This is a genomic window from Cupriavidus pampae (assembly GCF_914271485.1).
GTDB classification, from domain to species: domain Bacteria; phylum Pseudomonadota; class Gammaproteobacteria; order Burkholderiales; family Burkholderiaceae; genus Cupriavidus; species Cupriavidus pampae.
Genome location: NZ_CAJZAG010000012.1, coordinates 52767 through 162094 on the forward strand (window position 1 = coordinate 52767; position 109328 = coordinate 162094).

General features: G+C 63.4%; 133 protein-coding genes (2 of these 133 cut by a window edge). 39 read left to right on the forward strand and 94 right to left on the reverse strand.

Annotated elements, in window-relative coordinates:
- The 12 genes from LDO41_RS27345 to LDO41_RS27400 all read right to left on the reverse strand — a co-directional run.
- A protein-coding gene (locus LDO41_RS27345) for a hypothetical protein (RefSeq protein ID WP_223994057.1) crosses the window boundary here: on the reverse strand, positions 1–174 show its beginning. Its footprint begins 402 nt before the window's first position; 174 of the gene's 576 nt are visible here — the first part of the coding sequence; its start codon is at positions 172–174; its stop codon lies beyond the left edge, outside the window.
- 174 nt (positions 175–348) lie between these two features.
- Positions 349–639, reverse strand: a complete 291-nt coding sequence (locus LDO41_RS27350; RefSeq protein ID WP_223994058.1) for a hypothetical protein — start codon at positions 637–639, stop codon at positions 349–351.
- Between the two features lies 1 nt (position 640).
- Positions 641–1105, reverse strand: a complete 465-nt coding sequence (locus LDO41_RS27355; protein ID WP_223994059.1) for a hypothetical protein — start codon at positions 1103–1105, stop codon at positions 641–643.
- 136 nt (positions 1106–1241) lie between these two features.
- A complete protein-coding gene (locus tag LDO41_RS27360) occupies positions 1242–1733 on the reverse strand; it encodes a hypothetical protein (RefSeq protein ID WP_223994060.1) in 492 nt (163 codons plus the stop codon).
- Between the two features lie 58 nt (positions 1734–1791).
- A complete protein-coding gene (locus LDO41_RS27365) occupies positions 1792–2055 on the reverse strand; it encodes a helix-turn-helix domain-containing protein (protein WP_223994061.1) in 264 nt (87 codons plus the stop codon).
- A 27-nt stretch (positions 2056–2082) separates the two neighbouring features.
- The gene (locus LDO41_RS27370; protein WP_223994062.1) at positions 2083–2382 is read right to left on the reverse strand and encodes a hypothetical protein; all 300 of its coding nucleotides are present in this window, start codon (positions 2380–2382) and stop codon (positions 2083–2085) included.
- A gap of 151 nt (positions 2383–2533) precedes the next feature.
- Positions 2534–3187, reverse strand: coding sequence for a hypothetical protein (locus LDO41_RS27375; protein ID WP_223994063.1), 654 nt, complete (start codon positions 3185–3187; stop codon positions 2534–2536).
- Between the two features lie 68 nt (positions 3188–3255).
- Complete coding sequence (locus LDO41_RS27380; RefSeq protein ID WP_223994065.1) at positions 3256–3447, reverse strand: hypothetical protein; 192 nt, start codon at positions 3445–3447, stop codon at positions 3256–3258.
- Positions 3444–3842 carry a hypothetical protein gene (locus tag LDO41_RS27385; RefSeq protein ID WP_223994067.1) on the reverse strand — a complete coding sequence of 133 codons (399 nt, stop codon included), beginning with the start codon at positions 3840–3842 and terminating at the stop codon, positions 3444–3446. Before LDO41_RS27385 ends, LDO41_RS27380 begins: the two co-directional genes overlap by 4 nt.
- Before the next feature lie 27 nt (positions 3843–3869).
- The gene (locus LDO41_RS27390) at positions 3870–4367 is read right to left on the reverse strand and encodes a hypothetical protein (RefSeq protein WP_223994069.1); all 498 of its coding nucleotides are present in this window, start codon (positions 4365–4367) and stop codon (positions 3870–3872) included.
- A 2-nt stretch (positions 4368–4369) separates the two neighbouring features.
- Positions 4370–4699 (reverse strand): hypothetical protein, encoded by a 330-nt coding sequence (locus LDO41_RS27395; protein ID WP_223994071.1) that lies wholly within the window; start codon positions 4697–4699, stop codon positions 4370–4372.
- Positions 4700–4807: 108 nt separating this feature from the next.
- Complete coding sequence (locus LDO41_RS27400) at positions 4808–6367, reverse strand: hypothetical protein (RefSeq protein ID WP_223994073.1); 1560 nt, start codon at positions 6365–6367, stop codon at positions 4808–4810.
- 212 nt (positions 6368–6579) lie between these two features.
- On the opposite strand from LDO41_RS27400, the gene LDO41_RS27405 reads away from it, so the two are divergent.
- Positions 6580–6870 (forward strand): hypothetical protein, encoded by a 291-nt coding sequence (locus LDO41_RS27405; RefSeq protein ID WP_223994075.1) that lies wholly within the window; start codon positions 6580–6582, stop codon positions 6868–6870.
- 16 nt (positions 6871–6886) lie between these two features.
- Positions 6887–7504, forward strand: coding sequence for a DUF6036 family nucleotidyltransferase (locus tag LDO41_RS27410; RefSeq protein ID WP_223994077.1), 618 nt, complete (start codon positions 6887–6889; stop codon positions 7502–7504).
- Here the strand turns inward: LDO41_RS27410 and LDO41_RS27415 are convergent.
- From LDO41_RS27415 to LDO41_RS34390, 27 genes are all read right to left on the reverse strand, one after another.
- A complete protein-coding gene (locus LDO41_RS27415) occupies positions 7501–8427 on the reverse strand; it encodes an HNH endonuclease signature motif containing protein (RefSeq protein WP_223994079.1) in 927 nt (308 codons plus the stop codon). The genes LDO41_RS27410 and LDO41_RS27415 overlap by 4 nt on opposite strands.
- A gap of 18 nt (positions 8428–8445) precedes the next feature.
- On the reverse strand, positions 8446–9132 hold the full coding sequence (locus tag LDO41_RS27420; protein ID WP_223994081.1) for an ankyrin repeat domain-containing protein: 687 nt from the start codon (positions 9130–9132) through the stop codon (positions 8446–8448).
- 70 nt (positions 9133–9202) lie between these two features.
- Entirely contained in the window at positions 9203–9538 is a 336-nt protein-coding gene (locus LDO41_RS27425; protein ID WP_223994083.1) for a hypothetical protein, read from the reverse strand.
- Between the two features lie 132 nt (positions 9539–9670).
- Positions 9671–10051 (reverse strand): hypothetical protein, encoded by a 381-nt coding sequence (locus tag LDO41_RS27430; RefSeq protein WP_223994085.1) that lies wholly within the window; start codon positions 10049–10051, stop codon positions 9671–9673.
- 94 nt (positions 10052–10145) lie between these two features.
- Positions 10146–10754, reverse strand: a complete 609-nt coding sequence (locus LDO41_RS27435) for a hypothetical protein (RefSeq protein WP_223994087.1) — start codon at positions 10752–10754, stop codon at positions 10146–10148.
- Between the two features lie 133 nt (positions 10755–10887).
- On the reverse strand, positions 10888–11199 hold the full coding sequence (locus LDO41_RS27440) for a hypothetical protein (protein ID WP_223994089.1): 312 nt from the start codon (positions 11197–11199) through the stop codon (positions 10888–10890).
- 86 nt (positions 11200–11285) lie between these two features.
- Positions 11286–11570, reverse strand: a complete 285-nt coding sequence (locus LDO41_RS27445; protein ID WP_223994091.1) for a hypothetical protein — start codon at positions 11568–11570, stop codon at positions 11286–11288.
- Positions 11571–11580: 10 nt separating this feature from the next.
- Complete coding sequence (locus LDO41_RS27450) at positions 11581–11796, reverse strand: hypothetical protein (protein ID WP_223994093.1); 216 nt, start codon at positions 11794–11796, stop codon at positions 11581–11583.
- Between the two features lie 223 nt (positions 11797–12019).
- A complete protein-coding gene (locus LDO41_RS27455; RefSeq protein WP_223994095.1) occupies positions 12020–12637 on the reverse strand; it encodes a hypothetical protein in 618 nt (205 codons plus the stop codon).
- Between the two features lie 125 nt (positions 12638–12762).
- Positions 12763–13665 carry a hypothetical protein gene (locus LDO41_RS27460; protein WP_223994097.1) on the reverse strand — a complete coding sequence of 301 codons (903 nt, stop codon included), beginning with the start codon at positions 13663–13665 and terminating at the stop codon, positions 12763–12765.
- Between the two features lie 135 nt (positions 13666–13800).
- A complete protein-coding gene (locus tag LDO41_RS27465; RefSeq protein ID WP_223994098.1) occupies positions 13801–13968 on the reverse strand; it encodes a hypothetical protein in 168 nt (55 codons plus the stop codon).
- A gap of 80 nt (positions 13969–14048) precedes the next feature.
- A complete protein-coding gene (locus tag LDO41_RS27470; RefSeq protein WP_223994099.1) occupies positions 14049–14867 on the reverse strand; it encodes a hypothetical protein in 819 nt (272 codons plus the stop codon).
- Positions 14868–15122: 255 nt separating this feature from the next.
- Positions 15123–15362: a hypothetical protein gene (locus LDO41_RS27475; RefSeq protein WP_223994100.1), complete on the reverse strand. Its 240-nt coding sequence runs from the start codon at positions 15360–15362 to the stop codon at positions 15123–15125.
- A 94-nt stretch (positions 15363–15456) separates the two neighbouring features.
- Positions 15457–15972 carry a hypothetical protein gene (locus LDO41_RS27480; protein ID WP_223994101.1) on the reverse strand — a complete coding sequence of 172 codons (516 nt, stop codon included), beginning with the start codon at positions 15970–15972 and terminating at the stop codon, positions 15457–15459.
- Positions 15973–16077: 105 nt separating this feature from the next.
- A complete protein-coding gene (locus LDO41_RS27485; protein ID WP_223994102.1) occupies positions 16078–17094 on the reverse strand; it encodes a GNAT family N-acetyltransferase in 1017 nt (338 codons plus the stop codon).
- Positions 17095–17237: 143 nt separating this feature from the next.
- The gene (locus tag LDO41_RS27490) at positions 17238–17837 is read right to left on the reverse strand and encodes a hypothetical protein (protein WP_223994103.1); all 600 of its coding nucleotides are present in this window, start codon (positions 17835–17837) and stop codon (positions 17238–17240) included.
- A gap of 71 nt (positions 17838–17908) precedes the next feature.
- Positions 17909–18190: a hypothetical protein gene (locus tag LDO41_RS27495; RefSeq protein WP_223994104.1), complete on the reverse strand. Its 282-nt coding sequence runs from the start codon at positions 18188–18190 to the stop codon at positions 17909–17911.
- Positions 18191–18233: 43 nt separating this feature from the next.
- Entirely contained in the window at positions 18234–18710 is a 477-nt protein-coding gene (locus LDO41_RS27500) for a hypothetical protein (RefSeq protein WP_223994105.1), read from the reverse strand.
- Between the two features lie 68 nt (positions 18711–18778).
- Positions 18779–19192: a hypothetical protein gene (locus LDO41_RS27505; protein ID WP_223994107.1), complete on the reverse strand. Its 414-nt coding sequence runs from the start codon at positions 19190–19192 to the stop codon at positions 18779–18781.
- A gap of 239 nt (positions 19193–19431) precedes the next feature.
- Complete coding sequence (locus tag LDO41_RS27510) at positions 19432–19614, reverse strand: DUF7673 family protein (protein ID WP_223994109.1); 183 nt, start codon at positions 19612–19614, stop codon at positions 19432–19434.
- 98 nt (positions 19615–19712) lie between these two features.
- Positions 19713–20102: a hypothetical protein gene (locus tag LDO41_RS27515; RefSeq protein WP_223994111.1), complete on the reverse strand. Its 390-nt coding sequence runs from the start codon at positions 20100–20102 to the stop codon at positions 19713–19715.
- Positions 20099–20395 (reverse strand): hypothetical protein, encoded by a 297-nt coding sequence (locus tag LDO41_RS27520; RefSeq protein ID WP_223994113.1) that lies wholly within the window; start codon positions 20393–20395, stop codon positions 20099–20101. The genes LDO41_RS27515 and LDO41_RS27520 overlap by 4 nt, the downstream gene beginning before the upstream one ends.
- A gap of 175 nt (positions 20396–20570) precedes the next feature.
- Positions 20571–21041, reverse strand: coding sequence for a hypothetical protein (locus LDO41_RS27525; protein ID WP_223994115.1), 471 nt, complete (start codon positions 21039–21041; stop codon positions 20571–20573).
- A gap of 723 nt (positions 21042–21764) precedes the next feature.
- On the reverse strand, positions 21765–22160 hold the full coding sequence (locus LDO41_RS27530; protein ID WP_223994117.1) for a hypothetical protein: 396 nt from the start codon (positions 22158–22160) through the stop codon (positions 21765–21767).
- 216 nt (positions 22161–22376) lie between these two features.
- Positions 22377–22862 carry a hypothetical protein gene (locus tag LDO41_RS27535; RefSeq protein ID WP_223994119.1) on the reverse strand — a complete coding sequence of 162 codons (486 nt, stop codon included), beginning with the start codon at positions 22860–22862 and terminating at the stop codon, positions 22377–22379.
- 205 nt (positions 22863–23067) lie between these two features.
- Positions 23068–23541, reverse strand: coding sequence for a hypothetical protein (locus tag LDO41_RS27540; protein WP_223994121.1), 474 nt, complete (start codon positions 23539–23541; stop codon positions 23068–23070).
- Positions 23542–23720: 179 nt separating this feature from the next.
- Entirely contained in the window at positions 23721–24398 is a 678-nt protein-coding gene (locus tag LDO41_RS34390) for a tyrosine-type recombinase/integrase (protein ID WP_223994334.1), read from the reverse strand.
- 56 nt (positions 24399–24454) lie between these two features.
- On the opposite strand from LDO41_RS34390, the gene LDO41_RS27550 reads away from it, so the two are divergent.
- Positions 24455–25165, forward strand: coding sequence for a hypothetical protein (locus tag LDO41_RS27550; protein ID WP_223994123.1), 711 nt, complete (start codon positions 24455–24457; stop codon positions 25163–25165).
- Between the two features lie 101 nt (positions 25166–25266).
- Here LDO41_RS27550 and LDO41_RS27555 read toward each other — a convergent pair whose 3' ends face one another.
- Entirely contained in the window at positions 25267–25998 is a 732-nt protein-coding gene (locus LDO41_RS27555) for a DUF5677 domain-containing protein (protein ID WP_223994125.1), read from the reverse strand.
- A gap of 166 nt (positions 25999–26164) precedes the next feature.
- Positions 26165–26839, reverse strand: a complete 675-nt coding sequence (locus LDO41_RS27560; protein ID WP_223994126.1) for a DUF6904 family protein — start codon at positions 26837–26839, stop codon at positions 26165–26167.
- A 335-nt stretch (positions 26840–27174) separates the two neighbouring features.
- On the opposite strand from LDO41_RS27560, the gene LDO41_RS27565 reads away from it, so the two are divergent.
- From LDO41_RS27565 to LDO41_RS27585, 5 genes are all read left to right on the forward strand, one after another.
- Positions 27175–28596 carry a hypothetical protein gene (locus LDO41_RS27565; protein WP_223994127.1) on the forward strand — a complete coding sequence of 474 codons (1422 nt, stop codon included), beginning with the start codon at positions 27175–27177 and terminating at the stop codon, positions 28594–28596.
- Positions 28597–28892: 296 nt separating this feature from the next.
- Entirely contained in the window at positions 28893–29162 is a 270-nt protein-coding gene (locus LDO41_RS27570) for a BrnT family toxin (protein WP_223994128.1), read from the forward strand.
- On the forward strand, positions 29146–29493 hold the full coding sequence (locus LDO41_RS27575) for a BrnA antitoxin family protein (protein WP_223994129.1): 348 nt from the start codon (positions 29146–29148) through the stop codon (positions 29491–29493). Before LDO41_RS27570 ends, LDO41_RS27575 begins: the two co-directional genes overlap by 17 nt.
- Positions 29494–29504: 11 nt before the next feature.
- On the forward strand, positions 29505–29702 hold the full coding sequence (locus LDO41_RS27580) for a hypothetical protein (protein WP_223994130.1): 198 nt from the start codon (positions 29505–29507) through the stop codon (positions 29700–29702).
- Between the two features lie 213 nt (positions 29703–29915).
- Positions 29916–30065: a hypothetical protein gene (locus tag LDO41_RS27585; protein ID WP_223994131.1), complete on the forward strand. Its 150-nt coding sequence runs from the start codon at positions 29916–29918 to the stop codon at positions 30063–30065.
- Between the two features lie 109 nt (positions 30066–30174).
- On the opposite strand, the gene LDO41_RS27590 is transcribed toward LDO41_RS27585, so the two are convergent.
- From LDO41_RS27590 to LDO41_RS27605, 4 genes are all read right to left on the reverse strand, one after another.
- Positions 30175–30594 (reverse strand): hypothetical protein, encoded by a 420-nt coding sequence (locus LDO41_RS27590; protein ID WP_223994132.1) that lies wholly within the window; start codon positions 30592–30594, stop codon positions 30175–30177.
- 62 nt (positions 30595–30656) lie between these two features.
- Positions 30657–31970, reverse strand: coding sequence for a type II toxin-antitoxin system HipA family toxin (locus LDO41_RS27595; RefSeq protein WP_223994133.1), 1314 nt, complete (start codon positions 31968–31970; stop codon positions 30657–30659).
- Between the two features lie 2 nt (positions 31971–31972).
- Positions 31973–32251 (reverse strand): helix-turn-helix transcriptional regulator, encoded by a 279-nt coding sequence (locus LDO41_RS27600; RefSeq protein ID WP_223994134.1) that lies wholly within the window; start codon positions 32249–32251, stop codon positions 31973–31975.
- Positions 32252–32421: 170 nt separating this feature from the next.
- Complete coding sequence (locus LDO41_RS27605) at positions 32422–33108, reverse strand: SOS response-associated peptidase (RefSeq protein ID WP_223994135.1); 687 nt, start codon at positions 33106–33108, stop codon at positions 32422–32424.
- Positions 33109–33362: 254 nt separating this feature from the next.
- On the opposite strand from LDO41_RS27605, the gene LDO41_RS27610 reads away from it, so the two are divergent.
- The 13 genes from LDO41_RS27610 to LDO41_RS27670 all read left to right on the forward strand — a co-directional run bounded on the left by LDO41_RS27610 (position 33363) and on the right by LDO41_RS27670 (position 41696).
- Positions 33363–33803, forward strand: a complete 441-nt coding sequence (locus LDO41_RS27610; RefSeq protein WP_223994136.1) for a hypothetical protein — start codon at positions 33363–33365, stop codon at positions 33801–33803.
- A gap of 66 nt (positions 33804–33869) precedes the next feature.
- Positions 33870–34406, forward strand: coding sequence for a hypothetical protein (locus LDO41_RS27615; RefSeq protein ID WP_223994137.1), 537 nt, complete (start codon positions 33870–33872; stop codon positions 34404–34406).
- 5 nt (positions 34407–34411) lie between these two features.
- A complete protein-coding gene (locus tag LDO41_RS27620; RefSeq protein ID WP_223994139.1) occupies positions 34412–34678 on the forward strand; it encodes a hypothetical protein in 267 nt (88 codons plus the stop codon).
- Between the two features lie 98 nt (positions 34679–34776).
- On the forward strand, positions 34777–35058 hold the full coding sequence (locus LDO41_RS27625) for a hypothetical protein (RefSeq protein WP_223994141.1): 282 nt from the start codon (positions 34777–34779) through the stop codon (positions 35056–35058).
- 144 nt (positions 35059–35202) lie between these two features.
- On the forward strand, positions 35203–35427 hold the full coding sequence (locus LDO41_RS27630; protein WP_223994142.1) for a hypothetical protein: 225 nt from the start codon (positions 35203–35205) through the stop codon (positions 35425–35427).
- Between the two features lie 117 nt (positions 35428–35544).
- A complete protein-coding gene (locus tag LDO41_RS27635; RefSeq protein WP_223994144.1) occupies positions 35545–36111 on the forward strand; it encodes a hypothetical protein in 567 nt (188 codons plus the stop codon).
- A 4-nt stretch (positions 36112–36115) separates the two neighbouring features.
- Positions 36116–36619 carry a M48 family metalloprotease gene (locus LDO41_RS27640; protein ID WP_223994147.1) on the forward strand — a complete coding sequence of 168 codons (504 nt, stop codon included), beginning with the start codon at positions 36116–36118 and terminating at the stop codon, positions 36617–36619.
- Positions 36620–36691: 72 nt separating this feature from the next.
- Positions 36692–37111: a hypothetical protein gene (locus LDO41_RS27645; protein WP_223994149.1), complete on the forward strand. Its 420-nt coding sequence runs from the start codon at positions 36692–36694 to the stop codon at positions 37109–37111.
- The gene (locus LDO41_RS27650; protein ID WP_223994150.1) at positions 37108–38892 is read left to right on the forward strand and encodes a hypothetical protein; all 1785 of its coding nucleotides are present in this window, start codon (positions 37108–37110) and stop codon (positions 38890–38892) included. The genes LDO41_RS27645 and LDO41_RS27650 overlap by 4 nt, the downstream gene beginning before the upstream one ends.
- A 318-nt stretch (positions 38893–39210) precedes the next feature.
- The gene (locus tag LDO41_RS27655; RefSeq protein WP_223994151.1) at positions 39211–39432 is read left to right on the forward strand and encodes a hypothetical protein; all 222 of its coding nucleotides are present in this window, start codon (positions 39211–39213) and stop codon (positions 39430–39432) included.
- Positions 39433–39453: 21 nt separating this feature from the next.
- Complete coding sequence (locus tag LDO41_RS27660) at positions 39454–41088, forward strand: DNA sulfur modification protein DndB (RefSeq protein ID WP_223994152.1); 1635 nt, start codon at positions 39454–39456, stop codon at positions 41086–41088.
- 95 nt (positions 41089–41183) lie between these two features.
- Positions 41184–41390, forward strand: coding sequence for a hypothetical protein (locus LDO41_RS27665; RefSeq protein WP_223994153.1), 207 nt, complete (start codon positions 41184–41186; stop codon positions 41388–41390).
- 15 nt (positions 41391–41405) lie between these two features.
- Positions 41406–41696: a hypothetical protein gene (locus LDO41_RS27670; protein ID WP_223994154.1), complete on the forward strand. Its 291-nt coding sequence runs from the start codon at positions 41406–41408 to the stop codon at positions 41694–41696.
- Between the two features lie 417 nt (positions 41697–42113).
- On the opposite strand, the gene LDO41_RS27675 is transcribed toward LDO41_RS27670, so the two are convergent.
- The 11 genes from LDO41_RS27675 to LDO41_RS27725 form a co-directional block, all read right to left on the reverse strand.
- A complete protein-coding gene (locus tag LDO41_RS27675) occupies positions 42114–42410 on the reverse strand; it encodes a hypothetical protein (RefSeq protein ID WP_223994155.1) in 297 nt (98 codons plus the stop codon).
- Positions 42411–42630: 220 nt separating this feature from the next.
- Positions 42631–44127: a hypothetical protein gene (locus LDO41_RS27680; RefSeq protein WP_223994156.1), complete on the reverse strand. Its 1497-nt coding sequence runs from the start codon at positions 44125–44127 to the stop codon at positions 42631–42633.
- A gap of 48 nt (positions 44128–44175) precedes the next feature.
- Complete coding sequence (locus LDO41_RS27685) at positions 44176–44325, reverse strand: hypothetical protein (protein WP_223994158.1); 150 nt, start codon at positions 44323–44325, stop codon at positions 44176–44178.
- An 84-nt stretch (positions 44326–44409) separates the two neighbouring features.
- Positions 44410–44580 carry a hypothetical protein gene (locus LDO41_RS27690; RefSeq protein ID WP_223994160.1) on the reverse strand — a complete coding sequence of 57 codons (171 nt, stop codon included), beginning with the start codon at positions 44578–44580 and terminating at the stop codon, positions 44410–44412.
- Positions 44581–44588: 8 nt separating this feature from the next.
- Positions 44589–45278 (reverse strand): hypothetical protein, encoded by a 690-nt coding sequence (locus tag LDO41_RS27695; RefSeq protein ID WP_223994162.1) that lies wholly within the window; start codon positions 45276–45278, stop codon positions 44589–44591.
- Positions 45275–45844: a hypothetical protein gene (locus tag LDO41_RS27700; protein ID WP_223994163.1), complete on the reverse strand. Its 570-nt coding sequence runs from the start codon at positions 45842–45844 to the stop codon at positions 45275–45277. Before LDO41_RS27700 ends, LDO41_RS27695 begins: the two co-directional genes overlap by 4 nt.
- The gene (locus LDO41_RS27705; RefSeq protein ID WP_223994164.1) at positions 45828–46157 is read right to left on the reverse strand and encodes a hypothetical protein; all 330 of its coding nucleotides are present in this window, start codon (positions 46155–46157) and stop codon (positions 45828–45830) included. Before LDO41_RS27705 ends, LDO41_RS27700 begins: the two co-directional genes overlap by 17 nt.
- Positions 46158–46217: 60 nt before the next feature.
- Positions 46218–46499, reverse strand: coding sequence for a hypothetical protein (locus tag LDO41_RS27710; protein WP_223994165.1), 282 nt, complete (start codon positions 46497–46499; stop codon positions 46218–46220).
- Between the two features lie 41 nt (positions 46500–46540).
- Positions 46541–46870 (reverse strand): hypothetical protein, encoded by a 330-nt coding sequence (locus LDO41_RS27715; RefSeq protein WP_223994166.1) that lies wholly within the window; start codon positions 46868–46870, stop codon positions 46541–46543.
- An 82-nt stretch (positions 46871–46952) separates the two neighbouring features.
- Entirely contained in the window at positions 46953–47318 is a 366-nt protein-coding gene (locus tag LDO41_RS27720) for a hypothetical protein (protein ID WP_223994167.1), read from the reverse strand.
- Positions 47315–48832, reverse strand: a complete 1518-nt coding sequence (locus tag LDO41_RS27725) for a PIN domain-containing protein (RefSeq protein WP_223994168.1) — start codon at positions 48830–48832, stop codon at positions 47315–47317. The genes LDO41_RS27720 and LDO41_RS27725 overlap by 4 nt, the downstream gene beginning before the upstream one ends.
- Positions 48833–49106: 274 nt before the next feature.
- Here LDO41_RS27725 and LDO41_RS27730 point away from each other — a divergent pair, with 274 nt between their 5' ends.
- A complete protein-coding gene (locus LDO41_RS27730) occupies positions 49107–49802 on the forward strand; it encodes an ATP-dependent DNA ligase (RefSeq protein WP_223994169.1) in 696 nt (231 codons plus the stop codon).
- A 209-nt stretch (positions 49803–50011) separates the two neighbouring features.
- On the opposite strand, the gene LDO41_RS27735 is transcribed toward LDO41_RS27730, so the two are convergent.
- From LDO41_RS27735 to trfA, 35 genes are all read right to left on the reverse strand, one after another.
- Positions 50012–51232: a hypothetical protein gene (locus LDO41_RS27735; protein ID WP_223994170.1), complete on the reverse strand. Its 1221-nt coding sequence runs from the start codon at positions 51230–51232 to the stop codon at positions 50012–50014.
- Between the two features lie 15 nt (positions 51233–51247).
- Positions 51248–51664, reverse strand: coding sequence for a hypothetical protein (locus LDO41_RS27740; RefSeq protein ID WP_223994171.1), 417 nt, complete (start codon positions 51662–51664; stop codon positions 51248–51250).
- A 38-nt stretch (positions 51665–51702) separates the two neighbouring features.
- Entirely contained in the window at positions 51703–60120 is an 8418-nt protein-coding gene (locus tag LDO41_RS27745; RefSeq protein WP_223994172.1) for a strawberry notch-like NTP hydrolase domain-containing protein, read from the reverse strand.
- A 189-nt stretch (positions 60121–60309) separates the two neighbouring features.
- Complete coding sequence (locus LDO41_RS27750; protein WP_223994174.1) at positions 60310–61017, reverse strand: hypothetical protein; 708 nt, start codon at positions 61015–61017, stop codon at positions 60310–60312.
- Between the two features lie 201 nt (positions 61018–61218).
- Positions 61219–62616, reverse strand: a complete 1398-nt coding sequence (locus LDO41_RS27755; protein WP_223994176.1) for a hypothetical protein — start codon at positions 62614–62616, stop codon at positions 61219–61221.
- Between the two features lie 192 nt (positions 62617–62808).
- A complete protein-coding gene (locus tag LDO41_RS27760; RefSeq protein WP_223994177.1) occupies positions 62809–63114 on the reverse strand; it encodes a hypothetical protein in 306 nt (101 codons plus the stop codon).
- 17 nt (positions 63115–63131) lie between these two features.
- Complete coding sequence (locus LDO41_RS27765; protein WP_223994179.1) at positions 63132–63581, reverse strand: hypothetical protein; 450 nt, start codon at positions 63579–63581, stop codon at positions 63132–63134.
- A 209-nt stretch (positions 63582–63790) separates the two neighbouring features.
- Complete coding sequence (locus tag LDO41_RS27770) at positions 63791–64198, reverse strand: hypothetical protein (RefSeq protein ID WP_223994181.1); 408 nt, start codon at positions 64196–64198, stop codon at positions 63791–63793.
- Positions 64199–64236: 38 nt separating this feature from the next.
- Entirely contained in the window at positions 64237–65784 is a 1548-nt protein-coding gene (locus LDO41_RS27775) for a toprim domain-containing protein (RefSeq protein WP_223994183.1), read from the reverse strand.
- Positions 65785–65828: 44 nt separating this feature from the next.
- Positions 65829–66692 carry a hypothetical protein gene (locus LDO41_RS27780; RefSeq protein ID WP_223994185.1) on the reverse strand — a complete coding sequence of 288 codons (864 nt, stop codon included), beginning with the start codon at positions 66690–66692 and terminating at the stop codon, positions 65829–65831.
- A 94-nt stretch (positions 66693–66786) separates the two neighbouring features.
- Positions 66787–67074, reverse strand: coding sequence for a hypothetical protein (locus LDO41_RS27785; protein ID WP_223994187.1), 288 nt, complete (start codon positions 67072–67074; stop codon positions 66787–66789).
- Positions 67071–67343: an HU family DNA-binding protein gene (locus LDO41_RS27790; RefSeq protein ID WP_223994189.1), complete on the reverse strand. Its 273-nt coding sequence runs from the start codon at positions 67341–67343 to the stop codon at positions 67071–67073. The genes LDO41_RS27785 and LDO41_RS27790 overlap by 4 nt, the downstream gene beginning before the upstream one ends.
- A gap of 21 nt (positions 67344–67364) precedes the next feature.
- The gene (locus tag LDO41_RS27795; RefSeq protein WP_223994191.1) at positions 67365–67589 is read right to left on the reverse strand and encodes a hypothetical protein; all 225 of its coding nucleotides are present in this window, start codon (positions 67587–67589) and stop codon (positions 67365–67367) included.
- 55 nt (positions 67590–67644) lie between these two features.
- The gene (locus tag LDO41_RS27800) at positions 67645–67893 is read right to left on the reverse strand and encodes a hypothetical protein (protein WP_223994194.1); all 249 of its coding nucleotides are present in this window, start codon (positions 67891–67893) and stop codon (positions 67645–67647) included.
- Positions 67894–67934: 41 nt separating this feature from the next.
- Positions 67935–68660, reverse strand: coding sequence for a hypothetical protein (locus LDO41_RS27805; protein ID WP_223994196.1), 726 nt, complete (start codon positions 68658–68660; stop codon positions 67935–67937).
- A complete protein-coding gene (locus LDO41_RS27810) occupies positions 68657–69556 on the reverse strand; it encodes a DsbC family protein (protein WP_223994198.1) in 900 nt (299 codons plus the stop codon). The genes LDO41_RS27805 and LDO41_RS27810 overlap by 4 nt, the downstream gene beginning before the upstream one ends.
- Entirely contained in the window at positions 69549–70043 is a 495-nt protein-coding gene (locus LDO41_RS27815; protein WP_223994199.1) for a lysozyme family protein, read from the reverse strand. The genes LDO41_RS27810 and LDO41_RS27815 overlap by 8 nt, the downstream gene beginning before the upstream one ends.
- Positions 70031–70234, reverse strand: a complete 204-nt coding sequence (locus tag LDO41_RS27820; protein ID WP_223994200.1) for a DUF3717 domain-containing protein — start codon at positions 70232–70234, stop codon at positions 70031–70033. The genes LDO41_RS27815 and LDO41_RS27820 overlap by 13 nt, the downstream gene beginning before the upstream one ends.
- Positions 70231–70599, reverse strand: coding sequence for a helix-turn-helix domain-containing protein (locus LDO41_RS27825; RefSeq protein WP_223994201.1), 369 nt, complete (start codon positions 70597–70599; stop codon positions 70231–70233). Before LDO41_RS27825 ends, LDO41_RS27820 begins: the two co-directional genes overlap by 4 nt.
- On the reverse strand, positions 70587–70991 hold the full coding sequence (locus LDO41_RS27830; protein WP_223994202.1) for a hypothetical protein: 405 nt from the start codon (positions 70989–70991) through the stop codon (positions 70587–70589). Before LDO41_RS27830 ends, LDO41_RS27825 begins: the two co-directional genes overlap by 13 nt.
- A gap of 164 nt (positions 70992–71155) precedes the next feature.
- The gene (locus tag LDO41_RS27835) at positions 71156–71506 is read right to left on the reverse strand and encodes a hypothetical protein (RefSeq protein WP_223994203.1); all 351 of its coding nucleotides are present in this window, start codon (positions 71504–71506) and stop codon (positions 71156–71158) included.
- A gap of 150 nt (positions 71507–71656) precedes the next feature.
- On the reverse strand, positions 71657–75187 hold the full coding sequence (locus tag LDO41_RS27840; RefSeq protein WP_223994204.1) for a type IV secretory system conjugative DNA transfer family protein: 3531 nt from the start codon (positions 75185–75187) through the stop codon (positions 71657–71659).
- A 3-nt stretch (positions 75188–75190) separates the two neighbouring features.
- The gene (locus LDO41_RS27845) at positions 75191–78298 is read right to left on the reverse strand and encodes an IcmB protein (protein ID WP_223994205.1); all 3108 of its coding nucleotides are present in this window, start codon (positions 78296–78298) and stop codon (positions 75191–75193) included.
- A gap of 9 nt (positions 78299–78307) precedes the next feature.
- Positions 78308–78505 (reverse strand): hypothetical protein, encoded by a 198-nt coding sequence (locus LDO41_RS27850; protein WP_223994206.1) that lies wholly within the window; start codon positions 78503–78505, stop codon positions 78308–78310.
- The gene (locus LDO41_RS27855) at positions 78489–79724 is read right to left on the reverse strand and encodes a hypothetical protein (RefSeq protein ID WP_223994208.1); all 1236 of its coding nucleotides are present in this window, start codon (positions 79722–79724) and stop codon (positions 78489–78491) included. Before LDO41_RS27855 ends, LDO41_RS27850 begins: the two co-directional genes overlap by 17 nt.
- Positions 79721–80530: an HNH endonuclease gene (locus LDO41_RS27860; RefSeq protein WP_223994209.1), complete on the reverse strand. Its 810-nt coding sequence runs from the start codon at positions 80528–80530 to the stop codon at positions 79721–79723. Before LDO41_RS27860 ends, LDO41_RS27855 begins: the two co-directional genes overlap by 4 nt.
- A 4-nt stretch (positions 80531–80534) precedes the next feature.
- On the reverse strand, positions 80535–80894 hold the full coding sequence (locus LDO41_RS27865) for a hypothetical protein (RefSeq protein WP_223994210.1): 360 nt from the start codon (positions 80892–80894) through the stop codon (positions 80535–80537).
- A 27-nt stretch (positions 80895–80921) separates the two neighbouring features.
- The gene (locus tag LDO41_RS27870) at positions 80922–81485 is read right to left on the reverse strand and encodes a hypothetical protein (RefSeq protein WP_223994211.1); all 564 of its coding nucleotides are present in this window, start codon (positions 81483–81485) and stop codon (positions 80922–80924) included.
- Between the two features lie 15 nt (positions 81486–81500).
- Positions 81501–82622 (reverse strand): hypothetical protein, encoded by a 1122-nt coding sequence (locus LDO41_RS27875; RefSeq protein ID WP_223994212.1) that lies wholly within the window; start codon positions 82620–82622, stop codon positions 81501–81503.
- Positions 82623–82666: 44 nt separating this feature from the next.
- Positions 82667–84064 carry a TrbI/VirB10 family protein gene (locus tag LDO41_RS27880; RefSeq protein ID WP_223994213.1) on the reverse strand — a complete coding sequence of 466 codons (1398 nt, stop codon included), beginning with the start codon at positions 84062–84064 and terminating at the stop codon, positions 82667–82669.
- A gap of 4 nt (positions 84065–84068) precedes the next feature.
- A complete protein-coding gene (locus LDO41_RS27885; RefSeq protein WP_223994214.1) occupies positions 84069–84992 on the reverse strand; it encodes a DotH/IcmK family type IV secretion protein in 924 nt (307 codons plus the stop codon).
- Positions 84989–85660, reverse strand: a complete 672-nt coding sequence (locus LDO41_RS27890) for a DotI/IcmL family type IV secretion protein (RefSeq protein WP_223994215.1) — start codon at positions 85658–85660, stop codon at positions 84989–84991. The genes LDO41_RS27885 and LDO41_RS27890 overlap by 4 nt, the downstream gene beginning before the upstream one ends.
- Before the next feature lie 252 nt (positions 85661–85912).
- Entirely contained in the window at positions 85913–86479 is a 567-nt protein-coding gene (locus LDO41_RS27895) for a hypothetical protein (protein WP_223994216.1), read from the reverse strand.
- A gap of 887 nt (positions 86480–87366) precedes the next feature.
- Positions 87367–87918: a YcbK family protein gene (locus tag LDO41_RS27900; protein ID WP_223994218.1), complete on the reverse strand. Its 552-nt coding sequence runs from the start codon at positions 87916–87918 to the stop codon at positions 87367–87369.
- Positions 87919–88018: 100 nt separating this feature from the next.
- Complete coding sequence (gene trfA / locus LDO41_RS27905) at positions 88019–89287, reverse strand: plasmid replication initiator TrfA (protein WP_223994220.1); 1269 nt, start codon at positions 89285–89287, stop codon at positions 88019–88021.
- A 123-nt stretch (positions 89288–89410) separates the two neighbouring features.
- Here trfA and LDO41_RS27910 point away from each other — a divergent pair, with 123 nt between their 5' ends.
- From LDO41_RS27910 to LDO41_RS27930, 5 genes are all read left to right on the forward strand, one after another.
- Complete coding sequence (locus LDO41_RS27910) at positions 89411–90292, forward strand: hypothetical protein (RefSeq protein WP_223994222.1); 882 nt, start codon at positions 89411–89413, stop codon at positions 90290–90292.
- 236 nt (positions 90293–90528) lie between these two features.
- A complete protein-coding gene (locus LDO41_RS27915; RefSeq protein WP_290370921.1) occupies positions 90529–91860 on the forward strand; it encodes a ParA family protein in 1332 nt (443 codons plus the stop codon).
- A gap of 10 nt (positions 91861–91870) precedes the next feature.
- On the forward strand, positions 91871–92881 hold the full coding sequence (locus LDO41_RS27920; protein ID WP_223994223.1) for a ParB/RepB/Spo0J family partition protein: 1011 nt from the start codon (positions 91871–91873) through the stop codon (positions 92879–92881).
- 244 nt (positions 92882–93125) lie between these two features.
- Complete coding sequence (locus LDO41_RS27925; protein ID WP_223994224.1) at positions 93126–94544, forward strand: hypothetical protein; 1419 nt, start codon at positions 93126–93128, stop codon at positions 94542–94544.
- Positions 94545–94859: 315 nt separating this feature from the next.
- Positions 94860–95549 (forward strand): maleylpyruvate isomerase N-terminal domain-containing protein, encoded by a 690-nt coding sequence (locus LDO41_RS27930; RefSeq protein ID WP_223994225.1) that lies wholly within the window; start codon positions 94860–94862, stop codon positions 95547–95549.
- A gap of 105 nt (positions 95550–95654) precedes the next feature.
- On the opposite strand, the gene LDO41_RS27935 is transcribed toward LDO41_RS27930, so the two are convergent.
- Together LDO41_RS27935 and LDO41_RS27940 are read right to left on the reverse strand one after the other, a co-directional pair.
- Entirely contained in the window at positions 95655–96005 is a 351-nt protein-coding gene (locus tag LDO41_RS27935; RefSeq protein ID WP_223994226.1) for a hypothetical protein, read from the reverse strand.
- Between the two features lie 909 nt (positions 96006–96914).
- Entirely contained in the window at positions 96915–97910 is a 996-nt protein-coding gene (locus LDO41_RS27940; protein ID WP_223994227.1) for a hypothetical protein, read from the reverse strand.
- Positions 97911–98746: 836 nt separating this feature from the next.
- On the opposite strand from LDO41_RS27940, the gene LDO41_RS27945 reads away from it, so the two are divergent.
- The 5 genes from LDO41_RS27945 to parM are packed head-to-tail and all read left to right on the forward strand — an operon-like array spanning position 98747 to position 102538.
- Positions 98747–99208, forward strand: a complete 462-nt coding sequence (locus LDO41_RS27945) for a DotD/TraH family lipoprotein (protein WP_223994228.1) — start codon at positions 98747–98749, stop codon at positions 99206–99208.
- A 7-nt stretch (positions 99209–99215) separates the two neighbouring features.
- On the forward strand, positions 99216–100025 hold the full coding sequence (locus LDO41_RS27950) for a type IV secretory system conjugative DNA transfer family protein (RefSeq protein ID WP_223994230.1): 810 nt from the start codon (positions 99216–99218) through the stop codon (positions 100023–100025).
- Positions 100025–101206: a type IV pilus twitching motility protein PilT gene (locus LDO41_RS27955; RefSeq protein ID WP_223994231.1), complete on the forward strand. Its 1182-nt coding sequence runs from the start codon at positions 100025–100027 to the stop codon at positions 101204–101206. The genes LDO41_RS27950 and LDO41_RS27955 overlap by 1 nt, the downstream gene beginning before the upstream one ends.
- Positions 101196–101444, forward strand: coding sequence for an IcmT/TraK family protein (icmT, locus tag LDO41_RS34395; RefSeq protein WP_223994233.1), 249 nt, complete (start codon positions 101196–101198; stop codon positions 101442–101444). The genes LDO41_RS27955 and icmT overlap by 11 nt, the downstream gene beginning before the upstream one ends.
- Positions 101445–101482: 38 nt before the next feature.
- Entirely contained in the window at positions 101483–102538 is a 1056-nt protein-coding gene (gene parM / locus LDO41_RS27965; RefSeq protein ID WP_223994235.1) for a ParM/StbA family protein, read from the forward strand.
- On the opposite strand, the gene LDO41_RS34270 is transcribed toward parM, so the two are convergent.
- A complete protein-coding gene (locus LDO41_RS34270; protein WP_290370922.1) occupies positions 102529–102657 on the reverse strand; it encodes a hypothetical protein in 129 nt (42 codons plus the stop codon). The genes parM and LDO41_RS34270 overlap by 10 nt on opposite strands.
- A 135-nt stretch (positions 102658–102792) precedes the next feature.
- Between LDO41_RS34270 and LDO41_RS27970 the strand changes: the two genes are divergently transcribed.
- The 7 genes in view from LDO41_RS27970 to LDO41_RS28000 are tightly spaced (at most 32 nt apart) and all read left to right on the forward strand, a layout consistent with a single transcriptional unit that may run on beyond the window.
- Entirely contained in the window at positions 102793–103092 is a 300-nt protein-coding gene (locus LDO41_RS27970) for a hypothetical protein (protein WP_223994237.1), read from the forward strand.
- A 32-nt stretch (positions 103093–103124) separates the two neighbouring features.
- On the forward strand, positions 103125–103721 hold the full coding sequence (locus LDO41_RS27975) for a toxin co-regulated pilus biosynthesis Q family protein (RefSeq protein ID WP_223994238.1): 597 nt from the start codon (positions 103125–103127) through the stop codon (positions 103719–103721).
- Positions 103718–105469, forward strand: a complete 1752-nt coding sequence (locus tag LDO41_RS27980) for a hypothetical protein (RefSeq protein WP_223994239.1) — start codon at positions 103718–103720, stop codon at positions 105467–105469. Before LDO41_RS27975 ends, LDO41_RS27980 begins: the two co-directional genes overlap by 4 nt.
- A gap of 11 nt (positions 105470–105480) precedes the next feature.
- Positions 105481–106824 carry a type 4b pilus protein PilO2 gene (locus LDO41_RS27985; RefSeq protein WP_223994240.1) on the forward strand — a complete coding sequence of 448 codons (1344 nt, stop codon included), beginning with the start codon at positions 105481–105483 and terminating at the stop codon, positions 106822–106824.
- Positions 106814–107392, forward strand: coding sequence for a hypothetical protein (locus LDO41_RS27990; protein WP_223994241.1), 579 nt, complete (start codon positions 106814–106816; stop codon positions 107390–107392). Before LDO41_RS27985 ends, LDO41_RS27990 begins: the two co-directional genes overlap by 11 nt.
- Positions 107393–107410: 18 nt before the next feature.
- Positions 107411–109279 carry an ATPase, T2SS/T4P/T4SS family gene (locus LDO41_RS27995; RefSeq protein ID WP_223994242.1) on the forward strand — a complete coding sequence of 623 codons (1869 nt, stop codon included), beginning with the start codon at positions 107411–107413 and terminating at the stop codon, positions 109277–109279.
- Positions 109280–109328, forward strand: the start of a protein-coding gene (locus tag LDO41_RS28000) for a vWA domain-containing protein (protein ID WP_223994243.1). 1055 nt of this gene lie beyond the right edge of the window; 49 of the gene's 1104 nt are visible here — the first part of the coding sequence; its start codon is at positions 109280–109282; its stop codon lies beyond the right edge, outside the window.

The following is a 109328-nucleotide window of genomic DNA, read 5'->3' on the forward strand; positions in this document are numbered from 1 at the left end:
CTGCATCCACGAAGCGTCGCCACGCAGCAGCTCCACCTTCACTTCGGCAGTCTGGGCTAGCGACATTGCGACCGGCGTAGCCGTCTCACCGGCGGGCGGCGTCACTGCCACGACAGTGGTGGAGAGGCCTGCGACGGTGAGGGCCAGCGCGGCAAGGTAAGGGGGCTTGAGCATGAACATCCTCGTGTGCATGGCGCGCCAACAGCACGCCGGGTTGAAATCCGTAACCGGGCAACAATTGCCGGGTCGTCGATTTGGTAACGTCACAAACCGGGCATTTCTTAAGCAAATTAATATTTTTTTTCTATCCACAGCGAGCGATAGCACTCCGGCGCATGATAAGAGCGCTTAGCGCGCCTCGCCCCCGATCTGCACGGATGCGGGGCGCCCGGTCTCGTCCCGGTGCCACAGGTGACCGCGCTGATCCACCAGCATCCCGGCGGCCGCCCGACGGGCAAGCTGGCCGTGCCACGCGCCGTATCCCGTGGCTTGCCCGTCGGCACGCGTGGCGGGGGCACAGGCCGAGCAAAGCACCCTGCCCCGAACGTTTTCCGGCCAGTAGTCGGCGTCGCGATCGTGGAACAGGCCCATGGCCGTGTTCTCAACACAGCCGCACGTGTCGCAACGAAAGAGCGGCATGTCAGGCCTCCTGCACGGTGTAGCGGGCATCCTCGATCTCCAGCGGCGTGGGCGCCATGGACAGCATCTGCCGGCGCAGAACGGCGATATCGGCCTCCACGCGTGCGATCACTGCGGCGATCGCCGCCGGTGCGTTCGGCCGCGTCTCCGAGACCAGTAATTGGGTATCGGTCCCAAAGCTGAAACGCAGGTCGGCGCGGTACTCGCCATCCTCCTCATACACAGCGCCGTTGCTCTTCTTCACTTCGTAGTGCCACCCGCCGTTTTCCCAAACGTGCGGCTGCCAGCCCGGCCCGAGCTCGCGGGCCAACGCGCCCGCGCGGGCGCGAGCATTATCGAAGTCCGCTTTCTTGCAGCGGGCCCCGCATGCGGGCGAGCAGTACTCCTTGCCCCGGAGCACCGGGGTCCATCTCCCCGCCTCGGTGGCCAGTGGATACGCGTTGCCGTTCTCGATGACGTCGTTCATGGGCATTCGAAAGTGTTACGGATGGGTGGATGACAGCCTGCGCGGTACGCCGTGACACCGCGCCATGCCTCCCAGTTTAACTACTCTGGGAGTATATCGCAACACCCCTTTCGGTTGCCTGCGCTTACCCGCGTGCTCAGTCGTCGGCAGCCGTGGAAAGGCGGCCCGCTGTACCGGGCAGCGAGGCGCCGAACCGGGCCGCGCGCGCGGCCTGCGCCGCCTGCACACCGCTGGTCTGCGCCATCAGCAACTTCATGGTCTCGGGCATGGTGGGCAGGGCCTGTGCGGCGAACTTCAACAACCCCGGATCGACCAGCGTGGCCAAGAGCGCCTCGCGCTTGGCGAACGTCTCGCGGGCCCGGGCGCCGGCCAAGTACTGCAGGGAGGAGAACCACGAGGAGCCATTGCCGAGGCGCGCCGCGAGGACTGCATTGAGTTGCGCCACATCGGGCACGTGGCCGGCCCCCATCTGCATCACCACCGACACCCCGGCTATCAGCCGCAGCATGTCGTGCCGCTCTTGGCGCAGGGCGAACGGCATCGCCTGCGCGAGGCGCGCATCGAATCCCGCCAGCGTCTCATTGAGCTCACGGTAGAACGGATCGGTGATATGGGGTCGTGGTGCCATAGAGAAGCGTGGTTGTCTGCGTGAGCACACGCGCCCGAGCGCGGCGGCGCCGGGCCGCTCAGGATGGCCGTGCCGGCGCAGGCGACAGCGGAATTTCCGCCCTGCCCCGTGGTGTCAGCGCCCAGAGCTTGACCGCCCATTGTGAGTTGTCGCTCGGGAAGCTGTGGGCCAAGCCGCGCCGCTCCAGACTGCGCATGGCGCTGGCCACCGCGATCCGCGCGACGCGCGCCCGGTGGCCGATGGCCGTGCTCGACGCAATGGCATTAGGCTCCCGGCGCAGCGCCATCACGCAGCGCAGCTGAAATGCGGTGAGTGTCGTCATGACGCGGCTCCGTAGCATGCTGGGGAGTTAGACATCGCCCTCGTAGTTGTGCTCCGCCCAGACCGCCATGCGGTGTAGCACGTGCTGGGCAAACTGCGGGGCGTAGGCCTTGGCGGCGCCAAGCGACACGAAGCCACTGGCCTCAAAGCACAGATAGGCAAGGCGGAATGTTTCCCCGGCCGGGGTCTGCTCCGCACGCAGGAACATTTCCTCGCCGGCGAAGCGCGCGCTTTCGAAACCCGCCCCGGCGTCTTGCCAGATCGCCTGCGGCATCGCCAGTTTGGTCTTGCCCGCTGGGCTGACTGTAATCACCGGGTCCGTGGTCATGCTCCTCCTTGTCTTCCATGGCGCCACCCAAAGCGCGATGGGGTCGGTTATATCATATACTCTGTGAGTATGCAACCCGACACCGGCGCGCCGATGCTATCGAACGACGCGTCTCGGAACGGGGATCTTTTCCGGGGGGCCCGCAGCAAGGCTAGCCCCAGACTCCGCCCGGCCCCTCGGGCGGCAACCCGAAGCGCGCGATTGCCGCCTCTTCCGCCTCGTGCTCGCGCCGATACACGAGATGCTGGTCGACGTCCCCGGCATCCATCAACCAGACATCGCGCTCGGCGTGCTTCCACGCGTCGAACGTCTGCGCCTGCAGGCGCGCCAGCACCTCGGCGAGCGGCAACGCCGGGTCCGACACCTCATCCACGGCGCCCTCAAACCAGTCACTGTCGCTCGTACCATCCGGCAGGTTGTCTAGCACCCACCAGCCCCGGTACGTCTCGGGCGTGCGTCCTTGCAGCTCATCGGGGGGCAACTCTCGAAAAAACGATGCATGATCGTTCGGCTCGTCGCTTGCCCAGTCGTACCACCGGCAGACGATCCCGACCTGATCCCAGCGTGTGACGGTGCGCACCAGCGTCGCCTTGGTGGGGGCGAAGACCCATTCGTCCTCGCGCAGATAGACCTGATAGGGACCGTAGGCGACGCCGCGCGCTGCATAGGGCAAGGTGGCGCGGTGCGCCGCCCAGAAGGACTCCAGCGCCTCGCGCGTGGGCAGGCGCACGAAGCGGGCGCCGCCTTCCAGCGGTGTGTTCTCGGGCAGCAAGATGTCGACGGGGAGGAGGGAGGGAGTTTTCATGGTGCGGATCTGGGTAAGAACTCGCAGACCATAGCAGCGTGCCCGCAGCCATCGCAAGCGTTTTGCATTCACGAATGGATTGGCTTGGCATCGTTGTGCACAACGATGCCAAGCATTTGCAGCGGCGCAACAGGCAGCCCGGCCGCCTTCGTCTGCACGTTGCTGTCGGCCTCGTGCCGGCGATCAGATTCGCTGGCGCAGACCCCCGCTACGTGCGCGCGCAGTTCGTCCTCCAAGCGCTTCCGGGTGTATTCGTTCATGCAACTGCCTGTGTGGCAGTTGCCGCCGTTGCACCGCTAACGGTGTCGGCTTGCATGGGTAGGGAATCCGCCGCGATGTTGACAACCGCTGCGAGCGCTGCGGCGCTGGCGACGCCGGCGGGCTTCAGATAGTAGCCGCCATGGCGACGCTCATCGACGTACCAGCCGATCAGGTCGTCGTCCTCCATCTCGCGCACGAGTTTGGCCACGGCGAAGGCCGCGCCCTGCGGCCGGGCGAAGTCGTAATCGGGGTACGCGGCAAAGCCGAGCTCCGCCTTGCGCAGTCCCCGGCGCCAGTCGAACACCCCGTACCGGTGCAGATGCAGCAGGATGTTGGTCTTCGCGTCGGCCGCCGACGTATGCAGGCCTTCGTTGCGTTTGTAGCGCGCCACCATGGGCTCCGTTCGGAATGTCGTGCCCGGCTACAGGCCGAACAGGTCGTTGATCTCGCTGTGCGCCTCGACGGCACGCACCAGCCAGCGCTCGTGCCCGGGCAGCCCATCGAGCAGGCTGTCGAAGTACTGCTTGTTGCCACGCTGAGGCAAGGTCAGGAAGACTTCCTTGATCGCCTTGATGCCAGCGGTGCGATTGCCCTGCCAGTGGAACCAGCAGCCCATCGCGATCAGGTCGGCGTGCATCTGCGCCTGCTTGCCGTGCTGCGTCTGCAGCAGCTTCAGGAGCCGCGCGCCATCAGCCGGCGGCTCGGTGGCGTCGGGCTGCTCGGTCAGCGTCACGCTGCGTACCGTCGCGCCGTCGTGCCATTGCGCCAGTGCCCCACACAGAAAGGCATCGAAGGCGTCCGCCGTGCTGCGACGCACCCCACCCGTGAGTGTCACCGCAACATGGTCCTTGTAAGGGGCCACACCGGCCGCGTTGTCACGCGGCATCTCGATCTCGTAGTGAAAAATTTCGTCTCGCATGGTCATTCCTTGGCCATCAGGCCATACTGCAGAAAAAGCGCCTGATCCTCCGGGTCGGCATGGGCCGCGTCACCGCCCGCCGCGAAGAGGCTGCGCACGGCCGTGGTGACCGCCTCCTCTTCGCGCAGCAGCGCGGCCACGGCGCAGAAGTAGCCCCGCGCCCAGTGGTGCGAGGCCTTGCCACCGGTCTCTACCGTCATGCGCTTGCCCTTGCCGCCCATGGTGATCCGGAACGGCTGGTTCAGTTCCCCGCCGGCGACCACCTGCCCCACATTGCCTATTACGCTCACGCCCATGGCGTGCCCCGCTTGCGCGCCTTTGCCTGCCTTCATCGGATCTCTCCCCAACGCTTCGTGGGTGCATCGTAGCACATACTCGCTGAGTATGTTCGCGGTTTGGCCATCACGGGCCTATATCGGCTGCCACGTTATTCTCGTCGGCTACTCGCCGAGGTCATCCAGCAGCGCGTCGAAGAGGCGGACGAACTGCAGCAGGATGGCATTGAACGCTTCTGCATAGTCATTGGCGTCAATCCCATATCGCGCCACCGCCTTTTCATAGTCGGTACCCTTCCGATGTGCCACACCGGTCGATCGGACGGTCTGCACCCCATGCAGCAATGTCACATAGGCTTCGGCATCAGGGACGTTGAGCCGGGCAAGCAGTTGCCCGAGCAACGCGATGGATTTATCGGTTTCGCCGCCCTCCACAGACTTTCTTATGCCCTTCACGTTGAGCGAGTCAATCGTCGTCTTGGCGAGGCAAAGGATCAGCGCATCGAACTCGGCCTGCTCGTTCGTCAGCAAGGAACGGATGTCGTCAAAGAAATGCCGGTCCTTGTCCGCGAGCGGCAGAAAGAGCTCCCAACCAGCGCGCTCCGCCCACCGTTTGTTCAGTCGGGTAAATTTTTGCTTGAACAGGTGCGCAGGATTCTCCGACTCATGGAACTGCCCAAGGAAGCTGCGCGCGAAGTTCGCGTGGCTCATCGTGCGGCCGTCCGGAACAATGTTGAAGCTCTTCCAGTAGAGCTGTTCCTTGCTGGGGAGCTCCCGGCCCAAGTCGCCGAGGAACACCGACACATGCCCCGGTGCATTGTTATCGAGGCGCAGGCTCCACGCGCCTTTGCGTGACAGGCGCCCGTCTTCGATCTCGTAGTCCGACGATCCGTAGTACTTCTTCATGACCTCCATGCGGAAAAACACAGGCGTGAGGTAATGCGGGGCATCCGGATTGCCGCCGAAGTAGTCCCTCAGCGTCGCCGGGTCGGACGTGTGGAGGATGGGGGCGTCATCGTCGCCCCCGATCAAGAACGCCTCGAAGCGCTTCGCTTTTTCGAACGGCGCGATGCCACATTCGTGCAGCGGGGCCGCCAACAGGCGTTTCTTGCCAACGATGCGCACAAAGTATTTGTAGCCGGCGACGTACGCGCCCCCCGAATAAACCTCCGCCCGGAGCGTGTCGGACGCCACGCTCTCGATGGGATCGACCGGATCGTTGAAATGGTGCGTGAACTCGAAGTACAGGAGCAGGTCGCGCTGGGTCGCGGCCATGAAGCTGCGCAGATAGCTTCGGCGCACCTCGACCCTGTCAGCACTGAGCTTGACGACAACCACCTCGTCGCCAGCCTCGTCAAAGGTGATGTACTGGTTGGCCTTGGCATCGAAGTAGAGATTGTGCAGCAGGCGGAATTCCTCACACAGTTCGATGTAGCCGTCCTTGCGGCCGTGGAAGGTCCGCTGGTAGACCAAGCGCTGGAATGGATCGGCTGAGCGCGGGTAGTAAGTGCTGGTCTCCTCGCCACCGCTGTAGCTGGTGACGAATCCCGGGGCATCGGTGCCGATCTGGACATCCCAGCCGTAATCCGCCATCGCGCGGGCGCTTACGTCTTTGTCGGCCAGCGCGCAATAGAGCGCGCCCTGCCGGCCGCTTCTGAGGTCGCCGATGTGCTCGAACACCGTCACCCATGTGCCCTCCCCGTGCTCGGCCATCAGGAACTCCATGTCTGTATGGTGCGGACCGGCTGCCATTGTTTCGTTCTCCCCTGCCTTATCGGCGTTGCCCCTGACAATCGCGCCATCGTGGCGCGCGGTCAGGTATTTTCAACGATTCTCGCACCCCCGCCGCCGCGCAGCAGCGCCGAACACGCCGTCTTGCGGTGTTTGGTGGTACTGTACCGTTATCGTCACTAGCCAAGACACTGGAGCGCCCTCCCATGAACGCCCGCGAGGCCGAAGCCGCCCTGCTCGATCGTTGCGCCACCGTCGCCCGCTCGACGCTGCCGCTCGCGCGGGACCAGCGCGAGGCCAACGTGTTCCGGCTGGCCTCCATGGTGGTGCAGTCGCGCTTTCCGGGTGAAGCCACCCAGCTCATGGGTGCCAGCACAGCGTACTTCGCCGCGCATCCGGGCGAACAGCTGGCCGCCGCTGACGTGGTGCGGCGCGGCTGGGTCTCCAATCTTCCGCGACTGCGCGACATGCTCAGCCGGCAGCTGCAGCTGGGTTGACCCCATGGCCACGCCCATGACCTTCCATACCCACACGGCGCTCGCTGAAGGCCTGCGCACGCTCCTCGCCGAGCTCGAAGCCCGGCTCGGCCTCGATCGACCGCTGAAGGTATTTCTCGCCGGCGGCATGGCGGTGCATCTCTACACGGCCAACCGCGTCACGACGGACGTTGACGCTGAGTTTGGCGGCCGCGTGCTGCTGCCCAGCGATCTGGTGGTGGAGCTCACGCGCGAAGACGGCACGCCGCAGGTGATGTATTTCGACACGAACTACAACAGCACCTTCGCCCTGATGCATGAGGACTATCAGGACGACGCCATCCCGGCCGACTTGGGCCTTACCCACCTGCAGCTGTATGTGCTCTCGCCCGTCGATCTGGCCGTCAGCAAGATCGCGCGTCTCGCCGACAACGACAAGGACGATATCGCCGCACTGGTCAGACTGGGCCTGACCAGTGCCGATGCGATCGAAGCGCGGGCCACCAGCGCCCTCGCCGGCTTTGTGGGCGGACAGGCGATGCTGCGCCTGAACCTGCGTGACGCCGTGGCGATCGCACGGCAGGCTGAAGCCGGCACCACGCCTACACCAGCCAGCCACCGGCCGCCCGCCTCGCCAGACGGCTGCGAGCCCTAGGGGCTCGCTTCGGCCTCCACCAGCGTTAAAGGCACGTCGTGCCATTGCGCGTAGTCGCCCGCGCGTACCTTGGCGTCAATGAGGAAGCGTCCGTGCTTGATCTGGGCGAGCCCGGCATCCAGCAGGCGATGCAAGTCCGCACGCAAGAGGATCCCGTCCGAGACTCCATTGTCGTACCGCCAGTCGCGGCCCGGCAGGTGCGCGGCGTCGATGGTGGCCTTGATCGTGGTGCCTGACACCATGCAACGCCAGCCATAGTGCCGACCCAGCCGCAGGCGAAACGCCGCCTGCTGCATGCGCTGCTCGATCTCCACGGTCACTTTGCGCGACGCGGACCCCTTGCCTTCGGGCGGCACCGGCGGCCGGGCTTCGCCATTGCGCCCGAGCCCCGCCAGATCGAGCTCCAGATCGAGCACCGCGCGGATGCATTCCGTGCCTTCAACGGCCCGATCATCTTCGAACCACAGCGTGGTCGATTTCGTGTTTCGGGCCCGCTGCGGCCAGCCCGCCATCTGGCGGTGATACGCAGCCCCCACGTCATCGACCTTGAGCGCGACCCAGTTGCGGATCAGCTCGTCATCCATGTGGATGAAAAGCGCGTGGGTGGCGCCATACTTCTTGACGCTGGCCACGCGGTCGTCCACGGTGTTCAGGAAGCGGACGTCCGGGATGTCCTTGTCCTTTTCGCGACCGAACAAGCCGAACTGGATGGCGCAAAATTTCTGGGGCCCGGTCCACCCTAGCTTGAGCCAGAAGCAGAGCGTCTGCCCATCGGCAGTCATCGCGTCAATCAGCTTGGCGGGGCTGCGCCGACGCACCGATACCCGCACGAACCCGTGGGCCAGCAGTAACGCCGGCACAAGGGCCATTGCGAGTTCTTCATTCTGGTACGACCTCGGCAGCCGCGCCCGACTCTTTGACATCGTATATTCCTCGCGCCGTTAGTGGCCGCCCGGCAGCATTGCGCCGCGCTGGCGCAGGAGATCCGCCACCGGCTGGTGTCCGTGTTGCACGGCGATGGACAACGCCGTGGCCTTCGCGTCCGATTGCAGGTTCGGGCTGGCGCCTGCATCCATCAGCGCCCGGGCCACCTCCAGCTGGTTATTGCGGGCGGCGTACATCAGCGCCGTGGCGCCGCGCAGATTACGCTCGTTGACGTCGGCGCCAAAACGCAGCAGATCCGCGACCCGCACCAGATCTCCATCGGCCGCACTGCGCATCAGCTCGGACATCCCATCACGCTCGGCCACCTTCGCCTGCCGGCTAGACTCACGCTCCGCTGGCGTGAGCTTGCGTTTCCGGTGCCAGTCCACGGCAAACACCACCAGCATTACCACCGAAAAGACCAGCCCGATCCACGAGTGCGCCAGCATCTTGGCAGCCACCAGACCGCCAAAGACGAGCAGACACTGCACGGCAATCCTTCCGAATGACGTGCTGCGCCCGGTCCTCCCACCTGCCGCCAGACGCACGGGCTGCACCGGTCGGGATGGCACCGCTTCGCCCCGTTCGCGCAGCACGGCTTCGATCGCCGCGTGCGCCTCATCGGACAATTCGTCGCCCAACGCCCGCCGCTCGATCAGATAGGCCGAGTCATAACGCTCAAAAGTTTCCCGCAAGGTTGGCATGATGAATCCTAGTGCTGGTCTCAGCTTGTGGCTGCTTCGGAGAAGCTTTGTGACACCGCGCCGGTGAGCCCTAGCGATTCCAACCCGGCCAGACAGGCTGGCCCTGCTCGCACTGCGTAATCCACGCCCCCAGCTCGTCAAACATCACCTGCGCCTGTTGACCGTCGATTTCGTCCGCCTGCAGTTGCCGCCAGACAAAGTCAACAAAGCCATCGAGCCCTTTGGGGTACTTGACGTTGTCCTGCTGAAGATTGGAGACCAGAAAGGGGCTGCCGTCCGGTTCGACGGCGCCATGGATGGCCTTGGCGCGCAAATCCCAGCCAGACGCGGTGGGGGTGAAGCGCAGCGTGGTATGGGCGTTCCAGCGCCGGGTACGGTAGGTCAAACGCAGTTCGGATGTGGCCATGAGGCTTTGCGTGGTGGGGAAATGCCGCCAGCGTAGAGACTCGACCCGCCCGGTCGTACCCCCAATTGGGAGGGGGCACCGCCCGGGCCAACCACAATGCCCGCGCCCGGGCGGCCGGCAAGTGGTGGGCGATCAGCAGCCGGCTTGCCCAGCCGCGCCCCGGCAGGCCCCGCGCAGTCGACGAACGGCAAGATTCAGCGCCCCGCCCGTGAGCATCACGATCACGAAGAACACCGCCCAGCTGGCAAGCGTCAGCAGGCCGGCCGTCGCGATGTTGATGCCGGTACCGGGCTCCGGCAGCATGTCGGCCCACCACTGGGCCAATTCGAGCCCCAGCAGATCATCACGCAGGGTCACCGCGAAGAGACAGGCAAAAAACGACACCCCCACGCTGGCGATCCCGCGCTGTAGCGCATCATCTTGCGGATGATTGACGTCGTTGTACCACCAGAAGCGTGCTGCCGCGACGACCGCCACAACCAGCAATCCCATCACCCAGATATTCGTCAGCATCAGAACTCCTTTCATTCTTCTTCATTGAACCCATTCGCGCGATATGCGGACAGCCGGCCATGATGCAGGCACCGCGACGCAACCGCGTGGTCTGCTAAAGCAACTCCTCGTAGCCCTTCGACTCCTCCACATCGAAAAGGAGGGCATCCGCGCGATCTTCCGTCACGTGCACGAAGCCCACGGGACGCTTATGGGCGTCTAGCACGAATGCGTCGCAGGAGGGCCGGCGCGCCTTACCACCACTGGATCGGACGTCCACTTTCACGCGCAGCGGGAGCAAGAAGCTCGCATCCAGTGGCCCCTCGCTGCGAATGGCCTTGAGGGCGACCGCCTCGATCGCATCCGGCTCGCAACGCGCAGCGGCAGCACGCTCGCTTTGGGCGGGTAGCTCCCAAAGGAAGTACCACGCCGCCGCCAGCCCAATGCTGCCGAACACGAGTAGGCACGCCACATCCTTGCGGGTCCACGGGCCGCGCAGGCCTTTGCGCGGCATCTCCATCGCCACAGGCGCCAGTGCGACGGCCGCGCAGAGCAGCAGGCATCCCGCCGCGACCTCTAGCAGGACACCCGCGACCCAATAGATGGCAGGAAAGAAGTAGGACCACCCCACCATCGACGCCGAGAAGAAGAAGAAAACGGCGACAGGCCGAATCAGCTTTTCGGCACGATGAGCGAGTTGTAGAATCATCGGATTCATATTCATTCGACTATTCCCTCAGCGCGAGCGCTGCGGTGCCGCCGATATATGGAAAGGGTTGTGCTCCGGCAGCCGACGACCATGATGTCACAGGTGTCGCGCCCCGGCGCGGGATCATAGCAACTGATGTGCGTATGGGTCACCGTCCCGAAGGCCCGGTGGCCGAGACGCTCACCCACGTCGGACGGCCGGCCACGGCGCGGCATTCGCGGCCGTGGGCTACCGCGCCCACCGAGAACGGCTTGCCATCCTCGAAGCAGAGCGAGGCGGCATCGAGCGTCGCGGGCTGACTTTTGGCTGCCGTGTTGGCCACTGCGGAGGGGGCCGCCTTGTGCGCCTCGCCGTCCTGCTGCAGGTGGTAAAAGTGGAAGCCCAGCGCGATGAAGAGGCCCACGATAACGAGGACGGCGAGGTAGAGGGCCGCAAGAACGAATCTATGCATGAACGACATGTGAAGCTCCGGTCAAGGATGGCATTGAATGGGGCGTGATTGTCTCGGAATGGCAGGATTTTCCGGGGGCGGCGGCCATGTATTCCCTACGCAGGATGTGATGATGCGCGTGCCCGTCTATGCGCGGCCGGGACACCCAGCGCCGCGCGCACCTTGGCGACTTCAGCCTGTTGATCTTCGGCCAGCAGCACACGCTGCACGAGCACATCCATGCCGCCGACCTCGGCGAGCTTGCCCGCGCGCTCGACGTCGTCGATGAGCGCGCCCAGTGGATAGCCTTCGCGAGCGATGCGCCCGCGCGTGGCACGGCGTCGCCTCAGCATGACCATGACGGCGACCAGCACGGCAGCGACGCCCATAATCTGCAGCATGGTCGCTCCCCTAGTGCTGGAATTCGACGTGGCGGCCGCCATCGTCGTCGCGCACCATCGCGCGGATGTGTTCGCACACGCTGACCGCTTTGACATCGCTGGCGAAACTCTCGATATGCACCAGCACGTTTTCCTCTCCGCAGCCCGGACACACGGCCTTGGCCGTCAAATAGGGGCCGAGCATATCAAAAGCGGTATCGCTCACCGCTACCCGCGTGGTCGTCATGATGACTCCTCCGTCGATTCAGTTCGAACGGAGTGTATATATACTCCGGGAGTATGTCTAGCGCCAATTGCGACGATCCGTTCGCCGGCGGGGCGGCATGCCCGCGCCTGCAGGCGTATCGGCCGGGACGGGAAGATATTGCCCCCCCTGAAGGGGGCAGGCGTCGGGATCGATCCCGACGCCTCTGACAGCCGCGCGCACGCGAGCAGGCGACCCCAATCGCCTACAGCAGGCCGCGAGCGCGCAGGATACCCAGATACGGCGCCCGAGCCGGCGGCACGATACGGATGGTCGGCGTCTCGGCGAGCCGGCGGGCCACCTCCTCGCCCACCATACGCGCTTGCCGGGTGCGCGCCTGCACCGGGAACAGCCAGTCGCGCCACGCGCGCGGGTTCAGCCATGCGACGCCATTGGGGCGTGCAGGCCCTGCCACGGCATCCGCCCATGTGAGCCCGTCGGCAAGCGTCACGCCGCGCAGCTGCAGGTAGCGCTGCGTGCCCACGAAGACGAACAGGCGGTGCGGACGCTCGTCATACAGGAGATACGGCTCGTGCCGGCCGGATGACGCGGCGCTGACGGGGCCGGTCCATTCGAAGTGCAGGACGGCGCCCCTGAGGATGGCCTGCTCGCCGTAGGTCGAGCCGGGCAGCGCCCCACTCAGCCCCGCATCCCCGAGGATGGGGCCGGCCACGAATTGCAGGGTTCGCAGAATCCGCAGCGCCACGGCGGGCGAAGTCTCGTGACAGAACGAAACGGGGGCTGCGAGGCAGGCAGCGTGTCGCGCGGCGCCCGCCGGGGACGTCAACGCAGGGGAAGACAGGGAGTTTTCGAAATCCATCATGTCGGGGTACCTGTTAATCCGAAGCCGTGACGCTGCCTCCACCATGGAGGCAGCGATGCCTCGGATAATCCGGTATAGCGCCGCGCAAACCATCGCTCCGGTGAACGGCCAGCGCGCGATGACCCCTAGTTCGGCTCGGGGGCCTCACCAGCCGTGGCGGGCACGCGAGGGGCAATTTGGGTCCGCAACCGCTCCACGAGGTGCGTGTAGGAAAATGGCCGGCGCGTCGGCCCAAGGAACAGTTGGGCGATCTCCTCCAGACTGTCCGCGTCCACGGTGTTGCGCACCGCCGCCTTGACGCGGCGACGCCGCTCCGACAGGTCTTCGGGCGACAGTTCGCCGAACTTTACGCTCAGGCGCAGCAAGAGCTGGTCGGTCAGCGCCGTGGCGCGCCGATTGCTGCCGGTACTTTTGTGCAAGGCATCCAGCTCGTCGTGGAGAAAGCGCTCCGCGTTGTACCAGCGGAAATCCTCCAGTTCCGCTACCGCTGTGGTCAGCTCCCCGGTCCGCCAGAGGGTCTGATAAAAGCGTGGCAAGCCGATACGCAGATCGCCCTGCGCTACGATTTCATCATGCCCCACCAGCCACAGGAACGGCGTCGGCATGTCCAAGGTCACCGGTTCGATGGCCGCCATGCCATGACAACCGGCCATGACCACACCAAGGTTGCAATTGGCGCCCACATTGATGTGACGCAGCAGTGCAGTGAGCTCGTCCCAGCTCACCACTTCCTGCTCAGCACCCAGCGTGATGCCGACGTCGGCGCCGCCGTGGCATTCGAGATGCAGGATCGGCTGCAGCCCCGTCTGACGGCAGGCCTGCGCGATCGCACCCAACGCCTGCAGCAGCCTCGCTCGCGTACGCACCTCGATGCGTTGCGTACCGGGCTTGATGGGCTTGCCCTCGCGGTAGTGGTGAAGATGGATTAACTCGGACATCAGGTAATCAACCTGCATGTCGGTCGGCTTGAGGCCGTCCAGCACGATGATGGCGTTGTGGTGAATCGGCGTATCGATCGCTGAAAGCATGGCATCCCAAGTTGATAAACAATGAAAGGAAATGGGCGTTCACGCGCCCGGTTTGCCCGGCGGTGCGCCCGGGCAGAACGTCCGGGGCATAACCCCTTTACCGGTTTTCGGACGGAGGGTCAGCACGAGTTCTAGTCAGTCGTTGGTGAGGTAGTCCGCCATGCGCTTCCACCCGCTCAACGCGCCGGACTCTGTCCCGCCCGTCTCCTCAATCGACTTCCCCCGGAAAACCCCCCACGCCCGCCACGTCGTCTTGCCGGTCTTCGCCACGTTGACGGTAGTCTCCTCGCCGTCGACCGTCACCGTATGCTGCCTTGTGCCACTCATGCTTGCCGCCTCAAAAAAAATTAGTAAAGGAAATGCGTCAACGCAGGGACGCGCGATCAGAGATGCAGTTCCGCATCAACCGCTTGCGCAATCTCGGGCGAGATCGCGCGCAACACGTCCGCCACGACCGACCAGTGGGTGACCCGGAAATGGTGACCCGCGATGAAGGAATTTTCGACGCCGATGACGCGCAGCGCCGCCTCCGCCGACCAGACGCCCTCGACCGCTGGCTGGCGCTCCCAAACGGAGGCGCCGCTCACGCCCGGGAGCGGCGGGCTTGGTACCACCGTGCCATCGCGCAACGTACCCGCCGCCTCATAGTCACAAAAGAAATGGCGACCGTCGACAATGGCGTCCGCATTGTTCGGTGTGGTCGGGATGCGTTGCGTGCGCGCAAACAGGAAGCGCCCTCGCACCTGCCCCTCTGGCGTCCAGCCGTTCTTGTTCGCACTCGGCGGCTTGGGGTAGCCCGCGAGCACGATGGACCCGTCCCTCGCCTCCTGTGCGGGGGCCGCGACGTGGGCGAGGGTCAGGAACCGCCAGTGGCGTTGCAACTGCTTCACCAAGCCGGCATCCCGTAGTTCGATGACCGCCACGTCCAGCCGGTCATCCACCGGCGCGTAGAACACGACCGGGCCCAGCGTGTGCAGCACCTCAGTGTTGTGGAATGCCGGTACCGCCAGCTGCTCTTTGTGGACCTCCATCAGGTCCTCAAAGTTATGGTTGGCGGTCACTAGAAAGTGCCGGTCCGCCACCGTGAAGAACGTGCCGGTGCCCAGCAATCCGGTACCCAGATTGTCGAGTTGCAGCAGGATCGGTACGGCGCACTGCACGGTGTAGTGCTCCAGCAGGTCCAGTTCGTTATCGTGGGCCATGTGGGGTTCGTTCGAAATCATGAGATGGGTGGAAGAGCTGTCGGATATAGAGTGTTCTCGGAATGGCCGGCTTGTCCTCACTCGAAATCGAAGGCGCCCAGCGTGATGCCGGCCGCCTCGGCCACGGCATCCGGAGACCGGCCATCGCAGACCGCCTTCACCATCGCGCTGAATGTCCTATCGGCCGGGACGCTGCAAAGTTGACCCCCTACAAGGGGGCAGGCGTAGGGGCGAGGCGCCGGTCTGGCGCCCAACCTACCGTTTGTGCCAGTCGCGAACCTGCGGCGTGACGCGCCAGAATTCGCCGTCCGGGCGGGCCACGGCGAGTTCCACACGGCGGGGCCCGCGCTTGACCATGCCGCTGCCGTCCCGCACGAAGCCCATGTGGCGCAGGGCCTCGGCGCAGAAGCGTTTGCGCAGCGTGGCGTAGATCGGCTGCGCCTTCGGGTGACGAGCCAACGAGAACGACGGCAGCGACAGGCTTCGGTTGGACATGGGAAAGCGCTCAGGTCAGTGGAGATGACCTCATAATATCTACTCTGGGAGTATATTGCAAACAGAAGCCGCCCGGCTCGGCCGACCCGCTGCGCTAAAAGTAGGGGTAGCCGCCCTGCTCGTCCATGGCTTCATCATAGTCGGGTGCATCTGAGCGGTCGCGGCGCCTTTCGCCCTTGAAGGGTGAACGCTCCCATTGCACGGGCCACCTCGTCCAATTGCGTTCCCGCAGTTCGTCAAAGAAAATGCCTTGGCTGACCGTGGCGGCGCGATACGATTGCCCCGCTTCGAAATGGCCCGGGTGCTCCGCGATCCAGTCATAGGCGATCACGGCCTTGCGGCAGTGCTGCCAGCCGCCGAGGATCATGGCGATCTGCCCCAACGAATCCGCCGTGCAGCGGCGCAACATCGCCGGGCGCCGGCTCGGCACCGTCTCGACCAACGCCATGACGACGCTCGCGTTGGCGCGGAGCCATTCCTGCACGCCATCGGGATCGCCCGCGATGGTCTCGCGCAGCGCGTCGACAGCTTCCCGCCGCTCCAGCCCGAGGCGGGTAAATTCCCAGAGATGCCCGACGGCGGCCCAACGATAGCGTGTGTCACTGTACATGGCGGGAATTCGGACGCTTCTGTGGTCAGTCCATAGTAGTCGCGCGCCACAGGACGGCCAATCCCGGAATGCGCGGTTTGTCGAACGCCGGAGGTAGTGCACGCCTCATCCGGGCGCGGGCCCATTGTCGTGCGCGACACGCGGGGTGCTCGGCGGCGCGGGTGCATCGAGGCCTCGGCCGACCGCGATGGCCCACGGTTCGTGACGTGCGTACAAGCGTTCAAGAATCTGGGCCTCCAGCCGCTCGGCAAGCGGGCGTAGATGCGCCCAGCGAGCCACCTCGGCGTCGAGATCCCAGACCGGCTCGGTCACCACCACGCCCGCGTCGGCCAGTTGGCCGGCCGCCTGCCAGAAGCCGTGGGCGGCATGCAGCGCCTTCACCGGGGTGAGGGGCCACCCATACTCCCGGGCGAGGTGACACAGTAACGCCGTGGCATAGCCCCCGCGCTGATGCTCGGGCGCCACCCGCAGCTCGAACACGTAGACCCGGTCGGCGAGCGGCGACAAGCCGTACGCGGCCGTGCCGACCTGCTCCCCGGCGCCATTGTGGAGCGTTGCCCGGACCACGGGGCTTGGCGCCGTGACGACGCGGAAGTGGTCGTGGGTCGCCTTGACCTCTAGGCGCGGCAGGCGGCCGCGCGTGCGCACCTGCTGGTGCCCGGGCCGGCGCTGGGCAGCCCGGTCCCGGGGCGGTACCGCGTCCTTCGCCGCGTAACGCAGCATCGCCTCGTACCGCGTGCTGAGGCCCAGCTGGACTGGGATCTTGCCTTCCTGCGCCCGCTTGGCCCACCACAGCGCCGCCTCGGGCACGATGTTGACCGGGGCCACGGTCTCGCACCCGGAATGGATCCACGCCTGCCGGAGCAGCTCGGCGCCGATGCCCGCCCCGCGATCGGTAGGCGCGAACACCATCAGGTCGTAGACGAAGCAGGCTTCCAGCGGCGCGAACGCCGAGGCCACGCAGAAGCCGACCTGCCGGTCTGCGCGCATCGCGTAGACGCGGAACTGGCCGCTGGCCGGGACCAACTGATAGGTAATCGCCGCAGACTCGCGCAGCGGGCCGGCAGCGGGCGACGCCGGCGGCCAGCGCCATGGGGACAGGAGGGTTTTCAGGCGGGACATGGGGGCTTATCGCTTCCGGGCATCCAGCGCGAGGATGGCGTTGTGGTCAGTGGGGATATCGCCTGTGTGGCCGCGCGTTTATGCGCCTCGGAACGGCCGGCTTTTCCGGGAGGCGTGCCGCCCCCGGGGTAGCGCTTCTGCCCTCACCGGACCCGCCGCAACAGGCACCACGCCGCTCCGGCCACGCCCAGCGCGCCGAGCGCCACGCCCAACCGGCCGACGGTGGGGATCGCGTCGCCCGCCTGCAGGGCGGCGCCCATCGCCAGCGCGCCCATGGCGAGCCCCGCCCACGCCGTGGCCCGCGCCGCCCGCCGCCGAGTCCCCTGCTTGTGCGCCGAAAGCGCTTCGGCCCAGAGGCGGTCCGATGCGCGCTCGTGCTCCCGGTCCCGCGCGTGCCGGACCTCGTCGGCCGAGGTGGGTCCGACGATCGTACGCGCCTGCCGCATGGCGCGCGAGGGCCAGCCCGCGTCGTCGTAACCCGGGACCGTGACCTGCACCGGCTCCGCGTCGTTTGGCACGGGCGTCTCCATCGGTGAGGTCGCCCCCGGCGGCCCCATCTGCCGCTGGCGCAAGACGGCCCATCGATGCTGGATGTCCTCGGACGTCTGCGCATGGGTGAGCCACGCCGCCTCGTAGCGCGCCAGCGGCAACAGTTCGCGATCGCACTGGTCCGCCACCGTGCTGTACAACGTGTACATCTGCGCACCGTCCGGGAAGACAATGCATGCAATGCGAAGTCCCATCTGTTCTCCTGTCGGATGTGTATCGGCTGTTTGCGGGGGCACTGGCGCGCGCCACGGCTTTTCGCTGGCGGCTACGGCGCGAGCAGGAGCACCACACCCTGCAGTGCGGCGGCCACCGCCGCCGCCATGGCCGCCCAACGGCTCCACCGGCCCTGTGCCATCGCGGTTTCGAACGGATCGGTCCGAACGCCCTGCCCGTCGACGACAGAGATGCCGCCCAGCCAGAGGTCCCCCTGCTTTTTTTCGACGAATGGCACGCTGACCGACGTCGAATACCACCACAAGACGGCCGCCACCAATGCCGCCGCCGCTGCGCCCAAATTCAAGTACCCCGCAAGGGTCTTCGCGTCCATGTTTTCCCTTTTCTCGACCGGTTATTAATTATCGGCGCCGCAGCTACTGCGCTGCCGCCTCAGGCTCCGCCGTCAAGCCCAGTTCACGCTGCAGAAACGCCAGCTCGACCGGCAGCCTGTGTGGGATCAGCGTGAGCAGCGGCACGTGATGGGGACGCGGCGCTTCGACGAAATGCACATCGAGCAGCGGGTCGGCAAACGGCGGCAGACCTCTGAGCCGCAGCGCCTTCACGTTTTCGTAGCCGGTCACCACCGTGACCCCCTCTGACCGGCCGCCGCCCCACGTCGCGTGGCCATCGCCGCCTTGCGAGACCTGTAGGTCGACGTTCACGAAGGCTATGCGCCTGCGCATCCGATCGACTGCAATTTTGTAGCGATCACAGTGCAGGACATCGCTGACCTCGAAGGGGTCTGCGGAGTTCTTCTGCAGCCATGCGAAGGCGTCGTGCCCGCGCTGGGTATCCCGTGAGAGCAGCCAGAGGATCGCGAGAAACACGCCAACGAGAAGGATTGCTGCCATGGGATCTCCGTGTTACGCCGTCTACGGCCCGTCGAGCAGGTCGACCGCACCTTCCCACCAAGATGCCGTCAAGGCGCCTTGGCCACCGTCACCGATACGGCGAAGGGCGGCGCCTTTGCACATTCAATGTCGACCTGATTGGCCAGCGCCGGGAAGCCATAGGGCGCGACCACGGTGCCATTGACGACGGCTTGCATGACAAATGCCTTCGACGGCGACGACGCGTTCCACGCGTACCGTTCGCAGTCCTGCTTATCGTGCAATGTCGCGCTGATGAGCACAGCATCATCGGTCGCCGTCACCGACGTCTGTTTGACCGTCGTGCCTTCGGGCGGCTGCAATTGACAGGACGACCCTTGACTCAGTTGGCACTGTCCGAATGCGTTGCTCGCTTTTGCCAGTTTGCTGCCGGCGTTATCGCAGCCGGTCAGTACCATCGTCGCCAGCACCAACGAGGCGACCGGCAGCATCTTCAGTTTCATCATTATCCTTGTGTTATCGCCCCAGCCGTGCCCAGCGGGGCAGCAAGTTCGTGAAGGGTGGCCTGTCACTTACTCGCAGCGTTTTCGGCAACCAACCGTGCATACTCGGCATCCAGTTCCCGCTCCACCTCGGGGCGCCACTGGTGGATCAGTGGCTCCACTGGCAAGCCAAAGCAGGATGGATGGAGCCGAGTGCGTAGTGCAAACGCCAAGGCGGTCAAGATATCGCGCGCGACGTCTTAGTCAACGCACGCGTCGCTGACCGGAAATCCCCCGCACAGCGAGCTCGACCACCACGACAGCAGAAATGCCGCCACCACCTCGCCGTGATCGGTATCGCATTGGGCCAGTTCGTACAAACGCAACACCGCTGCCCACTCGGCCTCCGGAATGCCTTCGATTTGTCGCTGCGCAGGGGGCATCTTCGCAGCCGTTGTTTCGCGTGTAGCCATCATGTCCTCAACCGCTGACGCGGTATGCAAGGGTGTGCGCGCACGCCACGCCCATCGTCAGCACAATCTCACCCGACGATCCACGGGGCGGACTCGGCATGCTCGCGCTCCGCACGAGCCAACATTTCGGCAGGGAAATCAGCCCGAAACCCCACTGCTACGAAACCGAGATCGGGCTCGCTCGCCGTGAGCGCCATGAGCCCGTCTTCGCGGATCTGCTTGACGAACAGGTTGAAGTCCAGCATCGAGCGCCCAACTTGCGGCGCGGCAGCCGTGACGATCACGCCGGCCTGCATGGCGGCAACCGCCATCGCCCACGAGGCGTAGCCCGCCCGTTGCGCAAACGCGTCGCACGGATGCAAGATGGTCACGCCCGCGCCCAACCGTGCGTCCAGTGGGCTCGCGGAAACCGTCCCCGGCGCGCAGTGGCCGGCATTCGTCGGAACTGCGTGAGTCATAGGTGTCTCGCGTCGCTAGCGTACCCGCTGGTGTCGCGCTGGAACACGCCAAACTTGTAAGCCAGCACGGCCCCAGCGGTCAGCGCGAGGCCCAGCATGCCGGTAAACGCCCGAAGCGCCTCCGAGGGAGAGTCATAGATGCCGCCCACCGTATAGGTATAGACGCCCATCCAACGCGCTAGCAGCACGACACCGACCGGAATCAGTGAGCAAAGTCCTACGCCAACGACGACGTTGCGCAGCCACGCCAGCAGGGAAATCTGCATTTTCGGTTCGCGATTTGCCATTTTCATGATCGAAGTTCCTTGGGGGGCGAAAGGTGATTGTCAGGGAAGCCACTGCACTCGGGCCGCGTGCTCCACGGCGCAGGCCGTCCAATGCTCCCGGATCTGGGGGTCGTCCGCTTGCGGCCGCGCGAGATAGTCTGATAGCTGTTGCATAGCGAGGCTTGTTTAAAAGAAGTGAGCATCAGCCCGCTTTCGACGCCGCTTTACGGCCAGCCTTTGGCCATTTGAAACCGAGTTTAGCGGTGCTCACCCCATGTTTTGGCACGGATAACGTCAGGTCTTCGCCCTTGACATCCGCGCCGTAGAGAGAAAGCTTGCGCGTGCCGAGCTTCAGACGTTTGCGTTCGGTCAGCAGGTGCCGGTCCTTGCCTTTACCGTGCACGGTAATCTCACGGTTCAAAACGGCATCGAGCGCCTGCATCGCGCCGCGCCTGACACCCAGTCGGAAGGCGCGCTGTGCCACGTCCTTGAGAGCAGCGCGCTGTCCTTGCGTCATGGAGGCCACGGCTTTTTGGAAATCGGCGCGCTTGCCGCTGGCCTTGAACTGCATTCCCGTGGCGGCACTAAGTTCATTGATCGATTTCTTGATCGACGCGCTCGATGCGCCCTTCTTGATTTCGTCGATCGACTTACCATCTTTCTTTGTAGGCAACTGACTCTCGCTTAATGCTGGCTACCGGCCGGCTTACGGGCGCCATGCGCTGGCGCTTCACAAACACTCCCACCGCGTATCGCGCTGGGAAAACCAGCCCTAACCCATTAAACCCACCGCGCGCAGCGCTGGCCCACCGGGCCCCTGCGATCCCGCCTATGCCCTGTCGGGCGTCCGAGTTCGCCACTCCGCCTCCAGCTGGCGCATCGCCTTGGCCGTCAAGCGCAGGCGATAGAGCGCATAAACAAGCCGGATCCCGCGCTCCAGCATCACCAGCAGGCATACAACAACGAAAAATATGGGCAACGACATAGCTATCCTTTGGCTATCGGCAATCTTCGCGTGGTGAACTCGGACAGGCAACCTCGACTGGGGAACCCACCCGAACCAGCCCACCTGCGCCGCGCAGCGGCCGCCGCCTGCCCACCGGGCAGCCCGTCACCGCAGTCCCACGACACCGCTTACCGTCCCCTATCGGCATCGGGCCCCGGATTTGCACCCGAAAGCGGAGGCATTGACAGAGGCCCCGCCCCGTGCTTTTCGAGATCCCGGCCGGCATTACCACAAACCATTAACCCACCCCAACCCACCCCAGCCAAGGGCTGGGAAGCGCGACAGCGCCCGAGACCCCGCAGGGGAAAAATCGCGCCCCCGTCCCGACTAAGCGAGAACGCGTGCCGTTTGGCGTGACATCCCTCCCACCCGTATCTGCGACCATCGCCGTCAACGCATCGCGCCGGAATGCCCGTACAGCCCCATTGAATCGGAAGGGCTGCACCATGAACCACCCATACAACCCGAAGCCCGCCAGCACCACGGCCGCGCCGCACCGCACACCCCGACCCGCGCTAGCAACGTGCCCGCCAGCAGACCGAAGACCACGCACAGGATGACCGCCACCACGGGTGTCAGGCGCGCCCTCAGCCACGACCGGCGCCAGAATGCCGGTGCCGGCAAAGGCTGGAACATATTCAAGGTGTCGACGGTTTCACCGGTACACAGATTGCGGGTCGCCACCAGCGTGCCCGGTTCCGCCGGGTTCGCCAACGCGTAGTACAGGCGCAAGCGGTGCCCATCGCGCAGCGGCACCACGACAGATGGCGGTCCTGCGATGCCCATACTTCCTCCACCGTGCCCTCACAGCACGCAGCTGCATCTGCAGGTCACTGAAACCGATCGTGGCGAGCGGCGCCTCGAACGTCATTGTTTTCCCACCTGTTGCCAGCCGTTCTTGAGAAACCAACCCCTAACCCACCGAACCCACCCCGGCCGTGTCTCACGGCCGGTTGCGCTTCAGCGCCCAGAGATCCCGCCTCCCAGCTCAATGGACACCGCTCAAGCCATCACCCTGTCACCGAATACAGCCCTCGGCACCTTCACCGGCACGCCCTTGTTACCGAAACGCGCCACATCGTGATCTCGCAGGTAGCCCACCGCGCAAACGCCATCGCTACGGCTTGCATAGGCCACGGAACACCCCAGCTGGGCCGCGAGTCTTCGTGCCGCGTCATAATCGGCCCACACAAGCGGAATCTGATGCCCGTGATAGGGCGAGCCGGCACACAGGTATTCGGTCACGCGATTGGCACCGATCCGGTACAGCGCATACCCATGCATGCCGTAGGGCGCACGCTCAGGCAGATACACCGTCCCGAATTGCACCTGCAGGCCCTCGCGGTATTTCTCCGGGCCAGCCGACTGGAGCGAGCCGCCGGCATGGCGTATCAGGTCGCTGTAGGCATCGGTTTCGACGCCCGGCGTGGGGGTGGTGTGCGCCGCTTGCTGCAGCAAGCGCATCCGTTGTTGCATCCGTCGCGACATCGCAAACATCCTCACTAGATATCCAATGAGGCATAGAATAATATACTCGGTGAGTATATGCAACACATGGCAGTGCACTGCCACTGGGCCACGGACGCCATCCCTCCCGATCACTGTCCGGAAATATCGCTCACGCCCCTGAAGTCCTTGAGCCTCCAAAGAAAAACGCCGCGATTGGCGCGGCGTTTTTGGGGATGGATCGAGCTCAGGCCTTCCCGTCGGGTGCCTCGACCTTCAGCACGTAGCAGACGAACAGACGCACCACTAGCGGCATCGGCCGGCATTCCAGCGATTCCCGTGGCAACAACCAGTTGTCGAGGGCGCGCTTGGTGACACCGAATCGCTTGGCAAAATCGGTGCGCGTGGGGTTTCCCAGCCGCTCCATCGCGTAGCGCAGGAGATCTTGCTGGGCCATAAAAATGGGCTCGTTCGGGTTGTCGCCCCTCCTGAGCGGCATCCCCGAATGCACGTCAACTGATCCCTTCTCCCGCTTGGCCGCTAACTTCTTCTTGGCGGGCGCTTTCTTCGCCGTCTTGGCAACGGCCTTCTTCGCAGCGGGGGCCTTGGCGACCACCGTCTTGGCCTTTGCCGACTTCTTCGCAACAGCCTGCTTGGCAGCCGGAGTCTTCGCGGCGGCCTTCTTGGCCGGTGCGGCCTTCTTGGCGGCTATCCTTGTCACGGATCCTCTCTCTCGATTTGTGTCAACCGGGTCCTAGCGCTGGCCACGACAAGCCACCACGACTCCGGAGAGCGGCGGCGATGGCAGGCGGGGCAAAATGGCCCGGGAAGTCTGGATACTCGGTGAGTATGATATACCAAGCGAGATACGCCCAGCCCGTTTTGCCAGAAACCAACATCTTAGAGAACCCGACGCACGGCCTCTCGTAACTGCGCCGGAGTCACGTCAACATAAACGGCAACGTGATCCAAGTCCACGTGCCCTAGCAATGCTCGCACCGTCTCAATATCGGTACCCTTCTCCACCAATCTCGTCGCGAAAGTCCGCCTACCAGAATGACTGGTGAAACCTTTCCCAAGGCCCAACCGGGAGTACAACTGTGTCACGTAGGCCTGCAGCCCGTCCGCTGCCCAGTAGGTCTTTGACACTCCAGATGCCGCCTCACGCCGCTTCGCCGCTAGCACGTACGGCTCGCCCCTTGGCGTTAGGACCAGTGGCGATGCAGGATCAAGTCCACGGTACTCTCGCGCTCTCAGGGTCATAGCTTCGTTGTGTATCCGCCATTGCAGGTAGCGATCCATAGCCGTCTGCATTTGAACGTTGGACAGAAAGACGTTTCTCTGCCTGCCGCCCTTAGTAATCGCCGCGCGCAGGCTAACTTCTGCCCTCAGATTGCCCGCTCTATCAAGCACGTCTTCTACCCTAAGGCGTGCAATCTCGGACACCCTCATGCCGCACGTCAAACCGAGAAGCAATATCACGAGGTCGCGCTCCGGCCGCCTACTGCAGCCGGCAATAGACTGGATGATCGAGCTGATATCGGTTCGTGAAAGCGTTCTCGCGCGACGTGTCGCCATCTCATTCCTCCCAGCCTCTTGTATTCTTTCGGCAACAAAACCAATCTCGATCACTGATGGAAACCGCCTCCGAGTACTTCGACCGCACCGAGTCCGCCATGAGGACGCTCTTTGACGGCATCAAGGGCTACACCAAGCTCTTGCACAAGCCGCTTGTCTACGTCGGCAGCGATTTCGCCCCGGACAGCCCTGCCTTCCTCGCGTGGCAGGCACAGAACCGGGAACAGATTCAGGCCATGCTCGCGAACCATCGTGCGTTCTTCGCAGAGACGTTTGCGCTGTCGACCCTTTGCGGCGCCGTACTGCAGGTAGCCGCGAAGGCGATCGAGGTGTATTCGGCCAACACCGCCATTCCCGGCAGCGTGGCGCACATTGTCAAGACCGGAAACAAGACCGCCCGGCCCTTCTGTATTGGCCGCCAGATCAACGGCGTGCCCATGGGGCTGATCGTGTTCGCCGGGCGCAACCAGCACACGCACTACAACGAAGCCAAGCTGCATCCCGTCAACGTGGCTGTGTTCCGGGAGATTTCGCTATTCGAGACCACCAGCACCGGGCATGAGCTGCGCGACCCGGCGTTCGACCTGCGCAATCCCAAGCTAGTCAGCTTTGCCGCCAACGTCACAGCCCTGCTCGGCTGGCGCAGCTACGACCAGTACATCGCCGACATGCGCGCGCTCCCGCTCGACCGTGCACCCGAGGCAGAAGAGGCTGCACCGGTTATTGAAGCGCCTCCGTCTGCCACCCCACAGACCGATCCGGCCTGAACGCGGATGGCCTCGGCAGCGCGCTGGCACCCGCACAGTCGAAGCGTCCGCGACACGGCACACCTGCCTGCGTCGGTTAGCGCCCGACGCCGTCCCCGGGGCTACTGGATGGCACGGACGACCGGCACGAGCTGCCCGTCGAGCGCGTCGATACCGGCGCGCAGGCACACCCCGATCATCTCCAGCGTGTCCGGCAACGCGTCATAGCTGGGCCCAAAATTCAGGGTGAGGGATCCGTCTGCCTCGCGAATGAGTTCGTGATCGAGCGCCTTCAACGTGCTGTGCGCCGCGCCGCGCGAGAAGCCGCGATAGAGCGTCTGGTAGAGCTCCAGCAAGCCGGCGGCCTCGGCCGCCTCGTAGGTCGGGAAGTCGCGCGTCGCGCGGTCGCTTGCCAGCGCCTCCAGCTGCGCGCGCGTGGCGTCGCCGACGTGCTGCATGATGGTGGGCACCTTGAGCATGCCGCCGGCCTGCTTGCGGCGCTCGATCGCATCATGGTCTTCGAGGCGCAGGACGAGCTCCGGACGGCGCACCAGCGCCACCGCGTAGAACAGGCTCTCCACGGCCCCGCGCACGAGCGTCTGGGCTTCCGGCAGCATGCCGAACTCGGCCTGCAGTATGGCGCCCTGACAGGCGCGCAGGCACTTGACCCAGTAAGCGGTCGCGAACAGTGTGGGGGCACTCATGCCGGCGACTTCGGTCGCGCACAGCCGCGCCATGGCGCGCTCCGACTCGTGCTCGCAGCGCCGGAAGTCCTCGGCAAATTTCTGGCGCGCGAGCGCGCGCTGTTCGGCCATGGCCGGGGAGAGAAAGCCCTTGATCTGCAGGTCGTCCATGCACAGCCTTGATCGTCAATGGAACGGCCATGCTAGCAGGGTTCAACTGGGCGACGCGGGCAAAAACACCGCCCGCGCGCCGTAGCAGCCGGCGCGATCCCATCCTGCCGGCTCCCTTGTCGATCGTTTCGGATCGGCGTGCGCCAGTCCCCGGAAAGATCGGTTGTTACGAGGCACCGGCGCAGCGGACGTCGGCGTTAAGCGTGGGGATCCTCCCACTCGGCGTCGGCCAGAGCGTCCAATGCCTCGGGGGACACCAGATGTTTGACGCCTTTGCGGGTCCATTCGGGATAGAAGCTCGGATAAAGCGGGTCCAGACTAGCCAGCAGCCCGCGAGACCGACTCGGCGCTGTGCCTTGGACCACTGACAGAATTGCGCGCCACGACTGGACAGCTTCTCCTCCGCCCACGGCATGCGTGGATCAATGCGCTGCCAGTTCGCGATGATCTCCGGGGCGTTGGCCCCAAAGTCAGCGATCAATGCCGCCTCGACCAGATCTTCCAGTGCAAAGGTAAAGGCTTGGTGCCGCTTGGTGCAATCAAAAAAAGCGAGCGCGGCGCGAAGCATCGAGCATTGCAGAAGGATGACTGGCCAGATGATCTCGACCCCAAAACTTGGCCCGATCTCGGGGTAATGGGCCGGCGCCTTGAACTTGCGCCGCTGGCCTTCATACGCCTTGCGCAGGTCGTAGGCCAAGCCCAAGAACGGTCCGTCCTTGTCCTTGATGAGCACCGACTTTTCGTTGACCTGATGGATGACCTCGTGCAGTGAGCACAAGGATTTGTAGTCTCCGCACAGCAGAATTCCTGCGTGATTCTTCAACAGGTCGTACATCAGCATGGCGGCCTCCGTGTGGCACGGTTCCGGACAGAATTGCGGCCCTCAGGCCAGCTAAACGCGCCCAATGATTCTCATGGCATGCTCTCCGGGCGACTCGGCAGCGGCGCGACGTGGCCGCGCCTTCTCATGCTAGGCGATTTGGCGGGCCAAAGACGGGCATTGCGCCCGCACAGTACGTGCACTACACTTCTCAACGGTGTTCGTCGCACGCCTTCCGCCCGCATCGGAAAAGCAGCCCCCAGCGACGTCGGTAGTACCCCCTTCATTGCCTTGGACAACCCCTCTGCAAGCGAAGGCCAAGCGGGCAGGTCGCTAATGCTTGCATGGGAGAACCCATGGCGCTCAATTTGCCATTCGCATTTGTTTCTGCCGGTCTCGACGTCGGGCTTGGCTTTGACACCGCCCTTTACGAAGCCCGTCCCGACGAACTCGTCAACGATCTTCAGTCAAAACTGAAAGTTGCGGCCAAGCTCGTCTCGAAGGCCGGTGGTATTCCCCGCACCAAGTCCTACGATGCCTTGGCGCGCGCCGGCGGCTTCAGCCACTGGCATCACTTGTCAACGCACCTCGCAGGCGCGCAGGCGCCCGCCACCCCCGAATGGCTGGAGTCATTCATCCCGTTACTGCCTCTGATTGCCGTATTGCCGACGGAATCCGCCCCAAGCCGCGAACGACGTCAGGTATTGGAGGCATTCTGGCTGCATGTCGGGGACGAGGCCGGCGTCCCACATGACACAATCCTTGACGACGTCGGCGCGCGGATGCACGGCGAGCGCTCGTGGAATGGGCTGCTTTCCCGAACACCACTCGATGCCACCGGATGGCTTTACCGTTTCTCCACAGAGCCTGCGGATGGTAACGGCGCCTTCGTCTGGTCGGAAACCTGCGCGGCCCTCGTTGACGAGCTGGACGACCAATGGCAGGGCTACGAGAAATTCTCTCCCGAGGCCAAGAGCCGCGCGAGATCGTGGGTGGAGCAAGCTCTGGTGCGGCAACCCGATTTTCTGGAGGGCGGCCTCGCCTTGGCGTGGATGCAGAAGTCCGAGGAGTCGTCGAAGGCTGCCGCGACGCTGAATACATATCTGCGCAAGGCTGAGGCTCTGATCCCCCAAGGCTTTAAGGGAACGATGTCGTGGTACGTGACCGAGAACCGATTCTATCTGCGTATGCTCCATCTCAGAATGACCTTGTATCGTGATGAGTTCGACATGAAGCGCTCCGCGACCATCGCCAAGAAGCTCCTGCGGCTCAATCCCAATGACAACCTTGGCGTACGGGACTGTCTGCCGCTGCTCCTGCTGAGTCTGGACGATTATCAAGGTGCGCTACGTGCCTGCAAGCGGCTTGAGGAGGAGCCGCATTTCCAATCGGCAGCCATTCGCGCTTTCGTGTTCTATGCGAACGGCAATCTGACTGAGTTTCGCACCCAGCTACTCACCGCGCTGTTCACGTGGCCAATTTTGCGCGCCTTCTTGGAAGACTCCGACGATACGCTTGCCGAGGACGAAAGCGGAAGCCGTAGCGTGATTCCGGACTTCGAGATCTTTCAGGATTTTGCTTGGCCAGCGCTCAACACGGTACCGGGATTGCGTGAGGCGGCGTTGGCGGTAGTACGGGACAAACGGGTCGTCGCCGCTGAAGCGCAGTTGCTCACCATCTGGCAAGGTTTCCGACGCACCCGGGAAGGCAAGCCTGCCACCCATACGGGGGAGGAGTGGGACGCTGGCTGGCGGCGTCACGTCGCGGAACTGGCGTGATCGCGCCGAGCGGTGGCCGCGCCGCGACGGCAAGTTCGGTCACTACACCATCGAGGAAAAGGGGCGCGGCCTGACGCCGTTTGCAGTCTATGGTTGGGGCACCTACCATCGACGGCGGCGGCGGCTATACGTGCGATATCGAGCTGGAACAGCGCGACGACCCAACGACCGACAAGCATCGGTCGCACTTCCGAAAGGGCGGCAAGTAGCGCCACCACAAGCCGGGTTCCGACCCGGCTTTTTTGTATGTGCAAATATTCCTTGCGCTGCGCAATAAATGTACGTACACTTATTACATGCCGATCGAATTCGACCCCACCAAAGACCAAATCAACCGCGCCAAGCACGGCGTATCGCTGGCGCTGGCCGAATCGTTCGAAATGGAAGTGGCGCAGATTGTCACCGACACTCGCGAGAACTACGGCGAGACTCGGTACATCGCCACCGGCCCGATTGGCGACCGCCTCTATGTCCTCGTTTTCACGATGCGAGGCGCCAATCTCCGCGCAATCAGCCTGCGCAAAGCTAACCGCCGTGAGGTAAATATCTATGTCGACCAAGCGTAAATTTCACATCCCGACCGACGCCGAAGACGCGGCGCTCACGCGGGCGGCAGAGTCGGACCCGGATAGCCCGCCCCTGACCGACGCTCAACTAAAGTCGATGCGCCCGGCCCGCGACGTGTTGCCCGAGCTGCTCGGCCGCGAGCGTGCTGACGCCCTCATGAAGCGGCGCGGCCGCCCTGCCCTGCCGGAATCCGAGCGCAAGGTGCCGCTGACCATGCGCGCCGATCGCGATGTAGTGGAAGCCTTCAAGGCCACGGGCGACGGTTGGCAAACGCGCATGAACGATGCGCTGCGCGCCTACGCGAAGTCGCATCACTTGCTGCCGCGATAGAGGGGAGTCACATGCTCGCTTTCGAAGCCGTCATAAAACTCGCCCATGAGAAAGGCCGGGAACAGGGATTCACCGCACGCGCGGACCTGGATAAGTTTGCCGTGCTCTGGCTGGCGGAAGTCGTCGCCTCCCTCGTCACGAGGGAATTCACTGCCCCCCACTACAGCGAACAAATTCGCACCGCGATCGACGCCGGCGGCACAGTCTAAAAAACCATCGTTTCTATACACACTCGCACGGGCCGCAATCGCGGCCCTTTTTTCACTCCCAAAGTGTCTAACAACCATGTATAGTTTTCTATGTATCGAAAACGTTACGCTTGGAGTTTATAGACACCATGACTGAACGACCCTACAGTGACCACCTACGCCAAGCCGCGCAAGGGATGATACCCGCAGCACAGCGTGCTGGCCGGCCAGCCCATGAAGCAATTCCTTGACAGCTACGAAACGCGCGGCGAAGCCGAGACAGCCTATCCGGAGGCCAAGCCCGGCAGCGGATGGACGAATCCGCAGAACACCTTCGATCATCTCCCCGGCGAGAACGACTACGCACCCGGTGGCGCATACTGACTCACGGTACAAGGGGCCCGCACGGCCCCTTGTTTTGTTTCGTTTCGCAGACGACGGCGTTGGCTCGCCGGGTACGAGTGCGAAGCCCACGAAGAATGAAGTCGCACAGTCAGGCTGGCCCGGTGGTCCGGTTGTCCCCGTCCGAAGACGGGGTGCCGGGCGCCACGGTGTGGGCCGCCACCGCCGGCCCGCGCGCGCGCTCGGGCGCGGCCTGCGCCTGCTGCAGGGTGATCGCCCGCACCAGCCATGACTGCCGCACCTCGCGGTTCATGAACGTGTCCCGCTCATAACCGGTCAGGCACATCGCATCCCCATCGATCCACAGCAATTCGGCGTCGAACAGGACGCCAAGCTCTTTCGGGTCCTGATGGGGGGCACTCTTGAGCCACGCCTGCATGGAGTACCGGTGCGTATGCTGGTCCGGGCTCTGCCGCATGACCAGATTGCCCCGATACAACGTTTGCGCCCCCCACCAGCCTTTGTGCAGGACCCGCCCGTCCAGCCGCAATTTCATCACCTCCGCCCACATGCTCTTGCCCCAAACACTGTATGTTTATACAGTATAGCGAAGAGCGGCGTGGGTGCAGCGGATCAGGCCGTGGGCGCGGGAGCCAACGGCGCCGACGCACTCGGCGCCGGAGGGTTCAGCCGGCTCTCCACCCGCTTGGCTTCATAGAGCGCCTTGTCATGCAGCTTCTGGAGCAGCTTCGCATGGGCCGGCGCCTGCTGCAGCAGTTCGGCCAGTACGTCGGGCAGTTTCGCCTGCACGCGCTGGGCCAGCGCCGTCATGACCTGCCGCGAACGCTTGGGCGGGCTCTGAATGTCACCGAAGAAGCGATCCCAGTGTTTGCCCAAAATCCAGTCGGGCCGATTCTCACCGCCGATCTTGAAGGCGAACCGCTGGCTCAAGTTCTCGTAGATGCGGGTATTGAGCATGTCGTAGAACGGAGACAGGCGCGGGCGTTGGTCGGCCGGATCGACGAGGATCGACAGGTTCTTGGCATGGCTGTCCATGTTGCCCGCAATCAGGTTGAACGCCACCCATTCAAGTAGGCGCGTGGCGTCCGGCACCGGCGTCGCACTGTTGGCCCACACGTAGCGGTAGCAATCGGCAAACGTGGGCCCACCTTCGGCCTCGTACTTCTTCTTGGAATCAATGCCCAAGGCCTGACACAGGTCGTACTGGTGCAGCCGCTCCATCTGCCCCGCCTCGGCCTCCCGACGGTCATAGCGGGCGATCACGGCCGCGTCGAGCTCGGCATCGAAATACACCTCAGGCACCTCCATGCCCACGGCGTGGGCCAGCCGCATCGTGAAGGCTTCGTTCACCGACGTGCCGGGCACGTCGGGCCGGTAGTTCACGGCAGGCTTGATGATGTGCGTGGACGGCGCATCGCCCATCGGGATCGACAGTTGCCCGTCGGGACCGATATGCACCGCCATCTTGTCCTGCGCGCCGGAGAGCGAGGACAGCCCCGCGCCCTTGAGCGACAGCGGCACACCGCGCGACTCGCGGAACCAGCTGCGGATGTCGTCGCGGCTGACCGCCACATAGCGTGCCTGCGCGCCGGGCGCAACGCCCGGCGGGAGGATCGAGAAGGCCCCCGCCGTGTCGCCGCCCAGCTTCTCCAGCAGGCCCACGACGTTCTCCGGGGAGATATGCAGGGCTTGCCCCAGAAACTCGCGGATCGTGCCTTCGGGCAGCAGGTTCTCGAAGAACGCCTGCACCGGGTCGCCGTCGTAAAGCACGTTCTCCGTGCCCGGCGCCGGCACGGGCAAACGCGGCGACAGCGGCTGCCCACCCGCCGTGACCCACTCCGGGTCATACAGGAACGTCATCGAGCCATCCGCATCCGTCAGCGTGCCGACGAGCACCTTGTCGCGATAGACCAGTAGCTGTTGCATGCTCAGCGCTCCATCACGGCCAATCGTGCACCGAGCGTATCGAGCACCGCCAGAACCTTGTCGAGCTGCAGCGTGGGCTTGCCGCGCTCCAGATCCACGATGAACCGTTCGCCGGTTCCCGCCCATTCGGCCAGCGCCCCTTGCGTGAGGCCCTGTTGGTTGCGCAGGCGTTTCACGATATCGCCGAGGTCGGCGGTGATCGCCACCGTGCCGAGCACCGCCTTGCCGCTGGCTGGCTTGGACGCCGTGGTCGAGGGAAGAGACTGGCTGCGTGGCAGCATGGCATGCTCCGAATGGTTTCTTACCGTTCGGGAAGAATAGCTCCGCGCAGGCGGCTTCACAACGGAATTCTTCCCGAACGGGAAGAATTACATCCAATTCACGTTCACGCAACAGTTTTCTTCCCGTACGGGAAGATTCAGGACACAACGGACCGATGCGACGCTTTTTCTTACCGTACGGGAAGTTCCGCCTGCGCGTCGTCCGCCTTGCGCCGGGCGGGGCGTGGCGCGGGCGCCGCCTCCATCTGCTCAGCGGGATACAGCTGAAAAAAGCTGCGAGCCTCGTCCGGGTGGCGACAATGCAGCCAGTCCTGCCATTGTCCGGCCGGCAGCATCACGACCGAGCGTTTCTCATGCCCGGGCGCATGCATCCTACTCATCACAGCATGAGTGTCGGCATTGACGGTAATCATGGTCATTGAGAGGAAACCATCCGGCCACTCCCGCCACAAGCCCGCTATCCCGAACACTGGTTGGTCCTTGAGCCAAATCCCATAGCGCACCGAGCGTTTTCCCTCCAGCCCGTTCGTCGGCTCGTAGCACGGCTCGAAGACACGCTGGGCCGGAATCACGCAGTACTGCCCGGCCTTCCACGGCCCGGAGAACGTGCGGCGCTCGCCCAGCGTCTCGCTGCGCGCATTGGTGGTGTCAAACCGCTTCACCCCCGGGGGAATCCGCGACTTCGGTACCAGCCCGAAGTTGGCCACGCTCGCGCAGGGCCGCCCCGCGCTGTCCAGCCGAACGATCGGCGCCATGTAGTCCGGCCACGTCTCCGTCGGATAGTCCAACGCCGGCGGTTCCACCCCATACACGTCCCGCAGCAGCTGCGCCTGCACCGGCAGGTAGTTGTTGCACATCGCTCCGTCTCCCATACCGTCCATGACGGCCCCAGTATGCCCGACGCACGCGCCGCAGGTGAGCACCGTGGCTATGCACCACACCCCCACCAGAGCCGCAGGCAGCAGCTGCAGCGCAGCAGGAATTCGCCCTGCCTGAGGCATTCGGATGAAAGTCCTTGCATATACTCTCTGAGTATATTATTGTCCGACCTAACAACGCGCCGCCGAGTCCGGCGCACCCTGCACCAGACGACGAGGAAAATGCCATGGATTTGACCCAACTCACCGCCGCCAAGCAGCAACTGGTGAACGATGCCATCGCCGCCGGTTTCACGGCCAAGCACTACGAGGGGCACGTCGATCTGATACGCTACAGCCAGCACAAGAAGCCGCAGGCATTGGTCGCGCTGCGCGTCTGGGCCAACGGCACCGCGTTTGACGCAAAGTTGGATCTCGCCGCCGCCAAGTCGATCCGCAATGTAGACGACATGCGGGCCTTCCTGAAGCTCGCGCCGATCGAGACCCCGCTACAGCGGCTGATCCGCACCGTCGAAGAGACCTTCAAGGCGGGCCACGCGCACGCCTACATCGAGACCGGCCGCTACAAACCGTTTTCCGTGGCCGGTGTGCGTGCCTTGCAACGTCGCGGCTACCGTGCCGATATCGCGAAGCCGGGATCCGGCATCTATTACGTCTACCCAAAAGCCTCCTGAGCGTTGCCGATTGCACGCTGCGTGCCACGGCGTGCCATTGCCCCCCCACTTCCCATGCATACCCCCATGATCCTCGCCCGCGACGCCCTCGACTTCATTGTCGTCAACGACACCACCCGCCATGCGGTCGCTGCCTTCATGCTGCCCAGCGATGCGCTGGCCTGCGTGCAGACCTTGCTGAGCAAGCCCGGCGACAGCCGCTATGCCATCGAGAACGCCGACGGTTCGCCGGTCAGCACCGCCCTCTGTGAGAGGGTTGAGGCGCTGCACCTTGCCAAGCAGGCGGGCACGCTGGCCGCGCCGCGCCTGTTCACGATCTTTGAGGCGACGGCCATCGCCGACCGCGAGACATTCACGTTCGCAACGGTGTACGTGGCGGGCTGCACCCCCGAAGACGCGACGGCGCGGTACCGCGCGCGCACCCGTGCGGATGCGGCATGGATCGCGAACGACGGCGGCAAGGATCTGGCCGCCGTGCGCGCCGCCAATGATGCAGTCGAGATGACGTGGGACGCGCTGCGCGCGTGGGAAACCGGTCAGACCGCGCCCCAGTTCGACGCCGGCCAGCAACGGCCCGCCCCAGTCACTGAGATCCGGCTCTGAACGCCATGCAAGAACCCAAGCTCCTGTCCATGCTCACGCCGGCCCAGTTCGAAGTACTGGGGCGCGCCGACGCCCTGCTCGCCAGCGCAGGGCTGCCCAGCGCCAGCTGCCTGCTCGCCCTCTTGGCCATTGCGCGTGGCCACGTGATGGCGCCCGCCGGCGGCCATGATGCCGTGCGTGATGTGCTGGATCTGGTCGAGCAGATTGATTTCGTGCTCGCCGGCGTCCCGGTACCCGGGATGACCACCCGGCCCTCTCCGGTCCTGCACTGATCGTGCCCCAAGGCAGCCTGCCAATTTCTGCACAAAGACAGGCTGCCGCACCGCATCCTTGCGCCATCCGCTCAGCACTCTCCGCTTGACACACCACCATGCAAATCGAAGAGAAATTCCACCGCCGCCCCGTCAAGGACTTGCTCGATGTCGGCCTGCCCTCGGTGCATACGGGCCCGCCCTACCCGCTGGGGATTGAGGTGTCCTTCCGCGACGGCGACTTGGTCACCGGCCGCCGGCTGCGCGTGCACATGACGCCGCACGAGGCGCTCGCGCATGCGGCCGAACTCATCAAGGCCGCGAGCGCCGCGCTTGACGGCCAGCACCTCGCGCTCACGCAGGCGCTCGCGCGTGCCGGGCAGGCGCAGCCTCCCGCGTGACAGGTGATGCCTCGTAACAGGCGTGCTTTCCGGGTGCTGGCGCACGGCGGTCTTTTTGATGAGGCACTGGCCGCCGCCGCAGCCCGGCGCCCTGCGATAATGGCGCTCAAGCGTCCCTACCCGACCTCGTTCCCGATTCCCACCATGGCCCGTTCGCGTCCGCTGCACCCCGTCAAACTTGTCCTGCTATGCGCCATCACCGGCACCTGCATGGCACTGCTGCTGTGCGGGCTCGGCCAGAGCGAGCCCGTGACCGACGCGGTCCAGCACGAGGTGCGCTGCCTGCGCGCCCACACGCCGGATGCCGCCTTCGGCCTCGCCCGCGCGCTGTGCCGCGCCGACGTCCCCGGTTTCTCGGCCCAACGCTAATGGGTACCCACCCCAACGGCACGAATCTTTGAAGGGCTTGAGAGTATCGTTTTGATACTTTAAACTGAGAGGTATGAGGGGTGTCGTTGCGCCCCAACCATGCATCCCGAACCGTACATGAGCGATTCCGACAAGAAACTCACACTGGCCGCCGTCAACGCCGTCGTCAAGGCACGTGGCGTCAACGCGATCCTCTATCGGGCGCACGAGGGCTACTACTACTTCGAGGGACCAGATGTGCAGTGGGCCTACGCGGCATCGGTGCCCGTCTACCGGCTCAATCACCTGACCATGGAACAATGGATGTCCTCGCTCGACGAAATCATCCGCGACAACAACGCAAGACGCCCGGAAGGCGAGCCCGAGGTCGTGGCCACGCCCGCCCCGACGCCGTGGCTGCACCGCGTGGTGACCCTGCGGCCAACCAGCGGTGCTTACCAAACGCCGCGCACGGCGCGCGTCGTGGCGGAGACCGACAAGCGCGTGCAGGTCCAGATGGAGGACTCCGGCCGCAAGATGACGTTTTCCAAGGCGGACGGCGTGCCCGTCACCAAGGTCGAGCGTGAAGAATTCCCGCGCTACGTGATGGAACTGCCGGGCGCCGAGGCCACTGCGAAAGCGCAGCCTGCCGCGCCGACCCTGCCAACCCCGCCGACGTCCGCCGGCCCGGATTTGAACATGTAACGCCATGGCCCCCGTTGCGCCAACGCGGCTGAACTCCGCCCAGTGGGTCGACACGCTGTCCAAGGCGGAACAGCAGGCCGTGATCGACAAGTATCGAATAGTCCAGTCATGGATCCATGACTTTGCGGCCCAACTTGGCAGGCGTCGCGGGCCCACCCTCAAGATCTCGCATTACCGCTCGTACTACCATCGCTGGCGCAACGTCATCGCGGTCCCAGCCCGTACGCTGATGCTGGCAGACGAGCGCCTGTTGCGGATCCTCCTCGCCCACGAATGCGGTCACTTCGCACGACGCTGGATCTCGATGCTGGCCCTCACCGAGCGCGCCTACCAGCGCGAGGAGATGCTCGCCGATCAGGCTGCGATGCGCCTGACCGTCGCCACACAAGCCGAGCTGGACGCGGCCGTTCGCGAGATCGCCCGGCTCGAAGAGGAAATGGATAGCGACGAGTTGGAGGCCTACATCGCCATCCGTCGACGACTGCAGCAACCCACCCGTTCCCGCTGAATCGCGCTGTATTGCGAATTCGCCACCGCTTCGAAGGCTGACACCGCGCTACAACCGCCGACACCACCGACCATGCCCAATCCCTCGCAGACCCCATCCCGGCGCGGCGGTCGACCCTCCCGCCGCAGCCAACAACTCGAAGCGCTGTTCGCACTGGATGAACGACGCCAGCGCGGCGCGCTCAGCGAGCGCGAACTGTCCGAGTTCACCACGGCGCGTGACGCGCTGTTTGCCGAGGCAGGCGCCTCGCCTGTGGCGCGCCAGCTGCACGACCCCATAACGCTGGCCAGCATCCTCAAGGCCGACGGCGCGCAGCTTCAGCCGGCCGAGTTCGCGGCGGTGGTCGCCGCACTCATGCAATCTCCTGAACCCCTGAAGCTGTTCACGGCATTGAAGACCATTCAGCGGACCCATCTGACCACCAGCATGCCCGCTGCCGCCACCGGCACCACTGCGGGCACGGCAGCGCCGACCGGCGAGGCGCAAGCGTGAACACTGCGCCCTTGCGTCAGTACCGCGCCCCGCAGGTCGCGCCCGGCGATAACCTCGTGTGCGCCGTGGCCGGCGAGGTGGAAGTCGAGACGTTCACCCACGGCGCCATCAGGTGGCCCATTTCCACGGCCCTGAAAATCATTTTCTGCGGCGATTTGCTCGACGCGCTGGAGAATGACTCCGTTGACGTCATCGTGCAGGTCTGGGAAGTTTCGCCCACCAAGGTCTACGAATGGCGCAAGCTGCTCGGCATCCGGGGCCATTCCCCCGGCAGGCCGCGAACGGCAGCCCCGCGCAAGCCGGGCGCCCCCCGCCTTCCCGCCGGTGGCCAGCGCGCCGCGCACGCCGGCGCCGATTCGCCGCCCGTGCCCATGCCGCGCTATACCGCACCCGACGTGCGCGTCGGCGACACGCTGCACTGTGCGTTGGCCGGCGACGTCATCGTGGCGGGCTTCTGGAAGGCCTCGGAATTGCGCTGGCCCATGCATCGGAGAGCTGCCCACGGCTCGATGTCGCTGATCTACTGCGGCGACCTGCTTCGCGCCCTGAATGAGTTGCACGTCGAGTCACTGAGCGCCCTGTGGGGCGTGCGAGCCGTGACCGTCCGGGCATGGCGACGCGCACTGGGAATCCCCGCATCAGATGCGACGCGACTGCGACCGTCAGTGCCGGCGCCATTCCGCGCGCCTCAACGTTGCGAGGCCGCGATCGGCGATACTCTCACGTGCGCCATCGCAGGCCCCTCGCGGGTCGTAGCCATCGGCCCCGCGCCGCTCGCGTGGCCGCTGCGCGCGGGCACCGACCAACACGAACCCATTTTTTGCGGAGAACTGCCGGCCTATGTGCTGACCGCCCCGCTGCACGAAGTCGCGCGCGTGCTCGATGTCACAGCGGCCACCGTGCGCGACTGGCGGGCGGCGCTTAACCCGGCCGTCAAGCCACCCGCAGGCCGTGCACAAGACCCCGCGTGGCAGGCGGCGATCGCCGATCCAGCGCAATCCATCCAGTCCATTGCCGCACAGTTTGGCGTGCGCCCGGCGGAGGTCGGCCGCGCGCGCGCCGCACTGGCGCGCCGCGCCCGCGTGCCCAATCGAGGCGCGTACCCCGGTCACACCACGATCGACACCCTGCTGGCCTGCTGGCCAATGTCCGCCCGGTGGATTGCCCATCGCTGCGACCTGCTGGTCCGCGAACTCGCCGGGTACCGGGAGCGCAAAACATCGCTGGCACCGGCGGCTTACCGGGCCCTGTGCGCACTGCTCGCGCTAAGCGAGGCCGACGGGGCCAACGATGCCGACGGCCCGTTGCCCTTGCCAGCGGGCCGCTATGTGCTGCTCGCCAGCGACACGGCCGAGGAAGTGGTCGAGGCCTACAACCTGCTGTCGTGGGACGGAAACGTTGGCTTCTGCGCCGAGCTGGTCACCGAAGCGCCCGCGCATGCCGATAACGAATTTCGCTATCTGGTCTTCAGCGCCCCCGGCCGCTTCGCCCCACACCTAATCGTTTTCCCCCGCGAGGGGCCCAGCGTGGACCTGCTCGACGAGCCCGAAGGGGATCGCTCCCTGACCGGCTATCGCGGCACGTTCCCGGTGGACGCCGACACCTTTGCACTGGTGGCCGGCGAGTGGGAGCGTGTCATGACCGATGCGAGCCTTGCCAGCCGCGCCTTTGCCCACGGCCGCGATGTGGCACTCCTCGCCAAGCTGCAGGAGGCGGCCCGTTATTTCCTCGCCCACCTGCCAGCCACATATTCCTCTGACATCATCTCAGACCTGATGTAGACGGCAGTGGGGCCTGCCGCCTCGGTAACGGGAACGCGCCCCTTGCGCGGGGCGCGTCTCGGAACGGGAGAGCTTTCCGGGGGGACAGCATCTGGCCGCCGGCCTGCGCGACCCCTCGCTCTTCCTGCCTCTACGCGTCTACACCTCCCCACCTGCCCTGTCCCAGCTGGCCCTGTTGCTGCTGCGCCCCGGACCGGGCGAACGACGACGACGGCGGCACGGCGCGACGCGGTACGCCCAGTTTTCAAAAAACTCTTGCGCTATACTCTGTGAGTATATTAATCTCTTTCGAAACGACACACCCGAAGGGGATGCACGATGAAGGCAGCGCAAATCAAGACCGTGGTGAGCGAACTGGTTGACCGTATCGAGTGGACCGATTTGCGGCGCGGCAAGATGCATATCCGCCAAGGCGCGAATGTGTACCTGATCGACGTGGCCGGTCTGCCCGATGCCGCGCACATTGCCCGCATGGTGGCCGATGCCCCGCGCTACGCGCTGAATCTGATTCACGTCGCCGGCAGCCAGTACGCCGTCTGACCACCCCACACGAAACCGCTCATGGCCAACAAGCATTACGTCATCGCCCTCCACCGTACCTTTGCGCCCATTATTGGCGGCGTAGAAAAAGGCACGATCATCTCCGCGCACGCCGAACTGGATGCGGCGCGCGCCAACGTCGACAAGCACAACCGCTATAACCACGCGACGCTTCACAAGCCGATGTTCGGCATCGTGGAGAGCCACACGGTGCTCACCAAGGGCGAGGCGTATCCGGAGCTGGCCGACAAGGTTCTCGCCGACAAGTACGATGCGGATGCGCTGCATGCCATGAAGTGTGTGCTGAATCCGAGCTGGCGCGGTGGCCGTCCGGTGACGGACGAGGAGATCGGCTGGATGATCGAGCCCCTCGGGCTGTCGCTGGACCTGCTGCGGATCCGCTATGAAGAGCGCGCTCAGGCTGAGCTCGATGCTTTGTACGTCGACCGCATCACGCTGGCCGAGCAAACGGCGCGCGTGCGGGCGGTCGGCGAGGCGCTTGCGAGCGAGCGCAGCCAGTTTTCCTATTCGTTTCCCGCCGTGGCCGGCATGCAGGCCGGGCGGGCCTACTACGCGGCTCAGGTGCCGTTCAACGTGCTGGTAAAGCTCTTCACGTTCGACGATGAAGAGGCCGTGCCGGCGCACCTGCGTGCGCAGCGCGTGCTCAACGAGCGCCGTGCCGAGGCCATTGGCGAGTACGTGGTCGAGAATCCGACCGCGTATATCCTGCCTGCCATCACGGCCAGCGTTTCGGCTGAAATGACGTTCGAACCGGTACCCGTCCCCGGCGCCGGCGGCCGTATCGGCGTGCTGCACATCCCGATCGAAGCCACCATGCTCATCAACGATGGCCAGCATCGCCGGCGCGGGATCGAGCAGGCGCTGGCCGCCCGCCCGGACTTGCGCGACGAGACGGTCACCGTCACCATCTTTTTCGATCAGGGGTTGGAGCGATCGCAGCAGATGTTTGCCGACATCAATGGCAAGCAGGTGAAGCCGTCCTCCGCGATCAACGCGCTGTACGATCGCCGCAATCCATTCAACGCGTGGGTCCTGTCCGTGATCGACGTGGTACCGGGCCTGCGCGCGCGCATCGACGTGGAGAACAACACGGTGCCCGCCAAGTCGGCGAGGCTCTGGAGCCTGATCGCTTTCAAGAAATTCCTGTCCCTCCTCACGGGCATTACCGAGGCCAACGTGACGACCCTCGACGAAGCCAGACTACGCGAGATCGACGGGTTCGTGGCGGCCTTCTTCGACGCCTGCGCCACGCACATCCCGGGTTGGCGCGCCATGATGGCGGGCGACATCAGCGCCTACGAAGTGCGCGAGGGCATGGTGATTGGGCACACGGTCTGGCTGGAGGCGCTGGCGGTGTTCGCGCGCCGCGCGCTCTTCACCGGCTACCTCGTCGATCACAACAACCCCGAGGAAGGAATCATCCGCCCCGATCTGGCGCTGTGGGAACGCATGGAAGCGCTGGCCAAGGTTGACGCCCGCAAGGAGTCGCGGATGTGGGCCGGCCGGTGCGTAGTACTCGGCAAGATGCAGAAAACCAGCGATGGCGTGAAGGGCAGCGCCATCCGGCTCCTGCGTCTGGCCAATGTGTCGCTCACCAAGGACCAGCTCGCGCTGGAGAAGCGGCTGGACGCCTGAGGACGGTGCCTGACACCTCCCATCAAAGACCATCCTTCAATAACCCCGTTTGACCCGCGATAGCGGATTGTCTTACCCCCAATCTGGAGCCGCAAATGAGCGTCACCATCGATAACGAGACCGCAGACCTGATCCGGACCATCGTCGGCTTTGCCGAGCGTTCGGGCGAAGAGTACAAGCACACGCGCGAGCTTACCGCCACGTCGCAAAGCAGCTGCATGACGATACGCGTGCCCACCGCGCTGCTGAACCGCATCCGCGAACTGGGCAACGCCATGGCGACCGTCCCCGCTGCCCGCTGACACGGTGCCGTGAACATGCCCTCCTCCATCACCGCCATCGCCGCCGCCGGCCCAGCCACCGGCCTCGCTGACGCCAAGGCCGTTAAGCCCCGCTTTGCCATCGCCCGCGATCGCGTGCAGCAGGTGGGCGGCGTGCCCGTCACGACCCGCCGGTGGTGGGATGGCCAGCGCTTCGTCTCCGGCCGGGACGACGCCCAGCCGGCCAAGGCCTATGCCTCGGCAGGCCGGGCGCTCGCCGCGCTGCGGCAGATGGTCAAACGCAGTGTGGCGTTCGAGGACGAGTGCCGGCTCGTTGCGCTGCCCTGACCAGCAGGACCCGGACCGTGGGCATTGCTGAACTCTTCCCCGACCAGGCGATCACCGATTGCCACCACACCGACGCCGCCCGCCGCGCAGGAATGAGCCAGTACACGAGATTCCGGTAATACCACATGATGAGCTCATACTCGGCGCATGGACGCCGCCCGCCATTGCCGTCGGGTACATAGCTATCCCGCGTCGTGTCATCGCAATACTCCAGCATGAGCCGCGACAAATGCCACCAGTGAACCAACTGACGCGCATGAAGTGCCTTGGCCACTGTCATCCCAGCGGCCAACTCTTCCGTATAGGTGCGGATCGCATGCTCCAGCACGTCCGGCCAGAGCGTGGGGCCGGGGAATCAACTATTTTCCAAAGGCCTTGCGGCCCGCCGCGCCCCGGTCCGGGGCAGCTCAAAGGAAATCAGTTGCAGTTGATTTTGGGATCGCCAACCAGCTGCGTGTTGGTCCACGTTGTAGGGTGATGCAGCACCCACCCATCTGCTTTCAGTGGCACGCCGAACGATCTGTTGAAGCTCTGTTGCGGAGCGTTATCGGCGACCAAGGTGTAGCTCACGCTGCAGTTCCATGCCTTGTCGTCGGTGTTCGTGGCAAAGATGTAGAAGTTGGAGCCGGACGCTTCCCAACGGAATGCGGGATAGGCGTAGGCGGCGCCTGCAAAGCAGGCCGCTAAAACAACAGCTAGACGAAGTTTGCGCATGGGGCCCTCCAGTTGATGGTGCGGCGAAACGTGCGGCCGCCGCCCTCACCGTTGCGAGCGGGAGCTCGTATGACTCGCTTGACGAATGTGGCAAGATCGCGAGATTCGCGCGGCATCGCCACATGTGTCGGCGCTCAATCAAGTGACAGGTTCGCGCATCTTGTCACCGCTGATCTGTCGGTCTGTGCGGTTCCGCACAATACGCGGAGGGCGGGCGAGATCACATGGTGTCCTCATCCGTGGCCGGCACGCCGAACAGTTCCGCATACGGCAGAATGTCCTTCAGGTCGTCCCAGAACAGCAGCTTGTGCGTCTGCCTCACGAGTTCCGGATAGAACTGGTTCGCATAGGGCCGCAGCATCCACGTCGCGTATGCCGGTTGCGTTTTCGGTCGGAAAAACGATTCGATCCCGGTGGCGCTCGCCACAAGCGCCCCACCGAAGAAGTCGTCGACCGAGGTGATCGTGTAAGGCATCTCCTGCAGCACCGCCTCGGGGATCGCAGCCTTTTGGAGACCCGCCACGATCAGCGCATTGAGCTTGGCAACCATCCACGGCGCAAACAGGTGCCAGTCTTCCAATGTGAGCACCACGGGGTAGATCGGCAGACGATCCGGTCGCCACGCTGTCAGGCCTCCCTCAGCGTCGCGAATGTTCTTGTACAGTTGCACGACAAACTTGGCCATCGCGTCCAACTGGCCTTCCACCGCCGCCACGTCGCCTGCCATTTTCGCTTCAAGACGCACCCGCTTTGTCTTGCACTCAAAGAAGAGGTGGCCCGTGCGATCACTCACAATCCAGTCCGCCCCGTGCTTCTGGTTCCTGCCCACTTGATACGGCGTCTCCGCCTGCACGCGGTACATCGGTCCCGGGAAGATCTCGTGCAGCGCATCGCCGACATAGGTCTCGAAGGCTTTTCCGAAGGCGTTCCCGAACTCCGCATCGTTGACGAGCGCGTAATACACCCCTTGCGCAAACGCCCGCAGCTGCAGCTCCGGCACCGGTGCCGTGAATCGATGCGGGAAGGCCGAATCCAGCTGGATCAGCGGCGTCGCTTCGAGCGCGTTCCATGTGTACGCCCAGTTCCGGTCGTAACGCTGCGCGCTCTGCAGCCGCTCGCGCAGGCCGTCGACCGTCGTGATAATGGGCGCGTAGAACCGCGCCACCTCCTCAGGCGCGATCCGGATGTCCGCGAAGTTACGGCGCGTGTCCACGTATGGCAGGCCCATGAGTTCGCCGCCACCGACCATCCCGATCTGAAACACCTTGCGCACGTCCACGCCCAACATGCGCTCCAAGATGCGGGCGACATCTGGTGTGCGCAGTAGCCGCCAGTACCGCAGCAGCCCCACGTGCGCGCTGTGCTCGAACCAAGGGGCCTGCTGGTGCGCGATCGCCGACGCCTCGTCCATCACCGTCTGCGGCGTGATGACCTGCTTGTGGATCTTCTCACCAAGGGCCTTGACCCCGTTGATGGCGTCGGCGAAGTCATCGTACTGCCGGAACGTCCGACCGTGGTCCCCAGCGTTGAGGACCAGCTCACGCACCAGCAGGCTGATTTCCCATGGCTGGACGCGCCCTCTCAGGCTTCGCATGGGATAGGGGCAGTCTTTGCCGTTACGGATGTGCTGGAAAATGAACCACAGCTGGTGCAGGCACGGGCGCAGCGCGTAGCGACGCAGCCGGTTGCGTAGTGGCTTGTAAAGGTGGTAGTACACGATCGCTGCGGGCAATGTGGCGAGGACGGCATTATCGCCCGCGACGATCTATATTTTGTCGGGCTTTTCGAGTGCGGCCTTGCGATCGCGCTCGTGCAGCACCCGCAGATGCCGCTCAGGGTCTGGATTGCTGAGGACATCCGCAGAGACGGCGTCGTCGCCCTCCGGCCGGGGACGCTCGCCCAGCTTCTTGCGCATGCGCTCCAATATCTCGGGCGTGGGCGCCGTCGCTTTCCGTGTACGTGTCATCGTTCAAACAATACCAGCTTGCATTCGTTGACATTACATTACACCAAGCGACATCGCCAACTCAGTAGTGGCATCAGTCTTCGTGGCCGCCGGCCTCCACATGGCCGCATTTGATCCCCGATATCGTTGCCACGCGCCCGCGTCTTCCGCCGTCGGCACCACGGCCGCGTAGCGCTCTGGCATGATGGTGTCGTTGGTTTCCATGTGCTGGTTTATTCCTCTGTGCCCGCCAGCCGCTGTGCGCAGGCCGCAAACACGCGTGCGTCGTTGCGGCACCGCTGCCCGTGGGTCCAGCCCTCGATCTGCTGCACGGCTTGCTCCCCGCCCTCCAGTAACACGCGCTCGACGATAGCCTCCACTTGCGCCTGCGCATAGCACCGGCCATCGGTCATGAGGATCTGCAGGACGCCCGTGCGATCGAGCAACGCATGGATTTTAGGGAACTGGGCCGCCCACGCGGCCTGCAGGCGATCCGGGGAAACCGTGGCCCGCACATAGACGGCATACAGCGTCTCGAATTCCTGCTCGACATCCGTGGCCAGTGGGGGCCGGCAGCGGCCGGCGGCCACCGCCCGGAAGTCCTCCGCGAGTCCGCTCAGCCAGATCGTGGTACCGAGCATAGCCTCGGGCGGAAACGCCACCTCCCACTGGCCGTTCGCCTGCACGAAGAGCACCGTCATCGACCGCTCGATCTGCGTCAGCGCGCGCCAGAAACGGTCCCAGCTGCGCCCCTTGGCGACGTTGGCGCGGCACACCAGCGCAAAGAGGTGCAGCGCCACGGCACGTGGCACGTCGACCCACAGGTCCGTGCCCGGATAGAGCCGGAGGTGAGCGCCGCTGGCGCCCAGTTCGATCGGTGGCCGCGTGGTGCCCCCGCGCGGCCGTTGGGGCATCGTCATCATGGTGTGGGTCCGTAGGTGACCTGCTGCGCCATGTCCGTCAGGAACCGGCGCATGGCGGGGACGTCTGGCGCGCCGGCCAGCACGCCGTCCACGCCATAGGGATTGGTGAACCAGAGAACGCCATCGGCGTATTTCAGCGAGTGCTCGCGCACCTGCTCGATATGGCCAGCGAGCAGCCTGCCGCTCAGCATTTCGGGGCGCGGCAGTTGCAGCGCGGCCCAATCGTCGCGGGCCACGAGGACCGCCACACGCATCTGCTCGGCCGCCTCGGCGGCTTCGGCCATGCGCTCCGCCTCGCGCTCGGCGCGCCAGTCCGCCCAGCCCTTGACGCCCTCCGCGTAGGCCTCGGCCAGAATCGGCACGTCCACCAGCAGCAGCGGGCACGGCGCATCGCCGGCCACACGCGTGAGCGCGTCCAGTGCGCGCTCCAGCGCCTGCGCGTGGCCGTCATCTGCGCGCCCGTCGGCGTAGATCTGCGTGAGCGCCCAGCTGCACCGTACCTGCAGCGCCAAGGCGAACAGATCGGGCGCACCAGACCGGCTCAGGACTTCAGCGGCCGCTCGCATCGACGTCCCCGAGCGCGCGCCCGGTTGCCAGATCGGTGAGGAGGTAGCGCCCGTTGGACAGCGGCGTAATCGCCGTGTCCGAGTGCTGCTTGGCCAGCGCCCGGACCACGCAGGCCTTGCGGTAGGCGGCGCGGCGCTGGCGCCATGCGGACGCTACGGCGGCCATCACGGCCATCCCAAGCAGCACGGCGATGCCGAAAGCCAGCCATTGCAGGGCGACGCGGCGGCCCTCGTCGGGCATCCAGTACAGGCCCAAGGCGAAGCAGGCAACTGAGGCGCAGACGGTCATTCCAGTTTGTACGAAAGGGGGCATGGGGATCTCCTATGTAAGGGGGAATAGCGGGAATGCGGGAATGCTGGATAACGGGGGCGGTCAGTGGGCCGGCGTGGCGAGGCCCAGCATCTCGGCCAGCCGGGACTCGCTCAGGTCCGGAATGCTCACGGGGGGCTTGGCCTTTAGCACCAGCCGCACGATGTGGCGCATCTCGGTGTCGTGTGCGGCCATGCGGCGCTGCGCGTCGGCGAGCTTGGCCTTGCTAGCGGAGATGGTGGCCGGGTCGGCGGGGACCTGCAGGGGCAGCGTGGCGGCAGCGGCTTGATCTTTGAGCGCTTGCAGCGCGCGGCGATAGGGTTCAGGCAGCAGGGAAACAGTCATATCAGGGTTAGCGTCGTCAATTGGCGATATGTGAAGCGTTGTCATGCCTGCTCACCCAGCGGATCCGCCAAGCGGTCCGGGGCCGGCCCCTTGGGCGGCTGCCGCAGCATTGCGGCGAGCTCGGGGGCAAAGGCATCGAGCTTGCCGCTCGCCGCGTAGGCCCGCACACGAGCCAGTCCCTCGCTGTGGGCGATCAGTCCACAGTCGCTACAGATGCAAGCCTGCCGGGCGGCGTCGTACTGGCTGCTTGGATGGAAAGGCTTGAGTAACGCCTGCCCGCAGTGGGGACACTGCGTTGCAGTGACCGGAAACGGGCCTTCGTTGCAATCTGGGTCGCCGCAGCGCAGGAAGCAGCCGTCGGGGTTCGTCATGGTTAGGTCCTTCGCGGCACTACGGCCACAGGGTTGTCTCGTAACCCCCGCGTTTTCCGGGGGCGGGCGCACGCCGCCGCGCTTATGGCTCGGGCAACGCGCATTCAGACTGCGCCGGACTGGGCCGCCGCACTGCGCGCGTCGCTTCCTTGGCCCGACTGCGTACAAACAGCGGCAGCTCGCGCCAGTCGGCCACGCCGGCGCAGGCTTCCGCGTCGTAGTGACGGCCTTCCGCTTCGATCCACACGTGGCCCGGATAGCCATCATCAAAGGCATCGCGTTCCACGGCTACCATGCCATGGACGGCCAGTACGCCGATCGCCTCCCATGCGAACTCCTCGCACAGGCCGCGATTGATACCCTGCGCATCGGTCGCCTCGCCGCGCGCGAGCCACGCGTCGCGCAACGTCCGCAGCACGGAACTGATCGTGCTCCGCGTGTCCGTCATGGCTGCAGGTCCGTCCCGCGCGCTGACGCGCACGCCGTAGGCGGCGACGGTGTTTCGGGCGCCACGAACTCCTGTTCGATCACGGCCATGCGGGCCGGATCGGGCGTCAGCCCCCCGTCGGGCAGGCGCCGCACGGTGTGCGACCGGCCGTACGTCGGGCAGACCCACTCCTGCCCCACCGCCAGCGCGGCGATGGCCCGTCGGTCGGCGTCGGTGTAGCCGGCGGCGGCGCTGAAGTTCGCGGCATCGACCTCGCGCTCGCCCGGCTGCGCGAAGGTGGTATCCCACTGGGCCCGAAAGCGCATGGCAGCGACGGTGGCGATGCGGGCCTCGCGGGGCGTGCGCGCGTAATCGGCGCTCCCGCCCGACAGTTCGACGATGCGCGTGATGGCCTCTTCGCTGATCGTCGCCGAGCCGGCCGACGGGTTGCGGGGATGGAAGCCTTCGGTGCGCACCGTGATCGCGCGGCCTGCCGCGCGGTCATCCACCGTATATTTGTTGCCGACGCGCCCGGTATGGGTCTTGCCGTCCTCGCCCGTGAATTCGATGCGCGTGCCATGCAGCAGCAGGATCGCGTCGCGGTACGGCGGCGTATCGGGCAGCACGCGCACGCGGCGCCCGTCCGGCGTGACGGTGCCCGGCGCCGCTGGCGGTGTGGGGGCCCACGTGGCCGCCAGCTCCGTGCCATCGAGCTCCAGATGCAGGAACGGCGCACGCTGGGGCGCGTCGGTGTATTGCGTCGTGTCGAACTGCAGCGCGACGAGCGGCCTGCCGGCTTCCGCGCGCACGCCCACGATAGTGGCTTCGCCGGCGTCACGGCGATAGAGCTTCGCGCGATGGCCCACGACGAAGCCATTGAGCGCGGTCCCGGGCGCCTGCTGGTAGCGCAGCGCCGGGGCGTGCGCCGCGCCCATGTAACCCATCAGCGCGTCCGCCAGTTCCTGCGGGGTATAGCGATAGGCGCTCAGCACCGTATGGAAACCGTTCTGGGTGAAGGTCATCATCTCGCAGCTGGCCGGGGCGATCTGTTTCATCACCACAAAGCGCGTGTCGTCCAGCGCGAAGCTGAAGATCTCGCCCTCGGCCCAATGGCGGCTGCCACCGGCCCGCGCCACCAGCGCGTCGAGCGTAGGGTAGCGGCCGACCTTGGCGGGGCTCATTCCCTCGCCCTGCGCGGCCAGCACGGCGGCGATCTGCGCGTCGGACAGGCCGGCGCGCCACTGGACGCCCTCCCCGGCGAGCGCCGCCTGCTGAATGCCGTGCCACGCGGGCAGCGGACCGAGATGCGCCGCGACAAAATCCAGATACGCGGCCTCCGCGTCGCGCGCTTGCCGGCCCAGCGTCACCACCGACAGCGGGCCATGGATATCCGGGGCCCGCCGCGCGAGCGCATGCTCGTATTCGTCGCCGAGCGCGCCGAGCGCGTCATAGCCATCGATGCCGCAGCGGACATGGAACCACAGGTCATCGTGGCTGCGCAGCGGCGCCACCTCCACCCCAAGACTTTCCAGCACGGCCCGCTTGGCCTCGGGGGCCAGCACCCGTCCATAAAAGCGTTCGGTCATACGCCCTCATTTCGTTTTAATGTTTATTTTCTATCCGCAATTGCGTATATCTACGAGAAATATGCACATTCACCATGGTTGGATGGTAATCGCGTATCGTGTTTGCGGCAACGCCCATACGGCGCGGTGACACGGCCCGATAGCCGATCGGCGCGGCCTGCAGGAGGCCACGGCATACTTCTGGAATACTCGAACGCACGATTTGTCGTCAGCGGAGCCTCCCATGCCACGCCGACCCTCGGTTTCCTCCGGTCCTCCTTCGCCGCCGGCGCTGGCATCGCTCGACCCGATGCTGGCCCGGTTGGTCCACCACGTGCCAGCCAGCGGGCACTGGCAATTCCAGCCAAAATTTGACGGTTACAGGCTACTGGCCGATACCGCGCCCCTCGCGGGCGCCGCGCCAGCCAAAGGTCGCAGGGCCGCGCCCGTGGCCCTGCGCACCCGCTACGGTGCGGATGCCACCCCGTGGTTTCCGGAGCTGCATCCGATACTGGCGAGCCTTGGCGGGCGCCACGTGCTCGACGGCGAGGTGACGGTGCTCGACGCACGGGGCGTGAGCGACTTCAACCGGCTGCATGCCCGCGCGCTGCGGCGCGGCTGGGTGCCGGGATGCGACCCGGTGGTGTACGCCGTGTTCGACCTGCTGGTGCATGACGGCCTCGACATTCGCGTCCTGCCCCTCGAAGCCCGGCGGGCGCGCCTGAAAGCCCTGCTGGCCGGCACCCCGCAACTGCTGTACGTCGACGACACCTCCGACGCCACTGCCCTCTGGGCGCTGGTGCTGGCGATGCAACTGGAGGGGATGGTCGGCAAGCGGCTGGGCAGCCCTTACGTGGCCGGCGCCTCTGCCGACTGGATCAAAATCAAGCGTCCGGGCGCCATCGCCCCGGGCCGCTTCCGGCGGGAATTGGGAGCGTAGTGCCCTCCCGCACTCCCCCGCCGCGCGCCGAGGCAAGCTACGTGGGCTCACCCTCGGGATCCGGTGCCCCATGCGGCATAGAGGACACGGCGCAGGCGCGCACCCTTGACCCCATCGAAACGACAAGGCCGGCGGACGCGCATGCGCACCGCCGGCCTTTTCTGCGCCGTCATCCGTGGGCCGCTGGGCGGCCCCGCTCGGCTCGTCCGCTACATCGCCAAGCCCGGTGCCGTTTGCACCGCTGGCACAGCCGTCGGTGCCGCACGCAGACGGGCGGCGCGCTGGTGCATCTCGCGGTTGACGTCGGACAGCACGCTCGCGGCGCGCATGCCCCCCAGTTCCGTACCCACCGTGTAGCGCAGGAACGCACGATAGCCCGACAGCGTCTCCGGCAGAGCCTGATCGAGATTGATGTCCAGCAGCAGCGTCCGGCTGTCCACCCGGCTATCCTGAAAGGCATAGAGCTCCGCCGGGAACGTATCCCGATGCTCTTCCAACTGGCGCAGCGCCGCTGGATCCACCTTGGCGGGGAAGCGCCCCTCGTTGTCGTTGTAGACCCCCAGCTCCACGCCCAAGCTCTGCAGGAAGCTGCGTTCGCTCTCGCTGGCGGCGATATAGCCATAGTGCGTGGTCGGGGCCGTCGTACGGCCCAGATCCGCGAGTAGCGACGACGCACGGCCGGCCGGCGCGAAGCCGCCCAGTGTGGTGCCCACCCGGGGCATGCCGGGCTTGCCGATCAACCCCGTCGGCGCCAGCGCCGCCAGATTGACGTCCGGCAACTCCGAGAGCCGCGCCATAAGCCGCGCGGCGGCCGTATGTGGCGCGACGGCGTTGCGCTGCACATAGGTCACAAACGCCGGCGTGGCCGCGCCGCGCAGGATCTGCTTGACGGCCTTCACGTGCTCCGGACCAGAGAAGCCCGTGCTGCTCATCTGGGCCACGATCGCCTCAGCACGCCGCTCGTGCCCTGCAACCAGATCCCGGGTGCGCCGGTAGAGACGCGTCAGCAGGCCCCCTTCTGCGTCACGGGCATAGCCGGCGGCCATTTCATCGTGCGAGGCCTCCGACACCATGTAGCGGGTGCGATCGAGCTCTTCCTCGGTCAGGAAGGATCGGGCCTGATGCACGAGCAACCGTGCCGCCGCCACAGCGAGCGAGCCCATCCATACCGCATTAGCCAACGGGATCGTCACCGGCGCGGTCGACGCCGCCAGCATACCCAGCGCAGCAATGCTGCCACCGACCGCCGCCACCGCTGCGACGGAATGGACCTTGTCGGTCTGCTCGCGCAACGAGACCATGCGTTCGTAAGCGGCTTCATGGCGGGCCGCGAAATGGGCGTGCAGGTCTTTGGCAGACGCCCTGACAGACGGCGGCGTCATCTGTTCGACAATACCGCCGAGCTTGTCGTTGAGTGCGACAAAATTCATCTGTGGCTCCCCGTCTCAGGCGGCTACGGCGGCAAACACCGCATCCGCGAGCGCATCGCTGGTAGCGATGAGCGCCGCCACCTCGGCGTCATCGGCCGGCAGCACGAGCGCCGTCACCGACTGGCGCACCAGCATCAGCGCTTCGGTATGCTCGATAACACGGGCCACCACCGATTCGGCCGCCGCGATCTGCTCGCCCGGCATCTCGGGCATCTTGCGCACCGCATCGAGCACGGTGTCGCCGGCGCTGCGCAGGCGCGCCAGTACGCGCTGCATGTTGGCCGCCGCGTCGACCACCTGCTTGACCAGCTGGTCATCGGGTTCGCGGCCCTGTGCGGCCAGCACATCGAGCACGATCTGCGCCGTCACGGGCAGGTCCACGGGGGGCACGGTGGCTGCGGCCGCCGTGCTCTGAGAAGCATTCTGGATCATGGTCTCTCCTATCGAATGGGGAAGTAAAACGGCGGCAGTCATGCCGCCAGTTCGGCCGGTTGGGCTTCCCGGTCGAGCTCGTTGCGCACCTTGCGCAGCAACGACCGGTCTTTCATGAAGAACTTCACGTTATGGTGTTCCGTCAGGTATTCGATCACCGCTTCCACACGATGCGGCGCGATCACCGCGCGCATCCCGCCGTTGGAGGACTTGAAATCGAGCGCGAAGCGATTCTTCGCCTCCTCACCTTTGATGAGCGACAGTACTGGGTCAAGGAAAAACTGGCCGCCCCGCAGGCTGGACCCGGGCACCCGCAGCACGGCGTCGCCGGTGCGATCCTTGTAGACCACCACCGTCTGTTTGTCGTCGAGCTTGGCAATGCCCGACGGATCGTTCCCCACGGGCTGATGCTGCATCACTTTGGCAATCAGCGCCGGGTCGCGCAGCCGTTCGGCCAGCGACAGCAGCAGGTCGGTCGACACTGTCGAATGCACCATGATCCCGTGCTGACGCTTACCCGATTCATCGGTGTAGACGATCTTGCGGCCCAGATGCTCGCGCAGGTTCAGCGCCGTGGCTTCGAACAGGTTGCCGTCCAGCACCCGGACACGACGGGTCACAATGCCGTTCTCGGCCGCATCGAACGCTTCGCGGGCTTCGTAGTGTTCCCGGAAGCCCATCACTTCGAGATCAATCCCTTCGGCATACAGCGAACTGAGCGTCTTGGGTGACACGACGTCGCTGCCCGGCTGCAACGTATGGACCATGAAGCTGCTCGGGCGCGACATGTCCTCGGTCTTCTTTGGCAACGCATACCAGAGCACCACATGCGGCAGCGCCACACCGGATAGATCCTTCTCATAGAACACGGACCCCCGGCCCAGCACTTCGAGGTTGCGCTCCATCCAGTCCAGCTTGTCCGCGAGCTTGCGCGTCTCGTTGTGCTTGCCTTCCTTGTCCGGCGCGGCGGCCAGTGCCGCCTCGACGCTATCAAACTTCTTGCCCGTTACCTGTTGCAGCAACATCTGGCGGCAGTCGCGCAGGTATTTCACGATATGGGCAGCCGCGCCTTGCCCGTGATCCCGCGCGTCGGTCGCCGCCATCTTGGCATCGACTTCAGGTGCGCGCACGGCTTTCATCACGTGCTCGTATTCGAGCGTCGAGAGGTACACCGGCTTGTTGAACATCGACGACGTCGCAGCGGCCGCCGCCGGGGCGCTTGCGCCCATGTAGACGTCCTGCTGCGTCATCCGCGCACGCCAGTCGTGACACACCACCTCCAGCGGGTTGCGGCCTTCGGCCTTCAACTGGTCCAGCCGCTCGGTGAAGCGTGCCTGCAGATCTTCGTACAGGGCGAACTGCTCGGCCGAACGCAGCAGCGTCATATGGCCCGTGAGCGACTTCACATACCACAGCGGACCCTTGGCCCAGCCTTCGCCATCTTCGGGCATATTGATGTCCAGCTTCTGCGCCAGCCCCGGGTCCGCGCGCAGCATGAAGTAGGCCACTTCATCGCCCACCACATTCAGCAGATCCGGCACGGTCTTGATGAGATCCTTGCTGTCGCGGTTGGCCACCGTGCTCGACGTGAGCGAGCGGTTGGCGTTGTTGAACATCATGGCCAGCCGGTCATCGGCCGGCAGGCCCGTCAGCGGAATCACGTACTCGGGGCGCTTGACCGAGCCCGTACGATCGTGCCGGCCGTCCATCTGGCGCTCCTGCGTGATGTCCTGCTGCATCTCGGCCTTAATCATCCGCCGCGCGCGCAGGTCCTTGCCCGTGGCCGGGCTCGCGTGCAGCGAGATCCCGGTGCTGCCCGAGGAGGTCAGCACGATCACATCGGCGTTGGGTTCGCCGTTGTTGAAGTCGCGCACGGCACGGTTGATGCGCGTCGGGTCGGTACGTCCCGGTACCGGCTCGATTGCCACGCGGCCGTTCTCCATCGTACGCGCCTGCAGACCCCGGCCCGACACCTCGGCCATCGTGTAGCCATGCTTGGCCAAGCCTTCGCGCAGATAGTCGATCGGCGTGAGCGGCAGATCGTCCGGCAGCGCGTCGATCATGGCTTCCAGACGCTTCGTCACCCGCTCGATTTCCTTGCCGGTGGCCATGCGCGTCGAAACTTCGCCGTACCGGCTCGTGACCTTGATTTCCAAGATCCGTTGCAGCGTACGACGCATGTAGTCGCGGAAGGTAAGCGGATGCTCCAGCGTCACCGTACCCAGATCTTTCTTGCGGCGGCCAGCGTCGGCCTCGTGGGCCGGGGCAAGTTCCTCCAGATATTCCTTGAGCAGGCTCTCGCCGGTACGACGCAAGGCAATGATCGGCTTCACATCTTCCTGCAGCGACTTCACCGCCAGATCCAGCACGTCCGGCAGTTTGAGCGCCAGCAGCAGCTGACCCGTCAGGGCATGCAGGCGGGACCCGAAATTCAGATTGGTAGCGCCCATGCGTGCGCCTTCTCGCTCCGATTCGGGGATGCTCTTGAGTTCCTTGGTGAATTCGCGGTTGATGTTACGTACGACCGTGCCCACGTCGCCCGACAGGAAAGCCATGCCCGAGAGAATGTCAGCCACCTGATCGGAGATTTCGAGATTACGCTCGCGGCGCGGCGACAGGTAGAAGTCCTTGACGACGTTGCTGCTGTCGAGTTCGCGCGAGATCAGGCAGCCCCGCGCGGCAATTTCGAAGTTGAGCGCCTCCTGCAGCGACAGCGGATCGCTGGCGACCGCTTCGAGCAGCTCCTCGGTGTTGACCCCCTTGGGCAGAATGGCACTGTAGAGCTTCAGGTTCTTCGCGCCCTTGATCGGCGTGCCCGACGAGTACAGCACACGGCCCCCACGATTGGAGGAGATCGAGATCATCGCGTCGAGGTTCTCACCCGTGTTGCTCGCGCCGGCACCGTTGTGCGACTCGTCGAGCAGCATCGTGAGCGGGTAGCGTTCGGCCAGCTGCAGCATGTAGCGGGACGTCAAGTGCGACGCCGGACGGCGTGACACCTGCGCATAGGTCATCAGGATGATGTCGGTGCCCGGGGGCAGCTCGCCGGCTTCGGCGTAGCGCCGGTAATCCTCGCGTCGCATCGAGCGGACCACGACGTCGCCGTTCGCGTCGGTGGTCTTCGCGCCATCGTTCACGATGAGCGGGTTCTTGAACAGGTCGCGGCTTTCCACGGCGACCATGTCGCGCTCAAGGAAGTCGGTGAAGAGGTTCTGCGTGACCGTCACGAAGACCGGGATACGCCCTTCGAGCTTTTCGCGGCGCGCGACCAGCGCGAGCACGCGGCCCTTGCCGGCGCCCATCTTGTCGGCCAGCAGGAACCCGAGCTTCTTGTCGTGCGCCGCGAAAATCAGCGCCAGCGCATCGATCTGCTCCGGCTTCATCTTCATGCGTTCCAGATCGCTCAGCTCGAACTGGAGGCAACGGCAGACGTAGTCATCGATCTCGCCAAAATCCGCCCGCACCTGTGCGAGCGCCGCATACACCGGCCCGGACAGATTCGCCGGAATCATCATGCTGGCTTCGCCGATGTTCGAGTACGGCACGTACGGTTGCTGGAATTCGTTCTCCTCGCGACCGTCTTCGACAAACTCGCCTTCGGGCAGATCCGGTACCAGCAAGGCGTCGAGCGATTCATCGATCAGCGCCGCGTCGGCCGCCGCAGCGGCGTCGCCTTCCAGCGCATCAACGGCGCCCGGTACCGTGGCCGCTTCCGGCAGGCCTGTGGGGGCATCCAGTGCGTGCCGCTGCAAGTCTTGCACGGCCGGCACCGCGCCCGCCGGCATCTTGATCTCCACGCCAGCCTGCAGGCCCAGCAGGTGCTCGGCGTAATCCATGCCGGTCTTCAGCAGATCGCGCTCGTCGAAGAAGGCATTACGCGCATCCGACAGGCGACGCATGCCATCCGGTGCCAGCGTAATGCGATGGCCTTCGGCCACCATCCGGCGGATGTGGTCACGCAGCGTCGCCGGCCGGCCGCTTAGCGTATAGGTGCGCTGCAGCGTGGCGACAATCTTGCCACGACGCTGTGGCGTTTCAGCGTCACCAAAGCCATCGATATCCTGCGCGTCGAGGCGCGCGCGTTCGGCGGCCGCCTCGCGGTCGGCCTGCGCCGCGCGACGTACCGCCATGTCCTTGGCTTGGCGCGTATCCAGCGCAATGCGCGCCTCCAGATCCGCCCGGTCGACCAGCGGACCCCCCATGGTCCGTCCGTTCAGATGCGTCTGGTAGCGCTCGGGATTGCCCCGATAGTAGCCAACGATTTCCACCTCGCCGGCGGCCGATTGCCACTTGCGGCCAAGGTTGGCATCGTCCTGCGTGTCTCCCGCCGGCTCCACGACTTCTGCACGTTCCACGCTGTCCCAGAACGTATCGAATGCGGCCATCAGTACGGTGCGGGAAACGCCGCGCTGCAGGCCCAGCTGGGCATAAAGTGCGGCGCGATCGCTGTCGACGGCGCCGGAGAATGCGGTCATCAACGCCTGACGGAAGAGGGACCGTTCCTTCGTCGTCTGGGCCAGCCGCATCGCTTCGGCCACCAGCGGCGATCCAGTGTGCGGCTTCGCAGAAATGGGTACGGTCCCTGTGCCGCTGGATGCGTCAGCGAGATCGACGTCGGCGTCGCCATCTTCGCTGTCGCGTAGCCCGGCTTGTGCCGTCAATGGGGTCACCTCCGGCCAGCCCTTGGCCGCGAAGGCGCGCAGTGCGCCGTAGGTGTGACCCTCGCCCCGATTCAGGTCGTTGATCTTGTGGACCAGTATCTCCATGCGCTCGGCCTCATCGAGCGCCATGTAGTTGGTGTGATAGCGTGCCGGCTCGGCCTGCAGCGCCATCGCCGCCAGCACGGACTCTTCCGCCGCGAACAGCACGTGTGCGTCCAGTCGCGCGTTCTCGTCTAGGTAACGCTCGGCCATGCTGGAGGCGAGGTCGATGGCCGCGTAGAAGCGGCCGTGCGCAAACTCCCCGTTTTCCACATGCTCGTCGCCCAGCAGCGGGCGCGGCGCGTTCATGACGATCCACCCGGGCGGCAGGTCCTTGAATGGCGACATGGTGGCCACGACGCCGCGCATGCCATCCACACGCGTTTGCAGCGCCAAGGCCTGCGGACTCGCGACCGCTTCCAGCGGCGCCTGCAGGTCCGGATAGTCGGCCAGCACATGGGCCGGTACCGGCTTGCCCTCTGCGAGCGCCTTGCGCACGACATCCTCGTGGGTGACGCGGTTGCCCTCCAGCACCCAGTCGCGTGCCTGCTCGTCGCCGCGCATTGCGCGATGGTGGAACCACTCGGTCACCCCATAGGCAAGCCGCGCCTTTTCGCCGATCCGCTCGGCTTCCGCGCCGCCGGGATGGCTGCCCATCAAGGCGGTGCGGCCCAGCGCCGCCTGTGCCGCCAGCCACTGCGCCCCCGTCATGGCCCACGGCGCCACCTTGGCAGGGCCGGGAGCCGATGCCGCCTCGGGCTGGGCGAGTTCCGCGCCCAGCGGCGCCAATGGTTCGCTTGCATCGATCGCCTGACGCGCCGCCTCGATGGCTTCATCGACCAAGGCGGCCACTTCCGCATCCCCGGGTCGGGCGTCCTTTACGCTCTGGACACTGCCGGCCAACAGTTCCAGCTGGGTCAACAGATTGCGGCGCATGCCTTCGGATCCGATGGGCTTGCCATTGCCCGGATGTATGCCCTTGGCCAAGCTCTCCGCAAGGGTGCGCAGGTCCGGCAGATCGACCTCCAAGGTGCGCAGCGCTTCCTCGCCGTCGTTGTCCGGCGCGGCAAGTGCGCCCGTAGCGTCCGCGACTGCGGCGAGCAGGCGCTGATCGAAGTCAGACGCCGGCGGCTCGACGTTGGGCTGGGCGGCCGGGCCGGCCTTGCGCTTGCCCTGCTCGACCGCGCGCGCAATGGCATTCTTGATGGCCAGTGCATCGGTCGTGAAGTGAATGATATTCCTGCCACGTTTGGCTTCCACTGTCACGACACGACCGTCGATCGCCTTGATCGCAGCACGGTTGACGACTTTGAAGTCGTTAAACATGACCGTGCCAATCAGCAGGCCCGGCTGAAGCGCCAGTTCGCTGCGCGCGGCGTCGATCGCGGCGTTCTTGTCCTGTTCGTCCACCACGTCGCGCGCATAGTAGATGGCCATGCCCACTTCACCCCGCTCCACGCGCTGTAGCCCAAGCGTCCGATCTTCGGGGCGGAAGAAGTCTCCGGTGCTCTCCAGCACCGTGTCGTAGATCTCCTGCGTATAGAACTTTGTTTTGCGTGCTTCCCGCACCGCTGCTACGACCCGTCGCATCTGTGGATCGAGAACGATATTGCGATCCGCATCGCGCTGGTGCCAACGCTTGTGCTCGTCTTTGGCGAACACGTAATGGCGGTCATCCTGAAAGTCGCTAAAGTCGGCCGGCGGCGCGGGCTGGCTTGCTGGCACGGCCGTTTGGCCAGTCACCGCCGCCACGGTCACTGTGGCCGGCGACCCTGCCGCCGCGTGGGCGGTAGCTGGTGCGGCCAGCGGTTTGCCCTCCGCTTCCCTGAGGCGTTCATACGCGGACACAAAGCGCTGCTGGGCGGCCTCGCCCACTTCGAGTACGTTGACTTCGGAGAACTCACCGCGCTTGCGCTGGAGCGACACCACGGCAAAGCGGCCGTCATAGGTGCGCAGGGCAACGCGCGGATTACGCTCTTCCCACCAGAAGACAGCTTGCGTGGCATAGCTGGCGTCCATATTGGGTCGCGGCACGTCCAGCGCCAAGACCTTTCCGTCCACAGCGAAGCGGTGCTGCGCCGTGCTGACCGTACGCGCCTTTCCTGCCAGATAGCGGGCCACCTCCACCATGCCATTGTGGCGAGCCATTTCGCGCCGCGCGCGTGCCGATGCTTCGGGGGACATCACGCGCGGCACGCGTGGCAGTGCGTCCTCCTCGGCTTCAGCAACCAGATCCTGTACAACGGGCTCGGGCGTGACCAGCGGGTTGTCCCGACGCTCGATGACCGCTTCAGCCCACTTGCGCAGGGTGTCGTAGGAATGCAGCACCGGCAGACGGGTCGGCACCTCGGCCTCGATCGGCTCGGCACGGCGCGCGCCCACAACATACAGACGCAGCGGGAAGGCCGCGCCCTGCTTCTTGTAGAGATCGCCGCTCACGTCGACTACCCCGTCGATGTGGTAGTGGTCCATCAGATAGGCCAGCAGATGTTTGCTGCGCCCATCCACCGCGCCATCGCCCACGGCACCGTCGGCACCCGTGATGAATACGCCGCGTCCCGTGTCCTTACGGGCGTGGAGCGTTTCGAGCAAGATGTAATGATCGAGGCGACGCACCGGCATTTTGGCCACGCTGCTGCCTTCGGGCAGGACTACGTCGCGCATGCTGTCCATCGACCCAAACGGGGGATTCGCAATGACATAATCGAACCCGTCAGGTTGCGCGAAGAGCGAACGAAAATCCGTCTCGGTGGCATCCCCTTGCAACACCTTGTCAGCGAAATCGCGGGCAGCCGCAACGCGGTCCTCGTCGAGCTCCACGCCGTAGATGCGGCAATGCGGCTCTCCTTCGGCGCGACCCGCATTGAACGTCGTCACGAGCGAGGCGTTGCCGATCGTCGGATCCAGCACCGACCGGCCCGGCAGGCCGTCACGCGGCGCCAACATGGCCTGCGCGATCACCGACAGCGGGCCCGGGGTCGAGTATTGCTGACGCGCAATGGAGCTCGCAGTGCGCACCCCGAGTTTGGGCATGCCGATATAGATTCGGTTGGCGATATCGAAGACGCCCATAGCATCCCAACCGCGCGCCAGATGCTTAGCCGACTCCTGCTGCAGCAGCAGGTTGGCTTCGGTCTCGATCGCTTCCTGATAGTCCCGCTCGCTGAAACCGCCCTTGTTGCTCTGGGCCATCAGCGCTTTGACGTGGTCCCAGCGCAGGTTGTTGTTGCGCGACACGATACGGCGTACGAAGCCGCGCGCCACGCGGCGCAGGTCGGCTTGCGTGCGTGCATAGAGAAATGTGGGCAGATCCAGCCCGTCATCGCGCACGATGGCCTTCTTGCCATTGACTTCGCGCTGCACGAAGCGCCCCGAGGGCGAATCGAATACCACCTCGCCCGCGTCGTTCACACCGATCGCCTGCGCCTGCGCGTACAGGGCGCCGGCGTTGGCATTGGTCTTTTCCTTGACCTTGGTGCGAAAGCGCCGGTCAATCTCCTCGCGGGAGCCCTGCACCCAGCGCAGCTTGTCGCCACCGAAGGCCTCCCGCAGCTGCTGCGGCGTGAGGCCGAAATTCGGCTTCACATAAACGTCCTTCGCGTAGGCATTGGCCACAGGCGCGAAGCCGAGCTTGGCGATTTCCTTGGCATAGGCGCCGGTCATGTCCACGACGGACAGCCCATTTACGTCGCCCTGCTTGTACGATCCGAAATAGACCCCGATATCTTTCAGGTCCATCCACTTGATTGTCGTCATCGCCGATTTCCTCATGCCAGCCCACGCAATAGCCGGTCAGAACATTAATGAGGAAATTATCCCTGAGGTCGCCAAAAAGCCAAAAAACAGGGTAAAAACAATGGTAAGGATGATTTTGATGATTATTTCCGCAATCATTTGATATTTATTTATCGGAGATATTCACCAAATCCTTACATTGGTGCAGGCTCATTCTGCCGGGCGCAACACATGAGGAATTTGCGTCGGCTCGGTCGCCACGGATAACGCGGTCACGACATCGGGTCTAAAGAGGTCACTGACATCTGCGCAGACGGGACTCAGCCCGCGTCCAGAGGCGGGATCGCGGTAGTCCCAAGCCCGCACTTGCAGCGCATGACGATCAATGACATCGCGCAGCTTGGCCCAGACACCATCGGGCACCGGTAAGCCAACGCTCATCACCCATGCTGGTGCGGGATCCTGCGCGAGCGCAAGGCCGCTCGCCGAGGGTGTGCTGGCCAGATACGGCATCGTCGGGGCGGCGCGCACGAGCATGGCATGCAAGCGCAGCACCTCCTCGCCACAACATACCCCCTCCCCAATCAGTTCCAGACGCACCCCGGCGACCGCTTGCCAGACGTCCAAACCGGGCGCGGGCTGGCACCGCGCAAGATGACTGGCCCGCTCGCGCAGCGCGCGCCGGCCTGCCAGCATCTGCGTCCGACGCGCGGTCGCACGCTGGCGTGTCACTGCGCTCCAGTCCAGAAAATATAGCCGCAACTGGGCCGCCTCATCAAACGCATAGCCCCGCGCGGCCAAGGCATCGCGCAGGCGCCCAATGACTTTGTGCGCCGCCTGCCGCGTCGCCGGATCATGGCGGTCTGCATTGGCGGCGCGCGCCAGCTGCCGCTCGATCGCGTTCCAGAGTCGTGCCACGGCACGGGAATCGGGTGAGGCCTTATCGGCCGGTGACGCCAAGACGGAGACAGATGGCATGTCGTGGTCCGGTGTGCAGCTCCGCCGCAAAGAAAAAGACCGCCCAACGGGGGAGTGGGCGGTTCAAGGATTGCCCGTCGCCGTCGGGAGGCGAGCGGCGACGGTTCGGACAGGGGTCAACTGTCACGGGTCATGACGGGCTCAGAAAAACTCGGCATCGAGCGCGGCCGCCGATTGCTCCAGACGCGCATCCACACCGGCCTCGGCGTCCGGGTTGATTGCGGTCGGATCGAATGGCATGGCGTCGTCAGCCTGCGCCAGTTCTTCCGGCTGATCCAGCGCGCTGCCAGCTTCCGGGGCATACTGGATACCGGTTGCCAGACCGCGCAGGGTGGTCTTCGGCGTATTGTGGTCGGCCGCGAGGAACTTGGTCATCATCAGCGAGCCGTTCCGGCTCATTTCCGTCGTCAGGTACGTCGGAATGAAGTAGCGCGCTTTGACATAGCCGCGTTCGTCACGCGGGCTGTAGTTCATGTGAATCGGGTGGTACGCGAACGGGGCGCCGTTCTGGTCGTACGCCTGCTTGACGATGCCCGATTTGGTCGCCTTGCCGGCCGCGATGCGCTCGCCCGGGATCAGTTCGACGGCGTGCGTGCCATTGCGCACGGCATCGACGATCTGGTGGAGAGCTTCGGTCTGGTCGGCGCCGGCGCCCTTGAACGTCGGATAGCCCGGTTCCTTGCTCAGGCCGTAGATCATGGCCTTGGCCGCCCACATGTCGCGGCTTTCCTTGACGTCCTCGCCCGGTGCCATCAGGTGCTTCAGGCTGTCCTCCGCCGAGGCGACGCGATAGACGATACGCGTTTCGCCACCGCCATCGTGGTCAACGACTTCCACCGGCACTCGCAGCGGGCTGATGCGCACCGGCTCCAGACCTTCCGGCTGGGAGCCGTCGGACTTGTCGATCAGACGCAGGATCGCAAACGGGCTGCGGCCGATCAGTTCGCCATTGACTTCGCGCTGCGACGCCATCGTCGCCAGCACCGTCGGCACGGCGATTTCCGGCGTCAGCTCGACTGCCTTTTCGGGACGCACGATGTCGGCCACGACCTGATGCGTGACCACACCATCCACGGTGAATTTTTCAGCGCTGAGGTTGGCGTGCACCAGATCGCACGCGGTGCCAGCGGTCGGTGCCAGTGTTTCGGCCCAGTGCGCACGGAACGAGCCGTCTTCGTTGGGCAGGCAGCGCGTAAAGGCCAGCGTACCGCCCTTCTCGCAATGCACTTTGTTGCCCACGGTCACGAAGTGGGCCGGACGCGGACGGCCTTGCTCGCCCGAACCGACATACTGCTGCTTGAGCTTGGCCAGCGCCGCCTCGCGGTTTTGCGTGGCGAGTCGCCCCACGACGGCCAGACCTTCCTCGATGGTATTCAGCCGCACCACTACCGGCTCACGCGTGATGGCGTCGAAGCCATGGAAAAAACTGGCCTTCCCTTCGCTCGCTTCCAGACGATCAAAGACCATGACGATGGTCTTGGGCTTGACGGTGTTGTTGCTGGCGCGACGTGCGCCACGCTTCAGGCTATCGAGTTGCATAATTTCGCTGCTCCGTATGGACAAAGTTGTGGACCTGCTCACACCGCTTTTGCTCATCCGCATTGCAGACCGCAATCAGCGATTGGGAGAATTTTTATCACGACATCGCAGAAATCCAAAATTCTGGGGTCAAACTGACGCCATGAATGCAAAACGCTCGCATATGCGAGCGTTTTTATTTTTTATTTCACATTACGATGCACCAATGGCGGTCGTTTTGGCTGGCGGGGCGGCCGCCACGTAAGCCGGATAGCTGCGACCAGTCTGGTCGTGCTGGGTGGTTTTGCACAGCAGCCCCTTCTGCACCATGTTCTCGATTGTATTGCGGCGCACGGACGTCGCCACGGCGACCGTCCCGCCCACAACGGCGCGCGTCTGCCCGAGATGAATGGTGAAGCCACCCGCGCCTGCACACAACTGCTTGCCCTGCGCTAGCGCTTCCAAAATCTGGCGTTGTAGCTTCGTGAGCGGGTCCGGCTTGGTCAGCGTGTTCGACATGATGGCTCCTAGGATGCCTACTGTGGCTGATGCTTGGGCGCTGCGGCTGGCGGCGTGGCCGGAATGCCGTACTGCATAGCGGCCCACTCTCTGAAATTCTGAAACAAGGGCCCCAGATCCAGCACGTTGCCGGCCTGCAGGAGAACTTCCGAGACCACGAAGTAGTTCAGCGCGAACAGTGGAAAGCCCGTGGTGACCCAGTCAGAATACATGCCCGGTACCGACATGCCGAGGCGCGCCTGCGGATCCGGCTTGTAATCGATCGACGCGAACGGCAAATCGTATTCGGCGTAGTACTCGTCGGCCCAGAACAGAATGGCGGGCAATCCGCCATTGGCGGCCGCGACGAGCTCCGGCGTCAGCGTTTCCGGACCGTCCCGCAACGTGCCACCTTTGCTTACGAAGTCGTTCAGCGCATCCACCACCAGTGTGGAAGCGACGTCTGCAAGCTTCACCTTGTTGTCCATGTGTCCATCCAGTTCGAGGCGCGACTTCCCCCAGTCGCTTGATAATTTTTTGATGTTTTTTTTGTGCGTTACCGCACGGAAGATTAACACAATGACAACATAGATGCCATTTGAAAGGTAAATTTTGCATGGATGTAACACAGGCTGGCGGCGGCGGCGCCAAAAAAAGGCCCGGCGTTTGCCGGGCCTTGCGCGGGCGCGCTGAGGTGTCAGCCTTTCAGGCGCTCCGCGAGGCGCTGGCGGCCGCTGCGGATGATGTCGGTCTGCATCTGTCCGGCCTGTAGCAGGGTGTCCGCGTCCACGTTGTCGTTGAGTACGCCCCAACGCACCGCGCGCGCCACAGTCAGCGCATCTGCGCCCGATTCGGACAGCTGCAGCCATGCCTGCCCGAGCAGCTTGGCACGCTCCGGGTCGGCCATCTCCGCAAGCCATGACGCGATAGCCCCAAGCGCTTCGGGCTTGAGCTCCGCGTGCAGCGGTTTCGGCAGCTCGTCATCGCCTATCAGGTCAAAATAGCCCAGCCCCGTTTCGTCCACGATGGCCAGCTTGCGCTTGCCCGTATAGATGTCCAGCAGCTCTACGTGGCTGCCCGGCGCCTGTTTCACAATCTCACTCATTCTCTTCTCCCGATCCCTTAACCGTCGCCGCGACTGACTCAGTCGAGCGCCATGCCCGGCGCGTGCTCTTGGCGCTTCGGCGCATGCTTTGCAATCATTGTGTCCACCTGTCCCAGCAACCCATGCTCGCGCAGGATCTCCCGGGCCGTCCGATGGACATCCTTCATCGGCTTTTCAAGCCGCGCTTCGATGGCGACCGAAACGTCGGCAGACAGCCCGGCCCTACGCGCGTGGGCCAGCCACTGCTCCCCCTTCTCGGTCAGCCGGATCCCGGCTCCGCCCTGCTCGACAACGTTTCTGGCCAGCATGGTAGTGACATGCTTGACGAGCGTACTCGCCCGACCAAGGCCTGCCATTCGCATATGGCGCAGCAGTGCCACATCCAGCGGGAGTGCCTCGTAGCCGGGCTTGGCGGCCTTGTCCTTCCAGTTGCGCATCGGCGGACGCGCCGTGTAGCAAAATTCCAGTTCGGCGTCGGCCGCCGCCACGCGCAAGCGGGTCTCGCGGACGGTCTGCCCGCACTGGATGAGATTTCTGGCAAGCAGCACCTGCACCGATTCCGCCGCATCCAACATATTCAGCGTGCGCCCGATCAATACCTCCTCCTCCATCGGCCGGGGCGCCTCGTGAGGCAGGCCCTGTGCGCCAGTGCGCGGCCGACTCGGTACCTGATCGCCGGCAAAAGCGCACCGATTGTAGTGCGCCAGCCGAGCACCGATCTCCACACCATCCGGAGTAAAAGCCTTGGCCCGAGCGCGCGGATAGCTGACAAGTCCCCGCTCAAAGGCTTCCTGCAACGCGTTGGCCGCCACATCGATATCGACGTGCAATCTCAAGGCAATCGCCTCAACCGCCTCCTCATGCGACCACGGCAAACTGGCGGGCCGTTCTCGCTCTTCCTGCCCAAGGATCTTTCCCGCACCGGCCGCCAGCGCGGCCTCGGCCCGGCGCATCGCCTCAATACCGGCATCGGAGGAGACCGGAACCTCCGCCATGAAAGTTCGGCCGTCGCTCACCTGCAGGGGAATCCGATAGGTTCCGATCTGCGGCGCACTGCGCGCCACGGCATCCAACATGCCGCTCTGCACCCGGCCCACCGGGATCGTTGCGCCTTCGGCGATGACGGTGTACGCGCTGCCGATCGCACGATCGACAATGCGCCGGCACATGCCGGGCCAAGCGGCCGCCGGATCGATGGCCTTGGCGCTTGCGAACGCGGCGCGGAGCTCGTCCGCGCCAAGCGAACCGAGTCGCACGCGGCGCATCTTGCTCTGCTCGTCGGGCAGCAGCGTAGCGAGATCATGCGCAATGACATCGCCCTCCTGATCGTCGTCCATGGCCAGAATGATCTGGTCCGCCATGGCCGCCGCGTCGGCGATCTTCTTGAACAGTGCGGCGCGGTCTTCGCGCAGGCCGTACGCCATCTCGCGCAACTGGGGATCCAGCGCGATTGGTCGCAGGGATTTGGGGTTGTCGCAGAGATGGCCGACGGTGGCGAGCACCTGCACAGTGTGGCGCATCTCGCGCAGACGCCGTGCCAGCAGCTCAGTCTTGCCGGACGCTTCGACCAGCACCAGCGTTTTCATGTCGGCTCCGCATTGGCGGCCGCGCAGGCGCGCCCGATTCGAGATCAGTCCACCGTCAGCGCTCTCGTGGCGCGAGGAAGAGGCTCGCCGGTAGCGATCAGGTGCAGCTCGCGCACCGCGTTGTTCAGCAGCTTGGACATGGACAGCTGGTTTTCGCGGGCGCCTGCGGCCTTCTTCTCGGCGCGTACCCGACCCAAGAATTCCTGCACGTCCGGGTCCAGCATGACCCGGCTGCTTTCCTTGGCCGCCGCGCGTCCCGGCTTGAAGACGCCCAACTCGATCGCGATGGTACGTACCCGGGCGAACTCGTGATCCTTCACGCTATGCTCGCTGCGCATCCGATCGCGGCAATCGCCGATCGACAGGCCGGATGCACGCAGCTTGCCTAGATGGTTGGCCAGCAGGAGCTCACGGTACTCGCGCAGCAGCTTGTTGGTGGCCGACTGAATCTCATTGATCTGGATCTTGGTGCGGCCGCCCTGAAACACATTGAACTCAAGCTTGCGCACGCTATCTGCGTCATTGAGCGGCACTGGCTCGTACTTGTCTTCCTTGCCTTCCCGCACACGGCGCACGCCCGCAGGCATGTTACGGCCGAGGAAGTACTTCATGCCTTTGCGCTCGAAGACCTGCAGCCCAAACATCTTGATGGCAAAGACAAAGTCGCTCAGGTCGAACTCGCCGCCGCGCGGATCATCCTGTGCTGCCCGATGCTTGAGAAACTCAAACGACGCCACCACCGGCGTTTGCCGATCGTCGAACATGAACCGGTAATTGCGCATCAGGCGCGCGGCCCGGAGCGTCTGCGGGGTGCTTTTCAAGAACTTGTAGGTTCGCTCCGCATCGGCAATCATCTTCGTCAACACCTCGTCGGTGAGACTGGAAGCACTATCAAGGGCGGTCGGCATGCGGAAAAATCCCCGGGACGGGTTGGTTTGATATTCTTTTTTATTGTACCCGACGCAAGAAAAAACTTAAATAATCGTTGTGAGAACGTGACGTTTACGTGTTTTCACCGGCTTTTGGCGTTAACATCACATCGATTCTCACCAATGCCTCATCAAAGGACGCACCACCCTCGACCAGCAGCGCATGCTGTCTGGTGAGTGTCGCAGCCAACTCTTCAATGCGCCACGCCTCCCACCCTTCCCGCCCGCCATGGGCGACGGCGCGGTCCACAAAGACCTGCGTGACCCACGCCAAGCGCTCGTCGACCCCGACAAGGCCGGGATCGGCATACTGGACAGGCAGCACAGCATCCGGGTGGGCGCGTGGCACGCCCTCGCTCACCGGTTGATCCGGGCCTTGAGCGCAGCGGCCGGGCGGAACGCGGCCGAGCGGGAAGGCGCAATGGTCATGGGCTCGCCCGTCCTCGGATTACGCCCAACACGCTCAGCACGCGCGTTGACAGTAAAGATGCCCAGTCCGGGAATCTTCGCACCACCGGAGGCGATCGCCTCACCCAGCACCTCGATCACGGCGTTGAACTGCCGCTCCGCTTCGGCTTTGGACAGGATGCTGCGCTGGGCCAGCATGGCCACCATTTCTTCTTTGGTCATCACAAACTCTCTATCGTTAAATCAGCTGCCGATCAGCTCATCGAAGCAGCCTACAATGTCGGGAAGCACGTCATCCGGGGACGTCAGGTTTTCCTGCATCCACCGGTAGCCGACACAATCATTCGCGTTGGCCTCGGCCGAGACGCAAGTCAGGATGTCATTGCCGGGATTCTTCATGTGGCAAGGGAAGCCCCCGAGCGATTCGGCACTGGCCTGCATCTGCTGCACGAGCGACCAACCGATCATGCCACGCGATGTCGCCCAGAATGGGCAGTCTTTGCAAGGACTCATTACGGCACCTTCAAAGGCCATCCGCCAGCCGCCGTTTGACATCGGCGTCGGTCATTTTTGCGAGGGCCGCATCGGGATCTTCTTCCGTAGCCAGCCAGCGCTGGATGACGTGGCTCGCATTCAGGAGATGACGATCGTCTTCGATCGTCTCCCAACACTTGCATACACGCCCTTGCAGCGCTTCCTCAACCATGTTGGCGTCGGCCGCCGAGCGATCAAGCTGCAGGAGCGAGCGCTCGTGGCGCTTGATCTCCTGCATGAGCGACAGCGCCTGCTTATAGGGGCTGCGCAAGCGCCACATTACTGCTTGACCCCGACCAGACAGCCTGCACTGGCTTTGCCGGGTTCCAGCCCCATGGCCTTCATCGTACCGATCGCGACGCTCTCACCATCCATCGTGCCGAGATTCGCGCCACCGTTCGCCTGCTTCACTCGCTCCCGCACCATCTCTTGCAACCGTTGCTGATCGGCCGAACTGACCGAAAAGCCAAAGGGGTCCTGCGCAGCCGGCTTTGTCAGATAGCCATGGGCGGCCAGACTGCCGCCGCACACTGCGACCAGTGCCACGAGCGTTGCAGCCTTGTGTGTACGCATCCAGCGACCGGCGCGGCGCAGACGGCCACCCGCAGGGGCCGCCAGCACACCACCGGCCAATTCCGGCACCCCAGCCACGCTCGCCACCGGGGTCGGCGTGGCAGCCGCAGGCACGCCGCCGTTCTGCAGCTGTGCAAAAACTGCCTGCGTAAAGGCACTGGCCAACGCGTTGTCCAGCGACCGGCACAACGCGGTCCGCCCATCCGCCGACAGATGGTCAGCAAACTGCAGCGTGGCCACGGTGGTTTTCTCCGTGCCGTTTGTCAGACGGATGGCTTCCGCGACGGGTTCTACCCGCCACTGAATGAGGTCGCCATACACCGATGCCATCACCGGCACCACGGTCAGTTCCGGACAGCTCGGCAGGATAAGGCCAACGACATGCGAATTCGCGCGCGGGGCAATCTGGAACTGAGGTACGAAATTGGTCATTTCTTGATATCCGAAAGAATGCGCACCAGCAGCGCGTCGTCGTCAATACCGGCGACCATCTGAGGGCTGCCGTCCTTGGTCTCGAAGTAGGCCACCGGCACGCCGGCAGTCCCCGCTCCCTTGTTCTGGTCGAACGACGCCCAGAAGTAGGACTCGTTCTCCGCGATGATCTGCACGGTCTGGGCATTGGGCACGCTCTCGCCGCCGCGCGTCTTGCCCATCGTCTTGGCCAGCGCCGCGCGCTGATCCTTCGCCTGCATGATGTCGGCGATCAACTTGGCGCCCTCCGCCGGATTCCCGAGTACCGTCGAGGGGATCCATTTGATCGTGCCGCCGGCGGCCACATACTTGCGCGTCTTCTGGTAGGCCGCGTGGCAGTGCGGGCATCGCGGATCGAAGATGATGTAGAGCGTCTTGTCGAACGCCGCATTGCCTTCCTTGATGCCAGTCAGCTTGCTGATTTGAGCCAGCGCATCCGAAGGGCCGCCCGCCGGCTTGGCCATCGCCGTCGCGGCCGCCGGCGTTGCCTCGGGCACCTGCGCCGCCGCAGCCGCCGACGCCATAATTTCGTCCGTAATGAATGCGTCCGAAAGGTTCTTTCCCGACGCGGCATCCCACAGGACACCTGACAGCATCACCGAGCGATCTGCCGTGGTGTAAAGCACGGTTTTCACACCGGCGCGCTCGACTTGCCACACGCGCAGGCCACCGGGGCCCTGCTGCGAAGCGAGCACCTTGATGCCCTGCTTGGCAAAGAACGCAGGCGCCTCAATCTTCTTGGCATCGGCGTCACGTGCCTGCGCTTGCGCGCTCGCCGGTGCCGTGGCCAGTGCGGTCGTTGCCATCACCAGCGCGGCGATAATCCCCACGCCACGCGTGGACACAGGTTTAATCACGGGAATAGCTCCTGACGGTGTAATGCTGTTTGATATAACGCGACCACTGCTCGGCCAGCGGCTTGATGAAGCCTTGATATCGCAGATTCTTTGACGGCGTCTTTGAGTGATAGCTTGCGGCGCAGTACCAGAAGTCATCGCTCTTGCATTTCGCCAGCCGCTTGGAGAGGAGGTAAGCGGCCATCTCATAGTTGTAGCAACCATCGTGCATCAGTGCGTCGACCACCTGATCGCGCGACACGCCGTAGCGCGCAATCTCAGGCATCACCTCGTCGACCGAGACATCGTTGATGCCGGCGCGCCCAAAATCTCTTGTCCCGTCGGTGTTGCGAATCGCACTGCCCTCTTTGCCCGCCTCATGCTGGCCGATGGCCAATAGAACATTGGCGGGCACGTTGCGACGCACTGCAGCCGCCACGACGCACTGCTCGTTGGCGGGTCGCCATTTCTGCACGGCGTAGAAGCTCGGATCCGTCAGCCCAGCCATTTGCGGACGGTCTGGGCCTGCTTCGGAAACCGCGATAGGTCCACCAGATGCGCTTGCAAAAAAATGCATTCACCGTAGACGTCGGCAAGCAGACGCGCGTCCGCATTCAATGCATGCGCCACCGGCGGGTCGGCCGCGAGGCAGCGATTGATCGCGGCTTCGAGCGCCGCGATGGTGATGGGCTCGCTCATTCGCTGCGCTCCTGTTCCATCAGCATGCGCGCGACCACGTAGTCCGTGAACAGGAGACCCAGATAGGCGTATGACGCCTTGCGATCCAGATTCTCGTGGGTGAAGCCTTCGATGCGGGACACAGAGTTTCTCGAAATACCGAACCGCTCGGCGACCTGATCCTGCGTATAGGACAGCAATCCGGTCCGCATGGTCTTCAGGTCGCGACCGGATAACGGGCTCGTGCCAAACCGGCGCGTCACAACGCGGCAGTCCGAGTCTTCGCGGCCCCACTGCGCTAACGCCAGCAGAAACGAAGGCGCGTCGGGGAAGTGGCGCATCAACGCCACAACCTCATCCAAGGTTCCTTCCTTCAAATGATCCATTCACCGTTCCTCAACCATTGGCGGAATGCGCCGCGCACGAACAGCGTGCGGTGCGACAGTTGCCAGTAGCGGTAACTTGCCGCCATACCCTGTGCCGCCAGATTGATGCTGAACAGCAGCAAAAAGACGAACGTCAGTCCAAATAGCTGAAGCATGACCAGCGCAAGCGCCCCCGCCGCGACGAGCAGCGCCAGCGCGTACCAGATCCGGCTCAGCCGCCGGAATCGCCGGGTCTGAAGAGCAATTTCTTCGCCCCCCATGTCCTGCAGGCGCTCTTCGGCAATCTCGCGTAACCGGCTCAGGCTGTCGTCATCGCGCCGGACATCGCGGGCTTCGTAGTAATCACAGTTGTCGCAGCCCCGGAACGGTTGCTGCTGGCCATCGACGGGCACCGAGAAAGGATGCAGATACCCGGCGCGGCATTTCGGACACGTCCGGCCGAAGGCACGCCGATAGCTCCGGCGTACGATTCGGGCCCCGGCCACGATATGCGTGGCATAGGCCAGATGTAGTGCCTGTTGCTTGGCGTGCCGGCCGACGAACCGGAAAAATCCCATCAGGCGACCTCATTGAACCGGTCGATCACAAGCTCGATCGAGGCGTCGTCGAAGGGCAGCGCATCGCCGTTCATCGTGACGGTCCGGTCGTCGAACGACACCAGCGCCTCGAACACGGTCTGGAGCGACTGGTCGTCGCTGTGCAGATCCCGTTCGCCAACGTGCAGTTGCAGCTGGCCGGCCATCAGCTCTACGGAAGCCGTCACCGCGGTGCCCTCACCGTCGATCTGCCAAGCCGAGCGCTTGCCGAATATGGCGTCGTCGTCCTCCCAGACCCATGCCTGTACGTCCGTTGCCACAAACCGGCTGGCATGACCGATCAGGAAAGATTGCGCATCAGTAGCGGGCATGAACAGGGCTCCACGAACAATTTTCGGGATTCTACCCAATATTTCTGCATGACGCGCGATATGAGATAGAAATTTAACGTTCTTTTTCTTCTGCGTTGCGCCAAAACCATAGGGGCGGCGATTTCTCGCCGCCCCTTGCCGAACCGATGGTCAGAGCATGTCCGGTCGGTAGTTTGACGCTTTCTCGTGCAACGCGTCGATCCAGTCGTCGAAGTCGTCCTGCGAGACGGGCTCCGGGACGGCCCCATCGACATACGCGGTCGCATTCTCGATCGAACGGACATCCTTCCCCGCATTTACCCGAGCTTCGAGGGGATCGTCCGCAGCCCCCAACGCAATATCAGCGTCGGCCAGCGCCGTGCCGACGTGGGCACCGACTGGCGTGTGGTACGAGGTGATTTCCTCGGGCTCGTCGCCTTCCGCCAGCGGCCGCAGCGTCAGCAGGCTCAGTTTCTCCGGTGCCGGTGTCTGCGACCCACCCTGCGACTGGGTCTCCGTGAGGGCGCTAACGTCGTAGTTCAGGATGAAGTCGCGCACTGCACTGGCGACCTGCACCTTGAGCGGGCGATCGTCTACCTCGGCTTCCACGGCCGCCGGCGTAAGAGCCATACCCATCCCCCCCGCGCCACTGCCACCACCCGAGGCACCTGAGCCGCCGGATGCGCCTGTTGCACCGGTATCTTCTTGCTCGCCGGCCCCACCCCCCTCACCGGTCGTGGCCGCGTCCGTCGTGAAGGCCGCACGCCCCGGCGTGGCTGCTGGCAGATCATCATCCTCATCGTCGAACGATGCACGCCGTGCGCCTACTGCTGGGGCACTGCCGCCGGTCTCGTCCTCCTCTCCTTGTGCGAGCGAAGCAGACGTGGGCCGCACCTCCTCCTCAAATGGATCCGCCGCCGACATGCCTTGCGCAAGCACCATTTCCTGCGGTGTGTCAGGCGTGGACGCATTGGCAGGCAGGCCCTCGTCAAATGAGGCCTCGCTTAGCAGGCGTGCTGTATCGCGCAGACCCTCGCTGGCCGCCGGCGTTGCTCCGTCGGCATTTGCCTTCATCTGGGCGATACGCTCGCCCATTCCGCGCGCCTGAATATTCCCTTCCTGCTCGGCGCACACCAGCGCCACGCGCACTGCCTCGCTCAGATCGAGATGGTGCTCCGCCTGTGCGCCCCGGATATACAGCGATGCCTTGTAGAGGCCGTCCATGTTCTGGGTGCGTGCAAAGTGCGTCGGATCCGTCGTGAAGCACTCGGCGATCTTGCCCTCGCGCAGCAGCTTGAGAAAGAGCTCTTCCACCTCCTCAACCAGCGTCGGATCATCGTTACGCGGACCGCCTCGGGGCGGCGGCGCCACCTTCAGGAAGTGATTCACGCGGACGTAGCTCGGACGCTCGGGCTTCCCCTTCTTGTCAAAGGTCTGCGTGAAGAACGAGCTCCCGCGTATCACGCGCACGCCATCGTTTCCCTTGTCCGACTTCTTGCCGATGATGAACGTGAATTCACCGTCCTGCTGATGTGACAGATCGCCGTAAGTGATCCGTTTGGCCTGCTTGATGCTGACGTCGCGGTCGCTAAGGTAGCCGCTGGAGACTTGGCCTGCCTCATGTGTCTTGCGTTGCTCTTCGTAGACAAACGCTTCGTCACCGGCACCCACCACGCGACGATAAGTCTCCGACTCGCTGCCAGACGTCAGACGGCCGATCGCTCGCACGTTCGTGTTTTCCCACGTGGCATCAGCCTCCTCCTTCGATGCCTTCTGCAAGCTGGAGAAATCCTGTGCGGCGAACGTGATGCAGTTATGCGTCACGATGTCGTCGTCAGTCATGTAGCAATGCATGTCGTCATCGACCACCAGACATTGCGACACGCAAATGCCGGCGTCCACAACGCTCGCGACCGACTCCCAACGAATCTGACCATCCACATCAACATAGGACAGGGCAACGTCGTCACCCTTGGCCAAGCGCAGTCGGATATCGAACGTGGTCATCAGCAGGTGCTGCTCGCCGACGCGCGTCGGCCAGCTGTGCACGTTTGCCGCCTCGGTCGACCGCCCACTTACCAGCGTCACCCGGCTGACGGGCAACAAGCCGTGGTCGAGCACCATCCTTACGGGGGCGGCACGGCCGGTCGGCAGCAAAATAGCGTCGCCGATCCGCATCTCGCCCATTGTCTTGTGACTGCCATCAGCCATCTTGACCAACGCCGTTTCTGGCTGCGGGAAACCCAAACTACGAGCCTGAGCGGGTGCAACCGCGAACCCCAAGACCGCGTAGTAGCCGTACTCATCAAGCACAACGTAGTACGGCACCGATGCGTTCGTGGGACGCGCATCGACGATTTCCCGCACAGCCCCTTCCACTCGATTCCCAAGGCAGCCGGCCATCATCTGCTTGATTGCGCCCACGATCATCTTGCCCAGCATCTTGAGCGAGTCGGGAGCACGTTCCAGCGCGGGTAGCAGGACGACGAGGATCCGTCGGTTAATGACCACGTCATACATATCGACCTCCCCCAGACTGGTCTGGAAGAGGTACCCGTAGGTGTACGACAAATCCGAAAACAAACGCGTGAGCTGCATGGTGATAAAGCCATACTGCTCCAACGTCTTCTGCTCTTGTGCCGCCATCTTTTGGCGATCGTATCCCGGTAGGGTCAACACGAAAGCCTGAAGCGGTTCCAGTACCTTATTAAAGAGCGCATCATCCACCACGACTTCCTCGCCGGGATTCGCGCCGGGAATCTTCTTTTCCCAGCACATCCGCTCGATCACCGGTAGCTCCTTCATGAAGTCCATGAAGGTGTTCGCCTCCAGCAGCAGATAACCCCGGTCACGCAGGAATGTCAGCGCGCGCGTGAGGCCGGCCACGAATGCAATCGCACGCCCCTTCCACATGTCCCCGCCGCCGCCACTGTCATCCATCAGGGAGATGATGAGCTCGATCAGCATGCCAGACGAACCCAGCGCGAATGGGTTCATCGTGTTTGTCGTGCGGTCGTACTGCTTGTCCAGAAAGTCTCGGCCTGAGGTCAGGAAGTTGATGAGCACAAGATCGTACTCACGGCCGATGTAGCGTGCCAGACGGAAGACGTTGTTCCACAAGGCCACATCGCCCTTACCGTCGGTGTAGATAAAGCCGGAGTTCTGGATGAGCGCGTTATAGACCAACCCCAGCAGGAATTCGGTCTTGCCGGAGCCCGTCGTACCGAGTACCAACATGTGGGTCCGCAGATCCGAATCGCCGGAGTAGATCCCCAGCTTGCTGGAGATCTCGTAGCCCAGAAAGGTGATGCCCTTGCCCTTGCTCGGCCGATCCTTTGGCATTGAGCCGTCGTAGGCATTCGCCTGTTGGGGGACACGGTACGGAAAATCATACTTACGGATCTTCTGGGTCTCAAAGATGCGGTCCCACAGCCACCAGAACCCGCCGCGCCGGCTCACCGCCTTGCCGGGGCTCACGTACGTGCGGTAGAAGATCACCATGGCCAGCAACAGCAATTCGCTGGCCAGTGGCACCTTCATCAGTAAGATCGCAGCGACTGGCACACCGAGCATGGTAGCCAACACGCCGTCCGTGGTGTTGAAGAAGTCGCTCGCGCGCGTCGAGAATCGCCGCACGTCCGGCCGTAGCCGGCTGACGGACTGTTCCTGACCGACTTCGATCCCGGTGTACTTGGTCACCATGGCTTATACGGCCTCATCGGCGGCCTCAGCCAGCCCGAGCTTCCATTCGGCGGTGAGCTCTGCAGCCAAGCGCTGGATGGTGGACGAATCGATATCGTCATCCACGAAGCCATCATTGCGCTCGGCCTGTGACAGCGTGCGCTGGGCCATCACATAGTCTTTGCAACCGCCCTCAGGGAAGCGACGTTTCAAGATGCGACGCGCCTCGATCGGCGGCATGGCGCTGTACAGCTTGTTGCGCAGCGCGCGGTCCTCGCCGGTGGTAGACAGGGCCCAGAGCTCCAAGCCGCCGCTCGAAGCCGTCATCAACTGGCTGAGCTCGCCGTCCTTTGTTTTGATCTTCGCGAGAATGGTCGCGCCTTCCCGCTTTGCCCCCTTCACGTAGTTCTTCAGCGCGCGCTCTTCGGTTTCGGACAGCGAGAAGATGTCGCGAATTTTGCGACGGGTCGTTTCGTTGCCTTGGTCGAGAATGAAGATGGAGGTTGCCAGTTCGGCCAGCTCCTTGAAATCGTCCGGCAACTGGCTAGCTAGCGCGATCTCCAGCATCCACTTTCGCGACTCACGCCCGAACACCGTGATGAATTCCCGCAGCATCGCAGAGAATTTTTCTTCGGTGGCCGCGCCTTGCGGCCCGGTCTTGTGATACTCGTCGACAAAGAGCCGCTTGTACTCTTCCCCGTACTCTTCCACGCGGCCGGCATGATAGCCACGGTACTTCTCGGGGATGCTGTCCAGATCCTCCTTAATAACCGAAAACTTGCGCGTGAAGGAATTCATCGCGGCCATATACATGGCCGTGGCCTGCTTGCGCGCTGCAGGCGAGCCCGTCGGCACGACATCCTGCAGGTCCAATGCCATCACACGCGATTCGCCGACATCGAACCTCGTGTTGCCCTTGAATATCTCGTATTCAAGCGTGCGGATCATGCGGACGAACTCGTCTACGCAATCGGCAGGATGGGAATCGGTGATCTTCTGGCTCGATGCGACGTTCAAGAAGTCGGTCATCGTGGGAACTGCATAGCGCTGCGCGACTGAGGCGGCGTAGTAGCGGCCTTTGTCAAAAAGCGCGTCAACGATCTCCCACCACGTTGTGGCATCGTTGTAGGGGATATCGTAGGCCTTCACTTCCTTGAGCACCGTCTCATTCCAATTCGGGTTGAATTTCTTCGGGTTACCCCGCTCATCCTGATCCGAGCACTGGATATACGTGAAGTCGACGACTTCGGAAATCAGTTGCGGCATGAACGTGTGCGCAGTGCCACGCTCGGCCGGCGTGACACAGAGCAACAGGAATGTACGCAACTGCTCCTTCTCACGGGGCAACGGCAGTCGCAGACCCAGTTGCGTATCGGCCTGATTCATGGCGTAGCGCTTGTCGTTCTGCAAGCGCACGTAGACTGCCTGATGTTTCTGGTCGTCCGGCAGCGCGTCCTTGATGAGGCTGATGAAGCCGGCTGATGAAATGCCGATGTCGATCACGCAGATGAATGGCAGTCGCTTGAGGCCCGGCATCAGACACATTTCCGTGTTGAGCCGGTTCGCAAGGACCGATTTCCCCGAGCCCGGGCCACCAAAGTACAACGAGATCCATGTGCTTTGCAGCGTCGAGAAGAACTCGTATGGCAACACCTTCCCGTCCAAGGTCCGGAACAGGGTGGTGCCTTTCGGGAACGGGCTCGCAGGCCTCGCGAGCGGAAGCATCTGGATTGCCGTCTCCAGCGGCGGCGCCGAGGCGACCGCAATGGAGTTGAGCGTCATCCCGGGAACCGCGCTCATCACGCCCGCGATCGGATCTCCGAGCTCCTCTTCCGGCGTCATGCTGCCCCAGTTCTGAATTGCCGACGACAGTTTGGACCGCCGCATCATGAGGCAGTCGGCATCATCGTGCTTCGCCCAAGTGAGCGCCATGATGTGCATCTTGACAATGCTGCCTTGGCCGGCGTCCTTGTATGCGCGGAGCCCGCTCGCGGCTGCCGAAAGATTACGATTGCTCTGCGTGAATGCCATGATCGCAGCGAACGACGACTTGAGATCAAACACACGCAGGCCGTCGCCTTCGAGCAGGAAACTGACGGCGTAGGGTACGCGGCGCTTCACCCGCTGCCCCTTAATCAGTTCCTCGGCGGCCATGTTGTTCAACGAACGAAACAGGGACTGGAAGATGACCGGACGGCGCTGCGGAATTTTGACGCCCACCGGCGCAAAGGTCCGGTCCGAGAACCGCACCGCGCGGGTGTCGGTCACGACGCCATCGTGAGAATCGCTCTTCCCTTTCGGCCCGATTTCGGCCGGAGCGAGGAATATCTGGTCGTCCAGTCGCGGAAACATGAATTCGCTGACGTCCTTGGGCCGACGATTGCGCTTCCACAGCGCGATCTTGTCATCGCCCCGGAGGATTGGGCGCCAGCTCTTGGGGCGCGAACGGTACAGGAACCGGCTCTGCTCGCAGATGGCTTCACCGGCATCCACGATTTCGACGGAAGCGCGTAGGCGCGTGAGCTCATACACCACACGACTGACAAACGTCTCGTGGCGGTCTTCGAGGTATCGCAAGGGCCGCAGCAGATTCTGCGCATTGCGCATCGGCGGCACCTTGTAGGTTTCGCGAAACGACTTCGCTTCGGCGGCCGACAGCTTGAGCTCTTCGCGAGACAGCACAGCCTTGGTGGTCCACAGCACGATAAAAACGTGCTCTTCCATGCAATGGCCGCCATAGACGTTGACCCGCTCGTCAAGCAGGTCTTTGAGCTTGAGCCCGAGCGTATCTGCCGTCTCGTACATCGGGTCGAGGATCCGTCGGAATTCCTCATGCGGATCGTTGTCGCGCATCAGCACGACTTGCACAAGGTGCCCACGCTGCCCGAGGAACGGCTCTTGCATTGCCGTGATTTCGTCCGTCAGGATGCGGAAGTCCTCCTGTCCCAGCAGCGTACGGTAGCCGTGGTACCGCAAGACCGTACCAATGGCACCGCTCTTCGCCACGAGGTGACCACTGGTCGTCGTCGTTTCAAGATCGCAATAGTCATTGATATCCTGCTTCAGCTTGGACATCAGCAGCGATGCTGCGTGCTCGATGGTTTCGACAAAATCCGAGATCAGCTTAGTCATTGCATTCCTTCAACCGTTCAACTGGGCCATCAGCTTTTGAATGCCGTCAATCGCCTGTCCCTTGTCGCTGATCGCCGCCAGCGCGTCCAGCTGCATCACCAGTTCGCCGTCGCCCTTCCGCCGAACCTGCATCTCCACGCTTTTCAGTTTCAGCTGACGATTCGTGGGCGCGTTCGGATCCACATCGTCTTCATTCGTCTGCGTCAAGGCGCACCTCCGTCTGGTATTCGCGATATTTCGAAACGGGCACGTCCAGACCGTGTTCGGTCGCAGCTTCGATGACGTCTGCGGTCGCGCCCGTCGGGTAATAGGCGATTACGTTGCCCCAGCCGTAGCCGAAGATGTCGAACCCATCTTTCTTGAGCGCGGCCGCCTTGGTGAAAGACAGGACCCGATCCATCGCCCGGTACCAGATCGCGCGCGGCAGGAAAACCTTCTTGCCCATCCGGTTGACACGGGGATTGGCAAGCGATGCCCAGAAGTTCTCTACAACGAGACCGAGCGACGCTGAGGCGAGCGAAAAGTCACCCTGTGAGGGAAACGCATCCAGTTCCTTCTGGTGCTGGAATCCGTCCTCACACACGAATGCGCCCGTGACCTCGATCTCGCAATACTCAGAGAGCAGTAGCAGTTCAGGTTGCGACACCCAGCTGCGCTCCGTGGCCGCGCCCGAACTGAAACTGATGAGCTCGGCCAGTCCGCCGCGACGCCCCTTGATGATTACGTTAGCCAGCATCGGCATATCCTCGCTTCCGAGGATCCAGTCGATACGGTCGCGGCTGCCAGCCGGCAGGCGTGCGCTTTGCAGATACACCCAACGGTTGTTGCTCGGCACCGGCGTGCTCAGCACGTCGAGGGCGTGGGTGTAGCGCGGCCGGCGCAACGATATGCTGCGCCAGTCCTTGCGCGGCCGGCTCATGACCGCATGCCACTTTTGATATCCCCGCTCCATCGCTTCGTTCAGATCTTGGCTGATGCGCCCGGTCACCGGATAACGCAACCCGATGTACTCTGCGAGTGTCTTGGTGATGCCCTTTGGCATCTCCGCTTCGAGATCCAGCTTGAGCGTCTGGGTCGCGATGCGCATTGTGCGCATGAAGAGACCGGACAGCAGTTCTGCGGCGCGATCGACGGCCATCTGATCCGGGCCGAGACCAAACTCGTCGCACAGTCCTTTCACGTCGGAGCGGAGAAAGCCCGACGAATAGAGGTTCGGATGCCGACCCAACGAGTTGCTGTTGAAGTCAAGAAATTCGAAATTGGTGAGCCACTTCACGTCCGATTCGAGCTCCGTCACGGTCTTGATGCGGCGTGCGCGCCCACCCTCGATCGATGCAAAGCCGTCGGTCGCGGCGCGCGTCGCGCCGGTGCGGCGCTTGCTCGCGGCATCGTCGAAGAGCACGACGCCAAATCGTTGCTGCGTCATACGGCGCTGTCCTGATCGTGTATGCGGGCCACGTTCGCAAGCGTGCTCTGAACAAGAGCAGCGAATTGCTCGTCTTGCAGAATGCTGTACCACGCGTGGATGGGCATCTTGCGCTGCTGGTCTTCGGACCAGAACTTGAACTGGGCGTCGAATCGCTCGGGGCGAGGCATCAGCCGCAGACTGCCCAGCAGTTCGCCACGGCGGGCGTACTCGTCGTCCGTCAGCTGCATCAAGACGTTAGCCAGCAGGGACGGTCCGATGGTCTCCAAGCTAAGTCGCTTGGTGAATTCCTTCGATTGCCCATTGGCTTCGAGCAGCGCACTGAAGCGGTTCTTCACGTTCGCGCGACGGTTCACCAACAGGCTCCCGAGCGACTTGACGTGCATGAAGAGGTTCTGGTGCATGAGCTTGTGCTCTTGGCTGAATTGCGAAGCGTCGGTCTTCTCGACGATCCACATCACGAGACACAGCTGGTTCAGCTCGGCCTGAGAAAGCTCTGGCATGGCGATGACGTAGCCACCATCGCGCATACCGGCCATGCCGATGTGGAACACTTGATGACAAAGCGGACACGCGCACGCCAAATTTTCCTTGGCGTTGTTGGCATGATCGTCGTCGAGGTGGTGCACCTCTTGGTACTTGTCAGACTTGAGGCCGCAGAATTCACACGAATACCCTGCGGCCTCAAGTACCGGGCCCCGTACCTTCTGAAAAGCCTTGTCGGCCTCGCCCGCATGGTCGTGCATGCGCCAGACCTTGCGTTTTGCAGCCATCAGCAGCGGTGGAAGCGTACGGAGCTTGGCCATATGCTCAGGTCGCGATCGTGTTGCGAGTGTAGCCCAGCAGCAGCGTGGCGATCGTCATGGCCGCGCCGACTACAAGGCCAATGAACGCGCCCTTCGGGTTCTCGCGCTCTTCCTTGCCGGCCTTGTAGAGACCATAGAGGCTCAGACAGAAGATGATGACGCCCAATGCAGTAAAAACAATTACCCACGTGTCGATACCGGATTGGGTAACCGTCTTAGCTTTGGTGAAGGTCGCGGTCAGGTCATTGTTACCGGCGCCGGTCGAGTTTTTCATGTCGTCCAGTTTCAGTCCAGTCTGCGCGCTACCGGTTGATGCGTAGCCGATCATGGTCAGAGCCATCAGCCTTTCGTACAGCTTTTTCATTGCTAACCTCCCGAGGTACGTGGTGAATCAGAAAATAAAGATCTTGACGAAGTCGAATCCAGTCCATAGCGACATCTTGGCCAGAAACTCCTCCATGTAGATGCACAGGCAACCGCCGATGACATAGGCAATTGCACCGCCCCACTCCTTCTCAACGCCGTTGTAGTAGCGATTGAGGAGCATCCAACCGCGACCGGAGGCCAACAGGCCCAGAATCGCAAACAGCCCGAAGATCGCCGCAATCGCGGCCTGCTGCGTAGCCGTCATACCGGACCCATTCAAGCCCAAGGCCCCATTGTTTACTTCGGTGCCGAGAAGGGTGTTCTTGGTGACGGCCGTGATGTAGAGCAGGCTGGTCAGCAAAGCCCCAGTCAGTAGGCTCGACACCGCGCCGGTGTACGAGACGGTCCTGCCGGTTGGCGTGCGGCCGTCGTTGTTGTTGATGACGTAGAAGGCATAGATGCCTTGGCAGAACAGCACGACGCCGATGGCTGCGATGAGGACAATCAGAAACGCGAAGATGGCCGGGAATGCGCCCGACAGGTTCACGAGAATCTGGAGAAAGTCGGACCAGCTGGACTGGTTGTTCATCGCTGTCCGCTCCGATTAGCGAAAGCCGATGTACTGGTTGTTCTCCAGCACGATCCTGCGATTGCGCGTATCGACTGCGACAACCTTCAATCCATCGATCGCGTCACCCACGGTTACGCTGTCCTCGCGGCCTTCTTTGACACCGCCGGTGCGCTCGTAGAACGCCCGGTTGCCAATCCAGCCCGTGAGGAAGTAGTCGCGTCGCGGCGTCGGCTCACCCGTCGTCTTGGCCGCCGGCGGCGCAGCCTTCGCAGCGGCGACGGTGCGCGGCACGCCGCGTACGACGCCAGCGGCTGCTTCACGTTTTTGCTCAGCGTCGGCGCTCTCTTGCGACTCTTTGGCGGCCGGCTTCGCATGCACTTCCTTCTTGGGCTGCGCCTTCTGCTGCGGCTTTGCTTCGGGCTTCGGCTCCGGCTTCGTCTGCGCCGCAGCATTGCGGCTATCGTTCAGCGCCTTGATAGCGACCGAAAGCTCCTGCAGACGTGCATCCACGTTCGCGAGGCGCTTCTGGATCTCCTCGCGCTCGCGCGGCCAGTCGCGAACGATCTGCGCCGTACGCGCATCCAGCGCGGGCGCGTCTTGTTGGGAATGCGGCGGTGTGACGACAGCAGGCATCTGCGGAGAAGGGGGGCTATGGGCCGCAGCAGCGGCGGCGGCTGCGACTGCGATCGCCGGCTCGTTTGCCGGTACCGCCTGTTGCGGCTCCTGCGGCGCGGCCTGCACCGACTGCTGCATCGCAGGCGCCGGTTGGATTGCCGGTTGTGCCTGCATCCCGGGTTGCACTCCCGGCTGGATCTGGGGCTGCCTCCCCGGTGGCGTCACCATTTGGGCGACCGGTACCGGCGCCCCAGCATTCGGCCCCGCCTGCTGCTGCACCGGGTGGGCCGGCTGCTGCATGATGACTTCGGCTTCAGCGGCCGCTGCTTGCCGCTGCTGCCAGACCTTGTAGGCAAAGGCACTTGCCAAACCGAGCACGACGAGGCCGAAGAGGCCCGATACGATCTTCAACCATCCCGGCACGCCCCCCTTCTTTGCAGCAGCGCGTGCAGGCGGGGGCGGGGTGTCGTCGAGCTCGTGGTCGGCGTCGTCAATGATGTCATCGCCCATCTGGATGTCCGCGTGTTCAAGGGTTGTCACGTTGTGCCTCTTCGAGTAGGTAGTGCTCGCGCTTCAATAGGAAATCAGTATTTTTTTTCTTCGTACACGGGCGCCAAGAAAACGACGGTCAGGTCCTTGTTCCGATAGAGCTTGACGGTCGGCTTGATCGCCTGTGCTTCGCGCGCAAAAGTGTCGCCCATGGCAATGCCGACTTGCCCGGCGGCCATCTGTGCTGTGCGCCGTGCGTCGATCTTGTCCGTGGTCGTAGTCGTCGTTGTCACATTGCCCACGGTGGTTGCGCTCGTGGTACCAGTGATGATGGACGCTGCCTGACCAATACCCTTCAGGGCGCCCGCCACGAACAAGCTGCCGTACTTACGCACGCCGTGCTTGTTCACGTCGTCAGCCATGGCGCTTTCGCCTTCGGAGTCGATGCCGATCGCGGTAATGGCAATCACGCCTTTGCCCGGACGCGACAACTTGTCCAGCACAACAGAAAAGCTCTGGTCGATCGCGTCCTGACTGCTGGGCTCGGCGCGGCCGAGTACGTTGAACGTCTGCTCGCCGTCATAGCAGTTGGCCACGACATCCTTGCGAGCCGCGTCCGAGCTAACACCGAATTTCAAGGTGCAATACACGGCATCGCCAGCATCAAACAGCGGCTTTTGGCCCGACGCTGCGGCCATCTGCTGGCCCGACAATTGAGGTGTAGCAGCTGCGCCGTTCGCCTGTCCGGCGCCGTACGGATTGGCCTGATTTGCCTGCATCGATGTTTGGACCATCTTTGGCGAGCGGTCCGGCAATTCATAGCGGCCGGTCGAAAAGCTTGGGCCGCCTCCCGACGACGGACAGGCCCAACCACGCGCGCAGTTCACCTGCGGCATGATGTCTTCCTTCACATACTTCGCCCGAGCCTGCGGATCCATGACGATGACCTGCGGGGCCGTTGCCGCAGGAGCACTTGCCCCCGATGTGCCGGACGCTGCGGCTGCCGCACTGGCCGGCGCAGCGGCGGGAGCGCTTGCCGGTGCCATTGCATTGCCACCGAGCTTGTAAGCGTTCGCGTTGTCGCCGGTGACAACGGGTTGGGGGATATACACGCCGCCTTGGCGGTTCACCTGCTCGCTTTCTGCATTGATCGCCTCTCGGCGCATCTGCGCCTCGGCGGGGTTCGCTGCAAACGTCGGTGAGGTGCCTTGCGGCGCAGGGGCCAGAGCGCCCGTGGCGTCAACGCGCTGCGCGGTGATCGGAGGTGGCTTGCGATTCCAGCTCATGATGCCAATGACAAGAATGCCGACGATCACGACCCCAAAGGTGATGATCGCCACCCTGCCCTTGCCCGCGCCGAACACGGCCTTGATGTTCCGCTTGCCTAGTTCGCGGCTGCGCTTGTCGGCGGCCTTTTGCGCTTGCGGATCGAATTCCGTGCCCGCGTCATCGAGATCATCCGCCGGATTGATGTTGGGATCGTTCTCGCTCATTGCATTAATTTCCGGAGATGTTCATGGCGTTGGCTTTGCCGTCAATGCTCACGAGCAACGACGGATAGACGCGATTGAAGGCATAAACATGCATGCCGTCCGCGCTGCCGACATGGTTTGCGAATGCCGGGGAAAGCAAGGTGTGGCGGGTGCGCAGATACAGCTTTCCATTCAACATCCATGCCTCGGCGCCGTAGCCGCCGACTTTCAGACGCACCGCGCCTTGCGGCGGCACGCCGTCCAAAAAACCGCCCATAGCGGTGTCCAGTTCTGGCATGCGATCCATCGCAATGATCTGCGGCTTTGCGTTCGGGTTACGCCCCGCAACGCGGACCGGGATCTGCGCGTCCACTTCATCGGACTGCCCGGCCGTGACAACAAACGTCAGCGGCGACGGCAGGTCTTCGAGCTCCACGACGACGTTGCCATAGGCGTACATCAGCCTCGGAGCCAGTTTCACAATGTTCGTGGCAGCGGCCGCGCCGTTGCTGTTGGCGGTGCGCTCGCCGCACGATACGCCGTCCGTTACGAGACTACAGTCGAGGGAAACGCTCTTGACGAACCACGGATTGCCGTTGGTGTCGCTGAAGACCAGCGGTGTGATCCAGCCTGACGAAAGCCGCACCATGCGAGGAGGCTGCGCGGCGTCCGGCTCGATGTAGAACGTGCGCGTGACCGGCTTGGCCACCTTGTTCTGCGGATAGGGCGAAATCATCTGCTTGCGGGCATTCGACGCGCCAAGCTTCAGTTGCTCGATCTGCTCTGGCGTGAGGACCAGTGCGTTTTGCTCCTGCACCGTGCTACGCACGGTCTCCTGAATGATGGGAACGGGAGGGGTCGACACCTGCTGTTGCTGTGCCTGTGCGTGCGCGCCGGCCGCGACGGCCAATGTGCACACACCGAGAATTTTGCGCATGGTCAGTTTCATTTGAGCAGATAGGACGACTCGATGTTGGCCACGGCGATGCCCCGCGAGTTCGCACGAGTGGGTGGAACACGCTTCACGGTCACCTTCAACAGCAGCGTTTCCGTAGTGGGAGCCTTGGCGCCTGCGGTGTACGACACGCTCAGCGGGACGTCGATGATCCACCAAGCCGGTGACGGCGAATTGGGGTTGCTATGTCGGGACAACACGGGCACCCGGCCCGTACCGGCGCTAGTGGCCGACACGACAAAGAAGTTAGTCCGGACTGTTTGCAGTGTCTGGGAATTGCCAAACGCATTCACGTACGCGTTGCGGTATTCCTCGGTCATGTTGCGCGCGGCAACGGTCTCGATCTGGCGTTGGAAGTTTTTGAAATCGTAGGTGTTCACGCCGACGGCGACGTCAACGGCAAACTCGGTGATCGCTGCAAGATCGACGGTCGGCTCGTTGATGCCCGGCACGCTGCAGACTGCAGCGGCGTTGGTCGTCGGGAGAAAGTGCTCGGTCTTGTAGAAGAACGCGTACCAACCGAGGAAGAAGCATGCAGCGGCCATGATGAGCACCAGTGGCAACCAGATGACAGCGGCCCGTTTGTTGTCCGAGTAGTTCTTTGCTTCCTCGTAACGAGTGTCGTGGACGCGCTGCAGATTCTTGTCTGGCTTGTTGCTCATTGGCTGGCTCGGATAATGGGGAGTTCGCACGAGAACACTGTGCCATCGCTTGCGAACGCTTGGACGTGCTCGACAAACAGCGTTGCATAGACGGTGAGTGCCAAGGCGACAGCGGCAAGCCCGTAAGTAGCATATCGGCACACCGTGGCGATATGCGCAAACCATCGACCGACAACGCGATGAAACGCGGGAGAGCGCTCGGTACGCGGATGCCCCCAACTCGTCGCGAACGGGGTGTGTGTTGGCTGGCGCTTAGTCATGACGTGGCAGGAGCGATCGGTAGTCGCGCTTGGCAGTTGGCACGACCACCGGCACCGAAGGCTCGAATGCGATCAACGGCTCGTCAAGCATGATGGCGCGCGTGACAGCCTGTTTCCATTCGGTCGTCGTCGTCACAGCGAATCGTTCGCGCCCGATCTTCCGGACGCTGGTCCAGAGGACCTTTTCGAGCCAGCGTTCGGCAATGCCGGGATTGGTTGGCGGCGCGTGCACGAAGAGGCGAGCGCGCTCCATGAGAGTCTCGAACGTTTCGCCCGCGCTGGCCAATACGGCCTCGGCAATCAATGCTCGGATGTCACTGACGCTCGGGCATTCCGTCCATTCGTTCACCACCTTGCGGATCAGTTGCTCGACGCAATCCTCCCGGACTGCGTCCGGGATCACGCCGATCAGCTCGTTCACAAAGAGGCGAACTCGGACATCCTCGTCCCCCACGCTGTGGGAAAAAACCTGTACGACCTGCTTCGCGAAACGGTGCGCGAAGTACTGCTTGCGCTGGAGCGCGGCAAGTAGTCGGTCGGTCTGGGTGGCTTCCGGCATCGGGCAGGGGCATCAAAAAGGTTTAGATAGCGGTGGCATTCTCCGAGAAATGCGGTATTTGTGTCAATCGTGAAGAGAAAAATAACGTTTTTTTCACGTGCGGCTGTCGCGATTGTGTCGTATATGGCCAATGTCCGAGTTCACCACGTCATTGCACTATGGACGGTGAACACCCACATCCCGGCTGGAGTCCGCTTCTGCCTTTTCTGTCTTTGTTGATCTCCACTCCACCCCCCGCGTGCGCAGGCGCACGCGTTTACTGGGTAGTAGTAAACAGTGGTATACGTTTACTAAAAACTATTGCACAGATCCGGACGGGGCGAATTCCATCGTGAAATCAATGGTTTAATGGCGCTTTTTGGTCGATAGTGTCCGAGTTGACCACGTACTCTGTCCGGGTTGACCACGTAGTGTGTCCGAGCTCGCCACGTACTGTGTCCGGGTTCACCACGTCCTCTGTCCGAGTTAGCCACGGAGCCTGTCCGAGTTGACCACGGTCTTGTGCGTGTTCCCCACGCCATTTGTCCGAGTTCACCACGTGCTATTTCGGCACCGGAATGCCAATGTCCGAGTTCACCACTCCCTTTCGTGGGTGCATTAGCGACGTCGGTATACGGCTACGGCCCACTCGACCGGCTGGATTTCTGTCCAAGTTCACCACGGTTTTGTCCGAGTTCGCCACGCCAACGCGCCGCGTCACCACCCCATGTCCGAGTTCACCACGTAGTTCCACTGCTCTCACCCAGTCCGTCGAGGGTGGCCTGCTTCCCTTCATTCGTTGACATTGCAATACAATGAATGACAGGGAACGTATGCGCATAAAAAAAGGCGCGCCCGGAGGCGCGCCCAACGATGGACAAGACCCGGTGGGTCTTGCAAACAACTATTCAGCGCTTACGCTTGGAACCGTCCCAGAATCGCACGCGGCCGCTGTCACCGTGCGTGAAGGTGTCGTACACCCCTACCCCACCCATTCCAAAGAAGCCGAGCATCTTGGCCACTTGTGTGGGCGTGTAGACATCGTGCTTCACGTCAGCTGCCTTGGCGTGCTTGTGCTCGGAATTCTCCTTGCCGCCTTCCTTCCGATTGGTCTCTTCAGTCCGATAGCCACTGGTGATGACCCAAGGTGTCGGCCGACCAAGTAGCAGCTCCTGCCAGTACTGAGCGCCATACAGGAGATTCAGCAGGTTGACGTCCATCATCACTGTCTGCGATTTCTGCTGGTCGCGCAGGATATAGCAAAGTCGTACGTAGTTGTTGTAATCAACCTGCCCGCCTGACCAATACACCACCCGGTACTCCTCTCCAGTTTCCTGCCGGCGCAGCCATAGCACGCGGTCGCGGACCCAGTAGTCGTCAGTGCGCGCCCCAGCGATCGATGGCACGAGTAGGGCTGCGCCGGCGGCCCCGGCGCGGCATAGAAACTCCCGGCGATTCATGCGGCGGACGCGGCCAGTGCAGGTCGTGCGTTCTGGCTGAAGAACGCGCCCTTGTGAATCGTAACCTTGTCTTGCTTCTCGTCTGCTTCGAACGAAGCGATCACGTGTTTGGCCTGCAGATCATGCAGGGCTGCGGGCAGGCCCTTCTTCCGGAAGTCGGAACCTTCTTCAGGATGGCGCGGCGCGCGTCCTTTTCGGACTTCAAAGTTTCCTTCATGTAGGTGGTCTTCAGGGCCTCAATGCTGCCGTAGCAAAGCTCGAAGAGCGTCTGCACCTTCACGGGATAGATTTTTTCGTGCTGATTGGTATGAAGGTACTTGAAGATCTGGCGCTCGATGCCACGGGTCTCGTGGTACACCTTGTCGTCGAGCAATACATAGCTGTTTTTGAACAGCAGCACCATGCGTGCATCCAGCTGGACGTATCGCTTCGACCCGGCACCGCTGAGTTCGCGGATTGGATTGAATGGGATGAAGTTCCGGTCGCGCGCCAGAACCACTAAGCCCTTGCGCAGGCGCCACAGCGCGTCATCAACGGATTCCGCGTCTGTCTTCCCAAGCTTGCGCTTTGATCCGGTTGCTTGTCTGGCAAACGGGATGGTACTTATCTCGATCCATTGCCACGGCATCAGGTGTTGGGCGATCTGGATCAGCTGCATCAACACGCGTTCATCATCATGGCGCAACTCGATGCCCGAATAGCTGATGCTGATTTGGTCGCCAATCTGCCCCATCGCTTCCTCGTCGCATTGCCGTCGGGGAACATTGTTGCTCGCGACATGAAAGATTGAGGTACGGCACAGATCTGCCGGGAACGCCGATCGGCCCGTCGGCGCCGGCGGAAAACGTAGTCCGAGATCCTGTACCTGTTGGCGATCTTCTGCGCGCCTTGGGTCAACTGCATCGCGAATCGGATCCACTGCGTCGACCCTCGCCAGCAGATTCGCTTGGGGATGGAGATCGTTTTCGTGCTGCTCCAAGACCATCTTTCTCAGTGCCTCACCCCGAAGCGCCTGTGTCAAAGGATTTTTGGTCGCTGGCGGATGCGTTTGGAGTGAATTCTGACTGTCCAGCGGTGGTGGAGCGGCGGCGGCAACTGCCGGGACATCTTCCAGCGACACGCTCCCCGCTACCGCCTCAGTCGCGGCACAACATAGATCGGTCTGGGCCATTGTTGGCGTCCCCGGCCGCTCCCCGCCCAGCATCCTCGCCATGTCGACTTGGACACGTTCCCACGCATCGTCGGGTGTCAGGTTGTGGTTCGTCATGGCCGCGAGGATGCTTCGTTTGACGTCCCGCGCACGGATCTCGGTTTGCTTACCGTCGACCAAGATGGTCGCACGTTGTTCGGCGAGGTTCGCGATGTCCATGTGTTGTGTTGCCCCGGCAGATGGGCTGGAATTCTCAAAAATGCCTGCTATTATACGCGCCATAGAAAAATATCATTAAATTTCTATCCGATTGCGACGTTTACAACATCACGAGGCGCCAAGATGGCAAAAAAATTGAGCAGGCAGCACCTGAAAGATGTCGCTTTTCTGCGTGGACTCTCGATGGAAGCACTGGTCTCGCGCACGGGCGTGCCGATGGCATCCCTGATGGCCATGATGACCGGCGGAGATAATGAGAAGGACCCCCGTCTGTTGCTTTCTCAGGACACCTATGGCCGTATCCTCCACCTGATCGGCGTCAACGCGGACAACACGGCGCTCGCGCCCAAGGAAGTCAGGCTTTGGAAGTGTCCGGCCAAGCAACAGACTGAGTGGCGCACCACGCTGAGCTCTATTAAGAAGGCACTATTCGGCGGCAACGAATCGATCGTCATGGCCGAGGTCCTGACTCGCCGCCGCATGCTCGGCCGTCCGCGCCGCCTCGTCTTACTACATGACAGCCGCGACGACGCGCAGGTCGATATCGTGATCTCTGGCGTATCCGACGGATTCGCCGAGGAGTTGCGGGGCCTCTTCCAGACTTCGTTCGCTCACAGTACGGTCATGTCGGACAAGGATTTCGACATGTTCCTCACACTCGTGGACAACAATGCCTGCAGCCACGCCCAGTTCCGGGGGATGCTAGGTGGCGGCACACTCCGCTACAGCTGGACGGACGTGCAGGCAGCGGCCAAGGAATTCAATCTGCAGCCGGACGATCTGATCGCCATGATTTCGGACCGCGTCGAAGCCGCCAAGGCCTTGCCGTCACGGGAGCCAGCGGCTCCCGTGACGGAAACCACCAAGCTGGCGCTCGTCGTTGATTCCCAACAGCAAGGGGGTATGGGGCAGTCAGGTGACCGGACGGGATCTGATGTTTCACCAGCGTCGGTCATCCCGCCTGACCACTATATGGCATTCGCCCAGCGCGCCGCCGGCATGTGACCGACACCTCCTCCTCCGCCACCAAGCCCGTCGCCGACGGGCTTTTTTGTTGCCCAAAACAGCAGGAATCTGGTTCAGATCACCTGCGGCATGCACGCAACGGCGCAAAGTTAACTTGCGTATACGTCACAGGCCAGCTAACCTTCACGCCAATGCTACAGAATAAACATCAGAATACGGTTTCTGTAGCGCGATCCTAGGAATCGCACGGTTTACAAATTCAATGACGAGATCTCATGGACATTAAACTTCCGTCCCCCGGTAAGACAAGCGCTGAAGACCTGAAACGTCTCGCGGGGTTGTCCGCGCGGATGCTCCAGAAGATTCGAGACGAAATGCTGGAGCCCTTCCCCCGGAAGGAAGCGCCTCTGATCTCTTCCACCCGTCTGCAGGAACTGTGCGCCATTGACCGCCTTCGGTTTAGTCGCGTGCTCAAAAAGGGCGAGCTCCCTCAGGGCCTGCAACCGCGCCCGGGGGGCATGCGGCATTTTACTTTGGAAGAGGCGATGCAGTGGGTGCGGGCCGAGCTAAAGCCGAAGCAGCGGAAGGGCAAAGGCAAGGTTATCGCCGTGGCCAACTTTAAGGGGGGCGTGACCAAGACAACAATGTCAACACTGCTCGGCCAAGGTCTCGCACTGCGGCGCGGCCGGAGGGTGTGCCACATTGACCTTGACCCACAAGGTAGCGCCACGACACTGTATGGGATCAATCCCCATGCCGAGATCAGCGCTGGGCAGACCATCATGCCACTGATCGAAGCGTTTTCGATGGGTAAGCCCTTCAACATGAAGGAGCTTCCGCTTGAGACCTATTGGCCAAACCTTGATTTGATTCCCTCTTCCACCGAGCTGTTCAACGCAGAGTTCATGCTGCCCGCTCGGGCGGTTCGTGATGCCGACATGGGCAAGCTCCAGCGGGAAGTCCGAGCAGAGATCGCGGCATTGAGACAGCAGCTAGCGATGGTGTCTGGCGGGCCTATTAATCCTGAGTACACACAGGCCGTCGCGAATGGGCTGAGCAAGATTCAGGACATGGTCCCGGAGGCTAACAAGGCGCAGACGCATTTCGAGAAAGTGCTGAGTGATGGCTTGGAGCAATTGAAGGACGACTATGACTACATCATTCTCGATACTGCCCCGACGCTGAGCTACCTCACAATCAATGCGATTTTCGCGTCTGATGGTGTCGTGGTGCCTGTCGTACCTGACGTGCTGTCGTTTGCGTCCATGGTGCAGTTCTGGCAGCTGTTTTCGGATCTGGTAACCGGAATGGAGAGTCGGGGCGAAGAGCATGTGAAGGAATTCGATTTCCTCGAAATTCTTGTCACCCGGATGTCGCAGAAGGATGCCCCCCGCCTAGTTTCAACTTGGATTCGGGAGGTCTATGGCAGCCGCGTGATGCCGATCGAAATCCCGGAAACCGAGCTAGCCCGGAACAGCAACATGCGATTCTCCACGGTTTATGACTTAGGAGGTAGCGATACGAGTGCGGAAACCTTGCGCCGTATTCGGATCCCGTGCGACAGCATGGTCGATTACATCGACGACAAGGTAAGCGCTGACTGGTAGGAGAAACTCAATGGCAAATGGATTGAAAAAGCGGTTCGCGTCGGCAGCTGCCAGCATCAAGGTCACCCCTGAGGATATTGCTGCGGCTGACGCTGCCCCTCCCTCGGCTCCTCGCACCGCTCCGGGCCAGATGATGGTCATGCAAGGGGCGCTGCAGAACGCAGAGGCGGATATAGAGCGGCTGCAGGCCCAACTCAAAGCAACGACGGCCCAGCTTGAGAATGTGAAGGCCAGTATGCATATCTCGCTCGATTCGATCGATGAGGTAGAAGGCCGGCGGCGCAAGCTCACTCCCGAAGAGTATGGGGAGCTCAAGGAAAATCTCGGGCGGCATCCGCTGGGCCAACCAATCACGGTTCGACGAAAGGCAAATGGCAGATACGAGCTTGTTGCTGGCCACAATCGGACTGCGGTTTTCAGGGATCTCGGCAGAACCTCGATTCCTGCTTTCGTTATCGAGGTTGCCGACGACCAAGTGGAAATGGTCGCCTTCCTCAGCAACTTGTTGTCTCCTGCGCTGAGCGATTTTGAGAAGTATTGGAACTTCAAAAAGCTCGCGCTGATCTCCGGGTTGACGCACGCGGCGATCGCTGACTCGACCGGAATCAGTCGGCCGCATGTTACGCGAATCATGCAGTTCGACGGCCTGCCTGAAGCCGCCCTGAATCTGCTTAGCCAAAAGCCTGCTCGCCTCGGCGCGAACGCTGCGCTGAAGCTAGCGAAGTTGGCTCAAGAAGGGCATGAGGCCAACGTTACTGAGGCCGTCAAAAAACTTGTGGCAGATGACTCGGTGACACAGGAACAAGCAGTGGCCTTGGCAGCCCCGAAGGACACAAAAAACGCGCCTACCGCCGCCCCGGCGGAGACAGTCAGGTTTGGCAAGCAGAAGTTCTGCGACATCTCGATTCGAAACAAGGTTATCGGCGTGCGCTTCGCTAAGTCGGTTTCCGACGATGACGCGGCAGCGTGGGCGAAGAAATTCGCCGAGTTCATGAAGGCCGAACTTGCTAAGAACGCGTGATGTTCTACTAGAACATTCTTTGAAAACAAGGACTTACGAAATGAGAAAGACGTAATTCCCCGGGCAAGCGCCCCAAAGACAAAAGCCTTCGGCTGCAACCGAAGGCTTTTGAAAGAAAAGGGCTTGGTTCCATCCCAGAGCCCGCTACACCCAACCTCGCTATGAGGAAGGACTAGGAATCCAAAGTGTAGCGGATGACGCGATGGAGTCAAGCGTGGCCCCCTCTTTTTGCAAAGAGACCCGCATGAACATCGCGCAATCCCAGATTGCAGGCGAGGATACGTTGCGCCTGCACGACACCAACATTCACGCTGCTGAGCTTGCAGCCGCCCTCGCGGACGACATATCGTACGGCGACACGCCGGCGGAGTCCGACGCCATTCCTGACGAGGATTGCCCCGACGACGAAGTGGACTTCGTCGTCGACGAGACGCGTCTGCCCTACATTGTCCTGCAGGCCAATCACCGTGCCCGCAGTCTGACTACCCTTCCCCGACGCGCTCGCAATACGCTGGCCGCGATCGCTCTCACCGTCGATCAGCACCAGCCCCTGCGCTCCGTTTTCGCGCGTCGCCCGTATCTAGCCAATCGTGCTGGCCAGTCGCTGCGTACGCTACAGCGCGGCCTCACCGACCTGCTGGCGGCCGGCATGATCCGCTCGGAGGATGAACAGAACCGCAAAGGCAGTGGCGAGTTTGCGGGCCGCTTCATCTACCTGACTGAAATGGCTGCGCGCTTGCTGGGTTTTCTTCAGCCCCTGCCTTCCCGCGATGAGGCCAAAACCGACATCCCCTCTTCTGCGGACCAACCGTCTGCCACTTTGTCAGGCCGCTCTCTATATAGGTTTTATCAGGGCCCTTCCTCTCAAAAGAGACAACCCGGAGACCTGCCTGAGGACGTGAAGCCGCTGCAGGCAATGGGGTTTTCGAAGTTCTACATCTTTGCCCTGATGCGCTCCGCACGAGTCGAACACGGTAAGCGCCTTGGCGACATTGTGGCCGTCGCTGCCAAGCTCATTGCCAAGGCTAAATACCCCCGTGCCTACCTTGCCACGCTACTGCGCAGTCCGACCGATTTCGGCTTCCTTGCCCGCCAGCGTCGCGACGCCGCCAACCGCGCCATCGCCACGGCCGAGGCCGCGCAGGCCCATGCCGAACTGCAGGCCCGTATCGCCGGGCAGGTGTTTTACGAGCGTGACGCCACCACGCGCTACGCCGTTTCGACCGACGGCACGACGCTGACGGTGCGCGACCCGCAGGAGGTCGCCGACCGAATCGCTGGCCCCGGTTGGATCGCTGGAGTAGCCAACGGGCTGCGCAGCGCCAAGCTGCTGCCGGCTACGCCGGCGCTGGACGCGCGATTCGCCGAGCGGCTAGCGGACGGACTGACTAATGGCCAGCGCGCACCGCGCGAGACCGTGGGCACGGTCGGCGCGACCAGTTTTAATGCGCAGGGAGCGGCCATGGCTGGCACCACTAGCGTTGAGCCGGGCGCGAAGCATACCCTGCGCACTGAAGCGGATCGGGCCACCGGAAAACCCGGTGGCACCCCGTCTGTGTCCAGCGTGCCGGTAGCCGAGCCAGCGCGCCGTGAGCGCAGTGCCGCCATGCAGGCCGGAATGGCCGAGCTACGCGCGCTGCTGGCCAAGCCGATCACCCGGTAATTGTCGTGCCGGGTGGGCCAAGCTGGCAGCGCGCCGCAGTGCAATGTCACTGACACTCAATGAATTCCAATGTCAAAGAATGACTGTGAATACACCGCCAAAAGGGATCTTCAAATATCGGTTGAGTGATCCGGAAAGACGACAGACGATGTAGCCCTATCCGGCCGCACTTCTGCGCACCAAATACTATTAAAAACAAATAGTTAGCGAGAGAAGAATTTAGGGATGGAAACGCAAAAACATGATGTATAGTTTATGTTACCCGGTCCGCGGGTCATCCCCGTCAACTATTGCGAGCGAACGAACCCCGAAAAGATGATCGCGCCACGCCCGACCAATCCGCCCGCCGTGCCCGCGCCCCAGCAGATGCTGCAGCCGGCCCCCACGCAGCGCTTCACGCCCGAGCAGTGGAAGGCGTTTGTGAAGTGGAAGGGCTGGACCTACAAGGAGCTCGCCGCCCACTGGGGTATCTCGACCACGTGGATGAGCAACCTCGCGCGCAACCCCGCCCGCGCCGCGCACTGGAACGACGCGCTGGTGGGACTGCCGAACAAGCGCACCATGACGCGCGACAAGCGGCTGTTGGCGCGGCGCCTGCATGGACTGCTCGACGAGCATTCGCAGGAAGCGAGAAGCCGCGAGGCCGCGCGCGCGGCGGCGGCCGAAGCGGCCAAGCGCAGCGGCGCGGGCTATCGGCATCACGGGTACTTCGCGCAGGGCACGATCGTCACGGCCTGCCGCGACATCGGCATGGTGGCAAGCGAGGGCGATCGCGGCATCGTGTTTCAGGTGGAGGATCTCGGAAAAGGGGAGCGTTACGGGATCGTCTTCGAGACCACGCTGTGGGACTGGTTCCTGCCCGAACACCTTGACCACTATCTGGCCACAACGGGCCTCACCGACCCAGTGGCGGCCGCCACCCCGTTCGTGGATGAGCGCGGGCTGCAGCAGCTGGTGGCCAGCCACAAGCTGGTGTTCTGGCCAGCGATTCCCTCGGAGACCTGAGCGACGGCGGTTGGACTGGCGCCGCGCGTCAGTCTGCCGGCGGGCGGTGCCGCGCGTCCGCGCGCGACCGCAGCAGTTCGCCGTCGGCTAGCAGGCCCGGATCTGCTACGCGGCGACGAAGGCGGCCGCGTCCAGCGACAGGTTGACGTTCAGCGGATCCCGATAGACCCGGTCGATTTGGTGCGCCAGTGCGTCGCGCTCAACGCGATGGGGGAGGGCGTGTTGCAGCGCCTGCGCATCAGCCGCCGCCGTCGGCCCGATTCGCCCGGCGATTACCGTGATGCCGAACAGCCGGCCGTCCAGAACGCCGGCCAGATAGCGGTAGCGCCGCGCGCGCGGCTGGCGAACCGCGACGTGGTCGTCGAGCGCGCATCGGCGCGCCGCGCGGGCCCACCTTTCGCTGGCGAGGGCAGCGAAGGCGAGGGCGGTTAAACCAAACAGAGGCCAGCGGCGCATGGTCACCCTCCAGCCCGAACAAGCATAGTGCCGCACCATACGCGCGGGCAGCCCCCGACATCGGCATGGCCGAGTACTGGTCGCGGCGCGACCGAATCTGCTGGCGGTGTTCCGCTGTCCTTCAGCCCCTGCAGCGCAACACCTCGCGCCGCGCGCGCATGCCGTCAGCCCTTCCATCGGTGCTGTGGCCCCGGCTTGCGGGCCGCAAGGCGACAAGCCGGCACGGCGCAGGCGCCTTCGCGCAAAGGGTGGATGGGCGCGCCGCAGGCGCGCTGGATTGGGCGATCGCGCCCCGGCGGGCGCTTCTGTCGCGCGCTGGCTCATCCGGACTTTCGCGTACGCATTTCGCGGCCTTCGTCCCCGGTCTCCGGTGCTACCGCGTTGACGGGCACCGGCGTTACCGAGAAAATCGGCGGCGCTCGCGCGCCGCGTCGGGCAGCGGCACCGTAACGCCCCTGCGCGGCGCCACAACGACCCCTCGCGTCGCCGCGTACGTGTGAGCGGCACCGCATCACTCCCACAGCGTCACCGCGACCCAAAGAGCGTGCGCGCGACTTACACCGCGCCAGCGCACCTCCCTACACCACGGTCAAGGGCGTACTGGCCACGCGCGATGCATCGCCTTGCGTTTGCCATCCCCAGCCGGTCCCCGGCCGGCCCTGCGTCACCGCAACGGGCGGTGCGCGTGCACGCGTCCGGCCTTGCGCGATATCGCTGCCCACGCTGCCGGGTGTCTGGCACGCCGTCGGCGTGGCTCGTTGCGCGCGCTCCAAACAAAAAAGACCGGCCTGTCGGCCGGTCCTTGCGATCCCGATATCTCGCTGTCTTCGCAGCGCTCGCCTTGCTGGCGCGTTACCGCCCGGACCGCAAGGTGTCACGCCCCGGCGGGCTGTGTGAAGCTGCGTCGTTTCAGCGCACCTGCGGAATGCGGCCGCCTTGCTGGGCCGCGAGATAGCTGCGATAGGTTTCAAGGGTGACGTTCTGCACCGCCGCGACACTTTCCGGGGTCGGAAACACCCGCACGCGGCCACGCCCGTGCTTGCGCTTGCCGTAATGCTCAAAGGCCGTCTTGGTGCTTGCATGACCGACGGCCGCTGACAACAGCAGCGGGGTTTCGAACGTCTGCTTCGCATCCGCGATGAACTGGTGCCGGAACGAATACTGCGTCACGCTGGAGGCGGGCTTGCGTGTGCCCGCTACCGCCATCATCCGGCAGGTCTCCAGCTCGTGCTTGAGCGCCAGCTTGAATCGCTCGGCGTCGTCTCGGGTTTCGGCCGCGCACGCGGCCAACGCGCGACCGATTGTGGCCCGTTCCTCATCGGTCAGCTGGTCGACGAATAGCTCACGCGTCTCGCCGTTTGCGCGGCCGTTCGAATGCTTGGCATTGGTCACGCGCAACACCGGCCGGCCCGATTCCTCGTGCGTTGCGAAAGCGGAGAACGACCATTCGATCGGGCGCAGGCCCGTCAGCAGCGTCGCCTCCAGTACGTCCAGTAGCGCCTGCGCATGGCGGTACCCCTCCTTGATCCGGCGACCGATTACATGCTTGATCTCCGTCCACTCGGCCAGTGGCACATGCTTGCGTTTGCGCCCGGCCGTGTTGCCGCTGGTGCGGGCGAGCCCGCCCGAGCCATGTTCGCGCAGCGCCTCAAGCGCCTCGTGGTGTCCCGGATGCTGGTGCTCGATCACGTACATGACGGCGGCCTTGCGGTAGCGCCACGTACTCATCGCCATGCCGGCACGCTGCAGGATCAGGTCGGCCACGATCTCAGAGGGGGTCGGGTTCTCGATGTGCTGCTCGCGCGCGAGCCGCTCGGCGTGGCGGCGGTAGTAACGCTCGTACGCGGCCACGGTGCTGAGGCCACGCGTTGGCGTCGATCGGGAGAAGCTGGTCACGCTCTGCATGGATGTGGAATCAGTCCGGCGGGAAATCGGTGCCTCTTTAAAGCCGTATACGGTGCCGCGCACACGTTTATCGGGCTCGCGATAAGCAATTGCGCGATCGATTTTCCACTTTTGATACCGAATTGGCAATGCCGGGGCCGCTGACAGCCTGATGTGTGAACGCGCACGATTGTTTTGGTATCTCCCCCCGTTATAGCCAGTCCGCAACGGGCCCGTAAACGTGCCGCGCCGCGCTGTCTATAACGGGGGTGCGTAAACGCACCCATCGCGATACCGCAGGGACGTATGCGTTCACTCGAAAGGCACTGACGCGGCCCCGAGGTGAAGCACGAGGGTCGTGGTATCGGCCCACCCGCATTGCGGTTGCAAAAGAATGTATTGCAATGTCAAAGAATTCATTAAATGACAGCGCATCGCCGGCGAAGCCTTGATCTCTCGTGATGCTTTAAAGCGGGGACTGGCCTTGCGCGGGTATTGGCGCCCGAATTACTAGTATTGCAATGTCAAGGAATACATCGCAATCGGCCCGTAAGGCACGGGCACGGAGGGTAGGTGGGTTCGGGTCGGATAACTGTCGAGGGCAATGGTTAACGTGCGGGCGGGGGCGCTGTCGTAAACGTGGGGTGGGGCGGCACCGTAAACGTCGGTTTACGTGGCAGCGGCTCAGGAGCCCCAAGAAGGACGACTCGGAAGGGCTGTCCGGGTGCGGGAGTGAGCCGTTTGGCGCAGATGCAACAGAAAAAAATAATTATTTTCGTATCCACGTGAGACGGAAAAGCAAAAATCTGTGAGAATGCATGCCGTGAAAGACCTGATACTTGCGTCCAAGGATCGACATGCGGGAACTTGCTAAGAAGTCGGCCATCGCTGTGGCCACGCTGGTACTGGCGGCGGGCTGCGCCCAGTCGCCCACCACGGAAACGCCGGAGGCGCAGCAGACCGCCGCCGTGCTGGCCAAGCTGGATGGCTACGCGAGCGTCGCAGTCAATGCGCAGCGCGAGCTCGCGATGGCTACGGATGCCAAGAACCAGAATGCACTGGTGCGCCGCCAACGTCTGCTCACCGATGTCGTGAATTACGACTTCTACGGTGACGTGGAAACTGTCCTGCGCGACATCACTAATAAGTACGACTACAAGCTGGAGATCTACGGCAAGCGTCCGCCGGGCGGCGTGGTCACCAGCGTGTACGTCAAGAACAAGCCGGTCCTCGACGTGCTCAAGAACATCGGCTACGCCACCCCCTTCTTCGACATCAAGCTCAATCCCGACACGATCGAGCTGCACTACAAGGGGTAATACGACCATGGCGATGGATCTCGGTTCGCTCGAAGCGCTGCAGAACCTCAATCAGCCCGCGATCGAGCGTAAGGCATCCGAATCGGGCGAGGGCGGTCGCGGCACGCGTCTGGATGCGCTGCGCAACGCCGGGCTCAGCTTGGGCGCGCGCGGCGCACTGCTCGCGCGCACCAAGGTCATCAACGCCGCGCTCAAGCAGGCCGAGCGGTCGCTTGATACGACGTACAACTTCCAGCCCCTCATGATCGAGGGCCGTGTGGTTCCGCCGGTATTGACCGAGACGCGCGACGTCTATACACAGGACAGCGACCGCACGGTCATGTTCTCGGGCGTGCGCTACAAGATGGAATCGGCCCCGCGCTTTACTTCTCGGGTACCGACGTGGCGTGAGTACCTGTATTTGGAACCGGGCGAGCTCAATGCAACCAATCTGAAGTTGCTGCCGCGCGATAGCGCCGAGCAACAGATCTGGAAGCAAGCTGTTGCCGACGGCTGGCAGGACGGCCTGAAACAGGCCGATGACATTCTGGATGCCAACGCCAAACGTCTGAACCGCGACTACACCGGCATGGTCCGGTACCGCATGCTGGCGCTAAGCAACCAGATCAGCCTGCCGGTCGTGGCCCAGTCGCTCATGCCGATCAATTCGAACGGCGACACCATGACCATCGACGAGCAGCTGCTGCGCATCACGCGCACCCCCTCGTTCAACCCCAATATGTCCCAGTGGGAAGCACTGGGTCAGGAAGTAGGCCAGCTGCAGCGACCTGCCGAGGAGACGGCCCCCGCGCCTCGCCGGCTGCCGGAGACGCGCTGATGTGGCACGTCGATCAGTCCCCGATCCAGTACGAGACAGACTTTAGCGAACCCAGCCAGTGGGGTGAGAAGTCTGACCTGCAGGCGCTGATGTACGAGGCGGTCAGGTCTCGTGCTAGCGACATCTATTTCCAGACCGGTAACCCGGTGCTGTGCAAGCGTGATGGGTCTTTGCGTCAGCTGACGACCCAGCGGCTCACGAATGACGACGTCATGAGCATTCTCGACTTCGCCTGCGGTGGTGGTACGCAGGCGTCTCGTGTCGAGATGGGTGAGGAAGTGGCCACGAGCTATAGCGTGATCGATCCAACCGATAAGCGCGACAAGGCCGGAGAGAAGCTGCGCTACCGATTTCGCGTCAATGCCCTGCGCGGTGAGTTGCGCAACGCCAAGAGCGTCCAGATCATTATGCGGGCGATCCCCGGCGAGCCGATGACCATTGAGCAGATCGGGCTCGAACCGGAGCTGGTGGAAGGCATGCAGTGCGAGGTTGGCAGTGTGTGGATTACCGGCGCGACCGGTTCCGGCAAGTCGACCACGCTTAGCGCCCAGATCCGGTACATGCTGGAACTCGACAACCCGATCGTGGATGGCAACTTCGCCACGTTGGAAAAGCCGATCGAGACGGTGTTTGACAACATCGTCAGCAAGCATAGCGTCCTTCACCAGATGGAGGTGGGGCGAGACGTGAAAACCTTTGGGGAAGGCGTGCGCGGGCTCATGCGAATGGACCCGAGTGCCATCATGGTGGGCGAAACGCGGGACGAGGAAACCGCGTCGGCCGTGTTTCAAGCCGCCAACACCGGTCACATGACCATGAGCTCGCTGCACACCAACGAGTGCGCATCGATTCCGTCGCGCCTGCTGTCGTTCTACCCGCCGTCGCAGCGGGCCGTCATGATGTTCGATGTCATCGACACGGCCCGGGTGCTCGTGAACCAACGCATGGTCCTGCACAAGAGCGGGGTGGGACGCGTGGCGCTGCGGGAATTTCTGGTCCTGAACGAGGACCTGCGCAATGACATCATCCGCAAAGCCGATCCTGTACGCCTCACCGACATGATGCGCGACCGGGTGAGGGAACACGGCCGAACCTTCCTGCAGTCGGCCGAACGCCTGTACGACACCAACATGATCTCGGGCCAGACCCTCGACCACGTGCGGAGGCAGTATGGCCGCTGACCCGCATTGGCGGAACACCGCGAACGAAGTGAAGCTTTTTGGGATCGACGCGCGTGCATTTAGCCCGTTTCCGCCGCTCCTCATCATAAAAAGTCTTTTTTTGTTCTGGTTCGGATGCATTTTAATTATTTTTTTCCTTATAATCGAGGCGAAACTTGGCCTCAATCTGACCAAGTTCATACGAAAAACCAGAGTCTGGCTCACCGGACCTGTCAAGACGGTTAGGCGCATGCGCTGAAATGACCGCTTTTCTACTCAACGATGGAATACAAACACATGGCAAAACCTCAGTTGGCCGTCGCGGCCTCTCTTCCTGACAACGAACCGGTATTCGTGGGCGTCGACGACGGCCACTTCGGTATCAAGGCGGTCACCGACGCGTTTGGTGAGCTCCGCAGCATCTATGTCGCCTCGCGCATCGCCGTAGGCACCAACATCGAACTCGCCAATAGTGGCGACGACGACAGCTGGTACGAGAACGAAGCGGGCGATACCTACACGGTTTCTGACTCGGTGCAGTTCATGGACACCCGTCTGGGCACCTACGCGCTGAGCACGGAAAACCACGTGCTGATTCACCATGCGCTGGTGAAGCTCGGCCTTGCGGGGCGCAACGTCTCGATCGCCAGCGGCCTGCCGATCAGCGACTTCTACGTTGCCGGCCGACCCAACCTCGAACTGGTGCAGCGCAAGATCGCCGCACTCGGTGCGGCCACCCTGCGCAATCGCAACCCGTCGATCCAACTGGCGAAGATCGTCGGCCACCGGGTGTATGCCGAGGCCATCGGCGCCTTCTATGACCTCGCCATCGATAACAGCGGCAACGAGGTCGATGCGGTGTGGGCGCAAGTGGATGCGGGCCCGATCGCCATCGTGGATATCGGCGGCAAGACGACGGACGTGGGCGTCATCATTAACGGCGGCCGCAACATCGACGCGGCGCGCTCGGGCAGTGCAAACATCGGCGGCCTGTCGCTCAATACGGCAGTGGAGCTGGCGCTCAAGCAGCACTTCAAGATCGATTCCCTCAATCCGAAACAGGTGGACCGGGCCATCATGACCGGCGAACTGCGCGTATGGGGCACGACCCATCAATGCGCAGACATCGTCGATCACGAAAAGGACCTGTTATCCAAGCAGATCGTGCAAGAGCTCAAGCGCCGCGTAAGAGACGGCGCCGATCTCGAAGCCGTGTATTTCGTCGGTGGTGGCTCGCAGCTGCTGGAAGTCCAGATGAAGGATCTGTACCCGCACGCCGTTTTCGTGCCGGATCCGCAAAACGCCAACGCTCGTGGCAACTGGAAGGCCGCGAAATTCACGAATCAGGGCTGAGCGGCATGTCGGACGATCAGCATGTCGAGCGCATGAATGTCGTCCTTGATCTGAAACGCGAAGCGGACCAGCAATTGCTGGCAGTCCTGCGGGGCATCCCAAACGGGGTACGTATGCATGTGTGCCGTTTGGTTCTGATGCGAGGACTCGCGGATCTGGATGAGGGCGGGCTGGGTGCCCTCATCGCAGATGCGTGTCGGGATCAGGTCGGCAGGGGCCGCAAGAGTGGCCCCAAGCCGGGCAGCCGGAGGAAGGTGGCGGCACGACTGGCAGTGCCGGTGGTCGCGGAGCAATCTGTCACTGCGCCACTGGATAGAACTGCCCCAGTCGTTGAGCAGGACAAGACGGCTGCGGTAACTGTTGCGGCACCGGCGCCGGTGGCAGCGCCCGCTCTAGTGCGCGAGGCGGACGAGGACGAGCCTCCTGTGGCGGAGTCTGAAGCACCAGCGCCGACACCGGTGCCGCCCGTGCCGCCGGTGGCCATCAAGCCGCTGGTGGCAAGGAACAACTCCCGCCTGAGCCGGCTGGACGGGTTCGGGGTAGGCGGAACGTAATTCGCGCAAGCGCAACGGAAACAAGAGGAATCATGCGAACAAGGATCTTTGCAGCGGCGGCCATGGCATTGGCGTGTACGCCCATGATGGCCAATGCGGGCTTCGATATCGACCCGGCTCTGGCCAAGAGCTTGGCCCCCAAGACGGCTGATGTCGCACCCGCGACCAGCACGCTGGCAGCCATCGAACCGAAGGCCGATCCGATCGCAAAGCTCGCCGAAAGCGCATCCGCTGCGCCGGCTGCCGCGCCGGCCGCTACAGCCAGCACGACGCGAGCTGTCGGCAGCACCACTACCGCGACCAGCGCGCCGGCGCCGGTGACGGTGGGCGCGCCGATCCCGCCGGCGCCGTTGCCGATCCGCCAGTGGCAGGTCCTACCGAAGGATCTGACCATTCAGGCGACGCTGCGCCGTTGGGCGCGTGAAGCCAGTTGGCAGGTCTCGTGGGATGTGCCCATCGACTACCCGGCCACGCTCATGGGCACCTTCACCGGCAGCTTCGAAGAAGCTACCGAGAAGGTGCTGGGTGCCTACAAGAACAGCGAATTCCCCCTACAAGGCTGCTTCTTTGAAGCGAACAGCGTCCTGCGTGTCACACGCTACGTCGAGAACAGCCGAGACTGCGAATGATGAAAGCTACCGGAACCCTGTCGCGCGTGGTCGCGGCGCTCGTCATTGCGGCCACGATCAGTGGCTGCCAGTCGCCCCTGATGGGCGAAACGAAGGCATCGCTGTCTGGTGCCGAAAGCGATATCGCAGCGGCCGGTGCGGCCAGTAAGGCCAATCAGATCCGCGACAACTCCGTGGTACACCGCGCGCGTGGCGCATGGCTGGGCGGCAAGCCGATGCCGGTGTCACAGGAAGCCAGTCTGCCGGAGATCTTCCGTCAGCAGTACGAGTTCCGTGACCTGACCAACAAGAAGATCAATCTCGCGGCGTTCGCCCGGATCTTCGCGAATAGCACGGGGATTCCGGTGCGGGTCGGGGATGTCTATGGCAACACCCGTTCCGCGATGACTTCAACCCCCACGGCCGGTGCAGCCGCAACAAATCAGCCACCCGTGCCGCTGAGCCCAACGGGCGCGCCGATCCCGATTGCACTGAATAGCCCTCTGGCCGGGCCGAGTCAGTTGCAAACCACCAGCCCCACGGATCCGATCTACTCCAGCATCGATCTGAACTACACGCGTTCGACGCCCGAGAAGGTTCTCAACGACGCCATGACACAGTGGAACCTGAACTACGAATGGCAGGACGGTGCGGTCGTGATCTCGAAGTACATCACGCGCAAGTTCACGGTGAAGATGCCGAGTCGCGACCTGACGATCGCCTCCGAAATCGGCAAGAGCAGCGATTCGAAGGCGGCGACCGGTACCGCTGCGGGCGGCGGAGGCGCCACCGGTGGCGCGATCCAGACCGGCTTCAATTCGTCGTCGACGATCCGTTCGACGGCTGAGCTCAAAGCATTCACTCAACTGGTGAACGAGCTTCAGACTCACCTGCGCGACAGCCTCGTCACGTCGAACAACTTCGAGGGCACGGTGACGGTCACCGGCAACCGCGACGCCATCATGACGGCACAGCGGATGATCGATCGGACCAACGAGATCGTCAGTCGTTCTGCCAAGTTCAACATCGCCATCTACCAGATCAAAACCCAGCGCAACGACGATCGTGGCGTCGACCTGAATGTTCTGTTCTCCAACCTGTCGCGTTTCGGCCTCGCGCTGACCTCGCCCGCCAGTCTAGTCTCGTCCGACGCCGGTGGCGTGACCTTCAACGTGCTGAAGTCGACCGATGGTACGGTCGGCAAGTGGGACGGTACCCAAGGCATCCTCAAGTCGCTCTATCAGGATAGCGACGTCGTCACACTGCGTAACCTCGACGTGCTGGCGCGCAACCGCCGTGCCACGCCGGTGAACCTCACAAATCAGACCTCCTATCTGGCGCAGACGACACCCGCGACGGCGTCGCAAGGCGGCACCGGTGGCGTGCCGGGTCTCACGCCGGGCGTGGTCACCACGGGTTTTGCAGCGACCGTCGAGGCAAACATTAACGACAGCAACCAGATCAATCTGGATCTGAGCCTCGGCATTGTGGACCTTGTCACCATTGACAAGTTCGGTACCGGCTCGGGCGCGTCGGCCCAGATGATCCAGCTGCCAGTTACGGCCGGCTTCGAATTCCAGCAATCGGTGGACCTGCGCCCGGGCGAGATGCTGGTGCTGACTGGCTATGAGACCCGTGTGGACCAGTACATCCAAAACAAGTTGGCCAAGGATCTCTCCATCTGGGCGGGCGGCTCGTTCACGGGTAAGGGCACTAAGGACAAGATCGTCATCGTGGTCACGCCGACCAGCGTGACCAACAGCATCTGACGGCTGGTGCCATGAATCCCATATTCCACGTCGATGATGGGCGCTACGTCACCTTCGGGCTGCGGTGGGTACTGCTGCAAGGCCCGAAGGCCGAAAAGCTCGCCAAGGCGCGCGCGCGGATCGATGGCGCTGCCTACATGTCTCGTATCGAGTTCTCCGAGGGTACGTACTTCGGCCTTCTGACGGACTACGATCGGGAAGCGGCCGGCGGCAAGCTGAAGAAAGGCAAGCTGCTCTCGGCCGCCGCGTTGCTATCAACGCTGCCCGGCATCAGTTCCAGCGCGATCTTCATTCATGCCTACAAGCCCCTCGGTGCGGATAAGCGCAGAGCCGCAGTGATCGTGCTGCACGACGGTGTGGTCTTCGACGACCGGATCGATATCCAGCTCGATGATCTGGAAAACCACATCGGCCGTGCGCGCGCCTCCATCGCTGACTTGGAGGGCGAACAGCAGGCGCCATCGTTCGCGATCTACGCGACCGACACAAACCTCCATCCTGACGCCACCGAATTGCCGCTAACGCAGCTGGTCAATGGCAATGCCGACGCCGCAGCGCTGGTGGATGCACGTGCGAACGCAGGAACTGCCATGCTCCTCGTAGCCATCGTGCTCCTCCTCGTCGGCTGGCTGGGTTGGGACGAGTGGGCCGATTACCAGAAGCGGCAGCAGCTGACTCAGCAACCCGCCCAGCAGGGACCGACACCGGCACAGCTGTATCAACAGGCACTCGATGCGCGGTTGCGACAGATTGGGATTGGGCCGCAAGCGTTCATGTCCGCCATCTCGCGGCCCATGGGCGAAAGTGACACGCCCCGAGAAGGATACGACCTGCGCAAATCCACCTGCAATGGCGATGGCGTTTGCACTGAAGACTGGGACCGCGTCGCCGGCATGGGGGTGCTAGATCGTTTCATCGCCGCGAACGAGGGCGCGCAGGTGAAGCCCAGTACGGATGGCAAGGGCGCCACCGTTTCCTACCGCGTACAAATGCCACAGAAGGCTGCGATCACGCGCAACGCGCTGGGCAAGGCTGCAGACGTGGATGTGCAGATGCGCTCGTTGATGCAACGTTACGTAGATATGGGCATCGAGAGCAAGCTGGATAGGCCGCTCATATTCGCGTTGCCAAACGGCGTGCAGGAAGCCGTGTTGCCTGCTGGCGTGGCGGTGCGATACATCCCAGTGGAATTCAGTGGACCGCTCGCCCTGCTGCCGGATCTGCTTGGCCCGGACAAGCCCGAGGAATTGCAGTTTCCCGCAAACCTATTTGTCGACGAGTTGACGTTCAACGGCCTGAACGGCCCAGTAACCTCTACGACCTTCGTTTTCAAGGCAACGCTCTATGTTCAATAACCTCATAACATTGCGCTGCACCCGCGCAGCAATCGCACTCGCAGTGAGTGCGGCGAGCGTGCATGTCGGTGCCGTCACGCCACTCGAAATGATGCAGAGCAGCCGGGAAGTTCGGGCTATCAACATCGAGGTGGAGAAGGCGAAGGCACGGTCCGACTTGGCCAAGCTAGGCGAATTGCAGGCTGGCGGCGCAACTGTGGCCAAGCCGCTAACGCCCGAGCGATCCATCGACGACGGCATCGTGTTGTTGTCCGTGACCGGCCCCTCCGCGAATCCCACGTATCTCGTCCAGTTCCGAGGCGTTCCTATGCCGCTCAAAGTCGGCGACGAAGCCATGGACGGATGGACGTTGGATTCCGTCACCGGCAACCGCATGCATCTGGTGAGAAAGGTGGGGAAACGGGTGGCAGAGCGACGCACCGTCATGCTCACTGATACGAGCTACGCGCAGCAGCGTGAGCAGCAGCGCGTAGACGCCGCGAAGCTTAACGCGCAACCGGGCGCCCAATCGCCCTTCATGATGCAGCCGCCAAACATGGGTGCGATCAAAGAGCCTCCCACTCCGTAACGACTGGCGACTCGCTTCATGTTCAACTTCCTGCGCAAACAGAAGGATCAGCCTGTCCGGGCCGAACCCGTTGCTCGCCGAGCGTTGCCACGGGGCGCGGTTGCGGCGAACGCGAAGGCGACCGGAGCTGGCGAGACGCGCACCGCCTCGAACGTGGTTGCCATGCCGGCCCGCGCCCCGACGAATGGCGGCACGGACGGCGCGGCAAAAGCCCCCGCGCCAACGGTGGTTGTCATCGCCCAGTCCACAGATTTGCCCGCGCATTCGAGTGTCTTCAGCGGTCAGGACAAGTTCGGTCTAATTCGTCTGGACCCCGAGCAGGTGGGCATGCTTTGCGTCATCCGATGCAACCAGCACGAGGCCCGTGTGGTGTGGGGGCCCCGCTACGCCGGGCTGGCCAAGGCTCAGCGGATCGGCATCCAAACCGACATCAAAGGTCAGCTGAACCGACATGGGCTGTCGCTTGGCAAGAATGTCCACGTTACCGAGGAAGTGCTTAAGGGTCTGCTCAATGGTGCGAAAGACCGTGTCAGCACCGATGCCGACGTGGACGCCGCCAAGAGCACGGACAGCTATCAACTGTTCCAGACGTGGGGCGCCTACTGCGTCGAGAACGATGCCACAGACGTGCATATCGAAGTGCGCGGGCAGGTCGTGCACCAGCGATTCCGGATCGATACCGAACTGGAGTTGATGCGCGACCCCCCGCTTGTATTTCCTGAAGGGGCAAAGAACGCGATCGCGGTCGCCTACAACAAGACGGCGAAGGGGGGCACGATCTCCCACTCGAACTTCATGGAATCCGCATTCCAGTATGCGATGTTTCCGTTCGAGCATAAGACCAAGCCTTACAAGTTTCGTCTGCAGACGATCCCCACCGATGACGGCTTCGACATCATTATGCGGAAGCTTGAGGTGGGCCGTCTTGCAGCGTTCCCGCTCTTCGCCGAGACGGGCAAACGCTCGCAAGGGTTCGAGCTCTCGCAGCAGGAGATGATGCTGCGGGCCATGGATTCGGAGATGGGTGGCTTGATCATTGTCACCGGCGTTACAGGCTCGGGCAAGACGACGGCGGTCAAGGCGATGCTGGACTTCCAGCCCGGTGGCGCTGGCAAGAAGCGAATCGGCGTCGAGGATCCCAAGGAATACGACATCGACAACTACACCCCGATCACGATTCAGCGGGATGTGGGCGACCCTGAGGGGAGCAAACGCGCCTACAGCCTCGCCTACGCTTCGCTCATGCGTGGCGATTTGGACGTGGGCATGGTCGGCGAAATTCGGGACAACGTGTCTGTGAACGCCGCGATGGTGATCGCCGAGTCTGGTCACTTGGCGATCGGGTCGAACCACGCTCGTTCCATGATGGGCATCATCCCGCGTATGACCTCGCAGCAGATCGGCGGTGACCTGCACGCAATGACCGAGCCGGACATCTGGCGACTCATGGTCTATCAGTCGCTCGTACCGACGTTGTGTCCGCACTGCCGTATCGCAATCGCGGACGCGCCGGTCGGCATGCAGGAGGAAATGAGGTGGGTTGCAGAACACTACGAGGTTGATACTTCGGGGGTTTTTTTGCGCAACCACGACGGGTGCGAGAAATGCCGCCGTGGCGTGAAGGGCATGACTGTCATCGCGGAGGTCTATGAGCCCAGTAATGAGTTCTTGGACCTCATGCGCGAACGGCGCACGCGCGAAGCGCGCAAGCTGTGGCTGGCGAACTGGGACGGCAAGTTCGATAGCACCAATATGGTCGGCAAGACCGTTTATGAACATGCATTCCTGAAGATGCTCCGTGGCGCGGTGGACCCGTCGGTTGCACGCAACCGCGCGACGGGCCAGAACTTCCGGGACCATCTGCGCAATGTACGGGGCAAGCTATAAATGGGCCAATTGACTGAATGGCTATCAAACTTCCGGCTGTGGCTGGCGC

What these genes read in the sequence shown, in the direction of transcription:
- LDO41_RS27670 (WP_223994154.1), top strand. Translation starts at nt 41,406, where the DNA reads ATGCCCTCCTCCATCACCGCCATCGCCGCCGCCGGCCCAGCCACCGGC.
- LDO41_RS27720 (WP_223994167.1), bottom strand. Translation starts at nt 47,318, where the DNA reads ATGACGGACACGCGGAGCACGATCAGTTCCGTGCTGCGGACGTTGCGC.
- LDO41_RS27820 (WP_223994200.1), bottom strand. Translation starts at nt 70,234, where the DNA reads ATGAGCGAGCCCATCACCATCGCGGCGCTCGAAGCCGCGATCAATCGC.
- LDO41_RS27635 (WP_223994144.1), top strand. Translation starts at nt 35,545, where the DNA reads ATGAGCGATTCCGACAAGAAACTCACACTGGCCGCCGTCAACGCCGTC.
- LDO41_RS27550 (WP_223994123.1), top strand. Translation starts at nt 24,455, where the DNA reads ATGGAAACCGCCTCCGAGTACTTCGACCGCACCGAGTCCGCCATGAGG.
- LDO41_RS27460 (WP_223994097.1), bottom strand. Translation starts at nt 13,665, where the DNA reads ATGCTTTCAGCGATCGATACGCCGATTCACCACAACGCCATCATCGTG.
- icmT (WP_223994233.1), top strand. Translation starts at nt 101,196, where the DNA reads ATGGCCGCTGACCCGCATTGGCGGAACACCGCGAACGAAGTGAAGCTT.
- LDO41_RS27990 (WP_223994241.1), top strand. Translation starts at nt 106,814, where the DNA reads ATGTTCAATAACCTCATAACATTGCGCTGCACCCGCGCAGCAATCGCA.
- LDO41_RS27730 (WP_223994169.1), top strand. Translation starts at nt 49,107, where the DNA reads ATGCCACGCCGACCCTCGGTTTCCTCCGGTCCTCCTTCGCCGCCGGCG.
- trfA (WP_223994220.1), bottom strand. Translation starts at nt 89,287, where the DNA reads ATGGACATCGCGAACCTCGCCGAACAACGTGCGACCATCTTGGTCGAC.
- LDO41_RS27855 (WP_223994208.1), bottom strand. Translation starts at nt 79,724, where the DNA reads ATGACGCAGCAACGATTTGGCGTCGTGCTCTTCGACGATGCCGCGAGC.
- LDO41_RS27925 (WP_223994224.1), top strand. Translation starts at nt 93,126, where the DNA reads ATGAACATCGCGCAATCCCAGATTGCAGGCGAGGATACGTTGCGCCTG.
- LDO41_RS27835 (WP_223994203.1), bottom strand. Translation starts at nt 71,506, where the DNA reads ATGCCCGCTACTGATGCGCAATCTTTCCTGATCGGTCATGCCAGCCGG.
- LDO41_RS27710 (WP_223994165.1), bottom strand. Translation starts at nt 46,499, where the DNA reads ATGACTGTTTCCCTGCTGCCTGAACCCTATCGCCGCGCGCTGCAAGCG.
- LDO41_RS27790 (WP_223994189.1), bottom strand. Translation starts at nt 67,343, where the DNA reads ATGACCAAAGAAGAAATGGTGGCCATGCTGGCCCAGCGCAGCATCCTG.
- LDO41_RS27745 (WP_223994172.1), bottom strand. Translation starts at nt 60,120, where the DNA reads ATGACGACAATCAAGTGGATGGACCTGAAAGATATCGGGGTCTATTTC.
- LDO41_RS27395 (WP_223994071.1), bottom strand. Translation starts at nt 4,699, where the DNA reads ATGAAGGCAGGCAAAGGCGCGCAAGCGGGGCACGCCATGGGCGTGAGC.
- LDO41_RS27840 (WP_223994204.1), bottom strand. Translation starts at nt 75,187, where the DNA reads ATGGTGACCAAGTACACCGGGATCGAAGTCGGTCAGGAACAGTCCGTC.
- LDO41_RS27585 (WP_223994131.1), top strand. Translation starts at nt 29,916, where the DNA reads ATGAAGCAATTCCTTGACAGCTACGAAACGCGCGGCGAAGCCGAGACA.
- LDO41_RS27900 (WP_223994218.1), bottom strand. Translation starts at nt 87,918, where the DNA reads ATGAATCGCCGGGAGTTTCTATGCCGCGCCGGGGCCGCCGGCGCAGCC.
- LDO41_RS27435 (WP_223994087.1), bottom strand. Translation starts at nt 10,754, where the DNA reads ATGAATATGAATCCGATGATTCTACAACTCGCTCATCGTGCCGAAAAG.
- LDO41_RS27675 (WP_223994155.1), bottom strand. Translation starts at nt 42,410, where the DNA reads ATGCGCAAACTTCGTCTAGCTGTTGTTTTAGCGGCCTGCTTTGCAGGC.
- LDO41_RS27640 (WP_223994147.1), top strand. Translation starts at nt 36,116, where the DNA reads ATGGCCCCCGTTGCGCCAACGCGGCTGAACTCCGCCCAGTGGGTCGAC.
- LDO41_RS27505 (WP_223994107.1), bottom strand. Translation starts at nt 19,192, where the DNA reads ATGAAACTGAAGATGCTGCCGGTCGCCTCGTTGGTGCTGGCGACGATG.
- LDO41_RS27600 (WP_223994134.1), bottom strand. Translation starts at nt 32,251, where the DNA reads ATGCTGCCACGCAGCCAGTCTCTTCCCTCGACCACGGCGTCCAAGCCA.
- LDO41_RS27515 (WP_223994111.1), bottom strand. Translation starts at nt 20,102, where the DNA reads ATGACTCACGCAGTTCCGACGAATGCCGGCCACTGCGCGCCGGGGACG.
- LDO41_RS27385 (WP_223994067.1), bottom strand. Translation starts at nt 3,842, where the DNA reads ATGGTGGCGCGCTACAAACGCAACGAAGGCCTGCATACGTCGGCGGCC.
- LDO41_RS27350 (WP_223994058.1), bottom strand. Translation starts at nt 639, where the DNA reads ATGCCGCTCTTTCGTTGCGACACGTGCGGCTGTGTTGAGAACACGGCC.
- LDO41_RS27995 (WP_223994242.1), top strand. Translation starts at nt 107,411, where the DNA reads ATGTTCAACTTCCTGCGCAAACAGAAGGATCAGCCTGTCCGGGCCGAA.
- LDO41_RS27370 (WP_223994062.1), bottom strand. Translation starts at nt 2,382, where the DNA reads ATGACCACGGACCCGGTGATTACAGTCAGCCCAGCGGGCAAGACCAAA.
- LDO41_RS27775 (WP_223994183.1), bottom strand. Translation starts at nt 65,784, where the DNA reads ATGAAAACGCTGGTGCTGGTCGAAGCGTCCGGCAAGACTGAGCTGCTG.
- LDO41_RS27390 (WP_223994069.1), bottom strand. Translation starts at nt 4,367, where the DNA reads ATGCGAGACGAAATTTTTCACTACGAGATCGAGATGCCGCGTGACAAC.
- LDO41_RS27865 (WP_223994210.1), bottom strand. Translation starts at nt 80,894, where the DNA reads ATGAAAAAGCTGTACGAAAGGCTGATGGCTCTGACCATGATCGGCTAC.
- LDO41_RS34390 (WP_223994334.1), bottom strand. Translation starts at nt 24,398, where the DNA reads ATGGCGACACGTCGCGCGAGAACGCTTTCACGAACCGATATCAGCTCG.
- LDO41_RS27405 (WP_223994075.1), top strand. Translation starts at nt 6,580, where the DNA reads ATGAACGCCCGCGAGGCCGAAGCCGCCCTGCTCGATCGTTGCGCCACC.
- LDO41_RS27560 (WP_223994126.1), bottom strand. Translation starts at nt 26,839, where the DNA reads ATGCTGATGTACGACCTGTTGAAGAATCACGCAGGAATTCTGCTGTGC.
- LDO41_RS27360 (WP_223994060.1), bottom strand. Translation starts at nt 1,733, where the DNA reads ATGGCACCACGACCCCATATCACCGATCCGTTCTACCGTGAGCTCAAT.
- LDO41_RS27630 (WP_223994142.1), top strand. Translation starts at nt 35,203, where the DNA reads ATGGCCCGTTCGCGTCCGCTGCACCCCGTCAAACTTGTCCTGCTATGC.
- LDO41_RS27825 (WP_223994201.1), bottom strand. Translation starts at nt 70,599, where the DNA reads ATGGATCATTTGAAGGAAGGAACCTTGGATGAGGTTGTGGCGTTGATG.
- LDO41_RS27605 (WP_223994135.1), bottom strand. Translation starts at nt 33,108, where the DNA reads ATGTGCAACAACTACCTGCCGGTGCAGGCGCAGCTGCTGCGGGACGTG.
- LDO41_RS27450 (WP_223994093.1), bottom strand. Translation starts at nt 11,796, where the DNA reads ATGACGACCACGCGGGTAGCGGTGAGCGATACCGCTTTTGATATGCTC.
- LDO41_RS27660 (WP_223994152.1), top strand. Translation starts at nt 39,454, where the DNA reads ATGGCCAACAAGCATTACGTCATCGCCCTCCACCGTACCTTTGCGCCC.
- LDO41_RS27575 (WP_223994129.1), top strand. Translation starts at nt 29,146, where the DNA reads ATGTCGACCAAGCGTAAATTTCACATCCCGACCGACGCCGAAGACGCG.
- LDO41_RS27800 (WP_223994194.1), bottom strand. Translation starts at nt 67,893, where the DNA reads ATGCAGGAGATCAAGCGCCACGAGCGCTCGCTCCTGCAGCTTGATCGC.
- LDO41_RS27380 (WP_223994065.1), bottom strand. Translation starts at nt 3,447, where the DNA reads ATGAACGAATACACCCGGAAGCGCTTGGAGGACGAACTGCGCGCGCAC.
- LDO41_RS27700 (WP_223994163.1), bottom strand. Translation starts at nt 45,844, where the DNA reads ATGCGAGCGGCCGCTGAAGTCCTGAGCCGGTCTGGTGCGCCCGATCTG.
- LDO41_RS27890 (WP_223994215.1), bottom strand. Translation starts at nt 85,660, where the DNA reads ATGAGCAACAAGCCAGACAAGAATCTGCAGCGCGTCCACGACACTCGT.
- LDO41_RS27935 (WP_223994226.1), bottom strand. Translation starts at nt 96,005, where the DNA reads ATGCGCCGCTGGCCTCTGTTTGGTTTAACCGCCCTCGCCTTCGCTGCC.
- LDO41_RS27475 (WP_223994100.1), bottom strand. Translation starts at nt 15,362, where the DNA reads ATGTCCAACCGAAGCCTGTCGCTGCCGTCGTTCTCGTTGGCTCGTCAC.
- LDO41_RS27625 (WP_223994141.1), top strand. Translation starts at nt 34,777, where the DNA reads ATGCAAATCGAAGAGAAATTCCACCGCCGCCCCGTCAAGGACTTGCTC.
- LDO41_RS27415 (WP_223994079.1), bottom strand. Translation starts at nt 8,427, where the DNA reads ATGTCAAAGAGTCGGGCGCGGCTGCCGAGGTCGTACCAGAATGAAGAA.
- LDO41_RS27950 (WP_223994230.1), top strand. Translation starts at nt 99,216, where the DNA reads ATGGCGATGGATCTCGGTTCGCTCGAAGCGCTGCAGAACCTCAATCAG.
- LDO41_RS27975 (WP_223994238.1), top strand. Translation starts at nt 103,125, where the DNA reads ATGCGAACAAGGATCTTTGCAGCGGCGGCCATGGCATTGGCGTGTACG.
- LDO41_RS27595 (WP_223994133.1), bottom strand. Translation starts at nt 31,970, where the DNA reads ATGCAACAGCTACTGGTCTATCGCGACAAGGTGCTCGTCGGCACGCTG.
- LDO41_RS27895 (WP_223994216.1), bottom strand. Translation starts at nt 86,479, where the DNA reads ATGCCGGAAGCCACCCAGACCGACCGACTACTTGCCGCGCTCCAGCGC.
- LDO41_RS27665 (WP_223994153.1), top strand. Translation starts at nt 41,184, where the DNA reads ATGAGCGTCACCATCGATAACGAGACCGCAGACCTGATCCGGACCATC.
- parM (WP_223994235.1), top strand. Translation starts at nt 101,483, where the DNA reads ATGGCAAAACCTCAGTTGGCCGTCGCGGCCTCTCTTCCTGACAACGAA.
- LDO41_RS27910 (WP_223994222.1), top strand. Translation starts at nt 89,411, where the DNA reads ATGGCAAAAAAATTGAGCAGGCAGCACCTGAAAGATGTCGCTTTTCTG.
- LDO41_RS27510 (WP_223994109.1), bottom strand. Translation starts at nt 19,614, where the DNA reads ATGCCCCCTGCGCAGCGACAAATCGAAGGCATTCCGGAGGCCGAGTGG.
- LDO41_RS27980 (WP_223994239.1), top strand. Translation starts at nt 103,718, where the DNA reads ATGATGAAAGCTACCGGAACCCTGTCGCGCGTGGTCGCGGCGCTCGTC.
- LDO41_RS27590 (WP_223994132.1), bottom strand. Translation starts at nt 30,594, where the DNA reads ATGTGGGCGGAGGTGATGAAATTGCGGCTGGACGGGCGGGTCCTGCAC.
- LDO41_RS27715 (WP_223994166.1), bottom strand. Translation starts at nt 46,870, where the DNA reads ATGACGAACCCCGACGGCTGCTTCCTGCGCTGCGGCGACCCAGATTGC.
- LDO41_RS27420 (WP_223994081.1), bottom strand. Translation starts at nt 9,132, where the DNA reads ATGCCAACCTTGCGGGAAACTTTTGAGCGTTATGACTCGGCCTATCTG.
- LDO41_RS27580 (WP_223994130.1), top strand. Translation starts at nt 29,505, where the DNA reads ATGCTCGCTTTCGAAGCCGTCATAAAACTCGCCCATGAGAAAGGCCGG.
- LDO41_RS27915 (WP_290370921.1), top strand. Translation starts at nt 90,529, where the DNA reads ATGGACATTAAACTTCCGTCCCCCGGTAAGACAAGCGCTGAAGACCTG.
- LDO41_RS27480 (WP_223994101.1), bottom strand. Translation starts at nt 15,972, where the DNA reads ATGTACAGTGACACACGCTATCGTTGGGCCGCCGTCGGGCATCTCTGG.
- LDO41_RS27755 (WP_223994176.1), bottom strand. Translation starts at nt 62,616, where the DNA reads ATGCAACTCGATAGCCTGAAGCGTGGCGCACGTCGCGCCAGCAACAAC.
- LDO41_RS27570 (WP_223994128.1), top strand. Translation starts at nt 28,893, where the DNA reads ATGCCGATCGAATTCGACCCCACCAAAGACCAAATCAACCGCGCCAAG.
- LDO41_RS27400 (WP_223994073.1), bottom strand. Translation starts at nt 6,367, where the DNA reads ATGGAGTTCCTGATGGCCGAGCACGGGGAGGGCACATGGGTGACGGTG.
- LDO41_RS27485 (WP_223994102.1), bottom strand. Translation starts at nt 17,094, where the DNA reads ATGTCCCGCCTGAAAACCCTCCTGTCCCCATGGCGCTGGCCGCCGGCG.
- LDO41_RS27410 (WP_223994077.1), top strand. Translation starts at nt 6,887, where the DNA reads ATGACCTTCCATACCCACACGGCGCTCGCTGAAGGCCTGCGCACGCTC.
- LDO41_RS27500 (WP_223994105.1), bottom strand. Translation starts at nt 18,710, where the DNA reads ATGGCAGCAATCCTTCTCGTTGGCGTGTTTCTCGCGATCCTCTGGCTG.
- LDO41_RS27530 (WP_223994117.1), bottom strand. Translation starts at nt 22,160, where the DNA reads ATGGGCATCGCAGGACCGCCATCTGTCGTGGTGCCGCTGCGCGATGGG.
- LDO41_RS27945 (WP_223994228.1), top strand. Translation starts at nt 98,747, where the DNA reads ATGCGGGAACTTGCTAAGAAGTCGGCCATCGCTGTGGCCACGCTGGTA.
- LDO41_RS27655 (WP_223994151.1), top strand. Translation starts at nt 39,211, where the DNA reads ATGAAGGCAGCGCAAATCAAGACCGTGGTGAGCGAACTGGTTGACCGT.
- LDO41_RS27770 (WP_223994181.1), bottom strand. Translation starts at nt 64,198, where the DNA reads ATGAGTGAGATTGTGAAACAGGCGCCGGGCAGCCACGTAGAGCTGCTG.
- LDO41_RS27930 (WP_223994225.1), top strand. Translation starts at nt 94,860, where the DNA reads ATGATCGCGCCACGCCCGACCAATCCGCCCGCCGTGCCCGCGCCCCAG.
- LDO41_RS27470 (WP_223994099.1), bottom strand. Translation starts at nt 14,867, where the DNA reads ATGGCCCACGATAACGAACTGGACCTGCTGGAGCACTACACCGTGCAG.
- LDO41_RS27985 (WP_223994240.1), top strand. Translation starts at nt 105,481, where the DNA reads ATGAATCCCATATTCCACGTCGATGATGGGCGCTACGTCACCTTCGGG.
- LDO41_RS27795 (WP_223994191.1), bottom strand. Translation starts at nt 67,589, where the DNA reads ATGATCGGTTGGTCGCTCGTGCAGCAGATGCAGGCCAGTGCCGAATCG.
- LDO41_RS27520 (WP_223994113.1), bottom strand. Translation starts at nt 20,395, where the DNA reads ATGAAAATGGCAAATCGCGAACCGAAAATGCAGATTTCCCTGCTGGCG.
- LDO41_RS27425 (WP_223994083.1), bottom strand. Translation starts at nt 9,538, where the DNA reads ATGGCCACATCCGAACTGCGTTTGACCTACCGTACCCGGCGCTGGAAC.
- LDO41_RS27645 (WP_223994149.1), top strand. Translation starts at nt 36,692, where the DNA reads ATGCCCAATCCCTCGCAGACCCCATCCCGGCGCGGCGGTCGACCCTCC.
- LDO41_RS27920 (WP_223994223.1), top strand. Translation starts at nt 91,871, where the DNA reads ATGGCAAATGGATTGAAAAAGCGGTTCGCGTCGGCAGCTGCCAGCATC.
- LDO41_RS27355 (WP_223994059.1), bottom strand. Translation starts at nt 1,105, where the DNA reads ATGAACGACGTCATCGAGAACGGCAACGCGTATCCACTGGCCACCGAG.
- LDO41_RS34270 (WP_290370922.1), bottom strand. Translation starts at nt 102,657, where the DNA reads ATGCATACGTACCCCGTTTGGGATGCCCCGCAGGACTGCCAGCAATTG.
- LDO41_RS27490 (WP_223994103.1), bottom strand. Translation starts at nt 17,837, where the DNA reads ATGGGACTTCGCATTGCATGCATTGTCTTCCCGGACGGTGCGCAGATG.
- LDO41_RS27620 (WP_223994139.1), top strand. Translation starts at nt 34,412, where the DNA reads ATGCAAGAACCCAAGCTCCTGTCCATGCTCACGCCGGCCCAGTTCGAA.
- LDO41_RS27565 (WP_223994127.1), top strand. Translation starts at nt 27,175, where the DNA reads ATGGCGCTCAATTTGCCATTCGCATTTGTTTCTGCCGGTCTCGACGTC.
- LDO41_RS27805 (WP_223994196.1), bottom strand. Translation starts at nt 68,660, where the DNA reads ATGACCAATTTCGTACCTCAGTTCCAGATTGCCCCGCGCGCGAATTCG.
- LDO41_RS27760 (WP_223994177.1), bottom strand. Translation starts at nt 63,114, where the DNA reads ATGTCGAACACGCTGACCAAGCCGGACCCGCTCACGAAGCTACAACGC.
- LDO41_RS27880 (WP_223994213.1), bottom strand. Translation starts at nt 84,064, where the DNA reads ATGAGCGAGAACGATCCCAACATCAATCCGGCGGATGATCTCGATGAC.
- LDO41_RS27440 (WP_223994089.1), bottom strand. Translation starts at nt 11,199, where the DNA reads ATGTCGTTCATGCATAGATTCGTTCTTGCGGCCCTCTACCTCGCCGTC.
- LDO41_RS27685 (WP_223994158.1), bottom strand. Translation starts at nt 44,325, where the DNA reads ATGCGCAAGAAGCTGGGCGAGCGTCCCCGGCCGGAGGGCGACGACGCC.
- LDO41_RS27705 (WP_223994164.1), bottom strand. Translation starts at nt 46,157, where the DNA reads ATGCCCCCTTTCGTACAAACTGGAATGACCGTCTGCGCCTCAGTTGCC.
- LDO41_RS27615 (WP_223994137.1), top strand. Translation starts at nt 33,870, where the DNA reads ATGATCCTCGCCCGCGACGCCCTCGACTTCATTGTCGTCAACGACACC.
- LDO41_RS27860 (WP_223994209.1), bottom strand. Translation starts at nt 80,530, where the DNA reads ATGGCCAAGCTCCGTACGCTTCCACCGCTGCTGATGGCTGCAAAACGC.
- LDO41_RS27780 (WP_223994185.1), bottom strand. Translation starts at nt 66,692, where the DNA reads ATGCCGACCGCCCTTGATAGTGCTTCCAGTCTCACCGACGAGGTGTTG.
- LDO41_RS27845 (WP_223994205.1), bottom strand. Translation starts at nt 78,298, where the DNA reads ATGACTAAGCTGATCTCGGATTTTGTCGAAACCATCGAGCACGCAGCA.
- LDO41_RS27495 (WP_223994104.1), bottom strand. Translation starts at nt 18,190, where the DNA reads ATGGACGCGAAGACCCTTGCGGGGTACTTGAATTTGGGCGCAGCGGCG.
- LDO41_RS27430 (WP_223994085.1), bottom strand. Translation starts at nt 10,051, where the DNA reads ATGCTGACGAATATCTGGGTGATGGGATTGCTGGTTGTGGCGGTCGTC.
- LDO41_RS27740 (WP_223994171.1), bottom strand. Translation starts at nt 51,664, where the DNA reads ATGATCCAGAATGCTTCTCAGAGCACGGCGGCCGCAGCCACCGTGCCC.
- LDO41_RS27870 (WP_223994211.1), bottom strand. Translation starts at nt 81,485, where the DNA reads ATGAACAACCAGTCCAGCTGGTCCGACTTTCTCCAGATTCTCGTGAAC.
- LDO41_RS27695 (WP_223994162.1), bottom strand. Translation starts at nt 45,278, where the DNA reads ATGATGACGATGCCCCAACGGCCGCGCGGGGGCACCACGCGGCCACCG.
- LDO41_RS27955 (WP_223994231.1), top strand. Translation starts at nt 100,025, where the DNA reads ATGTGGCACGTCGATCAGTCCCCGATCCAGTACGAGACAGACTTTAGC.
- LDO41_RS27885 (WP_223994214.1), bottom strand. Translation starts at nt 84,992, where the DNA reads ATGAAACTGACCATGCGCAAAATTCTCGGTGTGTGCACATTGGCCGTC.
- LDO41_RS27735 (WP_223994170.1), bottom strand. Translation starts at nt 51,232, where the DNA reads ATGAATTTTGTCGCACTCAACGACAAGCTCGGCGGTATTGTCGAACAG.
- LDO41_RS27375 (WP_223994063.1), bottom strand. Translation starts at nt 3,187, where the DNA reads ATGAAAACTCCCTCCCTCCTCCCCGTCGACATCTTGCTGCCCGAGAAC.
- LDO41_RS27445 (WP_223994091.1), bottom strand. Translation starts at nt 11,570, where the DNA reads ATGCTGCAGATTATGGGCGTCGCTGCCGTGCTGGTCGCCGTCATGGTC.
- LDO41_RS27940 (WP_223994227.1), bottom strand. Translation starts at nt 97,910, where the DNA reads ATGCAGAGCGTGACCAGCTTCTCCCGATCGACGCCAACGCGTGGCCTC.
- LDO41_RS27690 (WP_223994160.1), bottom strand. Translation starts at nt 44,580, where the DNA reads ATGGAAACCAACGACACCATCATGCCAGAGCGCTACGCGGCCGTGGTG.
- LDO41_RS27815 (WP_223994199.1), bottom strand. Translation starts at nt 70,043, where the DNA reads ATGGCTGGGCTGACGGATCCGAGCTTCTACGCCGTGCAGAAATGGCGA.
- LDO41_RS27365 (WP_223994061.1), bottom strand. Translation starts at nt 2,055, where the DNA reads ATGACGACACTCACCGCATTTCAGCTGCGCTGCGTGATGGCGCTGCGC.
- LDO41_RS27455 (WP_223994095.1), bottom strand. Translation starts at nt 12,637, where the DNA reads ATGATGGATTTCGAAAACTCCCTGTCTTCCCCTGCGTTGACGTCCCCG.
- LDO41_RS27535 (WP_223994119.1), bottom strand. Translation starts at nt 22,862, where the DNA reads ATGTCGCGACGGATGCAACAACGGATGCGCTTGCTGCAGCAAGCGGCG.
- LDO41_RS27765 (WP_223994179.1), bottom strand. Translation starts at nt 63,581, where the DNA reads ATGGACAACAAGGTGAAGCTTGCAGACGTCGCTTCCACACTGGTGGTG.
- LDO41_RS27555 (WP_223994125.1), bottom strand. Translation starts at nt 25,998, where the DNA reads ATGGACGACCTGCAGATCAAGGGCTTTCTCTCCCCGGCCATGGCCGAA.